Genomic DNA, 115,343 nt, shown 5'->3' on the forward strand with positions numbered 1-115,343 from the left:
CACGCCGTAGGGCTCTCCCACGCGCAGCGCGTGGCGCAGGCATTGCACCTGCACCGGGCAGAGGGCGCAGACCTCCTTGGCCGCCTGGTCCCGTGCGGAGCGGGCCTCGCCGCGCTCTCCCACCGGGTGGAAGAACCGCTCCGTGCCGAGGTTCCTGCACGCGGCGTCCTCCTGCCACAGCCAGTGGTGATCCGCCCGCCCGGGCAGACGTGACACGTTCGGCATGTGCCGCCTCCTCTCTTCCGGCTTCCGCGTTCCTTCCCGGTCGTCGGCGCCCGTCCCCGACGCGTCTGACCCGCGTGGGCGTTCCGAAACTTCCCTCCGGACGGCGGCCGCCTCAACCGGCCCGCGTGCCTGCCCCGGCCTGCTCCGTACCGGGCTCGGACACGGCCGTGGACGTGGTGACCCGCGGCAGGGCGTACGGGTGCTTCTCCGCGAGCCAGGCGACGAGTTGTTCGCGGACCGCGCAGCGGGCGGTCCACAGGTCGTCCGGGTCCTTGGCCGTGACGACGGCCCGCACCAGGATCGTGGTGGGGGTCGTGTCGGTGACCGCGAGGTCCCGGCCGCGGCCGTCCCAGGCCTCGCAGCCGTCGAGGATCTCCTTCAGCTTCTCCCGCATCAGGGCGACGGGGGCGGTGTGGTCGCAGTGCAGGAACACCGTGCCGGTCATCTGGATCCCGCCGCGCGACCAGTTCTCGAACGGGCGTCCGGTGAAGTACGAGACGGGCATGGTGATCCGGCGCTCGTCCCAGGTGCGGACGGCCAGGAAGGTGAGCGTCACCTCCTCCACCACGCCCCATTCGCCGCCCACGACGACGGTGTCGCCGATGCGCACCATGTCGCCGAAGGCGATCTGGAACCCGGCGAAGAGGTTGCCGAGGGTGGACTGCGCGGCCACGCCGGCCACGATGCCGAGGATTCCCGCCGAGGCCAGCAGGGAGGTGCCGACGGCACGGAAGGAGGGGAAGACGAGCAGCATCGAGGCCGCGGCGATCACGGCGACGACGGCCGTGACGATCCTCATGATGAGGGTCACCTGGGTGCGGACCCGGCGGAGCCTGGAGGCCTCGCGGGTGCCGGACGCGTAGCGGGCGTAGGTGGACTCGACCACGGCGGAGGTGACGCGGACGACGAGCCAGGCGCTCGCCCCGATCAGCACGAGCGAAAGGATCCGGCCCACGGCCGCCTCGTGCTGCCGCAGCGGCGGCCACTCGGTCTGCGGGTACGCCGCCCTCAGCACGGCCGTGAGCAGCAGGACGCGCACGGCCGGGAGGCACCGGCGCAGCATGTTCCAGAGCGGTGTCTCGGGGTGACGGGCGTCCGCGCGGCGCAGGAGCAGGTCGGTGAGCCAGCCGGTGACGAGCGCGAGCACGATCGCGCCGCCCATGACGGCCGGCAGTCGGAGAAGGCTGTCCATGGCTCCTCGAAGGCAGGGGTCGGTCCCGGGAACGGGCTGCGCCGGGGTCAGGCGTGGAGCAGTTCCTCGCGCAGGGCGCCCAGGGTCCGGTTGAGCAGGCGGGACACGTGCATCTGGGAGAGGCCGATCTCCGCGCCGATCTGCGCCTGGGTCATCTCCCGGCCGAAGCGCAGTTCCAGGATGCGCGTGCACCGTTCGTCCAGGCCGGCGAGGAGGGGCGCCAGGGCGTGGCGGTCCTCGACCGCCTCCAGGGCGGGGTCGAGGTCGCCCACGGTGTCGGCGAGGGTGCGCGCGGAGCTGCCGCGCGGGGGCGCCTGCGCGCTGCCTGCGGCGGCGGGTTCCCGGGGCGCGTCGAGGGACTGGGTCGAGTAGCCGTTCGCCGCCACCAGCCCGTCGCGGACCTCTTCCTCGGTGAGGCCCAGGTGTGCCGCGAGTTCGGCGGGGGCGGGCTCGTGGTCCAGTTCGGCGGTCAGCTCCTCCGTGGCCTTGGCCAGGCGCGAGCGCATCTCCTGCAGGCGGCGGGGGACGCGGACGGCCCAGGTCGCGTCGCGGAAGTGCCGTTTGATCTCGCCCGTGATGTAGGGCAGGGCGAGCGTGGTGAACTGCGTGTTGCGAGCGGGGTCGTAGCGGTCGATGGCCTTGATCAGGCCGATGGTGCCGACCTGGAGGATGTCCTCGTTCTCGGGGCCGCCGGGGCGCTCCCGGAAACGGCGGGCGGCGAACCGCACCAGCGAGATGTTCATCTCGATCAGGGTGTTGCGCACGTACCGGTATGCGCGGGTGCCCTCTTCCAGGCTCCGCAGCCGCTCGAAGTACACGCGGGTCAGGCGGCGGGCGTCGGAGGTGGACAGCTCGCGCGGGCGGGACACCTGCGGCAGCGCGGTCCTTGTGGCGGTCCCGGTCGTGATCGTCGCCTGGTCGCCGGCCTCGAACGTGGCCATGAGGGTCATCGTCTTCGCTCCTTGGGCACGGGGGCTTGCGGTGCGTTGCTCGAATGCTCGGTTGCGGAAGGCCGCTTCCGCTTCCCTGAACCCTGCCGGGATCATGGACACACGTCAAGGGATACCGGAAAAACAGTTCTGGATTTGCTTTTCGCGAGTCACCACTCAAGAATGCGGGCGTGGACAACGAGCACACGGCTCCCCGGCGGAGCCGCTGGACCTTCCTGACGAACCACGCCCGGGTGCTGATCGCCATCGCGCGCGATCCGGGGATCCGGCTGCGCGACATCGCGGCGAGCTGCGACCTGACCGAGCGGACCGTGCAGGCGATCGTCACCGACCTGCAGACCGACGGATACCTCACGCGGATCCGGGACGGCCGCCGCAACCGCTACGTCATCGCCCCCGGCGCGCGGTTCCGCCACCCCGCGGAGGCCGATCACGAGATCGCCGGCCTGCTGGCGTACCTGGCCGCCCCGCTGACCGCCCCTGCGGCAGCAGCCGACGGGGTTCCGCCGGCACGCCCCGCGGGAGAGAGTCCCGCATGATGGTGTGAAGGACGTACGCGCCGGAACGGAACGGAACGGACCGGGCGCCGCGGGCCGGGGAACCGGCAGGCAGGAGCACCGCTGTGGACAGCACCCTCTGGTGGGCCCTGGGGGCCCTGGCCGTCGCCACCGCTGCCTGCGCCGTCGTGCTGCTGGTCCGCGTGCTCCGGGCGCGGCGGCTGCTGATGGACGCGGGCGTGCCGTTCCGCGACAAGGCGCTGTTCTGGACCGCCGTGGCGTACACGCTGTGGCCGGTCGACCTGCTGCCCGACCCCATGTACCTCGACGACATCGGCGTGCTGCTGCTCGCCCTGCGGTCGCTCCACGCGGCCGTCCGGCACGCGGGCGCAGCCGTGCGCTCCACCGCCGACTGAACCGTGCCGCAGCCGGCTTCCGCGCGGCGATGAGTTCCCGGGCGTCTGCGGGTCTACCTCTTGACGGAGACGGCCGACGCACCGGGAGGAAGCCATGGGCCTCATCCACATCGAGATGTTCGCGACCCTCGACCTCGTCGGGCAGGCGCCCGGCGGCCCCGACGAGGACCCGGTGGGCTTCCCGTACGGCGGCTGGCAGGCACCCCTGCTGGACGAGGTCGCCGGGGAGCAGGCCGGTGCCGCGTACGAGGGCACCGACGCGCTGCTGCTCGGACGGCGGACGTACGACATCTTCGCCGCCTTCTGGCCCCACTACGAAGGCTCCGAGGACAACGAGATCGCCGCGCTCTTCAACCGCGTCCCGAAGTACGTGGCCTCCCGCGGCAGGCCCGACCTCTCGTGGGCCGGGTCCACGCAGCTCGGCCCGGACCTCGCCGCCGCGGTGCGCGAGATCCGTGACCGGCACGAGCACGTGAAGGTCGTCGGCAGCCTGAACCTCGTGCAGACCCTCCTTCGCGAGAGGCTCTTCGACCGCCTCGACCTCTGGCTGCACCCGATCGTGCTCGGCGTCGGGAAGAAGGTGTTCGCCGAGGGCGCGGTGCCCACCAACGTCACGCTCCTCGCACCCCCCGTGGCCGGCCCGAAGGGCACGGTGTACCTGCGCTACGGGCTGGCCGAGGGCGTCCCCGGGACGGGGGACATGAGCGCACCCGGTCGCGGTGTGGCGAACGACCGCTGACCGCGGATCCTCCGGGCCTTCAGCGCGGTGCGCTGTCGTCGGCCGGGAACGACGGGCCGTGGCCGGGCACGATCACGTCCGCGGCGGCCAGCACCCGGAGCCGGGACGCCCTCAGCTCCTCGCGGTCCGGGGCGACCGGGTCCTCGGCCGGGCCGTCCGGTCGCCACCACAGGTCGCCCACGAACGCCACCACGCCCGAGCCCGTCCCCGCGAGCAGCGTGATGTCCTCGACGCTGTGCCCCGGGGTGCGGATCAACCGCAGCGAGGGGGTGAGTTCGTAGCCCTCGGCGTCCCGGTCGGTCCACTGGTCGGCCTCGTAGATCGCCTTGTGGTCGTGCACCCTGGCCCGCCCGAACAGGCCGACGTTCATGGTGTTGTCGGGGTGGTGGTGGCTGAGGACCACGTCGGTGATGTCCTCGGGCCCGAGGCCCAGCTCGGCGAGCGGGCCGAGGATGCGGTCGCGGCTCGCGACCATGCCCGGGTCGACGATCACGTGCCGGTCCCCGTCGGCCACGTAGGACACGGTGGCGGCCACCCCGGGACCGGTGGAGAGGGTGTAGCCGACGGTCAGGATCCTGTGGTCGGCGCTGCGGCCGAGCGGTGCGTCTGTCATGCCCTCGATCCTGCCGGGCGGGAAGATCACCGACGAGTGGCACGGATGCCAGTCATCGCAGGAAATGTGCCAGACTCCGTGTGTGCCTCCCTTCAGGACCGTCGCCGCGTACGTCCCGCCCGGAGCCGGCATGCTGGCCGTCGGAATCGTCGCCGAGGTGTTCGCTCCGCGCGGGGAGGGACTGCCCGGGTTCGACTTCGCCCTGTGCGGCGAACGGCCGGGGACCGTCCCCACCGACGTGGCCGTGCCGCTCACGATCGCTCACGGACTGGACCGGCTGGCCGCCGCCGATCTCGTGCTGGTCCTGCCGGGCGCCGGCTTCCGCACTCCGCCGGCACCCGCCGTGCTCGACTCCCTTTCGGCCGCGCACGCGCGGGGGGCGTTGATCGCCGCCCACTGCGTCGGCACGTTCACGCTCGCCGCGGCCGGCCTCCTCGACGGGCTGCGGGCCACCACCCATTGGCGGTTCGCCGGTCTGCTGGCCCGCAGCCACCCGGAGGTCACCGTCGAACCCGATGCCCTGTACCTCGACGAGGGGCGGATCAGCACGGGTGCCGGAGCCGCGGCGGGCTTCGACCTCTGCCTGCACCTGATCCGGCGGGAACACGGGGCCGCGGTGGCCAACGCCATCGCCCGCGACATGGTGCTTCCCTCGCACCGCGACGGCGGGCAGACCCAGTACCTGGCCGCGCCCGTCCCCGAGGACGGTCAGGACGAGCGCCTCGCCGAGGTGCTCGCCTGGGCCCGCGCGCATCTCCACGAACCCCTTCCGGTCGCGGAGTTGGCCCGGCGCGCCATGATGAGCAAACGGTCCTTCGCCCGCCGCTTCACCGCCGCCACCGGGACCACCCCGCACGCCTGGCTGCGGGACCTGCGGCTGAGCGGCGCCGAGGAGCTGCTGGAGACGACGGACCTGCCGGTCGAGGAGATCGCCCGCCGGGTCGGCTACGGCAGCGCGTCCGTACTGCGCGAACAGTTCGTCCGCCGCCGGGGAGTCCCGCCCCGTTCCTACCGTCGCGCCTTCACCCGCACGCCCGGTCCGGCGGAGTGAGCGCCGGAACCGCCGTGAGCTTCCCCGATAGGGGTAGTGGCGGGCGCAAACGGCCTCGTCGGTGATTTCCGCGCGTGCGGGCGGTCTACAGGAAGAGAGGAAGGAGACCGCCATGGCCACAGAGGAACCCGCAGAACACCCCACGACGGAACTGGACGCCCGCTACAGCTCCGCGCTGAATCCCCGGCCGGGGGCCGCGGACGTCACCGCCACCGAATGGGCCGAGGCACTGCGGCAGCTGGAGACCGCGGAGATCTTCTGGCTGTCCACGGTGCGCCCCGACCGCCGGCTGCACGTCACCCCCGTGATCGCCGCCTGGCACGACGGGGCGCTGTACTTCTCGACGGGGCCCGGGGAACAGAAGGCGAAGAACCTCGCCCATGACGGGCACTGCGCCCTGACCACCGGGGCGAACGCACTCACCGAGGGGCTCGACCTCGTGGTCGAGGGCAAGGCCGAGCGCGTCGCCGATCCGGCCGTGCTGGAGGAGGTGATCACGGCGTACGAGACGAAGTACGGGCCCCACATCACTTCGCCCGAGGGGACGTTCCACGGCATCGGGGACGCGTTCCGGAAGGGCGACGCGGTGCTCTTCGCGGTCGCGCCGATCACGGCGTACGGGTTCGGGCGGGACGACGGCGTGTACACGCACACGCGGTGGACGTTCTGAGCGACGGGACGGGGTCGGCGGGTCGGCGCCGGCGCGTGCGGGCCGAACCGGTCAGTGGCCCCGTTCCCTGGCGGGACGTGCCCGGGGAGGGTCCACCGTCAGGGTGCGGGGCGGCGCCGCGGGCCGGTCGTACGGTGCCGGCAGGCGGAGGGGGGCGCGCCCCGGGGTGAGGGAACCCAGGACGCGGGGGCCCGCCGCGCCCGTGCACTCCGGGAGGGTGCCCGGCATGCCGTGCAGGGTGAGGTAGCCGAGGACGGCGAAGGCGTACGCCTCCTTGGCTGCTTCCGGCAGTCCGAGCGCCTGCTCGGAGGTGCGGAGCCGGACCGCCGGGCCGAGCTCCTGGCCCAGTGCCGCCATCAGGGCGGGGTTGCGGGTGCCGCCGCCCGAGGCGAGGACCTCGGAGACGGCGTAGGGGCGGAGCGCGTCGGCGACGGTGCGGGCGGTGAGTCGGGTGAGCGTGGCGAGGACGTCGGGCGCGGGGAGCGGGCCGGTGGCGTCGAGGGCGGCCCGCAGGTATCCGGCGTGGAACAGTTCACGGCCGGTGGTCCGGGGAACCGGCAGGCCGTAGTAGGGCTCGGCGAGCAGCCGGTCGAGCAGGGGCCGGTGGACGGTGCCGCGGGCCGCGAGGCGGCCGTCAGCGTCGTGGTCGAGGCGGCCGTCGGTGAGGGCGCGGGCGGCGGCGTCGAGGAGGGCGTTGCCGGGGCCGGTGTCGAAGGCGGCGGGGGTGCCGGCCGGAGTGAGGACGGTGGCGTTGGCGATGCCGCCGAGATTCAGCGCGGCCGGTACGCCGGGGTGGCCGCGCAGCAGCAGCCAGTCGACAAGGGAGACGAGCGGGGCTCCCTGGCCGCCGGCGGCGACGTCACGGGTCCGGAACCCGGAGACCACGGGGAGGCCGGTGACCTCCGCGATCCAGGCGGGTTCGCCCAGCTGCAGGGTGCCGTGGACCCGGCCCGCTTCGGCCCAGTGGTAGACGGTCTGGCCGTGCGATGCGACGAGGTCGGCGCGGCCGCCGCACAGTTCGCGGTCGGCACGGGCGGCGAGGCGGGCGAAGGACTGCCCGATGCGGGTGTCGAGGCGGCAGACCTCGGCGAGGGTGGTGCGGCCCGGTGGCAGCGCGGCCCCCAGGTCCCGGCGGAGCCCGTCGTCGTACGGCTCGCTGACCATGCCGAGCGGGGTCAGGTGCAGGGTGTCGCCGCGGCGGGTGAGGCGGGCGGCCGCGGCGTCGACGGCGTCGCAGGAGGTGCCGGACATCAGGCCGATGACGGTCATCGGCGTCGGAGTGCGCGGGCCGGGTGCGGTGGAGGGGGTCATCGGAGGGGCCTTTGGTGGTCGTCGGGGCGCAGGGTGAGGAGGGCGGGGACGGCCGCCGCGCAGGCGCCTGCCGCGTAGAGGGCGGGGATGTCGGGGTTGCCGGTGTGGCGCACGAGGGCGGTGACGATCAGTCCGGCACAGCCGGAGAAGACGGCGTTGGACAGTGCGTAGGCGACGCCGAGTCCGGTGCTGCGGACCCGGGTGGGGAACATTTCGGCGAGCAGGGCGGGGCCGGGTCCGGCCAGCAGCCCGATCGTCGCGCCCGCCGCGACCAGCAGGGCCGCCTTCACGGCGACCGGTACGCCGGGGGCGCGCAGCTGGTGCAGGAGGGGTACGGCGAACAGGACGACGAGGACGCTTCCCGCGAGCATGACGGCACGCCTGCCCAGGCGGTCGCTGAGCGACCCGGCGGGGAGGACGGCGGCGGCGAAGCCCGCGTTGGCGAGGCAGGTGGCGATGAGGGCGTGCTGGAAGGAGGTGCCGAGGGTGGCCTGGAGATAGGAGGGCAGGACGACGAGGAAGGTGTAGCCGGCCGCGGACCAGCCCATGATCCTGGCGATGCCGAGGGGGATGGCGCGAGCGGGCCGGAGCTCTCCGGGGGTGGGGACGGTGGCGGTGATGGGGGTGATGGCGCTGGTCCGCGCGTTCGGCTCGGGCAGTCGCAGCCGGAGCCACAGGGCCACGGCGCCCATCGGGAGGGCGAGGAGGAAGGGGACGCGCCAGCCCCAGGCGTGCAGGGCGCTTTCGGAGAGCACGGTCGCCAGGCCGGCGGCGGCACCGGCCCCGGCGAGGAGGCCGAGCGCGACGGTGAAGGACTGCCAGGCGCCGTGGCGGCCCCGCCGGCCCGGCGGGGCGCTCTCGGTCACGATGCTGACGGCTCCGCCGAACTCGCCGCCGGCGGAGAGGCCCTGGACGGCGCGCAGCAGGGTCAGCACCCAGGGGGCGGCGGCGCCGATCGCCGAGTAGGCGGGCAGGAGCCCGATCAGCGCGGTCGCACCGCTCATCAGGCAGACCGCGGCGATCAGCGCGGGGCGGCGTCCGGCCCGGTCCGCGAACCGCCCGAAGAGCAGTGCGCCGAGCGGACGGAAGAAGAAGGCCACGGCGAAGGCGGCGTACGTCCCGATCAGCGCCTCGGTCCGGTCCCCGCCTTCCGGGGTGAAGAACCTGGCGGCGATGACGGTCGCGAAGGCGCCGTAGACACCGAACTCGTACCACTCCACGAAGTTCCCGACGGACGCGGCGACCAGGGCGCGACGGGCCTGCCGGCGCCGCGCGGGAGGCGGGGCCGGTACGGCGGGCCGGTCCTTCGGGCCGGCTTCGGGGCGGGACACAGGAGGTGGCTGCCCTCGGCCGCGGCATGGGATGCGCGGACGGGCCGCGGTTCAGCGGATCGGCGGATCGGCGGCACACCCGGCCCGACGACCGCGCCGCACGGCGCACCGGGGATGCGGGGCGGGATGTCCGACGGATGCCGCGCCCGTCGCGCCGCGCCGCTGCGGAGCCATCCGGTGCGGTGGCCGCCCCGCCTGGGGCGCGTCGCCGGCCCGGCGGAGCTGCAGTGCCCGCGGGACGGCCCCATGCGCAGCGGAAGCCGGCGCCCGGCGGGTGCGCCATACGGCAGACCGGGGGGGCAGGGCGGGATGTCTGACGGAATGTCCGGCGGGAAGGAGCTTCCGACGGCCCGTGCGGCCGCGGAGCGGCCCGGTGCGGTGGCCCGCCCGCCCGGGCGCGTCGTCAGGCCGGCGGAGCCGAGGTGGGCCTGCGCGGATGCGCCCGAGACGGGCGTGTGCGGCGGAAGCCGGCGCACGGCGCGTGGCGGTCCGGTCCGGGGGAAGCGGTGGTCGTCGTCCCGGGCTTCCTGTCGTCGGCAGGGGTTCTGCCGCGCCGCGTTGCCGGAATTGCCCGGTGCGGGAGCCCGGTTGGCCCTCGGGGCCGACTGCGGGCCGGGGCGCCCGGCGGTCAGAGACCGCGGATGAGGGCGTCGAGCGGGGCGGGTATGCGGTCGGGGTCGAGGGCCTCGACGAGCACCCGGCCGTAGTGGATCTTGCGGCCCTTCTTCGTGCCGAGGAAGCGCCGGAGCCGCCGCCCTGGAGGGCGGCCCTGCTGTGCGGGCTGGCGCAGGAAGGTCTGCAGCGCCCGCAGATCACCCTCGGACTCGATGAGCTCCTCCACCCGTGTCACGCCCAGCGCGCGGATCAGCTCGTCCTCCAGGTCCGCCGTGCAGACGAAGAACTCCTGCCGGGTCGCACCGGCCCGCTCCCAGCCCCGGGCGTAATAGCCCTGCTCCGCCTCGTCGCACAGGCCGGTGAGGCGGAGCCCCAGACCGGACGGCCCCAGCAGGCCGGCGTAGCGCCCGACGCTCATGGCGCCGCCGATCGACAGCACGCACACTCCTTCGGCGGCCAGGTCCCGGCCGCGGCTCGCGGCCAGCGCGTCGACCGCCGCGACATCGCTCGCCCCTTCGAGCAGGACGGCCGCCCGGACCGACAGCCGCTCGGCGAGCTCGCGTGCGGGCGCGGGCGGGCCGCCGGCCGCCCACGCGGTCACCGCTTCCCTGAAGGACTCCATGTCTGCCATGGGAGGAGTCTTCGTGCTTCCGGGCCGCGTGGCCAGGGAATTTCCCCGGCGCCTTCAGCGGCGGGGCGAGGGCACCAGGCGCATCAGTGTGTGCAGGACGGCGTCGATGGTGTCGTGGGCCGGTTCGTCGGTGACATGGGTGAGGAGGCGGGCCAGGGCGCGGAGCAGCGGGGGCGAGGCCATGACGCGCGGATGGAGCAGCGGCCGGTAGCCGTACCGGGCGAGGACGAGGTCACCGGCGAGGCTGCCGAGGCGGTAGTACCGTCCCCAGCGGCGGCGGATCTCGGTGGGGTACTGCTCCAGCACCCGTTCCCGCCGGGGCCCGGCCGGCCGGGCCAGGGCCAGGGCGATGGTCTCGGCGGCCACCTCCGCGGCCTCCATCGCCTGGGCGATGCCCTCGCCGCTCCACGGACTGACCATGCCTGCGCTGTCCCCCACCAGCAGGAGCCCGCGGCGGTACTGGGGCCGCCGGTTCAGCCCCATCGGCAGGGGGGCGCTGCGCAGCGGGGATTCGGCGTTCTCCTCCTGGATCCCCCACTCCGTGGGCAGGCGCGGCAGCCAGTGTTCCAGCGCTGACCGCAGGTCGACCGGCCGGCGCCGGCGCTGCGGCAGGGCGCCGAGGCCGACGTTGACCCGGCCGTCCCCGAGGGGGAAGACCCAGCCGTACCCCGGCAGGTCAAGCCCGGTGTGGGGGCAGCGCAGATCGGCCCAGAGTTCCAGGTAGGGGTCGTGGGTGCGGGCCTGGCTGTGGTAGTAGCGGCGGGCGGCCGCCGCCACCGGCCGGTTCGTGTCACGGGCGAGTCCCAGGGCGACCGCGGTGCGTGCGGAGGCGCCGTCGGCCGCGACGACGAACGGCGCCCGGTAGCGGACGGGTTCCCCGTCCGGGCTCCGGGTCGCGGTGACACCGGTGATGCGGCCCGCGCGGTCGGTCAGCGGAGCCGTCACCTTCACCTGTGTGCGCAGGCGTGCTCCGGCCGCGGCGGCGTGCGCGGCGAGCAGGTCGTCGAAGTCGTGACGGCTCCGGGTGAGCCCGAAGTCGGGAAGGCTGCCGAGCTGTGGCCAGTCGAGTTCCACCCGGTTGCCCTCGCACACCCACCGCATTCCGCGGTTGCGCATCCAGCCCGGCGCGTCGATGTCCACGCCCATGCGCACCAGCTGGGCCACGCCCCGGGGGGTGAGTCCGTCACCGCAGGCCTTCTCCCGGGGGAAGCCGCTCTTCTCCAGCAGCAGCACGTCCAGCCCGGCGCGCGCCAGGTGCAGGGCGGCGGAGGAGCCGGCCGGCCCCGCCCCGACCACGATGACCTGTGCCTGTTCCTCCCGCGCGCCCACGGGCCCCGCCGGCACCGGAGGCCCGCCTGCGGAGGCAGGATCGTCGGCCGGGGCACGGTCCCCCGCGGAAGCAGGGTCTCCCGCGGAGCCGGGGTCGCGGTCACCGCTCAGGTCATCACGCTTGGTGGTCACCGCATCACTATCCCATCACTGGGGTCGGGCCCGCGGTACCACGGCGACGGGACCGGCCGGGGCTTCGGACCCAGCCGGGGCCGGGGCCGGACCGGGTCCGGCGTCCGGGCGGCCCTGCCTCAGCTCGGCGAGCAGTTCGTTCCGCCCGGCCAGCATCTCGGTCAGGATGCGGCGTGCGGCGCGCAGCAGGTCCGCCACGTCCCCGCCGGCCAGGGCGTAGGTGACCGTGGAGCCCTCACGGGTGGAGACGACGATGCCCGAGCGGCGCAGAACGGCGAGTTGCTGGGAGAGGTTGGACGCCTCGACGTCGATCTGGGCCAGTAGGTCCCGGACCGGCCGAGGTCCGTCCTGAAGGAGTTCGAGGACGCGGATGCGGACCGGGTGTCCGAGCATCCGGAAGAACTCGGCCTTCGCCTGGTACAGCGGCACCTGCATACCCACGACGCTCCTGCTGCTCCTCGGACCGTTGTTCGGCCGCGCCGCCTGCAGCGGCACGGCCTCCACTCTCCATGGTCCCGTCCTGTCGGCCCGCCCACACCCGAAGTTGACCGGTTTTGGATGTGTCGAGTTGAAGATGTCTTCAACTCATGGGCATGCGTGGGCCCGTCGGGATGCCGGGGCTAGAAGTCCAGTTCCGACTCGATCCGGCGGAGCTGGTGACGGGCCATGGCGAGGTTGGAGTTCCCCTTGTCCAGGACGAGGTAGAGGAACAGGCCGCTGCCGCTCTTGCTGCGCAGCACCCTGATCAGGTGGTACTGGGTGCCCAGGGTGATCAGCAGGTCCTCCAGGTCGTCCTGGAGACCCAGCAGTTCCATGGTGCGGACCTTGGCACGGATCACGTCCGTGTTGCCGGCCGCCGCCACCATCAGGTCCAGGTCCTTGCCTCCGCCCAGCGTGCCCAGAGCCATGCCGCTGGTGTAGTCCACCAGCGCCACCCCCAGCGCGCCGTCGATCGAGGTCATCGCTTCCTTCAGTGACACTTCCACGTTGGCCATGGCCGTCCTCCGCACTGCGTGTGCCGTATCCGGCGTATCCGGCGCCGGATCTTCCGTACCGGGACGCTACCGATCCCCCGGCGCCGGGCGGCCGGTTCCGCGGATTCGGCGAAAAACGATCGGCGCTCCGTCGCGACGCGACAGCCGCGGCGCAGGAAGGCGCAGGAACCGGCGTCCAGGGCAAGAGATCGGCACGATCCGGTCACTCTGGATGGCCGTCCGGTGAACCGTGCAGGGCCGCCGCCGGGCAACCACCCCTCGTGACAGCGCTGTCACGGGGCACCGGGCCGCCTCCCGGACGCGGCCGTGCCGGGCGCGGCTCGCGCCTGAGCTGCCCGAACGACCATTCGTGCGCCGATAGGCGAACCCTGTGTCCGTAAATCGGTCATCGATGTGCGCCCGCCCTTCGCATTCTGCAGACTCAGCGGCGTTCGGTCGGCATTGCAAAGCCAACTGCCGCACCTACCCTTCGAATTGAAAGAGAGTTCTGTCGTGCGTTACCGCATCGCCGCCGTCTCCTCCGCTGCCCTGCTGGTCCTGGCCGGTGCCACGGGCGTGGCCCAGGCCGGGCCCGCCGGCCTGTACGCGCCCTCCGCCGTGGTCCTCACCGTCGGCCACGGCGAGGACGCAGGCTCCGCCGTGCGGGCCGTCACCCTCAGCTGCGCGCCCACCGCCCGGGGAACGCACCCCGACCCCCAAGCCGCCTGCACCTCCCTGGCGGCCACCGCCGGCACTCTCGACGCCCTGCTGGCCTCCCCCGACCCCGACCGGGCCTGCCCCATGCACTACGACCCCGTCACCGCCACCGCGGACGGCGTCTGGGAAGGACGGCGCATCTCCTGGAAGCACACCTTCTCCAACGCGTGCGCCATGTCCGCGACCCTCAACGGCGACGCCGTCTTCGCGTTCTGACGTCCGCGTTCTGACGCCCCACCCGGTCCGGGCCCCTCCGCGCGAGGGGCCCGCTGCCGTTTCTTTCCCCCCGCCGTCGGCGCTACGGTGCGTGACCCGGCCCTGCCGGCGGGTGTACGAGCGGGCACGGCTGACCGCCCGCCACCACCGTTGTCAGTGGGGCCCGCTACTGTCCCGCTCATACCGCAGGTCAGGGGGCACTGTGCCCCCGCTCCGGGCTGCGTGGAATCCGATCGGGCACGGCGAGGGGGCAGTAGGGATGGGCTGGCTGTCAGCGGGCGAAGGGTATGAAATCGCCTTGGTGGAGGGGCGGGTGGCAGCACGCGCCGTAACCGGGCGGGCTGCGGGGCGGCAGTTGAAGACGCTGCCCAAGGCCCTGAAGGACAGCGCCGAGGTGGACCGGCTGCGCCGGCTCGGCGAGTGGCTGGACCGGCACGCGGCCTCCTGCGTCGCGCAGGTGGACGCCTGGATGGTGTCCTCCCTGCCGGTGCCGACCGCGCTGCTCGCCCGGGTCTGGCCGGACGAGGCGTGGCAGGGCGCGCTGCGCGACATCGCGGTCGTCGGCGAGGACCCGGACGAGGTGGGCTTCCTGCGCGATGCCACCTCCTCGGGCGAGCTGCGGGTGGTGAACCTCGACGGCGAGACCGTACGGCTCTCCGCGCCCACCGTGCTCCTGCCGCATCCCGTGCTGCTGCCCGACCTGGACGACGTACGCGAGTTCGCGGCGGAACTGGGCATCGTGCAGGGGGTCGAGCAGATCCACCGGGCCACCTGGCGCAAGCCCGGGGACGTGGCGTCCGACACCACCGAGGTCCGGGAGTTCGCGGGCGGCTCCTACCCCAACCGGTTCCGGCTCGCGGCCCGCGCCACGGCGCTCGGCTACCGGGTGTCCGGCGGGTACGCCACCTGCGCGGTCCGCGATGCCGGGCGCGGCCTGACGGCCTCGGTGTGGATCGGCGAGCCCTACTGGGACGGGGACTCCGCGACGGGGGCGCTGTCCTGGCAGGACGAGGAGGGCCGCGCGGCCGCGCTGCGCGAGGTCGGACCGGTCGCCTGGTCCGAGGGGATGCGGATGGCCGCCGCACTGTACGCCGGCCGCACGATCGAAGAGGGCGGGAACGAGCGATGACCACCACCACACCCATGACCCCTGCCGCCGGCACCACGGACGGCGTGGATGAGGCCGCACTGCTGATCGAGGCGGGTGCGGTCCTGCCGGCCGGCACCGAGGGCGCCGGTCCCGGCGCGGTCGACCTCACCGCCCGGACGTACCGTCACCCCGGCCTCCCCGAGGGCCGTGTCGTGGTCCGTCTCTCGGCGGCCGAACTGGGCGCGGCCGAGGACCTCGCCGCCGGTTTCCTGGGGCTGGTGCCCGACGGCGAGCCGGCCGTGGTCGGCCTCGGCCGCCGCCGGGCGCTGGGCTTCGCCGAGTGGGTGCTCGTCCACCACCCCGAGGACGGCCACCACGCCCTGGCACTGGTACCGGAGCTGGAGCGGGTGGCCCGCCAGGCCAAGTCCAAGCCAAAGGCCGCCCTGGAGTCCTGCCACGAGCTGGCCGGGCGGCTGGCGGCGGCCGTGCCGCACTTCCTGCCGGTCTTCTACGAGGAGACCGCGCGCGTGTTCCTGTCGGTGGAGAACCCCACCTATGCGGCGCAGCTGTTCACCCGGGCGCGCAAGAGCGAGGCCGGTCACGGCCTGGCCGTCGACGACGACCGGCTCGACGCCGTCTTCCTGGAGTTCGCCCTCGCCGGGGCGCTGCCGGTGCGGGTGCTCACCTCGTACGCCAAGGACCTGGAGCTGCGGGTGCCCGCGGCCGAGGCGTACGGGCGCTACCGGCGCCTGTGCGTACGCCGTACGGCGGGCGGCATGGTTCCCTCCGCCCAGGTCGCCCCCGCGCTGCGCCGTCTGGCGCGCTCGGCCGGGTTGGACGCGGTGGAGGCCGAACAGGACTACCTCGCCGAACTGCTGGCGCTGCCCGCCACCCTGCGCGCGACCGCGGGCTGGTGGAAGACGCACCGGTCCGCGCTGGTCGGCCTGGCCCGCCGCGAACCCGCCGTGCGCGGCGCCCTGCTGTCCCTGACGCCGCAGGGCGAGGACTCCCACGACGGCGAACTCTCGCGGCTGTGGCTCGACATCCTGGAGGAGTCGGGGGCCACCGCCGGGCTGGTCTCGGCGACGGCGCCGGACGGGGAGCGCTGCGCCGACGGCACCGCCGGCTGGCTGGAGCGCTTCCACGCCGCCCGCCACCGGGGCTGGGGCCGGCGGCTCGCGCTGCCGCTCCTGCTCGACGTGGTCCGGCGGTCCGCGGACGTGCTGCGCGCCGAACTGACCGCGCCGGACCGGGAGGCGGGCCGGGAGGCGGGCCTGCGCATCGGGGTCCAGGACGTCGACCTGCTCGACCTGCTGCTCTCCCTCGGCCTCCCGGTCGCCTCCCCGGCCGGGGAGGAGGCGCTCGGCCTGGAGGCCTGGGCGGAGGGCGAGGAGCGCCGCGACCTGCTGGCGCTCGCCGCCGACGAGCGCTTCCGGCCCGCCTTCACCCGTGCCGCGAACGGCTTCCACGACAACGACCTCAGCGCGTCCGTGGTCCGCCGGGTCGCCGCCGCGGCGGGCGGCCGCCCGATGCTCGCCGAGTGGGTGCGCACCGTGGCGCGGGCCTCCGCCGACACCGGCCTGCCCCTGTACCCGCAGGCCGTGCACCGCCTGACCTGGCTGCCCGCCGAGGCGCTGGTCCTCGCCGAGGGGGAGGTGGCCGACGCGGCCGCCACCGACCTCGGGGGGCTGGTGGCCCGCACCCTGCGCGGCGGCCTCTTCGAGGAACTCGTCTGGCCCGCCTGGGAGGAGGCGCTCGCCGAGCTGGATCCCAAGCGCGAGAACTCGGACCTCACCGTGGTCAGCGCCTGGCCGCACCTGATCGTGGCGAACCAGCGGCAGGTCCGGGTGATCGACGCCCACTCCGCCGTGCTCGTCCACGACCTGCGCATCCCCGGCACGGACCGGCGCACCACCGGCTTCCACTACGTGGACGGTGCGCTGCTGGTCTGCTGGCGCCCCTGGTACGGCGGCGGGGCGACGCAGGGCTACTGGCACACCGACCCCGACCACGTGTTCACCGTGGACACCGGCCGGCACCCGTGGCGGCTCGCCCTCCAGCACATCGGCCTGCCGCTGGCCGGCGGCGGGCTCGCCACCGGCGCGGGGGTGCTCCACCGGGGCGACACCCGGCTGCCGGACGAGCGCGTGATGATCTCCGACGGCCCGTCGTACTGGACCTGGCAGAGCGACGGGACCACGCACGGCTGGACGGAGTACGACCCGGCCTCCGACACCACCGGGCGGCGTGCCCTGCCCGCGTTCCTCACCGATGCCCTCCAGGGCCACCCCGACGGCAGCACCCTGTCCGAGCAGAGCAGTTGGCTGCGTCCCGGGCCCGCCGTCGAGGGCTCGGTGCTCAGCCGTCCCGCCGGCGGTCTGCTCGGCTGGCGCGTGGTGCGGCTGCCCGGCGGGGGATGGCGGGCCTGCGACACCGCCGGCCGGGAGGTCTCCGTACCGAAGGGCGACAACGACGGGGCGCCGCTCGCGGCGATCGTGTTCCCGGGCGACGACCGGCCGCGGGCGGTCTCCTCGAACTGGCACTTCTTCCGGCTCGTCGACCCGGACGGTGCGGTCACCGCCGAGGCCCCGAGCCGTTCGTTCCACGGCTCCGGCGCGCACGGGCACCGGCTGCCGCCCGCCGACCACTGGTTCTGCCTGCGTCCGCGTGACCCCGAGGGCTCGTCGGCGCTGCGCGGGGTGGACCGGGACGCGGCGGCGGCGCTGCTGGCCTCGGCCGCGGAGACGCCCGCCGGGGAACTGCCCGCGCTGGTACGGGCCGGGCTGCCGCGGATCACCGACGAGGTCCTGGTCCAGGGCATCGCCCGCACGGTCCGCTTCGCCCTCGCTCAGCGGACCACCCAGGAGAAGATCACCGAGCGCCTGGCGCGTGCTGTGCGGGGCGGGACGGGGGAATCGGCGCCGCAGGGTCCGGCGGACACGGCCCTGATGCCGGCGCTGGACGGCCTGAGCGGGACGGTCGGCTACCGCTGGGGCGGCCGGCACAACCAGGGGGACCACGCCTGCCGGGCGATGGCCGCCGTCGCCGCGGTGCGGGCGGACACCGGGGCGGTGGCCGAACCCGGGCGGCTGCACTGCGAGATGCCCGGCCTGCCGCACAGCAACGTCCCGTGGACCCGGCTCCTCGAACAGCCTGCCGCCCTCGCCTACCGTGCGGTCGCCGCGACCACCTCCGAGGAGGACCGCGAGGCGCTCCTGGCCTTCCTGCGGGAGATGGACGGGCTCGGCGTGCCGGGAGGGTCCGGCGGGTGGCGCCGGAGCACGGTCCGCCTGACGCACCGTGCGCTGCGCAAGCCGGACGGCACCGAGCACCACGCCTACCACAGCAGTGTGCTTCCGCTCGGCGGCGGAGCCCTCCTCGTCACCGGCTACGGCTGCGACCACATCAGCGACGGCATCGAGATGGAGGCACTCCACTACGACCCGGCGGGCACGTTCACCATGCCCGCGCCCTACACCCTGGTCCGGGACCGGCAGCTCGGCGACCCCGGGCGCGCGGACGGCTGGACGGCCCGCTTCCTCGACGAGGCCGCCGAACGGGGCGCGGTGTCCTGGCGGCCCGAGGCCGCCGAGGAGTTCGCCCGGCTCACCGGCGCCTCGGGCACCATGGCGCGGCTGGTCCTCGCCGGCCTGCCGGCCGTGGACTCGTACGAGCAGGGCTTCCTCACCCCGGAGCAGCGGACCGTCCTCAGCGTCAAGGCGAGCGAGGCTGCCGTGGCCCGTGACGAGCTGAAGGCCCTGACCCCCGAGGTCCGCCGGGAGCTGGTCGCGGCGCTCCTGCCCGCCGATCCGGCCCGTCTGTGGACGCACGGACCGGAGGTGGCCGCCGCCGCGGAGGTGTGGAACGGGCGGGTCGGCAGGCGGGTCGCGGTTCCCGAGTGGCTGACCGTCGAGGCCCATCGCGGGGTCAGGACCTCCTGGCCCGCGCTCCGCTCCCTGCCCGCCGTACTCGATCCGGCCGCCGCGCCGGCGCTGAGCACCGATGTGGCCTGGTTGGTCAAGGGGGACCGGGTGCAGCCGGAGCAGTCGACCGGTGAGGTCTTCTCCGCGGACGTGCTGACGGGATCCGTGGCGATGATCGCCTGGCTGGCCCACCGGCTGCCGGCCGGCGACCCGGTGCGGGCCCTGCTGCCGTCGGCGCTCGCCGCGATCCGCAAGCGGCTCGTCGCCCCGGAGCTGATGATGGTGGTCGGCTGGTACGTCAACCTGAAGGACTTCCGCAAGGCCGCGGGGGCACCGACGCGTACGGCCGAGCACTACGAGGAGTACGGAGCGGTGGTGCTGCCCACGCATGACGGGCAGCCCGTGCCCGCGGTGCGCCCGGCTCTGCTGGATTCGGCCGGCCGCGACCCGTACCTGCCGCTGCTGCGCGGGGCCGCCCAGCACCCCTTCCCCGTGGAGGCGGCGCTGCGGGTCGTGCACGACGCCCGTTTCGCCGCGCTGCTCGCCGATCCGGGTGCTCCCGGTGACACTGCGGCGGGTGCGGCGGGTACGGCAGGGGTGGCGGTTGCGGCGGGCGTGGCGGGAGCCGACGGCACCTGGTGGCCGCAGGATCCGACCCGCTCGGTGCCCGAGCTGGTGGGCGAGGCGGCGGAGGCGTACGGCCTGGGTGCCGACGCCGCCGCCCTGTACCTGATGCTGCTGGCGATGCCCGACCCCACCGACCGCAACACCGCCCGATGGACGGGCTGGAAGCCGGCCCGGATGAAGGCCGCCCGCGCCGAACTGGGCGCCACCGACCTGGTGGTGACGGCGAGCCGCACCCGGGCCGGACGCGGCCTGTTCCTGCCCGGCGGCTGGGTCGAAACGGCGTCTCCCGCGCTGCCGCTGGAGCAGTGGAAGGCGCCGATGCACGAGGACCTGCTCGCCGAACGGACACCGCTCCTCGGTGTGCTGGTCCCCACCGAGCCGCCGGCCGAGCTCTACCGCAGGGCGTGGCAGCGGGTCCGCGAGGGCGACGTCCCGCGCTTCACCGAGCTGAAGGTGCGGCGGGTCAGGCGCCGCTGAGTCCGGCGGCTCCGGCGCGCCGGGTCCGGGGCCGCCGCCCCGGACCGTCCTCGTACGGGCGGTCCGTTGCTGCGCCCCGACCCCTCCGCGGCGCCGGCACTCCGCACCGCACCGCACCACCCCTCCCACACGACTTCAAGGACACCCGATGACCCTCACCGAGCAGCCTTCACCCGCACCCGCCGCCCGGCAGGTGCTCCCCGCCGAGGAGCGCCACGCCGCCGAACTGGCCTTCCTCGCCGCGCAGGACACCGGCCCCCGCCCGCCCGGCTGGGCGCTGACCCCGCGTGCCGTCGTCACCTTCGTCTGCGGCAGCGGCGGTGAGGAACTGGCGCTGCCCGAGCGCCACCCCGGCCTGCCCGCCAAGCTGGCGATCACCGCCAAGTTCGTCGGCGAGCGCGCCCTGGTCGAACGCTGCGTGGTCACCCTGGCCGGAGAGCGCGGCCTGCTGCTCGTCGGCGAGCCCGGCACGGCCAAGTCGATGCTCTCCGAGCTGCTGTCGGCCGCCGTCTGCGGCACCAGCGCCCTCACCGTCCAGGGCACCGCCGGCACCACCGAGGACGCCTTCCGCTACGGCTGGAACTACGCCCTGCTGCTCGCGCAGGGCCCCACCCCGCAGGCCCTGGTCGACTCCCCCGTGCTCACGGCCATGCGCAGCGGGCGGGTGGCCCGGGTCGAGGAGATCACCCGCTGCCTGCCCGAGGTGCAGGACGCCCTGGTGTCGATCCTGTCCGAGCGGCGGGTCACCGTGCCCGAACTGACCGCGACCGAGGACGCGGTGGTCAGCGCGGCGCCCGGCTTCACCGTCATCGCCACCGCCAACCTGCGCGACCGCGGGGTCTCCGAGATGTCCGCCGCCCTCAAGCGGCGCTTCAACTTCGAGACGGTCCAGCCGATCGCGGACGCCGATGCCGAGGCCGCGCTGATCCGCCGTCAGGCGGTCGCCGCGGTGCAGCGTGCGGGCGCCGGGTTCGGTGTCGACGACGCGGTGCTGGACGCGCTCGTGACGGTCTTCCGCGATCTGCGGTCCGGGCGTTCGGCCGAGGGCTGGGACGTGGAGCGGCCGGGCACGGTGATGTCCACGGCCGAGGCGGTGCAGGTGGCGACCTCGCTCGGGGTCGCGACCGCCTATCTGCCGGCCGGTGACGCCCTGGACCTGCTGCCGGGCCATCTGCTCGGCGTGGTCCGCAAGGACGATCCCGCCGACCACGACCGTCTGCTGGGCTACTGGGACGGCCCGGTCCGGCGCCGGGCCGAGGAGGGCTCGGCGATGTGGCGTCGCCTCTGGGACCTGCGCGGGAGCCTGCGGTGACGACCGACACGAGCACATTCGCGGCCGCCGCGGGGGCCGGTGGCGGCGAGCGGGCCGGAGCCGACCCGCGTGCGGTCGTGGACCTGCTGGGCGCGTGCCGGCAGCCGTTCCTGCTCGGCGTACGGCACCACAGCCCGGCCCTGGCCGCGGTGGTGCCCGCTCTGCTGGAGGCCTCGGGCGCGGACGTGGTCTGCGTCGAGCTGCCCGCCGACTTCCAGGACTGGCTGCCGCATCTGGCCGATCCGGAGACCGTGGCACCCGTGGCCCTGGCGGCCGCCGGCGCCGACGGCCGGCTGGCCTTCTACCCGTTCGCGGACTTCTCCCCCGAGCTGGCCGCGATCCGCTGGGCGCGGGAACACGGCGTCGAAGTCCTCTGCTGTGACCTGCCGTTGGCGGACGCGGGCTGGTCGTCGGCGGAGGCGGCACCGGCGGCGGACGTTCCGGACGGACGGGGTGACGGGGCTCTCGGAACGCCCTCGGCCGTGGGTGCCACAGCCGGGCGCTCCTTCGCCGAGGCACTCGCCGCGGCCGGCACGGGCCGCGACGGAGAGGACCTGTGGGACCGTGCCGTGGAGGTGCTCGCCCCCGGCTGCCCGCCGGACGCCGTCCGCCGTGCCGCCCTCGGCGTGGGCTGGGCGCTGCGCCGGGACGCGGAGGACCGGGGCGGAGTACCGGCCACGGATCTGGCCCGCGAGGCACACATGCGCGGGGTGATTCACGGGGCGGCTGCCTCCGGCCGTACGGTCGCGGCGGTCATAGGCGCCTTCCACGCCCCGGCCCTGGTGGCCGCCGGGTCCGGCGGCCACCAGGGCCGTGGGACCGGCGCCGCCCCGGCCCGCACCGGGGACACCGCGGTGACCTCGCTCGTCCCCTACTCCTTCGATCTGCTGGATTCCCGTTCGGGCTATCCGGCGGGCATCCGCGATCCCCTCTGGCAGCAGGCCGTGCTGGGTGCGGGCGGGGACCCGGAGCGGGTGCAGGAGGCCGCCGCGCACGCGGTCACCGGTGTGTGCCGGGAACTGCGCGGCGCCGGGCACACCGCGGGCACCGGGGAGGCCGCCGAGACGCTGCGGCTGGCCGGGGACCTGGCCCGGCTGCGCGGGCTGCCGGCACCCGGTCGGGGCGAACTGCTGGAAGCCGTCACGACCGTGCTCGGTCAGGGCGAACTGCTGGGCCGTGGCCGGGCGCTGGCCCGCGCGCTGGACGCCGTACTGGTCGGGGCCGCGCGCGGCCGGCTGTCGCCCCGTACCCCGCGCTCCGGTCTGGGACCCGCCGTGGAGCGGGAGCTGGCGGAGCTGCGGCTGCCGTGTCCCGGCGATCCCCCGGCGCGCGAGGTCCGGCTCGACCCGCTCCGCTCGCCGCTCGACGCCCGGCGGGAGGTGCTGCTGCAGCGCCTGCTGGTGTGCGGCGCGTCCTACGGCGAGCCGCTCAGGGTGGCGGGGACCGGCGACGGCACCGCCCTGGGGAGCAGGTGGCGGGTGTCGTGGAGGCCTTCGGTGCCCGCCCGTCTCGACCTGGCGGGCGTGCGCGGGGTGACCGTGGCCCAGGCCGCGGCCGGAACGCTGCGCGAGACGGCCCGCCGGGAGGCCGCCGAGGGCGGTCCCACCTGCGACCGGATCCTCGCCGGCCTGGGCGCGGCGGCCCGCTGCGATCTGCCCGAGCTGGTCGCCGTACGGCTCGCGGAGGCGGCGGAGGTGCTGCCCGGGGCGGCGTCCCTGCCGGAACTCCTCGCGGCTCTCGACCTGTTGGAGGCACTGCAGCGGGGGCATCTGCCGGGTGCCGGCGCCGAGGGCCGGGCGGTGGCCGCCGCCCTCACGGCGGAACTGCTCGAGGCGGCCGTGCGTACGCTGCCCGGTCTGGCGGGCAGTGACGATCCCGCCGACGCGGCCGCACTGGTGGCTCTGGCCGAGCGGGCCGCCGCACACCATCTCGGTCTGCGCCTGGACCGGGCCCTGGCCGTCCTGGGCAAGAGCGGGTCACCGCTGATGCAGGGCGCGGCGGCGGCGGTACGGGTGCTGCTGGACCTGGAGCGGACGGCGGAACTCGGCGGCCGGGCCGCCGGGTGGATCGATGCCGCAGGCGATCCGGACGGCCGCCGTCGGCTGAGCCGGCGGCTGACCGGCCTGCTCACCGCCGCCGGACCGCTGCTGCAGGTCTCCGCGGCCGCTCTGGACCCGCTGCTGGACCGGATCGAGGCGCTCGGCGACCGGGAGTTCCTGGACCGGCTGCCGGCGTTGCGCGGCGGGTTCGACGCGTTGTCCCCCGCCGGCCGTGACCGGATGCTGGCCGCGGTGTCCGGCCGTCTCGGCGACCGGATCGACCTCTCCCTGGCCGCGCCGCCCGCGCTGCTCGCCCTGTGGGCGGCGGCCGACGCGGCCGGGGCGTCCGCTCTCAAGGTCCTTCAGGAGTCTGCGGTCGGCGGCGAACGGACGGCCGAAGCCGGGCGGGCGGCGGGCGCGGGCCCCGGGGCGGAGGCGGCGTCAGGGCCGGTGTCGGTGTCGGTGGATGCCGGTGTCCGTGCCTCGCAGGACGGTCCCGCCGACGGAGTCGGTCCGGGACGTCCGCCGGGCGGAACGCCTGCCGGATCAGCCGTGCTGCGGCGGATCGGCCCGGCCGACCGCTGGCGGCTGCTGCTCGGCCGCGAGCAGGACCGGCTGCCGGCCGACGTACGCCGCCATGCCCGCGCACTGGACGAGCTGTACGGGGCAGGGCGCGGCGAGGGCTCCTCGGACCTGGACCGGGGCGGTGCCGCGGGTCCCGGCGGCGGGCAGGAAGCTTCCTTCCCCACGGCCCGGGAATGGGCCGGGGAACTGGAGGCGCTGTTCGGTGCCGATGTGCGCGAGGAGGTGCTCGCGGCGGCGGCCGACGCGGGCCGCACCGACGTGCTGGCCCAGCTCGACCCCGCGGCCGTACGTCCCTCGGTGGAACTGCTCACCTCGGTGCTGTCGCTGGCCGGCGGAATGCCGGAACACCAGGTGGCTCGGCTGCGGCCGCTGGTCCGGCGGCTGGTCGAGGAGCTCACCAGGGAGCTGGTCACCCGGACGCGTCCCGCGCTGTCCGGACTGGCCACACCACGGCCGACCCGCCGGCCCGGTGGACGGCTGGACCTGGCGCGCACCCTCCGGGCCAACCTGGCGCATGCGCGCCGGCTGGAGGACGGCCGCGTGCGGGTCGTACCGGAACGGCCGGTGTTCAGCACCCGGGTGAACCGCGAGGCCGACTGGCGGCTGATCCTCGTCGTCGATGTGTCGGGCTCGATGGAGGCCTCGGTGATCTGGTCCGCGCTGACCGCCGCCGTCCTGGCCGGCGTACCGACGCTGTCCACGCACTTCCTCGCCTTCTCCACCGGCGTGGTCGACCTCACCGACCGGGTCGACGACCCGCTGTCGCTGCTGCTCGAGGTCCGGGTCGGCGGCGGCACGCACATCGCGGCCGGTCTCGCCCACGCCCGTTCCCTGATCACCGTGCCCAGCCGCACGCTCGTGGTCGTGGTCAGCGACTTCGAGGAGGGCCTGCCGGTCGGCGGACTGCTCGGCGAGGTCCGGGCGCTGGCCGCCTCCGGGGCCCATCTGCTGGGCTGCGCCGCCCTCGACGACACCGGCACCCCGCGCTACTCCGTCCCGATCGCCCGGCAGCTCGTCGCGGCCGGGATGCCGGTGGCCGCTCTCAGTCCTCTCGCCCTCGCCCGCTGGGTGGGCGACCGCCTCCGTGGAGATGCCCGTTGACCGCCACCACCGCCACCACCGCCACGACCGCCACCACCGGCGCAGCCGCCGGCGCAGCGGGAGGAGGTCTGCCGCCGGTGGCACCCGAGGTCCTCGCCGAGGCCGTCGAGGCCCTCACCGCACGGCTGCGCAAGAGACTGGACGCCGCCATCGCCGACTGCGGCGCGGACGCGGTCCTCACGGAGGACGGTTCGGTCACCGTCCGCTTCGGCGAGGACGCCCTGGTCACCCTGCGCCCCGGCCCCTCGGGGGCGGTGACGTCCGGTACCCAGGCCGGCTGCAGCTGCCTGCTGGCACCCCGGTGCCTGCACCGGGCCGCCGTGCTCGGCGCGGCTCCGATCGCCGATGCGCCGGACGAGGGAGAACCGACGGACGGGGAACCGACGGACGGGGAGCTGACGGACCGGGAGCTGACGGACGGGGAACCGGCTGGAGCGTCGGGGGACGGCGACGGTCCGGCGGTCGAGCGCGCCGCGACTCGCGCAGGGTCCGGCGTGGCCTCCGGCGACCTCGCGTCGGGCGGTACGCCGAGGCCCCGCTCGGGGGCGCAGGAGCGGGGGGCGGCGGCAGCGACCCCGCGGGACGGGTCGGCCGCCCCGGAGCGGCAGGCCCTCACCGCCCCGCAGATCGCCGCCGCCGCCGCGTTGTGGGAGGCCGCGGCCACGGCCCTCGCGGGAGGTGTGCCGGCCGCCGGCGCCGTGGTGCAGGCCGAGTTGCTGCGGGCCGCGCACACCGCCCGGGTGGCCGGGCTGCCCCGCGCCGAGGCGGCCGCCCTGCGCCTCGTGCGCGGGCTGCGCGGCGCCCGGGACCGCAGCTCCACCCATCGGTCGGCCGACCTCGCCGGTGCCTTCCGCGAACTCCTGTGGATCTGCGCCGTCCTGGCCGGGGGCACCGCCGACCCCGTCCTGGCGGGCAGCGGCCGCCGCGCGTACCGGCCCGGCGGCAGCCTGCGCGCGTACGGCCTGTGCCGGGAGCCGGTGCTCTCCGCCACCGGATACGGCGGGGTGGTCACCCACGTGCTCACCCCCGACGGCGTACGGCTGTCGGTCCCGGACGTCAAGCCGGGCGGCCTGGCGCGCGCCCGGGGTGCCGGTTCCGCGTCCGTCGCGCTCGGCGGCGCGGCGCTCGACCATGCCGGGCTGGCCCGCGGCGGGCTGCTGATCGTGGGCGCCACGGTGTCGGCCGACGGGCGCCTGGGCGCCGGCCGCGGCGTCAAGGCGACTCCCCTGCGCGGGGTGTCCTGGACGGAGGAGCCGGCGGCCCCGCTGTTCACCCGACCGGCTGCCGAGGTGGTGGCGGAGCGGCTCGCGGGTGAGGACGGGGCCGGGACCGCGGCTGGGACCGCGGCCGGCGACCGGGGCGAGCTGCTCGGCTGCGACGTGGAGGTCGTGGGTGCGGCGGGCGAGCAACTGCTGGTGCGTGAGCTGTCCGCGGACGGTTCGGTGCGGGAGGGGGCGCCGGTGCTGCGGCTGCTGCCCGCCCATCCGCATCCCGAGCTGCCGCACCTGGCGAACCTGCGCCGGCTGGCGGGCTGTCCGGGGCTGAGGCTGCGCGTCCTGGGGCGGCCCGACCTGGACCGGGCCGCCACCCTGCGCCCGCTGGCGGTCGGTCCGGTGCCGGGCGCCGGGTACACCCTGCGGCTGCCCGAGGAGTGGCTGGGCCGGGCCGACCTCGGGTACGACCTCCTGCAGGGGGTCCACCTTCCGAGCGGCTCCCCCGCCACGTCTCCCGCCGCCTCTCCCGGCCCTGCCGGGGCCGGTCCGGACCCGCTGGCCGACTCTCCCCTGTGGCGCGTACGCCGGCTGCTGGAGACCGGCGTGGCCGGCGGGCGCCGCGCGGTGGCCGAGGCCGCCCGCGGCACGGAACCACTGACCCGTCCCGACCTGCTGCGCCGCCTCGGTTTCGGTACGGCGGCCGGTCTGACGGAGGCACTGGCCGCCGAGGCGGACCGGCGCCCCCGGGACGCGTTCGGCCGGCTCACGGACGCCTCGGCGGAGCGCTACGCCCGGGCCTGGCTCGCCGTGGCCGTCCACCTGGCGGCGGCCGAGCGTTCCCTGGTGGCCGCTTCCTGGTCGTGACCGCACGGCACCCGGCGTCCTCCGTTCGGGGCCGGTGTGCGGCGCACACGAGTGCCTGCGCGTGCGGTGGCGCAGCGGCGCGCGGACCCTGGAAGCCGCGGGCTTCGGGACGAACGGCGAGGGGCGATGATCGTAACGGTGGTGTCGATGCCGGAGATGGCGGTCGCCCGTACGGACGTGGCGGAGGCCCGTGACCGGCTGGCCACCGAGCCCTTCCTCCTGGTCGACGTGGAGCTGCCGGAGGAACAGCGGACGGAACCGGGGTCGGTCGCCGAGCAGCTGGGCCTGGACATCGAGGGGCTGGAGTGGTTCGGAACGGCTGACGAGCCCGCCCGGGCCGAGTACCTGGGCGACAGGGCCGGCTTCGTCGTGCCCGTGGTGCGGGGGGAGCGGTTCACCCACGTGCACGTGGTGGTGACCGACCGCTTCCTGGCCACCGTGCACCGGGGGCGGATCGACCTGGCGAGGACCGTCACGGAGATGGCGCACGAGCGGCCCGTCGACACGGTGGCCGTACTCTTCCTCCTGCTCGGGGAGGCGCTGGGCACCTTTCGCCGGGCGGCGGTGCAGGCCCTGCTGGAGGCCGAGGAACTCGAGGACGACATGTTCGAGGAGCGGAGCCCCGATCAGGTCTACCGGCTGGCCCAGCTGCGCCGCCACTCCGCCCGCCTGCACCACTACCTGCGGCCGTTCCTCGAGGTCACCGACGAGGTCCTCACCCGGCGGCTGATGAGCCGCAGCTTCCCGAAGGAACGGCAGCGCCTCGTCCGCGAGTTCCAGACCAGCTCCAGACTGGTGCTCGCGGACATCGAATCCCTCCAGGAGGCCACCCGCCGGGCGTTCGCCAGCTACTCCTCGCTCATCGCCGGCGAGCAGAACGGCGTGATCAACCGGCTGGCCATCGTGTCGGTGGTCTTCCTTCCGCTGTCTTTCCTGACCGGCTTCTTCGGCATGAACTTCACCTTCCTGACGGACAAGCTGGAGAGCAGGGGCGAGTTCTGGCTGCTGGCCGTCGGCCTCCAGGCGCTCGTCCTGTGCATCTCCCTGTACGTACTGCACCGCACCCGGATCTGGCGCCGCCTGCGCGAGGACGACTGAGGTCCTCCGCTCTGAAGCCCGCCGAGGCCGGGACGGCGGCCATCACCTCCGCCATCGCGGCTCCGCTCAATCCAGTCCGCGATGCCCGCCGGGAGGTGCACCGGTGTCCTGCCGACTGCTGTCCGGATGCGGGTCTCGGGCACGATGCCGCGGCCGACCGAGTGATGGGCGGGTGGGTGGCGGCGTGTACCGAGCCGGGGGCGGGGCGGGCGCGTGAGGATGCTCGGGTTCCAATGCCCCACTCCCGCTACACCTCCGGAGTCTTTCGGTGCTCGAACGCAAGCAGCTCAAGGGTCGCACCCAGGTCACCTTCATCCTCCCCGAGAACACTCCGCACGGGCCCGTCAGTGTGGTCGGGGACTTCAACCACTGGAATCCGGCCGCCCATCCGCTGGCGGCCCGGGGAGACGGCACCCGTGCGGTCAGCGTCACCCTCCCGGCGCACGGCATGCACTCCTTCCGCTATCTGGCGGCCGGTGACTACTGGTTCGACGACGAGGGCGCCGACAGCCACGACGGCACCAACAGCCGCCTCCACACCTGACCGCCCCGGCCTGCCGCCCGCGGCAGGCCGTGACGAACGGTCGGGACCGTCGTTGAACGAGGCGGTCAAGCGAAGCCAGCCGGGCCCCGGGACGGTCGTCCCGGGGCCCGGCTGTTGGCATCCGCCGCTTCCGCCGGAGCAGCGTTCCCGGGGTGTCAGTGGGGTGTCAGTGGAGTGTCGGTGGGGGGCTCTAGCGTGGGGGCATGATCTGGAATGCCGAACGGGACGTCCTTGCGCCCGTGCCGCCCGATGAGCGGCTTGCCGGTGCGCCCGTGGGGGTCGGCGGGGTCGTGGAGCTGGCGGTGGCTCATCTCGACGCCCGCGTGAACACGGTGGCGGGGTTCGAGCTCGCACTCGACGGCCTGGTGCGTCAGGCGTACCTCGACCGGAACGCGCTCGCCGCCTCCCTGTCCACGGCAGTGGGGCACCGCCACACGGAGGAGGACACCGAGGCGGACCGGCTCGGCCCGGTGGACGTGGTGGTGGCCACGCTGCTGGGGCGGGTGCCGGGGTACAGCCTCAAGCCCGGGTACGTACGCCGGCCCCGCGGGCACGAGGCCTGCGCGCAGGGCGGGCTGGAGCTGGTCATCGCCGCACGGGTGTGTGAGGCCGGGTACGCGCTGCTGTCCGGGCGGCCCCTGCCGTTCCTGCTGGCCACACCGACCTGGGACACGGGCGCGCTGGACGCGGCCGAGCTGGTCGGGCGGCTCGCCGAGTACGGGCGGCTGGGCGTGCGGCCCGGCCCCGCCGACTTCGGGCAGGCGCTGCTGCGCGTACGCCGGGACGGTCCTGCGGCGTCCGCGGCCGCCGGGGCCGCGGCCCGGCTGGGGACCGCCGAGGGCGATCGGCTCGCCGTCTGGCTGGGTCCGGACGGCGCGCCGGGCCCGGTCGTGCGCCGGGTCGTCACGCCGGATCCGGGTGCGCACCGGGCCTGGGCGCGGACCGGTGCCGCGGTGCCGCAGGTCGCGTTCGCCGGCGGTGGACGGCCGGTCCTGCTGCGGGAGTTCCCGGACGCCTTCCACCGGCTCGGCCGGCCCCACGAGGGATTCACCCAGTGCTATCACTGGCACGAGGGGCATGCCGTACGGGCCTCGGTGCTGCCGGAGGACCGGGAGACCCAGGCTTCGTGGCTGCTGCCGGGCGTGACGCTGGCCGCGACGGCCGGAGACCACGGCTCAGCATGGATGCTGCCGCACCTCGCCCGGCTGGGAGGGCCTGCGGGGCCCGCGCTGCACGCCGCGGTGGCGGCGGGGATGGGCGGGCGCGACCCGGAGAGCCGTCGCCCGGCGGTGGAGGCGCTGCTGGTGCTGGCGGCCCGCGGCGAGCTCGACACCGGGCTGCTCGGGCGGGAGCTGGCGGCCATGGCGGCGCTGGGCACCGTCAAGCCCAACCGGCTCGCCGACGCGGCCCGTTCGGCCGCGTCGGCGGGTGCGTACGCCACCGTGTGGGCGGTCCTCGCCGAGGTGCTGCCCGCCCTCCTGCCCTCGGTACGGGGTGCGGGCGAGGTGCTGGCCGTAGCCGCCGAGTGTGCGGAGCGGTGCGGGGCGGCGGGCCCGGTCCCGGCCGGGGTGGCGGAGGTCGCGGCCCGGCCCGGGTCCTCCCGGACCACGGCCGGGGCGCGGCGGCTGAGCGCCGCGCTCGAAGGGCGCCGGCCGGCCGGCGCGCCACGGCGGTGAGCCGGAGTCTGCGCCGGGCTCGGTCGAGCCCGCCGACCCGGTCCTGCCGCGCCGGGTTCGGGATTGTCGGTGGCGTGGGTCACAGTGGAGAGGAATGGCGGTGACCGGCCGAGCGGAACCGGAGTGATCCCATGACGTACGCGATCCGGGCCGAGGGCCTGGCCAAACGGTTCAAGGAGACCCGCGCCCTGGCGGGCGTGGACCTCCAGGTCCCGGCGGGCACCGTCCTCGGCCTGCTCGGTCCCAACGGCGCGGGCAAGACGACCGCGGTCCGCATCTTCGCCACCCTGCTGCGGCCGGACGCCGGACGGGCCGAGGTGGGCGGGTACGACGTGGTGCGGCAGGCCGGTCACGTCCGCTCCCTGATCGGGCTCACCGGACAGTACGCCGCGGTCGACGAGAACCTGACCGGCACGGAGAACCTGCTCATGATCGGCCGGCTGCTGGGCATGCCACGGGCGGAGGCCAGGGCCAGGTCGCACGAGCTGCTGGACCGGTTCGGGCTCGGTGACGCGGCGGGCCGGGCCGCCAAGACCTACTCGGGCGGTATGCGACGGCGGCTGGACCTGGCGGCGAGCCTGGTGGGGCGGCCCCGCATCCTCTTCCTGGACGAGCCGACCACCGGACTCGACCCGCACAGCCGGGGCGAGGTCTGGGAGATGGTGCGCGGCCTGGTGGCGGAGGGCGTGACGGCCCTGCTCACGACGCAGTACCTGGACGAGGCCGACCGGCTCGCCGACACCATCGTGGTGATCGACAAGGGCAGGGTGATCGCCGACGGTACCCCGGACGAACTGAAAGCGCAGGTCGGCGGACAGGTACTGGAACTCCGCCCGGTCCGCGCCGCCGACCTGGGCGCGGCACACGCCGTGCTCGTGGAGGAGGCCGGCCCGCTGGCCACGATCGAGGGCGAGGGTGTCACCGCGCCGGTGAACGACCCCGCGCTGATGCCGAACGTGGTGCGGCGGCTGGACCAGGTGGGGATCGCGGTGGGTGAGCTGGCCCTGCGCCACTCCTCCCTGGACGAGGTGTTCATGGTGCTCACCGGCCACCGGGCGGAACCGGACGCGCCGGACGCGCCGGACGCGCCTGACGGGGCGAAGGGGGCGGAGACGGAGGCAGAAGCGGAAGCAGGGGCGGGGACGGGGGCGGGGACGGGGACGGGGGACGACGAGGACGGGGCCTACGAGAAGGCCGGGAGACGGTCATGACCACCGCGTCACTCACCGACACCCTGGACGGAGGCCACGGCCGGGTCCGGCCCGTGGCGGCGCTGCGGCAGACCGCCACCATGGCCTGGCGCAGCCTGGTGTCCGTGAAGCACAACCCGCTGGAGCTCGTCGACTACAGCATCACGCCGATCATGTTCGTGTTCCTGTTCACCTATGTCTTCGGCGGGCAGATGGCGGGTTCGCCCCAGGAATACCTGCAGTACGCGCTCGCGGGCATCATCGTCCAGAACACCCTGTTCATGACCGTGTACACGGCCATGTCACTCAACAGCGACCTCACCAAGGGCGTCTTCGACCGCCTCCGCAGCCTGCCCATCGCCCGCTCGGCCCCGCTGTTCGGGCGCATCACGGCGGACCTGGCCAAACAGCTCTGGGCGATGCTGCTGATGATCGCGCTGGGCACCGTGCTCGGTTTCCGGATCACCGGCAGCGCCGCGGGCTTCCTCGGCGCCACCCTGCTGCTGCTCACCTTCGCCGCCGCCGTCTCGTGGGTGGCGGTGCTCACCGGGATGCTCGCCGGGGACGCGGAGAAGGTGCAGGTCTTCGCCTTCACCTTCATCTTCCCCATCACCTTCACCAGCAGCGCCTTCGCCCGCCCCGAGACCATGCCGGGCTGGCTCCGGACCTGGGTGGAGGTCAACCCGGTCACGCAGTTGTCGGACGCCTTCCGCGGCCTGCTGCTGGGCACCCCCGTCGGGTCGTCGGTGATGTGGTCTCTGATCTGGGCGGCGGGAATCGCCGCGGTCTTCATGCCGCTGGCGATGCGCGCCTACCGCACCCGCGGCCAGTGACGGGCTGCTGCTCGCCGTCGTCATGCTGCCCGGCCCGCGGCGGCGCTGGAGGGCCGCCTGCCGCAGACCGCCCAGGCGCGGGCGGTGAACGCGATCGACCCGTCCGGCCGGGTGGGCACGGCGGCCCGGAAGGTGTCGCGCAACCGGTCCCGGGCCGCCGGGGCGAGGGTGGCGACATAGCCGGGGGCGGGGCCCTGGCCGGCCAGGAACGGCTCCCACAGATCCGCGAATCCGGCGAAGACTGTGGGTACCTCGACCGGGGCGACGGTCACCTCGGTCAGCCCCGCCCCGGCCCACAGCGCGAGGAGCGGCTCCGGCCGGCACCCGTGGAAGCGGCGGCCCTCGTGGAGGGCGGCCGCCGGTGGATCCGCGGCCACCGCGGCGTCCCAGAAGGCGGTCAGGAACTCCATGCCCCTGGCGTAGTCCCACACGTACGCGGCGACCGGCCCACCCCGTTTCACCACCCGGGCCGCCTCGGCCACCGCCGCGCCGGGCGCCGGCAGGAAGTTGAGTGCAAGTCCGCTCACGGCTGCATCGCAGGCTTCGTCGCGTACGGGCAGCGACAGCGCGTCGGCCACCGCGAAGCGGGCCGGGGCCGGAACGGCGGCGCGGGCCGCACGAACGAAGCCGGCGGAGCGGTCCAGTCCGAGCACCGTCCGGGGCCGGCAGCGGGCAGCGATGGCCGCGGTCAGCGCGCCCGTCCCGCATCCCACGTCCAGCCAGCGCAGACCGTCCGCGCAGCCGAGCCATGCCAGGAATCCGTCCGCGACCGGGCGGCTCCACCGGCCCATGTACCGGTCGTAGGCGTCACCGGCGGCCCAGGTGTCGAAACGCTCTTCCCGGCGCACTTTCCCGCGCTCTTCCCCGCGCTCTTCCTCACGCTGTTCCTTCATCCGTCCACGATCCGTCCGTCCACAAGGTCCCACCACCTCGCGGGTCCGGCGGGTCAGCGCTTGAGGTAGGCGAGCACGGCCAGCACCCTGCGGTTGTCGTCCGCCGACGGCGCGATCCGGAGTTTGGTGAAGATGGCGGCCGTGTGCTTGGCGACGGCACTCTCGCTGATGTGCAGACCGCCCGCGATCGCGGCGTTGGACCTGCCCTCCGCCATCAGTTCCAGGACCTCGCGCTCACGCGGCGTCAGGCTGTCGATGGTCCCGCGGGCGTCACCGCGCGCGAGCAGGCGCGAGATGACCTGCGGGTCCATCACGGTGCCGCCGGCGGCGACACGGCGGACGGCGTCGACGAACTGCTCGGTGTGGGTGACCCGGTCCTTGAGCAGGTACCCCACGGCTCCTTCCCCGCCGGCCAGCAGTTCGTTGGCGTACAGCTGCTCGACGTACTGGGACAGGACCAGGACGGGCAGGCCGGGCCTGCGGCGGCGGGCTTCCAGGGCTGCCTGCAGGCCCTCGTCCGTGAAGGTGGGCGGCAGCCGTACGTCGACCACGGCGATGTCCGGTGCCGCGTCCCCCTCCTCCAGCAGGGCGCGCCGCAGGGACGGGCCGTTGTCCACCTCCACGACCTCGCAGCCGTGTTCCCGGAGGGTGCGGCTCAGCCCGTCCCTCAGCAGGAAGAGGTCTTCGGCGAGGACAACGCGCACGGAATCTCCATCGTCACGGTGGTCGGTCCGCCCTGCGGACTGTGCAGGGCGAGGGTCCCGTCGAAGGTATCCAACCGCCTTCGTACGCCGGCCAGTCCGGTGCCCCGGGCGGGATCGGCGCCGCCGTGGCCGTCGTCGGTGACGGAGGCGCGGAGCAGGCCGTCCCCGTAGGCCAGGTCTATGCGGACCTCGCGTGCGCCGGAGTGCTTCGCCGCGTTCGCCAGCGCCTCGCCGACGGCGAAGTAGGCCGCGGACTCGACGGGCGCCGGGAACCGGCCCGGCAGCCGGGCCTCGACGCGGACGTCGAGGAAGCTGTCGAGGGCGAGTGACCTGACCGCGTCGCCGAGGCCGCGGTCGGCGAGGACCGGCGGCTGGATGCCGTGGACCAGGTCGCGCAGGTCCTGCAGGGCCCGTTCGGCCGTGCTGCGGACGTCGAGCAGGAGCGCGCGTGCCGTCGTCGGGTCCGCCTCCAGCAGGCGGGTGGCCCGGTCCAGGGTCATGCCCAGGGCGACCAGCCGGGCCTGGGCGCCGTCGTGCAGGTCCCGTTCGACGCGCCGCAGTTCGGCGGCCAGGGTGTCCAGGGCCAGGCTGCGGGTGTCGGTGAGCCGCTCGATCCGCCGGGTGAGGTGGGTGCTGCGCGGTTCCGCGAGCAGCCCCTTGCCCAGCCGGGCGTGCAGGCGGAGCACGGCGGGGGCTGCGAGCAGACCGGCGGCCGCGAAGGCGAGGCCGAGCACCAGTGCGGCGAGCATGGTCGCGGTGGTGTGGACGGGGACGAAGGCGTACCAGTTGCCCTCACCGAGGGACCGCCAGACGAAGGGCTGCACGAGGGCGCCGAACGCCCCGTACTCGACCAGGGCGAGGGGGACGGCGACCAGCACGCCTCCCGTCACCGGTTCCAGCCAGGCCCACGCCAGATCTCGCCAGAAGCCCTGGTCCGCGAGGATGGCGCGCGACCTGCGGCGGGGATGGGCACCACCGGCCGCGGGCAGCGGCTCGGGCGGGCTGACGCGGACGCCCGTCCAGGCCTCGGCCCGGGTGCGGGAGCGGTCGGTCAGTGCGCGCAGGGCCCGTGCGGCGGGCGGCAGCAGCCAGAAGCCGACGCCCACGGGCAGCAGCAGCACGGCGAGCACCACGAGCGAGCCGGCCGCTGAGGCGGCGAGCGCGTGCAGGCTCGCCAGCTGGCACCGGCCGACGGCGACGCAGGAGCGCGCCAGGGCGGTGCGCACGGGGGCGGTGCGCACCGGGGCGGGGGGCGTGGGGGCGGGGGGCACCGGGACGGTGACGGTGCCCTGCGCGCGACTCAGCGGAGGTCTTCCATGATCGCGTCGAGCCTATCCGGTGCGGGTGAGGCCGCCACCTCCCGCCCCCTGCCCCTGCCGTTGCCTCGGCTCAGCCAGGTCCACAGCACCGCCGCCGCCAGGCACGAGGCGCCGAACAGCACCATGGGCAGGACCGTGCCGGCCTCCTCGTCCATGAACAGCAGCATGCCGAGGTTGACCAGGGTGTGGAAGCCCCCCGCGAGCAGCAGCCGGGAACCCCTCGCTCCTTCGAGGGCCCAGCCCAGCACCACCGACATGGATACCGTCGCGGTCAGGAACGCCCCGGCGTACACGGGGTGTTGGGCGAACACCTGAACGTGCCACACACCCCACAGCAGGCCGACCGCGACGGAGGCCGTGAGGGGCCCGAAACGGGCGCGCAGCACCGGCTGCAGGAGACAGCGCCACCCGATCTCCTCTCCGCACGCACCGATCAGCTGCGCCCCGGCGATCAGCGCGAACGGCGCGTCCGTGGACGCGATCCGCGCGTCCCCGCCGAGCGCCGCGTAGGCACCGGCACTCGCGCAGATGACCAGCGGGGCCGTCACGGTCAGCAGCAGGCCCCGGCCCGCCCGCCCGAGGCGGCCGCCGGGCCCGGCGGATTCGACGGAGCCGCCGGGACCCGGCACGGGGCCGGTGAGCAGCTCCCGCACCCGCCTCCGCCACAACACGGCCACGACACCCACCCCGAGGGCGGGCCCGAACTGGGTCAGCTGGATGACCTCGGAGGGTATCCGCGTCACGGGCTGTACGGCCCCCAGCACGCCGGCCGCCAGGAAGGCGACGACGAGGAACAGGACCGTCAGCCTGAGGTCCACAGTTGTCTTTCGCATGGCTCCGACGATGCCGCCCGGCACCGCCCGGGCCATTGCACCCGGATCCCCGGCCGGGGTGTACCCAGGTACACCCCGCGTACGGCCGGCCCCGCGTACGGCCGGCCCGGGGGCCGGCCGTCCCGGGGGACGGCCGGCCGTCGTCAGCTCCGGGCGAGGCGCGGGATGAGGCGTTCGGCGTTGCCACGGTGGATGGCGTGGAGGTCGCCGTCCTGCCAGTGCGGGTAGTCGACCAGCCCGTCGTCGAAGCCGGCACACCACTCCTCGGGGACCATCGGGAAGTCGCTGCCGTACAGGACACGTCCGGGTGCGGCGAAGGCGAGGAGCGAGGGCAGCGAGGCGGGGCCGGCGCAGAACGCGGTGTCGAACCAGAAGCGGCGCAGCTCGGCCAGGAGGTCCTCCGGGGTGGTACCGGGGCGCAGCCGGGCGGCGGCCGCGAAGCGGTGGGCGGCGTACGGCAGGAAGCCCCCCGCATGGGGAAGGATCATCTTCAGCCGGGGGTACCGGCCGGGGACACCGGCGACGGCCAGGTGCAGGGCGGTGCGGGCGGTGTCGTACGGGAAGTCCACCAGCGGGCTGGGCAGGCCGGGGACCATCGCGCCGGGCGGTGCGGTGGGGTGGACGAGGACCACGGCCGCACGCGCGTCGAGCTCGGCCCAGAGCGGCTCGAACTCCGGGTCGCCGAGGTAGCGGCCGTGGGCGTTGGACAGGAGCATCACGCCGTCGGCGTCCAGCTCGTCCAGGGCGTGGACGGCCTCGTCGAGCGCCCCGTCCACGTCCGGCAGGGGGAGGACGGCGAAGTTGCCGAACCGGTCGGGCCGGTCCTTGACCAGCTCGGCGGTGAACTCGTTCACGGCCCGGGCCGTGTGGCGGGCCCCGTCGGGGTCGTCGGGGGCGGCGAGGGGGGCCGCGTAGGAGAGGATGCCGGTGGCGATCGAGTGGCGGTCCATCATGGCGAGCGCGCCCTGCCGGTCCCAGGCGGGCACCGGCCAGCCGAGGGCGGCGGCGCGGTCCGCGATGGCGCGGCTGCGGTCGGGCGGGATCACGTGCTGGTGGACGTCGATGCGTGCGTGGCCGTTCATGCCGGTCCGGGTCTCCTCCTGCCGCATTCCGGGGCGGCCGGTGCGCGGTGGGGCCGCACGGACCCCGCGGGCCGGCCGCAGTCCATGAGAGTCCACCGGCACGTCCGGCCGCCTGCACACGCGTAAGCGGCACGGGGCGGTCCACCCGACCGGCCCACCCGGCCGATGCGCCGGGTCGACCCCTCGGCACCCCTCGGCCATAAGTCGCGCTTATGGGGTCATAAAGAAGGAGCGGGTATCGAGTTAGGTTAGCCTTAGTTTAGGGTTCCTGTTGATCACGTCCTTGACGTCCGAAGGGAACCTGTCATGCCTCGCCCCCTGCGCGTAGCGATCGTCGGTGCCGGACCTGCGGGTATCTACGCCGCCGATGCGCTGCTCAAGTCCGAGGCTGCCGCCGAACCCGGTGTGTCCATCGACCTCTTCGAGCGGATGCCCGCGCCCTTCGGCCTGATCCGTTACGGCGTCGCACCGGACCACCCGCGGATCAAGGGCATCATCACCGCGCTGCACCAGGTGCTCGACAAGCCGCAGGTCCGCCTCTTCGGCAACGTCGACTACCCGACGGACGTCTCGCTCGACGACCTGCGCTCCTTCTACGACGCGGTGATCTTCTCGACCGGCGCCACCGCCGACCGCGCCCTGGACATCCCCGGTGTCGGCCTGGACGGCTCCTACGGCGCCGCCGACTTCGTCTCCTGGTACGACGGCCACCCGGACGTGCCGCGCACCTGGCCGCTCGGCGCGGAGAAGGTCGCGGTGCTCGGTGTCGGCAACGTCGCCCTCGACGTCGCGCGCATCCTCGCGAAGACGGCCGACGAACTGCTGCCCACCGAGATCCCGCCGAACGTGTACGACGGCCTCAGGGCCAACAAGGCCCTGGAGGTGCACGTCTTCGGGCGCCGCGGCCCGGCCCAGGCCAAGTTCAGCCCGATGGAGCTGCGCGAACTCGACCACTCCCCCACCATCGAGGTCATCGTCAACCCCGAGGACATCGACTACGACGAGGGCTCGATCAGCACCCGCCGCTCCAACAAGCAGGCCGACATGGTGGCCAAGACCCTCGAGAACTGGGCGATACGCGACATCGGCGACCGCCCGCACAAGCTGTTCCTCCACTTCTTCGAGTCGCCGGCCGAGATCCTCGGCGAGGACGGCAGGGTCGTGGGCCTGCGCACCGAGCGCACGGCGCTCGACGGCACCGGCAACGTCAAGGGCACCGGCGAGTTCACGACCTGGGACGTCCAGGCCGTCTACCGCGCCGTGGGCTACCTCTCGGACGAACTCCCCAAGCTCCCCTGGGACGTCGAGTCGGGCACGGTCCCGGACGAGGGCGGCCGGGTGGTCGAGGCGGGACAGCACCTGCCGTCGACGTACGTCACGGGCTGGATCCGGCGCGGCCCCATCGGGTTGATCGGGCACACCAAGGGCGACGCCAACGAGACCGTGGCCAACCTCCTGGCCGACCACGCCGAGGGCCGGCTGCTCACGCCCGCCTCGCCGTCGCCGGAGGCGGTCGACGCCTTCCTGGCCGGGCGCGGTGTGCGCTACACGACCTGGGAGGGCTGGTACCGCCTGGACGCGGCCGAGAAGGCGCTGGGCGAGCCGCAGGGCCGCGAGCGCGTGAAGATCGTCGAGCGGGACGAGATGCTGGACGCCAGCGGAGCCTGACCCTGTCCCCCGCCCGATGACTCCCCCGCCCTCCGGTGGCCCGCCCCGGGCCACCGGAGGGTCAGCGCCGGGCGGCCGCGCGCCTGGGGGGCTCGACGCGTATCCGCGTCCCGGCGGGCACGCTGTCGATGTCCTGGAGCTGCGCGAGGATCGTGCCGCGCAGCTCCTCGTAGTCCTCGAAGCGGTGGTCGTTGAAGAGGGTGTAGCCCGTCCACATCAGATTGGCGCACACCCGCGCCGGCACCCGCCCGGTCTGCGCCCCCATGCCGACCAGTGCCACCGACCCGATGCTGCCCGGCGCCTCCTCGTTCTGCCGGTGGATCGTCTGGAAGGCGGCGGCGCACGCCAGGGCCACGTTCAGCGTCTCGCTGACGTTCTGCGAGGACGTCTCCATCGTCGGCGTCGAGATCAGGAACTTCGGGTTCACCGCCCCGCTGGGGACGCACACCGCGCTTCCCACCGGAAGGCTGCCCGCGAACCGGTCGCGGATCGCCCGCTGCACCCGGAGCTGGATGCCGGCCCCGAGGTGCCGCTTGATCGCCGCGTCCACGCCGCCGTCCATCCGGCCGCGGGAGTTCGTCGGGCTGACCCAGGCGTCGACCCTCTGGTCGAGGATCGAACCCTTGCGGATCTCGATCTCCGGGGTGTCGGCGAACGCTGCCCGCCACGACTCCACCACCCTGGTGTTGACGTCCGTCAGGACCACCCTGAGCTGCGGCTGTACACGGTCCACGGTCATGATTCGACTCCTGTCGTCACTAGGTCTGCCCACCGGGAACGACGCTAGCGGGAGCCACTGACAACGCTCCCTCCCGGACGCAGCGCTGACCGGCCGTCATCATTGCCAGGGCTCCGGACCGGTGTTAGCCTGCCGCCCGGATCCCGGACGAGCGAACCTCCGGCGACGTGTGCCCACCCGCCCCGCCGTACGGTTCCTCCGGGTCCTTTCCGCCGTCCGTGCCGTCCGTGACGTCCGCGCCCTTGGCGCCTTCCGTGCCGGACGCCGCCGACCACCTCACCTCAGCCGTGTCCCTTCCGGACCCACGGTGTGATCCTTCGGAGTACCCGCACCCATGAGCGATGCCGGCAACACCGCCAACTCCCCGTCCCCGTACGACCCGAACGACCCCCTCGCCCTCTCCGGCCTGTTCCAGGGCGGTGGCGAACCGTGGCTGCCGCTGCTGAAGCCGGTCATCGAGGCACAGCCGGACGCGGCCACCTTCGTGGGTCCGGGCCGCGGCCCGGATGTCGTTCCCGTACGCGAACTCACCTTCCAGGCACTGAAGCCCAACCCGCCGCACAAGTGGAAGGTGGTGGTCTTCGGCCAGAACCCGTACCCGCGGCCGGAGAGCGCCACCGGCATCGCCATGTTCGACAACACCTTCCACGACTGGAAGGACAGCCAGTTCGGCCGGGTGGTGAGCATCCGCTGCATCATCAAGGCGGCGGCGATGTGGAAGTACGGGATCCCGAAGAAGACCCCGATCGCCGATCTCCGCAAGCTGTTGAAGGAGCAGGACGCCGTCCAGCCGCCGGAGTGGTTCCAGGCGATGCTCACGCAGGGTGTGCTGCTGCTCAACGCCTCGCTCACCGCCAGCGCCGACGGCGCGATGGGAGCCGACCGGCACACCGCCTTCTGGCGTCCGGTGGCCGAGCGGATCGTCGAGGAGATCCTGCGGGCCAAGCAGGACGCCGCCGAGGAGGACCGCGGCGTGGTCTTCGCCTGGTGGGGGGCCCACGCCCGGAACCTCAAGCGGGTGGTCCTGCGGCTCCAGAAGAAGTACCCCGGTGTCGAGGTCCGGCACATCGACCACCCCAACCCCGCGGCGCAGGGCGACATCTTCTGTGAAGGCGACCACTTCGCGATGGTGAACGACGCCCTGGCGTCCCTGGGTACCGACGCGATCGACTGGCTGCCCGCCAAGGGGTGGAACGACGCGTCGGCGGAGACCGGCGGCACGGACGGCGAGGACGTCGCCGCACGCATGGGCTCCTTCATCGCGTCCACGATGGAACTGCACCAGCTGTATCTGGAGCGGCTCGCGAGCGTCAAGGACGAGGGACTCGTCCTCCCGGAGATCACGGGGGTGTTCGACACCCCGCTGATGGACTTCCACGACGCCGTGGAGCCGGTCGCCCGGCTGCTGTCCGGGCTGGACGGACACGTCCGGCGTTCCCACGAGTTCGGCAAGAGGCGGGCGGACTCGACGGCCGGCGCGGGCGCCTTGCCGGCGGAAGCGATCGCCGCGCTCCACCTCTACACGTGCGAGTCCGCGTTCTACCGCGAGATCAACGCGGTGCTGCGCTCCCCGGACCGGTCCAGGGTGGTCCCGTACCTGCCCTACCTCCGGCTGCTGTTCTCCGCGATGTCCGGGCTTCCGGCGCGTACGGAATCACTGTGGCGCGGCGTGTCCCTGGACCTGCGCGCCCAGTACCCGCTCGGCCGGACGGTGACCTGGTGGGGCGTGTCCTCGTGCACGCCCGAGCTCGGGGTGGCGCGGGCCTTCCTCGGCAGCCGCGGCAAGCGCACCCTGTTCGAGGTGGTTCCCGTCCGGGCGGTGGGCATCCGTGACTTCTCCGCGTTCACGCACGAGGAGGAGTTCATCCTCGCGCCGGGTACGCAGCTGAAGGTGACGGACGTGAAAACCCAGCGCGGCGGCCTGACCACCGTACGGCTGACGGAACTCGAGGACGCGCCGCTGGTGTCCTGAACGGGGCCCGCGCGCCGAAACGAAAACGGCCGGCCCAAACGGCCGGCTCGGAGTGGAGAGGGACGACCCACCTCTTCCACTCTCAAGATATAGCGCACTGGGGGGCTTGCGGCAAGAGCCCCTTCGTGCCGCAGAATCCACGATCATGAAGCCCCTGACCACCAGCGCGTTCGCCCTGCCCGACCGACTTTCCGCCAAGGCCGACCCGGCCCTGATCTCCTCGGACGAGCGGCACTTCGCCGCCATCGAGGAGAGCCTGGAGCAGGCGATCGCCGAGCTGTCCGACCGCCTCGACGCCGAGCGCAGGGCGCCCGGCGGCATCGGACGGGCCGCGATGGAACGGGACTTGGAGATCCACCGGCTCACCGGTCGTCTGCGTGCCCTGCGCCGTTTCGGCCTGGACCTGTGTCTGGGACACATCGTCGCGGAGGACGGCTCCGAGCCCGTGTACGTGGGACGGCTCGGCCTGACCGACAGCGAGGGGCGCCGGCTGCTGCTCGACTGGCGCTCCCCGGCGGCCGAGCCGTTCTTCGCGGCGACCCACGCCAACCCCATGGGGCTGGCGAGCCGCCGCCGGTACCGCTGGACCGGTGGCCGGATCAGCGACTACTGGGACGAGGTGTTCACCTCCGCCGGGCTGGAGCGGCACGCCGCCCTCGACGACCAGTCGGCCTTCATCGCCAGTCTGGGCAGCAGCCGGTCGCCCCGGATGCGCGACGTGCTCACCACCATCCAGGCCGACCAGGACGCCGTGATCCGGGCGGGTTCCCGGGGGGCGCTCGTCGTCGACGGCGGACCGGGCACCGGGAAGACCGTCGTCGCCCTGCACCGGTCGGCGTACCTCCTCTACTCCGACCCCCGGCTCGGGCACCGTCGCGGCGGCGTGCTGTTCGTCGGCCCGCACCAGCCCTATCTGGCGTACGTCGCCGATGTACTGCCCAGCCTCGGCGAGGAGGGCGTACGGACCTGCACCCTGCGGGACCTCGTCGCCGAGGGAGCCGGGGCCGTCGCCGAGGCCGATCCGGACACGGCCCGGCTGAAGTCCTCCGCGGGGATGGTGCGGGCGGTCGAGACGGCCGTCCGGTTCTACGAGGCACCGCCCGCCGAGGGGATGACGGTGAGCACCCCGTGGGGGGACGTCCGGCTGACCGCCGACGACTGGGCCGAGGCCTTCGAAGCACCCGGGCCCGGCACACCGCACAACGAGGCGCGCGAACAGATCTGGGAGGAGCTGCTGACGATCCTGCTGGACAAGCACGGCGGTGGCGTGCCGGCCGACCGGTTCCGCAGGGTGCTGGAGCACGACGAGGAGCTGGTCTCGGCGCTCCACGGGGCGTGGCCGCTGCTCGAGGCGGCCGATCTCGTGGGTGACCTGTGGTCGGTGCCCGCCTACCTGCGGATGTGCGCGCCCTGGCTCGACCGGGACGAGGTCCGGAAGCTGCAGCGGGCGGAGCCGGAGGCCTGGACCGTGTCCGACCTGCCCCTGCTGGACGCGGCGCGGCAGCGGCTCGGCGACCCGGAGGCAGCCCGGCGGAAGCGCCGGCACCGGGCTGCCGTCGCCGCCGAACGCGAGCGTCTGGCGGGTGTCATCGACAACGTGCTCGCGGCCGATGACGACGGCGAGGGCGCGGTGACGATGCTGCGGGGACAGGACCTGCAGGACAGCCTGATCGACGGGACCGCGCTGCCGAGCGCCGAACCGGACCTGCTGGCCGGCCCGTTCGCGCACGTCGTCGTCGACGAGGCCCAGGAACTCACCGACGCGGAATGGCAGATGCTGCTGCTCCGCTGCCCGTCCCGGAGCTTCACGATCGTCGGCGACCGGGCGCAGGCCCGGGAGGGGTTCACGGAGTCGTGGCGGGAGCGGCTGGAGCGGGTCGGGCTCGACCGGATCGAGGTGGCCTCGCTGAGCATCAACTACCGGACTCCGGAGGAGGTCATGGCGGAAGCCGAGCCGGTGATCCGGGCCGCGCTCCCGGACGCCAACGTGCCGACCTCGATCCGCGGGAACGGCATCCCCGTCGTCCACGGATCCGTGGACGAGCTGGACGGGATCCTCGACGACTGGCTCGCCGCGCACACCGAGGGGACCGCCTGTGTCATCGGTCATCCCGCGTTCCGGGCGAGGCCCCGTGTCCGGTCGCTGACCCCCGGGCTGTCGAAGGGGCTCGAGTTCGACCTGGTCGTCCTCGTCGACCCGGAGGCGTTCGGCGAGGGCGTCGGAGGAGCGGTCGACCGCTACGTGGCGATGACCCGGGCCACCCGGCAGCTCGTCATCCTCAGGAGCTCCTGACCTCGGTCCCGGCCGGCGGCGTCCCTGCGGGTCGTCAGCCCTCCTGCTCCTTGCGGAGCTTGTCCAGCTGCTTCGCGAAGGCCTCCGTCTCCGCGATCAGCCGGGCACGGGCGGCGGCCTGGTCCTTGTCGCCCTGCTTCTCGAACGCCCCGTCGAAGTGGGGCTGCAGCTGGGTCCACCAGCCGTAGTCCAGCATGGCCCACGACTGCGGGCACAGCGGGGCGCGGGTCTTGGGGAGGTAGCCGGCACCGACCAGGGGCCCGTCGTACTTCTCCGGGTCGCTGCCGTCGAGGTAGCAGAGGAAGTGGAAGACCCGTTGCTGGGTGACGGGGTGGTCGCTCGACAATCCCTCCAGCGTCAGCTTGCCCTCCTTGCGGGCGAGGGCGTCGAAGAGCAGCGCCGCGGCCAGCGACGGGTTCGGCCCGGCCTCGTTGACGGTCTGGAACGAGGCGAACCCGTCGGCGGCGTCCTCTTCCAGGCCCAGGTTCGGCAGCATGAGCTGGCGCTGGAGGGCATGGCCCATCTCGTGGCCGAAGACGAACCGGGTCGACAGCGCGGTCAGGTCGTCCGCGTTGTACTGGTCCGCGGGGAACAAAACGGGCCGCTTGACGTTCTTGGCCACGTCGCCCATGGCGCCCCGGATCTCGGTCAGGAACGCGGGCGGGATGTAGACCGTCCGGCCGTCGGGCTGGGTGACCGCGTCGGTGACTCCCGGGGGGACCTTGTCGGTGACCTTCACGACCAGGTCGTGCGGGAGGGCGACGGTCGAGTTCACCCAGTCGGCGGTCTGTTCGAGGACGCGGGACTTCCGGATCACCTCCAAGGCCTTCCGGTCCTCCGGCTTGACGGTGTCGTCCTCGTAGACGACCGTGACCTTGCCGTCGGTGTCGTCCGCCGCGTCGGCCGGCCCGCCGCACCCGGCGGCCGCCAGGCCGGCGACGAGCATCGCGCCCGCGGTGAAGGCCCTCGACACGGCAGCCCTCGATACGGCGGGGTACCCGCCACCACTGCTCAGCACCCTGGTCACTCCGTCCTCGGTCAAGCCGTCGGGGATCGAGATCGACGGACCCCGCGTCACCGGATGTCCGTGATGACCAATCTAGGAAGACCCGCGTGCCACGGGCCCGCACCCGCCCGGTCTCTGCCTTCCGGCATAGCCGGGATCCTCCGAAAGGCGCAGGGTTCGCCGCTCCCGGATGCCGATACTGGTCCTCGTGCCACCCATCAGCCCCTTCCGCCGTTACGCCCGATTTCGTCCGCCCGTGGGGTGGACCCGCCGTCCGGCGGTGAGGGCCGTCGCGGAGACGGCCGGGGTGCTGCTCGCCGGCCTGGGTGTGTACGCGGTGTCCGGACATCTGGATCAGCTGCCGCATCCCGGCTTCCAGGCGGCCGCGCTCCTCGCCGGCGCCGCGCTCTTCCCCCTGCGCGCCCGCTTTCCCGCGCCGGTGCTCCTCACCCTCGCCGTGCTGACCGGGCTCGCTCCCTGCGTCGGACCCGTCACGGCGGCGACCGCGTACGGCGTGGCCCGCCGGACGGCCGGTTCCCGCACGCGGACCCGGCTGCTCACCGCGGCCGGCGGCCTGCTCGTGGCGTCCGCGACGGCGGCCGCTCCGTGGACCGGACCGGGATCGGTGCCGTACGGGCTGGCCCTCGGCCTGGTGCTGGTGCCGGCCGTCGTGATCGTCCCCGGTCTGGCGGGCACCGCGTACGGGCAGCAGGGGCGGCTGCTCCAGGCGCTCCGCGAGCGCGGGGACGCGGCGGAACGGGCCCGCAGGCTCGCCGAGAGCGAGGCCCGGATCCACGAGCGCTCCAGGATCGCCGCCGAGATGCACGACCTGGTGGGCCATCGGCTCAGCCTGATCTCGCTGCATGCCGGCGGGCTCGAGCTGGCCCTGGACCGGGCCGCGCCCGAACTGCGCGAGGAGGCCGTCCTGGTACGGCGGACCACCCGGGACGCGATGCGCGAGCTGCGGCAGGCGCTCGGAGTGCTCGGTCCGCTCGGCCGGGACACCGGGCCGGAGGCCCTCACCGACGCAACCGGCACCCGCGCCGACGTCGAGGCGCTGGTGGCGGAGTCCCGCGCGGGAGGCATCGCCGTACGCCTCGACTGGACGGGCCCGGACCTCGGCGGCCGTCCGGCCGGGGTGCGCCGCGCCGTCCACCGGGTGGTACGGGAGGGCCTCACCAATGTGCACCGGTACGCCGCCGCCTCGCACGTCGTGGTCCTCGTCCGGCACGACGGTGCCGGGGTGCGGGTCACCGTCCGCAACGGTGCCCCGCCGGGCGCGCCGGCACCGGCCGCCGGCCTCGGCACCGGGCGCGGCCTCACCGGGCTCCGGGAGCGGGTGGAGCTGCTGGGCGGGACGTTCACGGCCGGGCCGCTGCCTGCCGGTGGGTTCCGCCTGGACGCCGTCCTGCCCGCCGAGCCCGTAGCCGCCGAGCCCGGTGCCGCTCCGGTCGGCGCGCGCCCCGGGGGCACGCCGGCGCCGTCCGGCGTCCCGGCCCCCGGCCACCCCCCGGTGCGGCACCGCACCGGGGCGGACGAGGGCAAGGCTCCGCCCGGCCGCCGGACGGTCGAGGCCCTCACCCTCGCCTCGGGACTGGTGGGGCTGTGCCTGCTGATGGTCCTCGGGATCACCTTCGTGTACGCCTCCGCTCCGCGGCAGCGGTCCGGGCCTGCCCCGCTGCCCCGCGTCGGCATGACATACGAGGAGGTCGCGGGGGCCGGCGTCCTGGACAACGCCGCGGTCCGGGCCGCGGCCACCGGGCACGAGCCTCCCCGCCCCGCGGGGGCGGCCGGCTGCGTCTATCCGTTCAACGGCGCGACCGAGAAGGGCCCCGGTGTCCTGCTCGTCGCCCGCTACTGCTTCGACGACGCCCACCGCCTCGTCGCCATCGACCGGTTCGCCGTCCCGTCGGTCCGGGACACCACACCCTGGGAGACCCCGTGACCCGCCCCGCCGCACCGATCCGTGTCCTGCTCGCCGACGACGAGGAGATGATCCGGGCCGGCGTCCGGCTGATCCTCCGGCACGCCGAGGGCATCGAGGTGGTCGCCGAGGCCGCCGACGGCCGGCAGGCCGTGGCGGCGGCAGCCGCCCACCACCCCGACGTGGCGCTGGTGGACATCCGGATGCCGGTGTGCGACGGGCTGGCGGCGATCGCGCCGCTGCTCGCCCTGGACCCGGCGCCGCGGGTGGTGATGCTGACGACCTTCGGCGACGAGGAGAACGTGCTCCGGGCCCTGCGGGAGGGGGCCGCGGGCTTCCTGCTCAAGGACGAAGGACCGCAGGAACTGATCAGCGCGGTACGGGCGGCCGCCGCGGGTGACGCGGTGCTCTCGCCTGGCGTCACCGGAACGGTCATCTCCCGGATGCTGCGCGGCGGCGAGCGGGACGCGGCCGGGACCGCACCGGAGGACGAGCGGATCGCCCGGCTCACCGGCCGGGAGCGGGAGGTCCTGACGATGCTCGGCGAAGGGCTGTCCAACCAGGACATCGCCGCGCGGCTCGGCATCGGGATCGGCACGGTCAAGACGCATGTGGGAGCGGTGCTCGACAAGACGGGCACGGCCAGCCGGGTACAGGCGGCCCTCCTGGCCCACCGGGCCGGCCTGGCCCCGTGAACCCACTGCCGCCTCTGCCGAAGGTCGGAGGGAGGGGTCGCACGGCCTCTGCCGGAAGGAAGGGACGGGCACCGGGAGCCTGCCTTCCGGCAGAGCTCAACTACCGCCCCCGGACCGATGTTTCCGCAGGTGAGGGTCGTGAGGATGGATGTGTCACCCGGCCCCGGGCACATCCCGGGGCCGTCGTCCCCCAGGCGGAGTATCCATGTCTCAGTCCCTGTCTCGGTCCCTGTCGCAGTCACCGTCCCCGGCCCCGGCCCCGGCCCGGCTGCTCCCTTCGTCCGGCGGCTCCCCCACCGAACCGGCCGCACGGGCCACGGGCCTGACCAAGGTCTACGGGAGGGGCGACACGCGGGTGACCGCCCTGGACGCGGTGTCCGTCGAGTTCGGGCGGGGCCGGTTCACCGCCGTCATGGGCCCCTCGGGGTCGGGCAAGTCCACCCTGATGCACTGCATGGCCGGCCTGGACGGGGTGACCTCCGGCTCGGCCCGTATCGGCGGCACCGAGCTCTCCTCCCTCTCCGAGCGGCAACTCACCACCCTCCGGCGGGAGAAGGTGGGCTTCGTCTTCCAGGGGTTCAACCTGCTGCCCACGCTCACCGCGCTGGAGAACATGACGCTGCCGCTGCGGCTCGCCGGCCGGAAGCCGGATCCGGCCTGGCTGGAGGCCGTCATCGCCACCGTCGGGCTCGGCGGCCGGCTCGGCCACCGGCCCGCCGAACTCTCCGGCGGGCAGCAGCAGCGCGTAGCGGTGGCGCGCGCGCTCGTCTCCCGGCCCGAGATCGTCTTCGCCGACGAGCCCACGGGCAACCTCGACTCCCGGTCCGGTGCCGAGATCCTCGGCTTCCTCGGCGACTCGGTACGGGAGCTGGGCCAGACGGTGGTGATGGTCACGCACGACCCGGTGGCCGCCGCCCACGCGGACCGGGCGGTGTTCCTGGCGGACGGCCGGATCGTGGACGACCTCACCGCGCCGTCCTCCGATGCCGTCCTCGAGCGGATGCTGCGGTTCGAGGCGCCCGGCGGCACCCGCTGAGCCCCGTCCGTCCCGGCACCCGCCGATCCCGGCCCACTCGCGTTCCCGAAAGCCTCCTCCCCATGCTGCGAACAGCCCTGCGCAACGTCCTCGCGCACAAGGCCCGTCTGGCCATGACCGTCCTCTCCGTCTGTCTCGGTGTCGCGTTCGTCACCGGCAGCCTCGTCTTCACCGACTCCTCCGCCGCCGCCTACCGTGGTGCGGCGTCGAAGGACTTCGCGGACATCGCGGTCTCCGTCCTCCCGAAGTACCTCCCGCCCGGAGCCGCCGGAACCACCGGGACTGCCGGAACCGCCGGGACTGCCGGGACCCCGGAAGCCGCCGGCTCCCCTACCGGGGTGCTCGACGACGCCCTGGTGCGCAGGCTGGCCGGCGTACCCGGCGTGGCCGCCGTACGTCCGTCCGCCGACGGGTCCGCCACCCTGGCGGCCTCGGACGGCACCCCGATCCGGCCGGGCGCGGCCTGGGCGAACCTGGCCTCGGCGTACGTACCGGGCCCGGACGGCAGGGACAGCCGCCATCCGCTGGTCGAGGGCCGCGCGCCCCGGAACGGCGGCGAACTCGCCGTGGACCGCGGAACCGCCGCCGCTGGCCACTACCACGTCGGCGACACCGTCGTCCTCGCCACCGACGGTCCGGTGATGAGGATGCGGCTCGTCGGCATCGTCTCCACCCGGGACACGCGGGTGACGGCCGGCGGCACCCTCGCGGTGTTCGACAAGGCGACGGCCCAGCGGCTGTTCGCCTCCCCGGGCCACTACACCGGCATCGACCTGTCCGCCGCGCCCGGCACCGAACAGCACGCCCTCGCCGCCCGGGTGGCGGCCGTCCTGCCGGCCGACCGCGCCGAGGCCGTCACCGGCGCCGCGCAGGCCGCACAGCAGACCGTCCTCCTGGACACCCTGACCCGGGGTCACACCAAGCTGCCGATGGTCTTCGCCGGGGTCTCCCTGTTCATCGGTTCCTTCCTCATCGTCAACACGTTCACCATGCTCGTGACGCGGCGCACCCGCGAGATCGCGCTGCTGCGGGCGATCGGCGCCTCCCGCCGCCAGGTGGTCCGCTCGGTGCTGCTGGAGGCGGCCCTGATCGGTCTGACCGCGTCCGCGATCGGCTTCCTGCTCGGGCTCGGCATCGCCGCCGCCCTGCCCGGCCTGCTGAGCGGCGACGGGAACACGCTGCCGGACGGTCCGCTGGTGGTCGGTCCGGGCGCGGTGGCCGCCGCGGTCGGCGTGGGGGTGGGCGTCACGGTGCTCGCCGCCTGGCTGCCCTCGCGGCGGGCGGCCCGGATCGCTCCCGTCGAGGCGATGCGCTCGGCCGAGCAGTCCCCGTCCCCGTCCTCGTCCCGGGCGTTGTCACGGTCCCGGATCCGCGGCGCGGCCGGCGTGGTGCTGCTGCTCCTCGGTGTCGGACTGCTGGTGTCGCTCACCGGGGCGAAGGAAGCCTCGGAGGAGAACCTGCGGGAGGCGATGCTGGGGTGCGGCCTGCTCGCCGCGGCCATGATCGTGCTGGCTCCGCTGCTGTCCGGTCCGGTGATCCGCCTCGCCGGGCGGGCGGCCGGGCGCTCGGGGGTGGCGGGCCTGCTCGCCCGGGAGAACGCGCTGCGTGACCCGCGGCGTACGGCGGCCACCGCCTCGGCACTGATGATGAGCACGGCGCTGGTCTCCGGGCTGGCCGTCCTCGGCCACTCCACGGGGCAGGCCCTCGACCGGCAGGCCGCGGCAGGCCTCGGCGCGGACTACGTCATCAGCACGCGGGACATCACCACCGGCATCGACCCGGCCGCCGTACAGCGGGTGGCCGGCACGTCCGGGGTGCGCTCCGCGCATGCCGTCGCGGACGCGCCGCTGTTCGCGGGCGGGCAGGTCAAGCGGATCTCCGGCATCGACCCGGCGGCCGTGGGCACGGCCGTGAAGCTCGACTTCGTCGGCGGATCCGCGAAAGGCCTCGGGCCCGGCCGGATCGCCCTCTCCGAGAGCCTGGCCCGGGAACTCGGGGTGCGCGCGGGCGGCCGTACGGACCTCCGTGTGGGCTCCGGGCAGGGGCTCGCGCCGTACACCGTCGTCGGTGTCTACCGGGACAACCCGACGGCGCAGGACGCGCTGGGTGCACGGTCCGAGGTGCAGCGGGCCGGGTTCCTGCCGGGATCGGTCCAGCGGATCCTCGTCCGGACCCGGGACGGTGCCGTGTCGGCGGCCACCGGGCAGCTGCTGCGCACGGCCGTGGGCGGCAATCCGCTGCTGAAGGTCCAGGACCGGGAGGCGATCGTCCGGGAGGCGGCCGGGACGGTCGGGAACCTGCTGACCCTGATGTACGGGCTGCTCGCGATCGGAGTCACGGTCGGTGCGCTGGGGATCGTGAACACGCTCGCCATGTCGGTGTCGGAACGGACCCGGGAGATCGGCGTGCTGCGGGCCATCGGCATGGACCGGGCCGGTGTCCGGCGCATGATCAGGCTGGAGTCCCTGATGATCGCGGCCTTCGGCACGCTGCTGGGCCTGGCCGGCGGGCTGTTCTCGGCCTGGGCGGTCGGTGCTCTGGCCAACGGTGCCGTGGCACAGTACGCGCCCGCCGTGCCCTGGGGGACCGTGCTGCTGGTCTGCCTGGTGTCCCTGGCGGTCGGGGCGCTCGCCGCGGCGGTACCGGCCCGCCGGGCGGCCGCGCTCAGCCCTCTGCAGGCGGTGGCGGAGGGCTAGGCCGTGTCTTTCGGATCACGCCGCAGGCGCGGCGTGATCCGGGATTCCGGCGGTTCCGGACGGTGTCAAGCCCCGAGATCCCGGTGCGTGACCCCGCGGGGCGGCCTCGGTCTACTGGAAGCGAGGACGGGGCGCCACGGGGCGCTTCCTACGACCAGTGGAAGGCAGAACCATGACGTACAAGACCCGGAGGAACACCGTCCGCATGAGCATCGCGGCGATCGTGGTGTCGGCCGCGGCGGCCACGGGAGGTCTGGCCCTCACCGCCACGACGGCGACGGCGGCCCCCACGGCCGGCTTCAGCACGGCCCTGGTCGCGGACGACCCCGTCGAGGACACCGGGCCCGTCGAGGACACCGACCCGGACTGGGACGTCGACACCGACGTGACCGTCCGTCCCGAGACGATCCTCGAGGACGGCATCAAGGGGCCCGAGCCGGAGGACCCCGACTGGGTCGACACGGACGCGACCGTCACCGTGGACGGGATCCTCGAGGACGGCATCAACCCCCCTCAAGGGGACCCCAACCCCGAGGGCGAGTTCGACCCCGACTACGGAACCCCCACCACCCCGGGAGGGGACAGCAACCCCGAGGGCGAGTTCGACGCCGACTACGGCACGCCTTAGGCCGCGCCATTGCTTGAGCTTGTTGATCCAGCGTTCGACGGTGTTCCGCTGCTTGTAGGCCCCGCGGTCGAAGGTCGGCGGCCGGCCGCCGACCCGGCCGAGCCGCTTGCGATGGGCGGCCTGGTCCGCGGGCTGCGGGATCACCGCCCGGATCCCGCGTCGCCGCAGGTGGCGGCGGATCCCCCGGGACGAGTAGGCCTTATCGGCCAGGACCACGTCCGGCGTGATCCCAGGACGGCCAATCCGCCGGGGCACCCGTAAGCGGGTCATGACCTGCTCGAATGCGGGGTGCGTCACCGGCCCGGCCCGGCGTGAGCACGAAGGCCGGCGGCCTGCAGCGACTGTCAGCTGCGAGGTGGATTCTGGTGGTCAGTCCGCCGCGGGATCGCCCGAGGGCATGGTCTGCCGGCTCGCCGGCCGCGGCCCCTTTTGACGGGCCCCGGCGGCGTGCTGATGTGCACGGACGATCGTGGAGTCGACCGCGACGACCCACTCCAGGTCGCCTTCGGCGTCGGCCTGGGCGGGCAGGGCGGTGAAGACCTTCTCCCAGGTGCCATCCGCGGCCCGCATCCGAAGCCGGTTGTGGGCACCCTTCCACGAACCGAAGTACGCGGGAGTTCCTCCGCCTTGCGAGGCACGGCGCCGGACGACGCGGGCCTCTCCGGCAGGATCCGAAAGAGAGGGCCTAGTGGAACCCGGTGTCCGGGCGGCTCCAGCGGGAGCGCGTGGCACCGAAGCCGGTCTCGTGGGCCCAGACGTGGGTGCAGCCGGGGCACTGGAGGTGGAGCAGGCTCCCCGTGTTGGTGAGCAGGTAGCGCCAGTGGGCGGAGCAGTTCCGCTCTTCCGAGCAGGGGTCGCAGCCCCGGGTGTCGTCGCAGTTCGGGCAGTCCGCCCAGGCGCGGCGCCCGGGATCGGCCTGTGGGTCAAGAGGCAGCACGTCCGCCCCCTCGTGCGGGCAGCACCCCGGCTGCCACCAGTTCGTCGTGGATGCGCTGCTGCTCCGCGTCGAGGTTGCCGTACAGCAGGTCGTAGGCGGCGTCCTCGCCGAGGAGGGCCTCGATCGGGTCCCAGTCCGGGCCGAGCGCGGCCAGCACCTGGGCGCGCCGGTGCACCTCGTGGGAGGTGAGGTCGACGGAGAAGTCGACGAGGTCGGCAGGGGCAGCCGGGCGGGCGGGTTCAGGGGCGTCGTGGGGGGCCATGCAATCGACGTTAGGTAGCCCTTTTTTCGCAGGTCAAGGCCTGGTGGGAAGAGTCACAGCAGCCCTGGGCCCCCGCCCTCGGCGGTCCGGGCGGGAAGCGCCGGGGGCGGATGACGGACCGTGCCGGCCTCTTTACGGGAGCGCCGCCCCGCGCTTCGCTGGGGAGCATGAAGGGGCGGGGCGGCATCCGGTCATGGCGTGCACTGCCTCTGCTGGGCGCGCTCGTGTTCCCCGCGCTGGTGGGCGGGCTGGCCTATGTCTGTGCGCGCGGGCAGGCCCTCGGCACGCTCTCCGACGGGTGGGCGGTCACCGGCACGGCGGTGGCCATGCTCGTGACCGTGGTGGTGTTCCTCTTCGGGCTGGGGAGTGATTCGTTCGCCTCGAACCTGGCGGGAGCGGCCGCGTTCATCGGGGTGCTGCTGGTGACCGGGGCCGTGGGGCACTCCGTGCTCGCGGAGCGCGGCGTCGAGGTCACCTGTGTCGTACGGGGCATCGACGTGCGCACCGAGGTGAGCTGGACCACCGACGCCCAGGGGCACTCGACCTCGGAGACCAGGACGTACTACGACCACGACCTCGACTGCCCGCCGGGCGGTCCGGACGAGCTCGACGGCCGGTCCGGCAGGGCCGCCGAGGTGGGGGCGGAGCTGGCCGTGGTCTACGACCCCCAGGGCAAGGTGAGCCCGATGCCCGCGCGGTCCGTCGATCCCGACGCGCGGCGGATGTGGGCGCTGATCGCGCTGGGCGCGTCGACGCTGCTGGCCGTGGCCGGTGCTCTCGACTAGCGCGCGCATCGAGGCTCGATGAGCTCCTGCTCCGGGTGGGGTGGCGGGCGGATCACGGCCGGAGTTCCCCGGGGCGGGCAGGGTGGCCGTCCGGGGTCGCCGGGACGCGGGCGCGGGTGTGCAGCCACAGGGCCGTGAGCGGGTACGGGGCGGCGGACAGGGCGAAGATCCACGCGTGCGTGAGGGTGGTCGCGGCGGCCGCGTAGGCGCCGTAGACGGCGATGGTGCCCAGATCGGTGGCCATTCCGGCCAGGGAGGTCAGAGTGGCCCGGGCCGGTCCCTCGATGCTGTCCTGCAGGCGGGCGTCGGCGAGCACGCTCGCCACCTGGAAGCCGCAGAACGCGAGTGCCGCCAGGGCGATGCCTGCCGGGGTGCGCAGCAGTGCTCCGGCGGCGAGTGCGAGCGCCGAGGCGGTGAGGAGGGCGGCCAGGGCACTGGTGCCAAGCCGTTCGGCGGGGCCGGCGAGGAAGCCGCCGGCCGCGACCCCCGCCCACAGCAGGAGCAGCAGGTACGGAACGGACACCTCGGCCACGCCGGTGTCGCGGACCAGCAGCGGCGTGTACTCGTCGAGGGCGCCCCAGACCGCGGTGACGGCCGGTACGAGCAGGAGCGCACGGCGCAGGGAGCGGTCGGCGCGGGCCTCGGCCAGACCGGCGCGCAGCGTCGTCAGCCATGCGCGGCACGCCGGCACGGGTGCGGGCTCGGGCGCGGGCGCGGGCGCGGGCGCGGGCTCGGACCGGTCCGGGGTCCGCTCCACGGTCCGGTGCTCGGGCAGGCACGCGGCGGCGGCCGCCGCCAGCAGGCAGGCCAGTACGCTCGCGGCCCCGACGGCCGGGTACCCGCCCGCGGCGAACACCGGCCCGGCCAGACCGATGGCGGCCGCCACGGCCGTGGTCCCGGCGGCCCTGGCCCGGCCCATGGTGCGCGCGTACCGGCCGGCCGCGCCGAGTCGGTCGAGTTCCTCGTAGACCAGGGCCTCCAGGGCGCCCGATCCGAGGGCGCCCTTGGCTCCCCAGAGCAGGAAGCCGACGGCGAAGGCGCCGTAGGACGGGGCCAGCACCCAGAGGGCGAAGCCGGCGGCGGTGAGCAGCGGCCCCAGGCACAGCAGGGTCCGTCGCGAGAACGCGTCGGCCCAGGCACCGGAGGGCAGTTCGAGCAGCACGCCGGTGAGCGACCAGAGCACGAAGAGCGAGGAGATCTGCCAGACGGACAGCCCGGTGTCGCTGAACAGCAGCGCGTACACCGGGTAGAGGAGGACGAAGTCGTCGAGGAACGCGTATGCGTACAGGGCGGCGGCGAGCCGCCGTACCCGGGTGCCGGGCACGGGTGAGAGAGTCATGGGCCTTCCCGCAGGGACATGGTTCGGACGCCGGGGGGAGGGCGTCCGCGGCGGCCCGCGGGAGGGTGCGTGTACGCATCAATGTCGTCGACGGCTCATGCGTCGATGCTAGCCCCGGCGCGGTGCGCAGTCATCCGGCTTTCGGCGCTGCCGCGGGCCCTCGCCCGCGCCGCCCGGTCAGGACAGAGCGCCGGACGGGGCATAGCGTGGCAGGGGGGCAGTCTCGAGCGAAGGGCCGACGACGCACCCCGTACCCGTACAGCGGACGTCGCGGCAGGAGGGTCGTCCATGAGCACACCGGCCGAGGTCTACGAAGTGGTCTTCGCGGCCTCCGGAGAACCCGGGGAGGACGTGGTCCGGATGACCCGCACCAGCGCGGCGGGGCCGGGCGGCCATCCCGTCTACGAGGACGCCACCGGCATCGTCCGGGCCGAGATCAGCGGCGCGGGCGAGGTGCGCCTCCTGGCGACGGGAGGCGGGCAGCAGCCAGCCCGCGTGCTGCGGGTCCGTGCGGTGGGCTGACGGGCGCCCCGTCGCCGGTCCGCTCGCACCGGCACGGCCGGTGCCAGAGCACGGCAGGCCCTTAGGGCCTGTCGTCAAACCCGCGTCTGCCCCGCGGCGCCTGGCACGCACTCTCGCCGCACCGGGCGAGAGCCCGAGTACGTCCAGTACGGGGGCTCCCGCCCGGTGCGCCGAGAGCACGCACCAGACGCCGTGGGGCCGCCCTCCGGGCGACGACGCGAGTTCGACGACAGGCCCTAGGCTTCGCGCATGGGACTGGACATCACCGTGCTCATGGCCGACTGGGAACGGCTCGCCCGGATACCTGCCGCGGAGCGCCTCGGCACGCTGACGGACACGGCGTACCCGGATTTCTGCTGCGATGCCTGCTGGGACGCCGACTTCGCGGTGCCGGACGGCTGGGTGTGGCCGCGGAACCAGGAACAGCCGTGGTGCGCCGAGTACCGGTTCTCCGGGACGACCGGCACGTACAAGTGGCACTTCGAACTGGACTGCGCCTGGGAGGACATGCGCGAGTTCACCGAGCCCGGTCTGCGCGAGGCACTGGAAACCTTCCTCGGCGGGATCGTGGGGGAAGACTCCGGCGGAGGTGACGACGGCAGGCCCGCCGGGGAGTCCGGGGAGACGGCGGAGCCCTGGCACGCCCGGCTGCTGCTGTACTGCCCGCCGGAGAAGGCTGCCGTGCTCGCCCGGTCCTGGGAGCAGGCCGCGCCGCGGCTGGAGCAACTCCGGGCGCCGTTCGAGGCGGAGGCCACGCGCTGGGCCTGCAGGCCGAAGACCTTCGATGCCATGGGCGCCCTGCTGCGCGAATGGGGCGAGGTCGTCACCGAGGCCGGCCGACGCGGGTGGGGGCTGGTCGGCCTCCCCTGGTGACCGTGCCGACCCGGCGCCCGCCGGTCCTCCCCGTCCTCACGGACCGGCCGCGGCGGCGGGCCGGGGGCGGTCACCCGGTGGAGTCGCCGCCCTTCGCCCCGGAGTCCCAGACCAGACGGGCCGCGCGCAGGACGCGCGTGTGCCGGCCGCCCAGCGAGCCGGTGCAGCGGACGAGGTAGGAGCCGTCGAGCTGCCGGTAGACGAGCCGACGCCGCTCCTGGAAGAACACGCCCATCGGGAAGGTCCGCGCGGCCTCCTCCAGCGCCCGTTCGGCCTCCTCCCGGGTGCCCTCGAAATCGCGGACGGTCCCGACGCTGCCGCCGTCCTCCCCGCCCCGCTCGCTGACCTTCTCGGCGGTGATGATCCACCGCTCCCGCCGCACGTCGTCCTTCACGCGGTCCCCCCTGTCCTCCGGCGCCGCCCGCCCACGCTGCGAGATTAAGGGCACTTCAGGGTTCGACGGAGAAATTGTTGAAGAGAGTTTCAATGGCCGGAAATTCTTGCTCGGTTTTGCGACTGGCGCACTGATGTTTCATCATTGTGACTGCGCGTCAATTCCCGGCGTGCGTCACGAAGGCGGGGGTGCGGGGGCTCCTCCCGCCCCGGTTCCTCCCTCACCGGTTCCTCCCGCACCGGTTCCCGTTCCGTCCAGGCAAAGGCTCATGTCCGCCCAGCAACTCTCGGACCTCATACGTTTCGCCCGAAACAACTCGCCCTACTACCGCGACCTCTACGCGTCCCTGCCGCCGGACGCCGACCGCCTCACCGACCTTCCGGTGGTCGACCAGGAGGCGTTCTGGGCGGCCAACACATTCCCCGGCAGCCGGGTGCTCACCGGCCCGCTCAGCGAGGCGACCGTCTACAAGACCGGAGGCACCACCGGCTACCCGAAGTTCTCGGTCTACACCCGCGAGGAGTGGCGGACGTTCGTCACCTCGTTCGGAGAGGGCCTCCTGGACGCGGGACTCCGGTCGGGGCACCGGGTCGCCGACCTCTTCTACGCCGGGGAGCTGTACGCCAGCTTCCTGTTCGTCCTCGACTCCCTCGCCCACGCTCCCGTGGACAACGTGCGGCTGCCCATCGGCGGCGGCGCCCCACCGGAATCCACCGTCCCCACCCTGCGGGACCTCTCGGCGCAGGTCGTGACCGGTACCCCGACCACCTTGTGCCGGCTCGCCGAGCACCTCGCCTCCGGGGGCGGAGGGCTGGACTCGGTGGAGCTGCTGCTGTTCGGCGGCGAGGCCCTGTTCGAGGACCAACGGCGGCTGCTGGCCCGCGCGTTCCCGCGCGCCGAGGCCCGGTCCATCGGGTACGCCAGCGTGGACGCCGGCCTCCTCGGACGGCCCGTACCGGGCCCCGACGCCCGCGTGCACCGCGCCTTCACCCCGTACTCGGTGGTCGAGATCCTCGACGACACCACCGGCGAGCCCGTCACCGAACCCGGGCGGCCCGGACGGGTCGTCGTCACCAGCCTGTTCCGGCGGCTGATGCCGATCATCCGCTACCCGGCGGGCGACCGCGCCGAGTGGACCGGCACCGGGCCCGGACACTTCCGGATCCTCGGCCGCGCCGAGGAAGGGGTGCGGGTGGGTCCCGTGTCGCTGTACACCCAGGACGCGCAGGACGCGGTCACCGCGGCGGACACCGGCGGACTGGTCGTCGGCATGCAGCTCGTGGTCCGGCGGTGGGAGGGCCGGGACGGGCTCGTCCTGCGGCTGGCCACCGCCCCCGGCCCGGGTGGGGAGCCACCCGCCGCCGGGGCCGGCCGGACGGACGCGCCCCCGCTGGACGTGCTGGCGAAGGCCGTCACCGCCGAACTGGAGGCCGTACGGCCGCTGTACCCGGAGAGCGTCCGGGCCGGGTTCGTGCACCCGCTGTCCGTGGAATGGGTGCGGCACCGCGAACTCGCCGTCAACCCGCGCTCGGGCAAGCTGGTCCGGGTCCTCGACGAGAGGCCGACCGCATGACCGCGCCGCTCACCTCCTCTCCGGTCGCATCCGCGTCGCCCCCACCCGCGCCGCCCGTACCCGCCCCGCCCTCCTCCGCGTCGCGCCGTCCGCTGGTCCTGCGCAACCGGGCCTTCGGCGCGGTCTGGCTCGGCCAGGTTCTGAGCCAGGCCGCGGTGCGGATGTTCCAGGTCGGGGTGTCCTGGTGGCTGGTCGCCCACGCCGTACCGGATGCCGCCGGACCGGCCTCCGGGCTGTTCATGGCCGTGTGCACGCTGCCCGCCGTGGTCCTGGCGCCCGTGGTGGCCAAGGCCGTCGCCCGGTTCCCGCACCGCGCGGTGCTGCGGGACTCGGCCGCCCTGGCGGGGCTGGCCGCGTCCGGTCTCGGGCTGTGGGCGTACGGCAGCGGGCTGCCGCTCCCCGCCGTGTACGCCGCCGCCCTCGCCCTGGCCGGCTGCCAGGCCTTCTTCGACCCCTGCCTGACCACCTCGGTCCCCGAACTCGTCGACGACTCCGACATCGAGACCGCCACCGGCTTCGAGCTGTCCACGCAGTCCCTGGCAGGACTCGGCGGGGCGCTGCTCGGGGCGCTCGCCGTGGACCGGGTCGGCGTGGCCGGGCTGGCCGCCGGATGCGCGGCGGCCTGGTTCGGTGCCGCGCTCCTCGTGTCGGCCGCGCGCTTCCGGACCGCCGGACCCGCGTCCGGCACGCCCGGCACACCCGGTACATCCGGCGCGTCCGGTACGTACGGCCCGGACGCGGCGGGCTCCGGCGGCGGCCCCCAGCGCCGTACGCTCCGCCGCGTCCTCGGCGAACTTCCCTATGTGCGGCGGGTCCTGGTGTGCTTCACCGCGGCGAACCTGTTCACCGCCGCCGTGTTCGTCATCGTCCCCCTCTACACCCGGTCCGTGCTGCACGGTTCGGGCGGCACGGTGGCCCTGCTCGAAGCCTCGCTGGGCACCGGCGCGCTCGTCGGCGCGTTCACCGGCACACGTGTGCCGGGCCGGCCCGCCACGGCCGGAGCCTGCTGCCTCGCGCTGATGGCCCTCGCCCTGGCCGTGCCCGGTCTGGCCTCGGCCCTTCCGGCGGTCGCGGGCTGCCTGGCGGTGGCCGGCTGGTGTGCGGGGGCGGTGAGCGTCCGGTTCGTGGCGCTGTTCCAGCGTCTGGTGCCGGCGGACGACAAACCCGGGTTCTTCGCCGTGATGCAGGCCGTGCTCGGTGCCTCGCTGCCGGTGGCCTCGCTGGCCTTCGGGTCCGCGGGCGAGATCCTCTCGCCGCAGACGCTGTGCCTGGTGCAGGGCGCCGGCCTGCTCCCGGCGGCCTGTGCGCTGGCCATGCTGGGCGACGCCCCTGCAGCGGAGGCGGCGCCGGCCGCGACGGCGGCCGCCGGAGGTGCCCGGTGAACGCCGTGAACACCGTGATCACCCGTGCCGTCCAGGCCGACATCGCCGAACTGCGGCAGCTCTACTACGCCGTCTACGGGCCGCACTACCCCGTGGCCCTCGGCACCGACCCCGCCGAGATGGCCCGGCTCATCGAGGACCCCGACTCCCTGTGGCTCGTCGGCCGCTGCGCCGGCACCGGCGCCCTCGCCGCGTCGGCGGCCATCCATGGCGAGGCCGGCAGCCGGATCGGCCGGCTGGAGGGCATCGCCGTACACCCCGGGCACCGTTCCGCGGGCCTGGCCGCCGCGCTCACCGAGGCGCTGTGCGCCCGGATGCTCGACAGCGGCCGGCTGGACTCGGTGTACGCGACCGTGCGGACCGTCAGCGCCGGGCCGCAGCGGGTGGTCGCCCGCAACGGCTTCCGGCCGCTGGGGATCCTGCCCAACGCGGTGGATCTGCGCAGCCGCGAGAGCCTCGCGCTCTACGCGCGTCACGCCGCCGGGGTACTCGACCGCCGGCTGCCGGTCGCCGAAGTCCCGGCCCCGCTGCTGCCGTTGCTGCGCACCGCCGGGGCGACGCTGGGCATCGGCTACGAAGGCGTCCGGGCATCACGCCCGGCGCCGGCCGGGGCCCCGCTCCCCTCCCCCTCCGCATCGCCCTCACCGGCCCAGGCGCCGGGCGGGCGCCTGGAACTGATCGAGGCCCCGGCCTTCGTCCGCCGCCGGTTCCGCGAGCGCTTCCCCGGCAGGGCGGGCTGGTTCTACCCGCTGCACACCCCGAACGTGCTGCTCACCCCCGAGGACGGCGCGTTCGAGGTGTACGCCTACCTCAACCGCGCGGGCGGGTACTGCTCTCTGCTCACCGCCCATCCCGACCCGGCCGCGGCCGCCGCGCACCTCGAACCCGTCACCCGGGCCCTGTCCCGGGCGGGTGCCGGGTACGTGGAGGCGCTCGTACCGCTCGCACACCACGACGCCCTGACTGCCTTCCTGGCCCAGGGGTTCGTCGCCGGGGCGGTCTACCCGGCGATGCGCGCGGAGGGCGACGTCTTCCACGACTACGCCGTCCTGTCCCGCTCCTCCGAGCGGATCGACTTCCGCGGGGTCGCCGTCGAACCGTCCCTCCAGCCCTATCTGGACTGCTACGTGTCGGCCTGGGCGTCGACGCACCTGCCCACACCATCAGAGGTTGCACCGTGAACCCCCATCTCGCGCCGGTCGCCGTACCCGACCCGGCCCTCCTGCCGCACGTTCAGCAACTGTGCGATCTGACCGACCCGTACGCCTGCGGGCCCGCCGAGGACGAGCTGTTCGCCGCGGCCATGGCGGAGATCAACGCCTGGCACACGGAACGCTCCCCGTTCTTCCGCTCCCTGTACGGGGCGACGCCGCCGGTGCCGGGCGAGGCGTACCGCACCCCGCTGGTCCACGCGAACTTCTTCAAACGCCACGAGGTGCTGTCCGTCCCGCGCGAGGACGTGGAGCTGCACCTGACCTCCTCCGGCACCACCGGCCAGAAGTCTCAGATGTTCTTCGACCACTGGACGATCCGGTCCGCGCAGCGCATGGTCGCCCGGATCTTCGAGACCAACGGCTGGATCACCCCGGAGCAGGAGGTCAACTACCTCCTCTACAGCTACGAGCCGGCCCCGTCCCTGAACCTCGGCACCGCCTTCACCGACAACTACCTCTGCGACTTCGCCCCCGCGCGCGGCGTGGAGTACGCCCTGCGCAACACGGGCGGCGACCACGAGTTCGACCCCTTCGGGTGCATCGCCGCGCTGCGCCGCTTCGAGCGGGAAGACGCGCCGGTCCGGATCCTCGGCTTCCCCGCCTTCCTGTGGTTCACCCTGGAGCGGATGCGGGCCATGGGCCTGCCGCCGCTGCGGCTGCCCGAGGACTCCCTGATCGTCCTGGGCGGGGGCTGGAAGGGCCACGCCGACCGGCGGATCGCCAAGGAGGAGCTGTACGCGCGGGTCACCGAGCAGCTCGGCGTCCCCGGCGAGCGGATCCGCGACACCTTCGGCTCGGTGGAGCACTGCGTCCCGTACGTCGAGTGCGACCGGCACCGGCTGCACGCGCCCGTCTGGTCGCGGGTGACGATCCGCTCGACCCGCACCCTCGAACCGCTGCCCTACGGGGAGCCGGGCTACCTGCACCTGGTGTCCCCGTACATCACCTCGGTGCCGGCGCAGAGCGTCGTGATGGGCGACCTGGCCTCGCTGTGGCCGGGCGACGCGTGCGGGTGCGGGCTGGGGACCTCCTGGTTCACCGTCCACGGCCGTGCCGGGGTGAGCCGCAACCGGAGCTGCGCGGTGGCCGCGGCGGAACTGATGAAGGGTATGGCCCGATGACCACGACCGGAACGACTCCCGCCGCACCGCACTTCTGGCAGGGCGCCTTCGTCGGCGAGGAGGAGGCGGGCCGGCTGCTGACCGGCCTGCCGGCCGCGGTGGAGGCCGCGCTGTCCTCGCCCCTGGACACCCAGGCGGTCCTCGCCGCCTGCGAGGCCCTGTCCGACTGCCTGCTCGACCCGGACCACCCGGTGCACGCCCGGCTCGCCCCGTACCTGCCCGCCGGCGAGGAGCCCGGCGTGCTGGCCGAACTCGGCCGGCTCCTCTCCCGCCGGGAACTCACCCGCAAGCTGCGCCGGGAGCTCGGCAGCGCCGCCCCCGGCCGGCTGAACCGTCCCGATCCGCGGGAGACCGTGTACGAGGCGTGGGCGCCGGTCGGCATGGTCGCCCACATCGCCCCGGGCAACGCCACCACGGTGGCCCCGCTCAGCATCGTGGAGGGCCTGCTCGCCGGGAACGTCAACGTCCTGAAGACCAGCGGCTCCGACACGCTGTTCACGCAGCACCTGATGGCAGAGCTGGCCGGCCGGGATCCCGGTGGGGCCCTCTCCGCGCGGATCGTCGTCCTGCGGTTCCCGTCCTCCCGGCAGGAATGGCTGCGCCTGATGTGCGCGCCCGCCGACGCCGTCGCCGTATGGGGCGGCGAGACCGCGGTCGAAGGGGTCGCGGAGCACGTGCCGGCGGGCTGCCGGCTGGTGGAATGGGGGCACCGCATCTCCTTCGCCTATCTGACGGCGGACGCCTGGTCGGACGGGGTGACCCTGCAGGCGCTCGCGGACGACGTGTGCCTGCTGGACCAGCAGGCCTGCTCCAGCCCCCAGGTGGTCTACCTGGACACCGAGGACGAGACCGAGGTGTTCGCGTTCGCGGAGCGCTTCGCGGCCGTCCTGGGGGCGCGCCCGCCGGCGCTGGTCGGCACGGCGGCCGCGGGCGCCCCGCGGGACCCGGCGGAGGAGGCCGAGCTGACCACGACCGAGCTGGTGGCACGGTTGGAGGAACACCTGGGCCTGACCCGGGTGTTCGCGGCACCGGACGGTGCGTGGCGGGTGATGGCCGACACCCGCTCCCCGCTGACCGCCTCGCCGCTGCACCGCAGCGTGTGGGTCAAACCGCTCCCCCGCAAGCGGCTGATCTCCACCCTGCGGCCGATGCGCCGGTACCTGCAGACGGCGGGCCTGGCGGGCAGCCGGACGGATGTCGCGGAGCTGTCCCGTACGGTGCTGGCGGCCGGGGTCACCCGGGTCACACCGGTCGGCGCCATGCTCGACAGCTACCCGGGCGAGCCGCACGACGGGGTGTACGCGCTGCAGCGCTACAGCCGCCGGGTCGCGGTCCAGGCCGACCCGGACCGCTTCTCGGCCACCGCCTGCCTGGACGATCTGACGCAGCCGGTGGTGCTGCCGCGGCCGGACGGACCGCTGCTGGGCAAGGAGGAGGTGCAGGAACTCAACGGGCGGGTGGCGCCCGCCGATGCCGAGCTGTACTTCCGCAGCGGGGGCAGCACCGGCGCGCCCGCGCTGTCGCTGTTCACCTACGAGGACTACGACACGCAGATGCACGCGGCGGCCCGCGGCCTGCTCGCCGCCGGCTACGACCCGGCCGCTGACCGCACCGCCAACCTCTTCTACTGCGGGGGCATGTACGGCGGTTTCATCAGTTTCTTCTCCGTGCTGGAGCGGCTCGGCGGGGTGCAGCTGCCGCTGGCGGCGGGGCCGGACCACCGGGCGACGGCGCAGGCGCTGATCGACCACCGGGCGGACACCCTCTTCGGGATGCCCTCGTACCTGTGGCAGCTGCTGCACGCCGAGGCGGACGCGCTGCGCGCCTACGGCGGTCTGCGCAAGGTGTTCTACGGCGGGGAGCACTTCACCCCGGAGCAGCGGCGCACGCTGGCGGAGGAGTTCGGCATCGAGGCGGTCCGCTCGATCACCTACGGCAGCACCGACCTGGGCCCGCTGGGCTACCAGTGCACGCACAGCGAGGGCGGCGTCCACCACCTGCACGCCGATCTGCACGCGCTGGAGGTCCTCGACCCGGAGGAGGACCGGCCGGTCGCGCCGGGCGGCACGGGCCGGCTGGTCTTCAGCACGCACGCCCGGCGGGGGCAGCGGCTGGGCCGGTACATCATCGGCGACCTCGGCCGGGAGGTCCCGGGCCGCTGCCCGTGCGGCAGCCTGGCGCCCCGCTTCGAGCTCCTGGGGCGGACGGGCGACGTGATGCGGGTGGCGACGTACTTCCTGAACCAGCGCCGCTTCGTCGCGCTGGCCGGGGAGCGTGGCGGTCACCGCGGTGAGTTGCAGATCCTGCTCGGGCGTACGGAGGCGCGTGAGCGGCTGACCGTGCGGGTGGAACGGACGGACGCCGCGGACCCGGAGCGGCTGCGCGAGGTGTTCCTGTCCGGCTATCCGGAGCTGCGGTCCGCGGTGGCGGAAGGGCTGCTGGAGCTGGTGGTCGAGGCGGTCGACGGGGCGTCGCTGGAACGCAGCCCGGCGAGCGGCAAGCTCCGGTCCGTGGTGGACGCGCGGAGCTGAGCCGGTGTCCGGGGCGGTCTCCGCCCCGGACACGCCCTCCCCCCGCAGTGCGGTCAGCCGCCGACGTGGATGCCGGGGCGGCGCGCGGGGTCGGGTTCGTGGCTGCGGATGATCTCGCGGGTGACCGGTGCCGTGTCACCGCGCCCGAGGAGGAAGTAGCGGATCATGTGGACCAGGGGACTGCCCTCCGCCCAGGCGAAGTGGCATTGCGGCTGGACCCCGGTGGCGTCGCGCAGGGCCAGCAGGACGGCGGCGATGGCGTTGGGGGCGGCCGGTGCGTCGGCGCGCAGGATGCGGTATCCGCCGACCTCGACGCCGTGGACGGTGAGGGTGTCGCTGAAGTCCGAGGGGTCGACGACGTCGATCTCCAGGAAGATCACGTCCGCGAAGCCCGGCACCGGGTTCACTCCGCGCTGTTCGCTCTCCTTGGCGCTGTACTCGGCGACGTCCCCGGCCTGACGGCGGTTGGCGATCAGGTTGATGGCGTTGTCGTGCGCGATGGTCTCGTCGACGAACCGGCGGGCGTCGGCGTCGAAGACGATGCGGTCGGCGCGCAGCTCGGTGGTGCGGGAGACCCGGGAGACCAGGGACACGGCGACGATCCCGGCGATGAAGAACCCGGAGATGACGATGCCGTCGGGCTTGTCGACGATGTTGGCGATCAGCGCGTACAGCAGGACGAGGGTGAGCACGGCGAATCCGGTGGCGGCCCCGCGTCGGCGGCGACGCGCGGAGGACACCGTGACGGCGAAGGCGGCGGAGACCATCATGGCCAGGATGCCGGTGGCGTAGGCGCCGGCCTGTTCGTCGACGTCGGCGTCGAAGGCGATCGTGATGACGACGCACAGGGCGGTGTAGACGAGCACGACCGGGCGGACGGCGCGTCCCCATTCGGGGGCCATGCCGTAGTCGGGCAGGTAGCGGGGGACGATGTTGATCAGTCCCGCCATGGCGGAGGCTCCGGCGAACCACAGGATCAGGATGGTGCTGATGTCGTAGAAGGTGCCGAACCCCTCGCCCACGTGCTCGTGCGCCAGCCAGGCCAGGGCGCGGCCGTTGGCGGCGCCGCCCGGCTCGAACTCCTCGTGCGGGATCAGGAGGGTGGTGACGAAGCTGGCCGTGAGCAGGTAGACGCTCATGATGAGGGCCGCGGTGGTCAGCAGTTTCCGGGTGTTGCGGATCCGCGAGCGCAGCCGCTGTTCCTCGTCGGTTCCGTCGGCGGCGACGAGCGGCATCATGCTCACGCCGGTCTCGAAGCCGGACAGGCCGAGGACCAGCAGGGGGAAGGCGAGCAGGGCGGGGCCGATGAGGTCGCCGAAGCCGCCGCCGTTCGCCGTGAGGGCCTCGGTCCAGTCGTCCCACACACCCGGCGTGGTGAAGAGGTGCGCGAGGCCGACGCCGATGACCACGGCGTTCAGGGCGAGGAAGACGGCAACCAGGGGGATGGCCACGCCCACCGCCTCGCTGAACCCGAGCAGGAACACTCCGCCGAGCACCAGCAGCAGCGCCACCGTGAGGGCGACCTCGTGGCCGTGCAGGACCGCCGGGAAGAAGGGGTTCTCCACCACGTGGACGGAGGCGTCGGCCGTGGACAGGGTGATGGTGATGATCCAGGACGTGGCCACGAACCCGAGGAGGACCAGCACGAACAGCTTGCCCCACCAGAACGGCAGCAGGTCCTCCAGCATCGCCACGGATCCCGCGCCGTGCGGGCTCTCCTTCGCCACCCGCCGGTACATCGGCAGCATGCCCAGCAGCGTCAGCGCCACGATCAGCAGCGTGGCGAGGGGGGAGACCGCTCCGGCGGCGAGGGCGGCGATCGCGGGGACGTAGGCCAGGCTGGAGAAGTAGTCCACCCCGGTCAGGCACATCACCTTCCACCAGGCGTGCGGCTGGGCGTGCCCCTCGCCGGCTTCCGGTCCCACCGGCTGCACCTGGTGGCGCAGCAGCCACCGTGCCAGCCGGCCGCTCGCCTGTGCGCGCCGGTGAGGCGTGTCCACCACCTCCGGCATCACCGGCTGATCCGCTCCGCCCATGTCCGCATCCGCCCTTGCCGCCCACCGGGTGCGCCGGAACGGAACAACGCCCGCAGGCGAGGACCCGGACATTCCGTGATCTTCCGGCTGCCACCGTAGACGACCGCGGGCCGGGCCCTCCTCCACGGCGCGCCGCGGAGGAGCGGTCTTCGGTGCGGTGTCCGGCGGCCTGTGGGCGTGTCAGGTCCGGTCGCGGGTCTCGTCGACAACGGGCAGGGCGGCCGGAACGCGCCGCCTGCGCAGGACGGAGGCGTACACGCCGAGGCCGAGCAGGCCGACGCCCATCATGATCAGCCCGACCGCGTCCAGGTTGACGTCGTCCATCTCCCAGTCGCTCGCGAAGGTGAGGACGGCCCCCACCGTGATCAGCGCGATGCAACCGCCTATGCCGGCCATCTGCATTGCCTCCTCGTCGGATCGGCTCGTCGGGGTCCGCGCCCAGGGGTGCCTGCTGAAGCAGCCGCCGCCGGGGGATCCACCGCTGCACTTCCTGCGTATGACCCGCATGTCCCGGGCCAAACACGTGCGTCGACGGGGCCGGGCGGGCGGCCCGTGGTGCGGTCACTCCCGGGCCGCCGGGCTGTCAGTGGAGCGTGGGACGATCCTGGGCATGATCGTCTCGCTGGAATCCCTGCTGCCCTCCCCCTATGTGCGTGCCTCGACCCTGTACGCCGACTGGGCCGCCGCCCACGACCCGGGCTCGGCCGCGGCCGCGCGCGACCTGGTGGAGGTCATGTCCACCGAGCTCAGCCGCTGCCGGGAGAAGCCCGGCCGGTTCGTGGACACGATGGCGTACCGGGCCCGGCAGCTGCCGCCGGCTCACCTGCCGTGGTTCTGGGACACGGTGGGCCACCGGCTGATCGGCGTCGGGAACCGGGCGGGCGCCCGGGCGTACGGGGCGGCGCGGGCGGCCGAGGCCGAGCACAGGCTGCCGGTGGATCCCGGCTACCGGCGGGCGAACGCACTGCTCTTCGCGGCGGGCGGGGCCATGCCGGCCAAGGAGTTCGGCGCCCATCAGCGGTTCCTCGCACAGACGTTGGAGCCGGCCGGGGCGCACGTGGAGCTGGAGCGGTTCCTGACCGCGTGGGCGGGCTCGTCGGCGGACCTGCCGGCGGATCTGGTACGGCGGGTCCGCGCGTCGGCGAAGGCGGCCGGGCACGGGGGCGCCGAGGTCGCGCGGATGACCTGCGCGATCCTGTCGGTGACGCGGAAGAAGTCGGTGCCGGAGGCCCTGCTGGACGCGGCGGGCGCGGTCCTGACGGCCCATCCGCCGGCGGACACGGTTTCCGCCGGGCTGGTGGAGGTCTTCCCGGACGGGGTCACCGACGGCGGGGCCTGGCTGCGGCTGCTGATCGGCTGCGGCGCCGCGGAGGCGATGGCGTCCGGGAGGGTGGTGCCGGAGGGCGGACTGGCCCGCTGGGTGGGTCACTTCGTGCACATGTACCAGTACGCGGCCCAGTCCGGCGGCGGGGTGTCGCGGCAGCCGCTGCCGGGCGAGTTCCTGGACCTGATCGGCGAGTTGGGCCCGCGGCTCCGGGCGGAGGGCGGCCCGGTGACGGCGCACACCACCCGGTACCACTGGCAGGGCTTCGACGCGGACGTACTGGACGCCCTCCTGGCGGCGGGTGTGCCGGTCGTCGACCCCGGCGCGGAGATCCGGATGCGGTTCTGGGACGAGCGGTCGCGGCGCGATCTGGCCGCGCTGGCCGCCGACCCGGTGTTCGGCCCCCGGCTGGAGGGCACCGTGCACGGACACCTGCTGCCGGGATGGTCGCCGGCCCGGGTCCGCCGGACCGGGTCGGCGGTGACCCTGCTGCCGGGCAACGAGGGCATCGCCCACGGCGTGGCGACGCGCGTGGGCAAACTGGTCGACGCCGTCGGGGGCGGGGGCATGGCCGGCGCCGAGGAGGCCCTGGCGGAGCTGGAGACCCTGCTGGACCGGCCGACGGTGGCGGCGCTCGGCGGGATCACCGACGCTCTGGGCGGCGCGGGTGCGGCGGGCGCGCTGCGGCGTTCGCTGGCGGCCGGCCTGCCGGAGGAACTGGCCTGGCCCGGGCTGGAGTCGGTGTACGCGGAGTTCGCGGCGTCGGCCGGCCCGGAGGAAGCCGAACGGCCGCTGCCGGGTGTCGAGGGGGTGACCACCACCTGGCCGGTGCTAACGGTGTTCGGACGGGACCGGGCGGTCGCCGTCGCCCCGGACGGGGTGCGTGGCTCCTGCCGGTTCACGGTGCCCGATGACGCGACCATGTTCGCGGTGCACTACGTGGGCGGCTCCTTCCTGGTGAGCTGGACCGTCAAGCAGAGCCCCTACTTCTGCGACACCGCCGTGTGGGCCGACCGGCCCGACGAGCCGTTCGAGCCGGAGCAGTTGAGCGGGCTGGTGCCGTTCGGCGGCAGCCTGGACGGGGCGTACGGCTTCCAGTTCGAGACCGCCGACGGCGGCGGCCGTCACTCCGGGGAGCGGGTCCTGCGTCCGGGCGGCCGTGAGGGCATCGACGGGGAGGAGCTGCAGCTCGGCGACGGTGCGCGGATCTGGACCAACGGCATCTACAACCGGAAGCCGTGGGAGGTGGTGGACCCGGTCACCGGGGAGCAGCGCGGCGCCTCGGCCCTGCCGGACTTCCCGGGCCGTGCCGCGGGCGCCGATCCCGCCGCAGAGCCGTCCGAGGCCGGGATGAGCGTGGCCACGGAGGCCCTGCAGCTGGCGCCGCTGCCCGACTGTCTGACCGGCTCCCCGCTGGGCAGCCGGGACGGGCTGGTCGGGACCCGGATCCTGTTCCGCACCCGGCACCGGGACCACGCGCCCGACCACTATCTGGTGGAGAGCATCGACGGGCGCAGGGCCCTGTTCGACATCGACCGGCCCGGGCAGGAGCCGTGGGGGCTGTGGGCGCCGCCGGAGGGCGCGGTGGAGGACGTGGTCCTCGCGGAGGCGGAGACCCGGACGGGTGTGCGCGCGTACACGGCGGACGGCGTCCTGCTGTGGGAGCTGGACGGGCACGCCTCGCCCCGGCATCCGCGGGTGAAGCCGGTCCGGAAGGCCACGGCCTCCGGCGGTGTGGCCCTGCCGCCGGCCTTCTGGTACCTGCTGCGGACCCGGGACACGGCCGGGTCCCGGGCGCTGCGGACCGTGGGAGAGGAGGCGGCGGCGGCGCTGCTGGCGGCGGCCGGCACCGGTACGGAGGCGCTGCGGGCCGCCGTGGCCCGGGAGTTGCCGGCCGTCACCGACCCGGTGCTGGCCGGGGCCGTGGCGACGGTGGCCGTCCGGGCCGCCCGGGTGGAGGAGCGCCGGCTGGCCCTGCACCGGCGGGTGACCCTGCTGGCGCAGGCACCGCCGGCCCTGCCGCGCCGGACCGCGCCGGACAGCGAGCTGATGCCCGCGCTGTGCGGGCTGGTGTCGTACGGGGAGAAGGACGCCTGGCGGCGCACCGCGGACCTGGGCCTGCCGGCGACGCTGAGCGCGCTCGCGGCCGACGGCGCCTGCCTGGACGGGACCATCGGGGAGGAGGTGCGGCGGCTCTCGCCGCCCGCGCCGCCGCGCGACTGGTCGCAGCTGCTGGGCACGATCGACGCGGCGGCCTGGCGGGCCGCGGTGGCACCGACCCCGGACGGGGAACGGGCCGCCCTGACGGCCCTTCTGGACACCTGGGCGGAGCAGCCGTTCGCCCGCGCGGGCGGCAGCTGGTGGGCCGGGCGGGCGGCCGGTGAGGTCCTGGACGGGCTGCGTGCGCGCGGCATCGCGGTGGTGTCGGCCGCGGTGCGGGCCGGTGGGTCGGAGTGCTGGTTCGTGGCTGCGGCAGCGGCGGACGAAGCGGGCGACCCGGTGCCGGCGGCGGTTCCGCAGGCCCGGCCGGTCCGGGTGGAGCGGGACGACGCCGGCCGGCTGCGGGCCCTGATCGCCGCGGTCGAGGAGCACGGGCCGGTGCCGGTGCCGGAGTCGGCGGCGGCCCGCTTCGCCGAACTGACCGGCGTGCGGCGGGCGGTGGCCCGGCTCGTGGTGGCCGGCCTGGTCGGCCGGATCGACCGTGAGGAGCACCTCTCCCTGGTGCGCAAGGCCCCGTACAAGGCCACGCCGATGACGGCCGAGGAGTACGGCCGGCTGCGGGCGCGGCTCGGCGGCGCGGGCCGGCGGGCGGTCCTGGCGGCCGCCGTGCCCGGGGACCCGGCGGAGCTGTGGCGTCCCGGCGGGGTCGAGGCGGCGGTGGAGCGGATGGCCTCGGTGTGGCGGGAGCTCGTCGGGGTGCAGCCCGCCGTGCACGACGAGGCGGCCGATGCCCTGGAGGACGCGCTCGGGCTGTCCGAGGTGTGGGCGCGGCGGCTCGCCGGCGGGTACGGGGCGGCCGCGGACACGACCGTGGAGGCGGCCGGCTGGGAGCTGGCGGCGACCCCGTACGGCATCGGGGTGGAGGTCCGCGCCGTGCCCCCGGCGGGGCCGGAGCTGCCGTACCGCACCCCGGTGGGTCTTCCCCTGGAGCTGATCGCGGGCGCGCTGGCGTGGGCGTGGACGGACCGGCCGGCGGGCGATCCGGCGGTGGCCGGGGCGATCGCCCTGTACGAGCGGCTGCGGGCCGAGCTGGCCCGCCCGGAGCTGCTGCTGCCGCTGTCCGGCGGACGGGTCCAGGACACGTCGGCGCGGATCGCGGAGCGGTTCGGGCCCGAGCGGTTGCCGGTGGCGATGGACTCCCGCAAGGAGGCGGGCCCGGAGCCGGTGACCGCGTACGGATCGGGGCCGCTGGTGGTCTGCGCGCCCGGTGGCGCGTCCTTCCTGCGGCCCGCGGCGGTCGTCGGCCCGTCGGTCTGGCGGGAGGTGCGCGAGGTCACCGACCTGGCCGAGGAACTCGACCGGGTGGCGCCGCTGCTGGCGGGCGGCGGGCTGGAGCGGATGATGCGCCGGGCCGCCTCGGGAGCGGTACCGGCCGGGGCGTACGAGGCGGATCCGCGGCAGTCCTGCCCGGAGCTGGTCGGCCGGGTGGCGGAGCGGCTGGGGGTGGGCGCCGACGCGGCCGCGCTGTACCTCCAGCTGGCGACGCTGGCGGCGCCCACCGACCGGAACGTACGGCGGTGGAACGGCTGGTCGACGAAACGGCACGCGGAGGTGCGGGCGGAACTGCTCGGCACGGGCGCCGTGCTGGAGGCCAAGCGGGCTCGGGCGGGCCGGAACCTGTTCCTGCCCGGGGAGTGGACGGAGCTGAAGGCGCCGCACCTGCCGCTGGAGACGGCGAAGCTGGCCTCGTACGAGGTGCGTGAGATGTGGGGCAATCGGATCCGGTCCCCGTTCGGGCGGGTGCTGCCGACGGCGCCGCTGCACGAGATGTTCGCGGCGGCGTGGGAGCGGCTGCACCCGGAGGGCGGCGGTACGGACTGACCGGCGTGTCCTCTACCGTCCGGGCGGTGCGGCCGGTGCCGGGTCTTCGCGGGGCCGGGACTCCCCGAAGACCCGCCGGTAGGACCCGGGGGTGGTGCCGAACGCGGTCCTGAAGCGGCGGCGCAGATTGACCGCGGAGGACAGACCCACCCTGGTCGCGATCGTCTCCACCGGCAGACCGGTCTGTTCGAGGAGGGACCGGGCGGCGTCGAGCCGTTGGCCGAGCAGCCACTGGCCGGGGCTGGTGCCGAGCTGGCCGGCGAACCGGCGGGCCAGTGTGCGGTTCGAGAGTCCGGCGCGCTCGGCGAGCCGGTCGACGGTCAGGTCGGACTCCAGCCGGGTGAGTGCCCATTGGAGTACGGGGGCCAGGGAGGTGTCGGTGCCCGAGGGGGCGGGCCGCGGGACGTACTGGAGCTGGCTGCCCTCGCGGTGCGGGGGCAGGACCATGCTGCGTGCGACCTCGGCGGCGTAGGCCGAGCCGTGGTCGGTGCGCACCAGGTGCAGGCACAGGTCGATGCCCGCGCCGCTGCCGGCGCTCGTGGCCACGTCACCGTGGTCGACGTAGAGCACGTCCGCGTCGACCTCGATCCGCGGGTGCCGGTCGGCGAGCAGGCCGGTGCGGCGCCAGTGGGTCGTGGCGCGGCGGCCGTCGAGCAGGCCCGCCTGGGCGAGCACGAAGGCACCGGTGCAGATGGAGGCGATGCGTGCGCCGCGCGCGTGGGCCGCCCGCAGTGCGTCGAGCACGGGCGGCGGCACGGGGCTGCCCGGCGGCTGCCAGCCCGGGACCACCACCGTGTCCGCCTCCCGCAGTGCCTCCGGACCGGCGTCCACGAGCATGGCGTAGCCGGCCGTGGTCCGCAGCGGTCCGGGGGCCGGGGCGCACACGCGGAAGTCGTAGTGGTCGGGCAGGCCCGGTCGGACGCCGCCGAAGACCTCGGCGGCACAGGCGAGTTCGAAGGGCGACTGCGGCTCGTTGAGGAGTGCCACCACGCGGTGTCGGGTCATGGCGGAAAAGTACCCGTGGACGTCGTTCCGGACACTCGTCGAGGCGGTCGGCTCCGGGCGATCGTGGCTCCATGAACCAGCACACGGATACGCGCGCCCTCAAGACCGTCGTCCACGTGGACGAGATCACTCCGCACGAGGTGGCACCGGGCATCATCCGCCGCAGGCTCCCGGCGACCCGGCACGCCCGCGGCTGGGTGATCGACTTCGCCGCGGGCACCGAGTGGCCCGAGGTGGACGTCCACCCGGCCGAGGAGCGGTACTACGTACTGAGCGGGGAGGTCATCGAGGGCGAGGAACGGCACGGGCCGGGCACGTACGTGGTGTTCGCCGCGGGCAGCCGGCACCGGCCGCGGACCGAGACCGGCGCCCGGATGCTCGGCATCTCCCTGCTCCACGACACGGAACCGGGTGCCTGAGGGATGCCGCGCTCCTGAGCGGAACCCGTCGAATCGGTGGATCAAGGTCGACCTCGGCCGCAGACTGGCCGCATGAGCGCATCAGATGCCAAGACCGACCTCCGCTTCTACCTGCAGAACGCACGCGACGCCCTGCTGTGGAAACTCGACGGGCTCCCGGAGTACGCGGTGCGCCGACCGGCGACACCGACCGGCACCAACCTGCTGGGTCTGGTGAAGCACGCGGCGGGGGTGGAACTGGGCTATCTCGGCGCCACGTTCGGACGGCCGCCGGAAGAGCCGCTGCCCTGGCTGGAGGAGGGCGCCGAGGCCAACGCGGACATGTGGGCCACGGCCGACGAGTCACGCGCGTACGTCCTGGATCTCTACCACCGGGCGTGGGCGCACGCGGACGCGACGATCGACGCGCTGCCGCTGGACACGGTGGGGAGGGTGCCGTGGTGGCCGGAGGGCAGGGACGAGGTCACGTTGCACCACGCCGTGGTGCGGGTGATCGCCGATACGCACCGGCACGCCGGCCACGCCGACATCGTCCGCGAACTCATGGACGGCGCCACGGGGATGAACCGGGGGAACGACAGCATGCCGTCGGATGATCCGGCGTGGTGGGCGGAGTACCGCGGGCGCCTGGAGCTCGCGGCCGCGAAGGCCGCCGAGGCGGCCGGCGAGGCGGGCGGAGGGGCGGGCGGAGGGGCCCCCGGTGAAGGGCAGGACACCTGACGCCCTACGTCCGGAGGCGGTGGATCCGCTCGACGCCGTACCACTTCGACACACAGGCGGCGGCCCAGTCCCGCTCGTAGCGGGAGGTGTAGAAGGGCTCGGCCAGGTGGCCGATGTACAGCGGCCGGTAGCCCACGTCCGTGACGCCCCGTGCCGCCTCCGCCCGGATGCGGGCGTCCTGGGCGTCCCAGGCGACCGATCGGGTGACGGTGGCGGTCGTGAGCCGCTGGACCTCGGGGACCAGCGCGGCCATCGAGGCCAGCGCCACGCAGGTCACCGCCAGGATGCCGGCCGGCAGAGCGCCGGCCGGCGGACCGCCGGCGGACCGCCGGCCGGCCGTGAACCGGCCGAGCCGGTCCCCCAGCAGTGCGCCGTAGCCGCACAGGGCCAGTTCCATCAGGGCGAGGTGGCTCGTCCAGGTGCGGGCGTACGTCCATCCGCTCGGCCCGTAGCCGCTGCGCAGGCCCAGCGCCACGGCGAAGGACCCCAGCAGCACCACGGGCACCGGCAGCAGCAACAGGGCGACCAGCATGTGCCGGGGGACGGCCCGCCGTGCTTCGCGCTCTCCCCGGGCGGGGGCGTGGAGCCGGCACCCCAGGCCCAGGAGCACGCCGACGGCGGCGGCTCCGAGGTAGGCCCACTGGCCGGTGATCGTGCCCCACATGTGCAGCCAGCCGTCGAAGGTGCCCCGGAGGCCGGCCGCGGAGAGCGGGGATTCCCCGGCGGGCTGCTGGGCACGGCGCCAGCGGGCGCCGGGGGACGTGTAGAGCAGGATCAGGCCGCAGAGGAGTCCGGAGCACCAGACCAGGCACCAGGTGAAGGGGCGCCAGGTCCGCGCGAGCCCCAGACGGGGCAGTACGAGCAGTCCGACGGCGGCCGCGAGGAGTCCGCTGACGAGCGAGAACGGCTCGCTCAGGGTGCCGAGCGCGGCGGCGATGAGGAACGCCGCCGTGTATCCGCACGCCCGGACCGCGGTCCGGGGATGGCGGACGGTCCCGATGGCGAGCAGGAGCGCCCACACACCGATCAGACTGGGCACCGTATGCGAGATCGTGGCCGGGGCCCACAGCAGTACCTGGTAGGCACGTGGTCCGGCGTAGTAGAGCAGCGCCTGGACGACCAGGGCGCAGGCGATCAGGATCAGCAGCCGGGGTCTTCCGCCGAGGAGACGGACCAGTTCGCGTCCCAGCAGGACCAGGCCGAGGGTGAAGGTGAGGGTGATCACCGTCGGCAGGATCTTGATGCCGGCCGGCCCGTCTCCGTAGACGACACCGCTGAGGAAGGCGTTGGCGATCCGGCCGTTCTGGGTGGTGTAGAAGTCGGCCGTGATTCCGAGGACGCCCAGGTCTCGGGCCTTCCAGCCGGCGCACCAGTCGTCGGACGTGGGGCGGACGTAGAGCCCGAGGAAGCATCCGACGGCGAGCAGGGCCCCTGCCGCCGCCACCAGCGTGCCGCCCGCCCCCGGCAGGAGCCCCCGGCGGACGGAGGAGAGGAAACGGGAGAACGGGGTGGGAGGGGCGGAGGGGGTGGGATGGGCGCCGGAGTGCTCCGTCGCCCGCGGGGAATCGTCTTCGGTGCTCGTTTCCCTCGGTCGGACCACGGGTCGTTCACCTCCCCTTGCAGCGAGGGTGGGCCGGGGAGATCCCATGGTGTGCACGGTTCGTGCGCACCGGCATCCGGGAGGTGCCGGGAGGGGGACACCGGCCCGGCGTGTCCGGGAGGTGCCGGGCGGAGCGGTCGGCGACGGGGGGAACGGCGGCGGGCCGGGCGAACGGTGTCGGCGGGGCTGTGCCGGACACGGTCAGACGGGGTCCGTTCCGTCGCCCGGGGGCGGCGCGGTCCGGACACGCTCCAGTTCGGCGAGGAGGCGCTGGTAGGCGCGCCGTTCCGCCGCCACCGCGCGCCGGAACGGCGGGTGGTGCGGATCCTGCCGAGCCCAGGCCGCCCGGGCCGCGGCGACCCGGGCCGCCCTGGCCCGGGCGGCGAGGCTCCTCGCCTCGACGCATCCGTCGTCGAGGAGCCGGTGGGCGAGGGCCTCGTCGAAGGCGCGCTCCGCCACCGCGCCGATCCGGTCGAGGCCGCGCACACAGCTCTCGGGGGTCGTGTGGTCACACCGTTCGGCGAGCTCCCTGGAGTACGCCGCCAGGGTGGACCTCAGCTCCGGGTACCCCCATGCCGGTGCGGAATCGTTCCTGCAGCCGGTCGCGACGGCCGTGAGGGCGGTCACGGAGAGCACGGACACCACGGACACCACGGCACGGAACGTGCCCGGTCTCATGCGTCTGCCGGAGGGGGTGCAGGGGGTCATAGCGCCCCGATCGCCTGCGGGTCAGGAACCGGCCGCCGCAGGGCAGCGCCCGTGCGGTCCGGCCGCCATCCTCACCCGCCCGGATCCGGCCTGCCACCCGAGAGCCCAGGACTCGTCGGCAGAGGCGGCCTAGCCGACCGTCCAGGGCGGGACCGCCCGCTGCCATACGGAGGCGGGCCGGCCGCCGGGCCGGCCGGAGCCGGCCGCCGGGGCCGTCGTGATGTGCAGGCCGGCGTCCAGGCCGAGGGCCGCCGCGACGGCCGCCGTACCGGCCGCTCCGGCCACGAACGCGGGTGCGCCCGTGTACAACATCCCGGACTCGCGCCAGAGCGGCCGTGCGCCCGCGCCCGGCGCACCGCCCGCACCGGGGACGTCGGGCAGTCCCGGCAGGGCCGACGTGCCGATGGTGCCGGTGTCCGCGCGGCCGGCCAGCAGGCCGCCCGCCGCGCCGACGGCGCCGTAGCCGGCCCGGCCGCCCGCTTCGGTGACCGGGGAGAACTCCGGGGTTTCCGCGCCCGCCGCGGCCAGGCTCGTGACCACGGCGCCGGTGCCGGGCCGGCGGAAGTACAGGCGGACCCCGTCCCCCTCCGGGCTCACCGAGAGCGGGCCGGTGGTCTGCGGCAGCCCGGTCGGGAAGGGGCCGCCGAGCGGGGCGTCCGGGGCGGGCTGGACCCACGCCAGTACGCCGTCTGCCGTCGTCGCGTAGACGTGGCGGCGCCCGGAGGCGTCCGTCGCGGTGACCGGGTCACCCTGGAGGGCGGTGCCGCCCAGGTCCTGCCACTCCCCGAAGGCACCGCCCGGGGTCTCCTGCGTGCTGCCGCGCAGGGTGCGCCGGGAGTCCCGTACGTACGCCGTCATCCGGCCCGTACCGTCCACGGCGACGGCCGGGCCGCCGAGGGCCGAGGTGACCGCGGTGTCCCCCGTGTCGGGGGTGCCCAGCGACTGCCACGGGCCGAAGCCGCCGTCGGCCGCGGCCTGGACGGCGTACACGACGTCCCGGCCGTACTCCTGCGCGGTCGCGCCCAGCGTGGTGCGGGTGCCGAAGACCGCGATCCGGCCGTCGGGGAGACGTGCGGCCGTGGCCCCGGTGTCGAGGCCGGTGCCGGGGAGGAAGCGGGGGCCCTGCCAGCCCGCGTGCGGGCCGCCGCGCGACCAGTACGCCATCCGGCCGTCCAGGACGGCGAAGGCCCACAGCCGGCCGGCGCGGCCCTCGGCCATCCAGGCGGTGCCCTCGCCCCGGCTGTAGCGGATGGTCCGGTTCCAGCCCTTTCCGGTGGGGCGGGTGGCGGCCTTGCGGTCGCCGCAGCCGGCCGCGCTGCCGCACCAGTCGCTGCGGTCGAGCCAGGCGTAGGTCTCGAGGTAGCCGAGCTTCTCCTCGGCCGTCTCGGGGGCGAGCGTCGGGGGCAGCGAGCTGTTGGGGTAGCTCACGTAGTTCTGGACCGAGAAGTGCGGCCGGGCGGTGGACGACGCGTAGCGTTCGGCCGCCGCCTGCGTGAAGCGGGCGCCGTACATGTGGTCCTGGTGGTCGGCGAGGACGCCGCCGTCCTCGTACAGGCCGGGCGTCGGGTCCTGGGTCCGTATCGTGGTCGGCCGGTACGTCTCGAACACCTTGACCAAGGCCTCCACGGCCTGGTCCCTGGTGTACGAGAACCAGCTCGGGACCGGGGTGCCGGAGGCCAGCTGGGCGCCCAGGGCGGTGGTCCTGCCGTCCCACAGGCCGCGCAGGCTGTCCGGGTTGTCGTCGGAGATGCTGCGCGCCTCCCGGAGCTGCATCCACACCAGGTTGACCTCGGGCCGGGCCAGGAGGACGTCCACCTCCGCGCTCCCGCCGCCGGCGGTGGGTATGGACTTCCGCTGCCAGGCGCTGGTGCGGTCGCCGGTGGCCATCTGCGCGTAGGCGCCGCGGATGCCGTTCTGCCGGGCCTCGGCGTAGGCGGCGCGGTCGGCCGGCTGCGCGGCGTCGTCCAGGTGCGGGCTGTGGGCCTCGTTCCTGCCGTCGGACTCCCCGGAGGTCAGGTACACGGTGGTGACCCTGATGCCGGCGGCTATGGAACGGCCGATGTCGGGGTTCATGAAGAAGAGGTCGTCGTCGGGGTGCGCGACGACGTGGACGACGGATCCCTCGGTGACGCTCGGGCGGACGACCGCCAGGGGGGCGGCCGGCTGCCCGGCGGTCCCGTACGACCCGTCTCCGTAGGCCCAGGCTGTCACCCCGGCGACGCCGACGGACAGCGTCGCGAGCAGGGCCGCGAGGCGGGTGCGGCTGGCCAGGGACATCTGCAACGCCTTGAGGATCGGTCCGGTGCGGGGTTCCGCCGTGGAGGTCAGTCGGTGTCCCGATGGCTCCACCACTTCCGGAGACGACCGGCGGCGATTATGCCTCGCGCGATTTCGACTGACACACCCTCAAGGGGCATATGAAAGGAAAGTGAGTTACACGAAAGATGTTGCAATATGCCCGAATTGCCGATCTTGGCATAATTCGGACTTCCGGGGCGCCCGCCTCGGACGATGTGTCGTCGGCCACACCGGAGGGGCTGCGGACGGCGGACGGCGGACGGCGGACGGCGGACGGCGGAGGCCGCCGGGGGCCACCGCCGTCCACACCGCACCGCACCGCGTCTCACCGCGGGCTCACGGCCCGGGCCGTCAGAACGCGCTCTTGGACGCGCGCTGGACGACGCACTCCTTGTACTCGCTGCCGTCACCCTTGCCGGTGTACGGCGTGGTGGCCACGGCCTGCTGCGACGCGCCGGCCTTGACCTTGAGGTTGTCCACGTTGGCCAGGGCGAGGTTGGCGTCCGAGCCCGCCTTGCCGCGGAACTTCATGGTGATGTCGTAGGTGTAGTCCAGGGAACCGTTGTTGGTGACGGTCAGCCGGGCGACCAGGTTCTTCCTGGAGTCGTCCAGCTTGCACGAGTCGATCCTGATGTCCCGCTCGGCCTTGTCACTCCGGGAACCGCCGGTGACGGAGGTGCCTCCCGAGGTGCTGCCGGTCGTGCTGCTGTCGCTGCCGTTACCGCCCCCGGTGGTGCTGTCGGTGGTGCCCCCGGTGGTGCTTCCACCGGAGCCAGTGGAGCCGCTGGAGCCCGAGTCGGAGCCGTGGCTGCTGCTGCCGCCGTGACCACCGCCGCAGCTGCCGCCGTGGGAGCCGCGGGCTCCGGTGAGGGCGACGATCGCGATACCGAAGACGGCGATGGCGCGGACGTGACGAAGTTTCACGTTCAAATCCCGTTGCAAAGTTAGATGAGCAAATAGTGCCCGCCTTGACGGGCGCACGTCACCCTAGCGGAACCAGACCCCGGGAATGTGACGGTTCTGCTGCAGATCCCCAGGTGACGGCGTGAAGGGGGCCCGGCCCCCTGCCGGCCGCTCCGTCGCGGTGACCTGACGTTGCGTCAATCCGACTCCGGGAGTCATTCCCAGGCTTCGCCGGGTGCCCTACTGTTCGGTCGAACGAACGGCCCCCAGCAGAGAGGACGATTCCGTGAACGATCCGCTCCGCACCGGTCATCCCCGCCCGCCCGCCAGGGAGGGACCGGACCGACGGGACGTGCTCCGGCTCGGGACGCTGCTCGCGGCCGGGGGCCTGGCCGCCCTGGTGCCGGCGGACATCACGTACGCCGTCACCGCCGGCGAGCCGGGCCGGACCGTGACGACGGTCTACCGGGGCCACTCCCCCTTCGGTTTCGACCAGTGGGCCTCCGTCGGCTTCGACGTGCCGGCCGGGGTACGGCGCATATCCGTGAGTTCCAGTTTCGACCCGGCCAAATCGCCCTCCATACCCGGCACTTGGTCCAACATGCTGGACATCGGCGTCTTCGGGCCGACCGGGTTCCGCGGCTGGTCGGGCGGGGCCAGGCGGGACTTCACCCTGTCGGCCTCGGACGCCACCCCCGGCTACCTCCCCGGGCCCGTCCAGCCGGGCAAGTGGTCCGTGGCCCTCGGGCCGATGGCCAGTGACCCCGGCGGGATGGGCTGGGAAGTGCGCGTGACCCTGGAGTACGGGGAACCGCTGCCCGCCGCCGCACCCTACGACCTGCTCCCGGCCGCGGTGGCCGGCCGCGGCGCCGGCTGGTACCGGGGCGACCTCCACCTGCACACCGAGCACTCCGACGGGCAGCGGACGGTGGACCGGCTGGTCGCCGACGCCCGCGCCGCCGGACTGCACTTCATCGCCACCTCGGACCACAACACCAGCGCGACCGGGGTGTCCTGGCGCGGCAACGTCCCCGGGGACCTGCTGGTCGTCAACGCCGAGGAGGTGACCACCCGGCACGGACACTGGCTGGCCGTCGGCATCCCGCAGGGCGAATGGGTGGACTGGCACTACGGCCCCTCGGACGGCGTGTTCGACCGGCACGTCCGGCGCGTGCACAGCCTCGGCGGTCTCGTGATCGCGGCGCACCCGATGACCCCGGGCGCCGGGTCCTTCTGGACCTTCGGACTCGACGCGGTCGACGCCATGGAGATCTGGAACGGCCCGTGGACCCTGGACGACGAGGCGAACGTCGCCCTCTGGCACGCCCGTCTCTGCCTCGGCAAACGCCTCGCGGGAGTGGGCAACAGCGACGCGCACGCGCCCGGCGACGCCGTCGGGCGGCCCCACAACGTGGTGCGTGCCGGCGCCCTGTCCACCACCGCCCTGCTCGACTCGCTCCGCGTCGGGCGGTCGTACGCCGTGGAGTCCTCCGCCGTGACGGTGGACCTCACCGCGTCCGCGAACGGGGCGACCGCCGGCCCCGGCGAGGAACTCCCGCTCGGGTTCTTCGACGCGGTCGACGTGGACGTGCGGGTCAGCGGCGCCCCGAACACCGTCGCCCTGCTGCACACCGAGTGGGGCGTCATGGCCGCGGCCTGGATCGGCGCCGGCGGCAGCGCGCATCTGCACTGGCGCGGCTGGGGAAAGGCCTCCCTGTTCGCCCGGGCGGAGGTGCGCCGGCTTGAACCGGCGTGGACGGTGCCGAACCAGATGGTGGCGGTCACCAACCCGGTCTGGTTCTACGGCCGGCAGCTCCCGCCGTATCCGATCGAGCAGCGCACCCTGTTCCTGGCGGGGCGTGCCGCGGACGGCAGTTGGAGCGGCACGCGTCCGCTGCCCGGTGCCGGCGGCTCCGTGTCCTTCGACGGGGTGCAGGCCGACGTGGCAGGAATGCCCGACGGCACCGTCCTGGTCCTGGGCATCGGGACCGACGGCGGCCTGTGGTGCATGACCGCGAGCCGTACCGGAGGCACCGTGCAGGCGTGGCAGCGCCTGGCGGGACCCGACGGCGCCCCCGCCTTCACCGTCCGGGACGCGGCGGTCACCGGCCTGCGGGACGGCACCGGCCAGATCCTCGCCATCGGCTCGGACAACACCCTGTACCACCAGCAGCGCCGCGCGGACGGCACCCTGACGGGGTTCCGGCCGGTGCCGGGCAACGGCGGTGCCGCCCGCTGGGGCGCGACGAAGGCATCGATCGCCGGAATGCCGGACGGCAGCGCGCAGGTGGTCGCGTACGGCTCGGACGGCGCCGCGTACCACTGCGTCCGCGAGGCCCGCGGGACGTGGAGTGCCTGGGGCCGGCTCGGCGGGGCGCACGGAGCCGCGGCCTTCTCGGGGCCGGCACTGCGGATCACCGCGCTGCCCGACGGCTCCTCGCAGGTCCTGGCCATCGGCCTGGACGGAGTCGTCTACCACCAGGTCCGCCATCCGAACGGCGCCTGGGACGGCTTCCGGCCCCCGACCGGGGTCACCACCGCCGTCATGGGCGCGAGTTCGGTCGACATCGCGGGTATGCCGGACGGCACCGCGCAGGTCGTCGCGGTGGGACTCGACGGGAACGCGTGGCACCGGATCCGCCACCGGGACGGATGGACCGCGTGGGGGCAGATCAAGGGCCCCAACGGGAGGGACCCCTTCCCCGCGCAGCAGATACGCATCACCGGCCTGTCGGACGGCACCGCTCGCGTCGTCGGCATCTCGGCCGGGCAGGGCACGACGGCCGCCACCGCCGGCACCGCCACCGCCGCCGCCCGGCCGGCGCTCCCGGCCTTCCGGCTCCGCAACCGCCGCTCCGGCACGGTGATGGGCGTCGACGGGATGTCCCGGGCCGACGGGGCCGGGGCGGTCCGGTCCACCGACAACGGCACCGGCGACCACCTCTGGGAGCCGGTCGACCAGGGCGACGGCTGGTACGTGCTGCGCAACCGGCACTCCGGGAAGGTCCTCGGCGTCGACGGGATGTCCACGGCCGACGGCGCCCGGGTCGTCCAGCGCACCGAGCGCGGCACCGCCGACCAGCTGTGGCGGCCGGTCGGCGGGGAAGGCGACGCGGAGGGCGGAGCGAACGGCGGAGCGAACGGCGGCTGGTTCCGTCTCCGGAACAGGCACTCGGGCAAGGTGCTCGCCGTGGACGGCCGGTCCGCCGACGGCGCCCGGATCGTCCAGCGGACGGACGGCGGGAGCGAGGACCGGCTCTGGCTGCTGCACCCCGACGGCCCGGTACGCATCGAGAACCACGGCTCCGGTGCGCTTCTCGCCCCCGCGGCGGCGTCCGGCGCCGACGCTGCCCGGGTCGTCGGCGTCGTCCGGAGCTCCGGCGCCGGCCGCGACGACGACTTGCTGTGGACCTTCCTCGCGGACGCGGACGGCCTGTTCGGCATCCGCGACGCGCGGTCCGGCAAGGCGCTCGGCGTCCGCGCGGCGTCCTCCGCCGGCGGCGCCCGCGCGGTGATGTACGCGGACGACGGCCCCGGTGCCCACCGGTGGAGGCTCCTCCACGGCGGAGCCGGGTGCTTCCGCCTCGTCGAGGCCCGCTCCGGGAAGATGCTCGTGGTGGACGGGGCGTCCTCCGCCGACCATGCCGGGAGCCTGCGCGTCACCGACGACGGCGGTTCCGGCGGCGGGCTGTGGCGGATGCGCTGACGCCTCGGTGACGGCACCCGGCGGGAACGTCAGCCGCGCCCGACGGGACCTCAGGCCCCGGCGGTGTGCGGCTCCGAAGGGCACATCGGCACCCGGCACGTCGCCCATGCCGGCGCGGCGACGCGACGGGACGCCGAGGCCCTTCGGAGCCGCGGCCCGGCAACGGGGAGGGCCGGGCCGCCGAGGGGGTTCGCGCGCCGGCGCTGTGCCCGTCAGCGCAGGGCGCGCTGTGCCTCCACGATCTGCCGGACCGAGCCGTCGACCCCCGACGCCCTGGCCTGGACCCGCTCCGCGAAGCGGGGGAACTGTCCGGCGATGGCGCTCAGCAGACGGAGCTCCAGCGGTGCCACGTTGACCTCGCACAGGTCGCGCCGGACGGCCCGTACGACTCCTTCGGCCACCTGCGCGGGGCTGACGGTGCGGATGCGGTTCGGCGTGGCGGCGCCGGTCGCCGCGAACATGCCGGCGTCGCGGACGAATCCGGGCTGCACCAGGGACACCCCGACACCGGTGCCGGCGAGGTCCTGGCGCAGGGCCAGGGCGAACCCGCGCAGCCCGAACTTGGTCGCGTTGTAGAGGGAGGAGGACCGGGTCGCGGCCTTGCCGGATATGGAGCCGACCAGCACGATGTGGCCCCGGCCGCGCGCCACCATCCGCTCCGCGAGCAGACGGCTCAGCAGTACGGGGGCGCGCAGGTTGACGTCCAGGGCCCGGTCGATCTGCTGCTCGCTGTAGTCGAGGAGTTCGCCGCTGGCCGGCAGGGCCGCGTTCGCGATCAGCAGGTCCGTGTCGGCACACGTGCGGGCGAGGCGGGCGACGTCGTCCCGGTCGGCGAGATCGGCGAGGACGGTGCGTGCGCCGTGTGCGTCCGCGGTGGCCTTCAGCGCCTCCTCCCGCCGTCCTGTGATCACGAGGTCGGCGCCGTGCGCCGTCATGGCCGTGGCCAAGGCCATCCCGATGCCTCCGGTGGCGCCCGTGAGCAGAACCTTCGATCCGCGTACGTCCACGGCAACTCCCCTTCTCGTCCTGTTCGTTCGAACGAACAGTAGGGAGGGTGGCGGTGACCTGTCCATACCGTGGAACCCCCGGGCCCGGATTTCGCCGGACCGGCCGGGTGGCGCCGTCGGACACTGGGGCAGAATGCGGTCATGTCCACTGCCTCCGACACCCGCCAGAACATCATCGACGCCGTACTGCGGATCATCGGTCAGGACGGGATCGCCGCGGTGTCCAACCGCCGCATCGCGAAGGAGGCAGGGGTCTCGCTCGGCTCCATCACCTATCACTTCGCCACCCAGCACGAACTCCTGCGGGAGAGCCTGCTGTTGTTCGTCGCCGAGGAGACCCGGCACTTCACGACGCTCGCCGACGAGTGCACGGACGAATGGCTCGACATCCGGCAGGCGGCGGAGGTGGTGGCCTCGGTCGCGGGCGGCGACGGCTTCGACAGCCGTCACATCGCCCCCTTCGAACTCTATGTCCAGGCAGGGCGCGACGAACGCCTGCGGGCCGCCGCGGGCGAGTGCTTCGCCGCCTACGACCGGCTGGCCGCGCGCATCCTCACCCGGCTCGGCCTGCCGGACGCCGAGCGCCTGGCCGGCGCCGTCGTCGCCGTGGTGTTCGGGCAGCAGCTGCGCCGTCTGGCCACCGGGGCACCCGTGGAGGACCTCGTCGACGCCCTGCTCGTCCTGACGCAGCGCGCCCCCGCCTGAGGGCCTGAGCGGGGTGCGGAGGACCGGCCGGTCACCGGGCCGGCCAACCGGCCGGACCGGCGCCCGGCCCGGGGGGTGCGCGGACCGTGGCCGGGCGTACGCGAGTGGCGACCGGGAACAGCACGGGCACGGGCGGCATCGACGGGAGGCTCACGGGTAGACGCGGGGCGGAGGCCCCGTGCCATGAACCGGACCGACTGGCTGCTCACCCCGCCGGAACGCGGCAACCCCGCCACACGCCTCGATCGCGAGCGCCCCGGGGGCCCGGCCTGGTCGGTCGGGAACGACGCCCGGCCGGTGGTGCACGGTGCCGCCTACTTCACCGAGCTCCTCGGGCGCATCGAGGCCCAGCAGCCGGGTGACCTGCTGCTGTTCACCGACTGGCGGGGCGACCCCGACGAGCGCCTGGCTCCGCACCTCCCCGGCCGGGACGGCGCGGACCGGCACGGCAGCGAGATCGGCAGCGTCCTGAGCCGCGCCGCGGAGCGCGGAGTGATCGTCAAGGGCCTGCTGTGGCGGTCCCACCTGGACGGCCTGCAGTTCAGCGAAACCGAGCACCGGTACCTCGGGAAGGAGATCGAGGCGGCCGGCGGCGAGTGCCTGCTCGACATGCGGGTCCGGCCCGGCGGCTCGCACCACCAGAAGATGGTCGTCCTGCGCCACCCCGGCCGCCCCCTGCTCGACATCGCCTACGTCGGCGGCATCGACCTGTGCCACAACCGCAATGACGACCGCCGGCACCTCGGCGACCCGCAGTCCCTGCCGATGGCCGCGGCGTACGGTCCGCACCCGCCCTGGCACGACGTACAGCTCGCCCTGCGCGGGCCCGCGGTCGCGGACGTCGAGGCCGTCTTCCGCGAGCGCTGGCAGGACCCCGCACCGCTCAGCCGCAGCCCGCTGACCCGTCTCCGGGCGTTCCTGCACCGCGAGGACACCGAAGCGGACCCCCTCCCGCCGCCGGCCCCGCGCCCCGCGCCCTGCGGCACGCACGCCGTCCAGGTGCTGCGGACCTACCCGAACCGGCTGCTGTACGGCTATCCCTTCGCCCCCGACGGCGAGTTCAGCATCGCCCGCGGCTACCTCAAGGCGCTCCGCCGGGCCCGCTCGCTCGTCTACCTGGAGGACCAGTACCTGTGGTCGCCGCGGGTCGTCGCCGCGTTCGCGCAGGCGCTGCGGGCCAACCCCGGCCTCCGGCTGATCGCCGTCATCCCCGCCGTGCCCGAACAGGACGGCCGGCTGACCCTGCCCATGAACCTGATCGGCCGGGTCACCGCCCTGCGGGAGCTGCGCCGGGCCGCCGGCTCCCGGGTCGCCGTCTACGCGCTGGAGAACCACGCCGGTACGCCCGTCTACGTGCACGCCAAGGTGTGCGTCATCGACGACGCGTGGGCGTCCGTCGGCTCCGACAACATCAACCTCCGGTCCTGGACCCACGATTCGGAACTGAGCTGTGCGGTCCTGGACGGGACCCGGGATCCCCGCCCGCCACAGGACCCGGGCGGGCTCGGCGACGGCGCCCGCGTCTTCGCCCGCGAGCTGCGGCTGGAGCTCTCCCGCGAGCACCTGGACCTCGACCCGGACCCTTCGGCCCCGGCGCGCGGCGCCTCCGGAGACCCCGGCGACGGAGGGACCGGCGGTCCGGCCGCGGACGGCTTCCTCTGCGACCCGGCCGTCGCCTTCGAGGCCTTCGCCGAGGCCGCCGCCGCCCTGGACTCCTGGTACGCCGGCGGCCGTCGCGGCAGGCGGCCTCCCGGCCGACTGCGCCGCTACGAGCCGCCGGAGCTGTCGGCCGCGGAGCGGATCGTCGCGACCCCCCTCCATCACCTCCTGGTCGACCCGGACGGCCGCCCCTTCGGGCTCCGCCGCCACAACGCCTTCTGAGCGCACCCTCCGGCCGGGCCCGTGCATGCGGCTGCGGCTCCCGCACGGCAGGTGGTTGACTACGGCGCATGGACGAGCTCGCGGGCGCGGTCCCGCCGGACAGGCCGTACACCGACCCCGAACTCGGCGTGGTGCTGGCTTCTTTGGGCGAGTGGGTGGGCCGGCCGCTCACTCCGGAGAACCTGGCCGCCCGCCTGGAGCAGGACGCCGCGGTCAGGCCCCGGCCCTCCGTCCGCGAGCTGGAGGACGACGGCCTGTTCGAGGTGGCCGAGCTCCGGGTGCCGGGACCGCCGGGCGGGCCGGACGTGACGCTGGTGAGCGCCCGGCCGGCCGGTCTCGCCGGGCCCCTGCCGCTGCTGTACTACCTGCACGGTGGCGGACTGGTGATGGGCAATGCCTGGTCGGTGCTCCCGCAGATGCTCCGCGAATGGGCTCTGCCGCTGGGGCTGGCCGTCGTCTCGGCCGAGTACCGGCTGGCCCCGCGGACCCGGTACCCGGGGCCGCTGGAGGACTGCTACGCGGGTCTGACCTGGGTCGCCGGACACGCGGCCGAACTGGGCATCGACCCGGACCGGATCGTCATCGGGGGGAAGAGCGCGGGCGGCGGACTCGCCGCGGCCCTCGCCCTGTTCACCCGGGACCGGGGCGGGCCCGCTCCGATCGGGCAGCTGCTGCTCTGCCCGATGCTCGACGACCGCAACGATTCGTTCTCCGCCCGGCAGATGGCCGGCGTGGACGTCTGGGACCGGACCTCCAACGCCACCGCCTGGCAGGCGGCGCTGGGCGACCGGGCCGGCGCCGCGGACCTGCCGCCGTACGCGGCCCCCGCCCGCGCCACTGACCTGTCCCGGCTCCCCCCGGCCTACATCGACGTCGGATCGGCGGAGACCTTCCGGGACGAGGACGTGGCCTACGCCGACTCCCTCTGGCGGGCCGGCGTGCCGGCCGAACTGCACGTCTGGCCCGGCGGGTTCCACGGCTTCGACACCCTCGCGCCGCGGGCGGCGGTCAGCCGGGACGCCCGTGAGGCCCGCACCCGCTGGCTGCGACGCCTCCTGGCGCGGCCGGCTGCGGGCGACGGCCCCGCGCTCCCCTGAGGTGCCCGGCGCCGGCGGTCAGCCGGCCGGGAGCTGCCGCGCCGGGAGCTGCCGCGTCGGCAACAGGGCCGCCGGTACGAGCGCCAGGGCCGCAACGGCCGCCAGGGTGAGCAGGGTCGGGCCTGTCGCGATGGCGGACGATGCCCGGGCGAGGCCGTCGGCGGAGGGGCCGCCCGACAGGACGGCGGGCGGTATGACAGCCGCGGGAACGAGGCCGGCGGCCACGGCGACGCCAAGGGTCGAGCCGGTGTTGACCGCGGTCTGCTTGAGCCCGCCGACGACTCCGGCGTAGCCGGCAGGCGCGTCACCGACCACGGTTCCGGTGGCGGTGACCATCACGGCGGCGAAGCCGAGGCCGACCGCGGCGAAGCCCGCCGCCGCCGCCCATCCGGACCCGAGACGGGAGAGCAGCGCGATACCGAGCACCGTGAGCACCACACCGCTCGCGGCGGTACGGCGCGCTCCGAGCCGGCCCAGTGCCGCACCGGTGAGCGGGGCACCCACGACCATGAGAAGGGGCAGCGGCAGACCGTGCAGGGCAGCGGTGAACGCGTCCAGCCCGGCGGCGTTCTGCAGGTGGAACGTGGCGACGAACAGCGCTCCGAACACACCGGCAGCGGTGACCAGCAGCATCGCCATCGAAGCGGCCACGGGCACCGACCGGGCGACGGGGCCGGGCACGATGGGGTCCGTGCTGCGGCGTTCGGATACGACGAACAGGGCCGCGGCGACCGCGGTCACGGCGAAACCGAGGAGGGCGGGCACCGAGGTCCAGCCGCGGGCCGGCACATGGACGAGGCCGGCGACCAGGAGGGCGAGGGTGGTGGCGAGCAGGGCGGCCCCGCCGAGGTTCAACCGGGTTCCGGGAGCGGGCGGCACCTCCGGGGTCCGACCGGGTTCCCCTTCCGTACGCGCGAGCGCGGGCGGCGGGGTGCGGACGGCGAGCGCCAGCGCCGCGGTACCCAGCGCGAGGGGCACGTTGAGGAAGAACACCGAACGCCAGCCCAGGCAGGCGACGAGTGCCCCGCCGATCACCGGGCCGGCCGCCGAGGCGATGCCGATGGCGCTGGTGCGGACCGCGACGGCTCCGGCGAGCCGGTCCGCCGGGTAGGCGGTGCGCAGCAGGGCGAGCGTGGCCGGCTGCAGCACCGCGGCGCACACCCCCTGCAGGGCGCGGAGTCCGATGACCCAGCTCGCGCCGGGGGCGAGGACGATGCCGGCCGAGGCCGCACCGAAGCCGAGCGAGCCGAGAACGAGCATGCGCCGGTGGCCGTGGCGGTCGCCGAGGCGGCCACAGACGACGAGTAGGGCGGCGACCGCGACCAGATAGGCGGTGCTCACCCACTGGACCTGCGCCACCGTGGCGCCGAGTTCGCGCTGCAGGCTGGGCTGCGCGGCCATCAGCACGGTGCCGTCCAGGGCGACGATCGCGGCCCCGGCCACACTCGCCACCAGCACGGCCCGGCGCCGCACCGCGCTTTCCGCCGGCCCGGACGGCCGGTATGGCCGGCCTGGCTCGGACAGCTCGGACAGCTCGGACAGCTCGGACAGCTCGGACAGCTCGGATGGCTCAGGCCGCTCGGATCTCATAGACAGTGTCTACCAGCGCTTGGTAGACACTGTCTACTCACATGTCGGCCCGATCGGGGGCCTCCGCGGGCCACGGCGCTTCGGTCACCTCGGAGGATTCCGCGAGCGGACGGACGTCCGCCGGGGTGGAGAACCCGCTGCCGGGGGCGATCACCTTGGAGGAGCCGGCGGAGCCGACGGAGATGGACACGGCTCCCGCGGCCACGGCGGCCATCAGGAGGGAGGGGCGGTGCAGGCGGGTCATGGGGTTCTCCTCGGGGAACGAGGTGCGGATGGACATCCGGTCCGGAATCCGACGGGCGACCTCGTTCCACCATTGAGCCGCCGCCGCGGGGACCGCGTCACGCCACTCGATGTCGGGGCTTGACAGTCCCCGGGAAGCGGTGAACAGGGGGCGCGAAGCTCAGCGCGACTCCTGGAGGTAGGACGAGATCAGGGCGAGGTCGTTGGCGATGGAGAGGACACCGGCGGGGTCGGTGGTCGGTGTGGAGGCACCGTTGACGCCCGCGTAGAAGGTGTCGAAGCGGCCGCCGCCCTTGTCCAGGTAGCCGGCGATCGTGATGGCGCCGACGGCCAGCCGGTCGTTGAGCGCGTCCCCTCCGACGGCCGCGCCGGTCTTCGCGAACACCTTTCCGCGTGCCGGGCAGGTCCGGCAGTTCTCGGCGAGCAGACCGTCTACTCCCAGGATGGGCAGAGCCTCCCGGAAGCGCTTCGCGTCCGGGGTGTTCTGCCAGTACGCCAGCATCTGCACCAGCGCCCTCGGGGTGGCACGGTCGGCGGGGTTGCCGCCCCGGCCGTCCATGAGCTCCACCTGCTCACGGTCGACGCCCGCCCGGTCCAGGAAGGCGGCGAGCACCGGGAAGCCGTCCTCGCACTGCCGGCTGCCGGCGGTGACGGCCATCAGGCAGATACCCAGGTTCGCGCCGAGGTTGTGGCTGACCTTGAGGATCAGCTTGGCGTACTGCTCGTACGGGGGCGAGGTGTACGCGGCCACCCGCGGCCGGCCGTCGTAGCCGCGGGGCAGCCGGGCGACCGGGTTGGGTCCCGTCGGATCGGCGGTGACGGTCACCCCGGCCCGGGCGAGTGCCTCGATCAGCGCGGTCCGGCCGAACGCGGCCGGGTCGGTGATCGGCGTGGTGCGCAGCAGCGGCTCGGCGTCCGCGGCGATCGTGCCGGACAGCCGGATCCGGGTGCCTCCGGCGGTGGCCGTCACCGTGATGTCCGTCGGCTTACCGGCCCCCACGGTCCGCACGGTGGAGGTGACCTCGTACGGTGCGGCCTTCGGCCGCCAGTCGAGCCGGGCGGCCGTTCCCGGACGGTCCCCGGGCGTGGTCAGCAGGTCGACGAGGTTGTCGTTGACGATCAGGGGGGTGGGGGTGGGATCGAGGACCGGATCCTGGGCGAACAGCCGGGTGTCGACGATCACGTCGCCCTCGACGCGGGTGATGCCGGACGCACGGATCCCGCGGGCCAGCCGGTCGATCCCGGCGAGGGGGTTCTCGGGGGTGAGGGTCGCGCCGGGGAAGTCGTTGGCATAGGTGTGGTCGAGGTCGGTGTACGCGACCGTGCCGTCCGGGCGCGTCCGGCCGCCGAGGGTGAGGTCGCCCTGGGCGACGAGGTCGAGGTCGCCCTTCAGGGTCGAACCGTTGCGCTCCCCGACCGCGTAGACGGGGGTCACGAAGCGGTGGTCACCCCCGAGGGTCCGCCAGGTGCCGGAGACGGCGAAGAGCTTGGCGGTGGAGCCCGGGATGAAGAACTGACCGGGGAACAGGCTGTGCAGCACCCGCCCGCCGGCCGGTTCGGTCTGGAGCAGCCCCCACTGGGCGTTGCGGTACTCGGGCTTCCGCATGATCTCGGTGATCCGCGGGTCGAGCCGGCCCGGATCCCCCACACCGGACGGCAGGGGCCACGGCGAGGGCGGGGGCGACGGGGCCGCCCGGACACCCGTCGCCGGGGCGAACCCCACCAGCAGCAGGGCCGCACAGCCGGCAGCCACCCGGCGCCGCAGCGCCGGGAAGCGGATCGGAATGTCCACAGCGCGCTCCGTTCGCCGCGGCTGCCTACTCCCGGGGGTCCGACTCCTGTGACCAGCCTGGCACAGCCCTACAGGCCACGCATGCCACCCGAGCGTCGGCAGGCAGAGACGCGTGGTGAGGAGGTGGTGCCGCTCCGATCAGCGGCCCATGGCCGGGCCAGTGAGCTCACACCCAGGTGTAGTTGTCGTCCGTGACCGGCTCCAGAGCAGCGTCGGCGACGTCGGCACGGGGGTCGGGCAGAGCGGCCAGGGCCGTCCCGATGGGCGGGAACAGGGGCAGCCCGGCGGTCTGCCGGTAGTCGACCCACTCGATGATGCCGACTTCGTGGCTCCCGTCCGGGAGTTCGTCCAGTTCCCGCTCGGCGAGGGTCGCCCGGACCTCGGGCGTGATGTGGAGGCGGTAGAGCAGGTGGAGCTTGCGCGGCGACGGGGTAGGGCCGGGGCGCGTGACGCGCTGGTCGACGACCCACATCAGTTCGCCGCCCTGGGCTTGGTCAACGTCCAGGTCGAGTTCCTCGGCCAGCTCGCGACGCAGGGCCTGGCGGAAGTCCTCACCGTCCTCGACGTTGCCCCCGGGTGGGGTGTAGTGGACGGATCCGGGACGGTCGCGGCGGATCAGGGCCACCTCGTCGCCGCAGAAGACCAGGGCTCCGGCACGGACCTTGACACGGGAAAACGGCGCGCGCCGTTCCCCGTGAGTGCCCGTGTCGGGGCCGGTGCCGGTGGCAGGGCTCTGATTCGTCATGGCCTCCAGTATCGCGGCTTCCGGGGCGGGTTGTGCCGACGCCGGAGCACGCCCGGCGACGGGGAAAGTGGTGGTGGACGGGTCCGCTCGTGCGCTGCGAGGGTTGATCAGGCGGCTCCGTGCGGCCGCTCCGACTCTTCACGAAGAAGCAGCAGGATGACGCTCAGCGACCCCAAGATCGAGGCCATCTAGCGTTCTTCGCCGCCTACGCGGTGTACGACCCGGACGGGATGCGGTCGGTGCCGGCCGAGGACATGAATGGACCATCCCCGGACACCACCCGCTGTTGGGCACCAAGCGGAGGGTGCTGCGCGCTGGTCTGGCACTTCGACGCCGGGGGCAAGATCGACCGCGGCCACAACCTCTCCGGCGACCAGCGCCGGACGAACGCCTACGTCTGGGCGAACTACGCGCCGTCGCCGATCCCCGACCGGCTCGCCTGAGGCGGCTCGGACCCTAGAGGGGCCCGGGCGGGCGATCCAGCACCCGGGGATGGTCCGCCGCCCGGAGCCGGTAGACCACGCTCGCGCGCAGGGGGCCGGCGGGCACCGTCGGGTCGTCGAAGTCCTCGGCCGGGTCGCGGGTCATGCCGAGGCGGTGCATGACCGCCCGTGAACGGAGGTTGCCGGCCGCCGTCACCGCGAGGATCTCGGGCAGGGCGAGGCGCTCGAAGCCGTGGGCGAGCACGGCCCGCGCGGCCTCGGTGGCGTATCCGTGTCCCCAGGCCGTACGGCTCAGCCGCCAGCCGGCCTCCACCCCCGTGAACGGCATGCCCTCGTCGACGGGGTCCAGTCCGGCGAATCCGATGAACTCGCCGGTGTCCCGGACCTCCACGGCCCACCATCCCCAGCCCCGGCCTTCGAGGTCGGCCTGGAAACAGGTGGCCGACGCCTCGCTCTGCTCGGGCGTGAGGACTCCGGGGAAGTACGCGCGGACCTCGGGGTCGGCGTTCATGGCCGCCCACGGGGCGAGGTCCGCTTCCCGCCAGCCGCGGAGGAGGAGGCGGTCGGTCCGCAGCCGGGTCGTCACGACGCCTCCGTACGGGCATCGGTGGTGGTGCGGCCGAACTCCAGGCGGGCAGCGAAGTTCCGGTACCCGGCCCGGGCGAAGGCCCTGGCCATCGCCCGGTTGGCTGCGTCGCAGTCCCCCCGGATCTCGGTGGCGCCGTTCGCGGCCAGGACCCGGGTGCCGCGTACGACGACGGAGGTGGCGTACCCCTTGCCCCGGTGGGCGGGGGCGACGCCGACGAAACCGATCACGGCCACGCTGGGGTTCTCCGCGGGCAGGCTGATCACGGCCGGGGTGCCGTCCGTGTCGAAGCCGATCTCCCACCACTCGGGCTCGTGCTTCAGCCCGGCCGTGTCCTCGAAGAGCAGCTCGGCCGCGCGCCGTGCCCCGTGCTGTCGCACGTCGGCGGCGAGGCGGGCGTCCGCCGTGTCCGCGAGGAGGTCCTCCAGCAGGGCGACGAACGGTTCGGGGCCGAGGTCGGCGAGGCTGCGGAAGGTGAGGCGGGGGTCGTCCTCCGGCAGCGCCGCGAGGATCTCCTCGGTGACGCCGATGCCGAACCGCCGTCCGTCGCGGACCGGGCGGAAGCCCGCCCTCCGCAGCATCTCGTACCGGCGCTCGGGGTCCCGCTGGAACTGCGGGGCCTGGGCCGGGGAGTCGACGACGTGCTCCAGCTCGCCGGCACCGAGCCCGGCGGCCCTGGCGACAGCCGCGTCGAGCAGCGCGACCCCGGTCTCCGGCGCGTCCCCGGGAGCCTCGAACAGGACGACGGCGAGCGGGACTTCCTGCCCGGGGAGCGTCCACAGCACCGCGCTGCCGACGGGCCGTCCGCCGGGCCCCTCGGCGACCAGACACCACTCGGGCCGGGTGCAGCCGTCGTCGAGGAGCCCGGCGAGGTAGGCGCGGGTCGCGGCATTGCGCTCGGGATCACCGGGGTGTTCGACGAGCGCCGGGAGTTCGCCGGGTCGGGCGGTGCGTACGACTGTCACGGAGATCCTTGTCCGTCAGGGTAGGGAAACCTCTCAGGGATCTTGGTAGTGCATGCCGACGGACGCGGGCCAGTGGATTTCCCCTCGTGTGTCAGTCGCGGGTCAGATACCCGGGGGCGCCGGCCGACTGGGCGCCTTCGGACTCCAGGGTCAGACGGTCCGGCTCCGTCATCGTCACCACGTAGAGGTTGCCCTGGGGGCAGGTCAGGGAGGCCGCCGAGCGGTCGGTGGGGTGGCTGGTCACGGCCTCGAGGACCAGGCTGTTCCCACGGATCTGGCGTAGTTCGAGGGCCTCCGTGCAGCCGAGGTTCCGTCCGGAGGCGATCTCCTCGAGGTCGCTCACCTGCTTGCCCACGAGGTCTCCCACGGCTCCGGGGTACAGGGTGACGGCGACGGCGAAGTCCTTCGTCCTCGCCCGGGAGATCCCGTCCGCGTCCGGCGTTCCCGGGCCTACGCCGGTCCAGGTGCCGGCCCACGACGCCGGGAGCGAGGATGCGGACGGAGCGGGTGCGGCCACGGACGAGGAGGCCGGCGGTGTGGCCGCGCCGCCGCCGCGGTCCTCGCCACCGGCCTTCCAGGGACGGCTGAGCACCAGCGCGACGGCCCCGGCCAGGGCGACGGCGCCGACGGCCGCGGCCACCGCGATCAGCCGGTTCCGGCCGCGCCGGCCCACGGCCTGCGCGGCCGGTGCGTCAGGCGCGTACAGCGGCGGAGTGGCGACGCCCTGTGCGGCCGGTACCGGTGGAGCCGGCATCGGAGGGACAGAAGCCCGGAGGACGGAGTCCGGAGGGCCGAAGGCCGGGGGCACAGGGACCGGAGGCACCGGGACCGGGGGCACGACCGCCGCCGCCGCGACCGCCGCAGGAGCGACCGCCGCAGGCGCGGAAGCCGGAGGCTGCGAGGCCGCGATGACGTCCCGGAGGTGTGCCTGGCGGCGGTCGGCCTCCGCGAGCAGCGCGGCGGGCACCGCGCCGCTCCAGTCCGGTGCGTCCTCGGCCCCGAGTGCCGCCAGGAGGTCCTCGGCGCGCGGACGCCGGTCCGGATCCTTGGCCAGGCACTCCCGGACGACGGGTACGAGCGGTTCCGGCACTCCGTCGAGCCGGGGCTCGTCGTGGACGATCCGGTACAGCAGCGCCGGCAGCCCGAGCTCCTCGCCCGGACCGAGGAAGGGGCTGCGCCCGGTGGCCGCGCAGACCAGGACGGCGGCCAGGGAGAACACGTCCGCCGGCGCCGCGGCCACGGCACCGGTCGCCTGCTCCGGCGCCAGGTAGCCGGGGGTGCCGATGACCGTCCCGGTCTGCGTGCGGCGCGGATCGAGGACGGCGCGGGCGATACCGAAGTCGATCAGGAAGGGCCGTTCGGCGCCCAGCAGGACGTTCGCCGGCTTGATGTCGCGGTGCACGACCCCCGCCGCCCGTACGGTGACCAGCGCGGCGGCCAGCTCCCGGCCCAGGCGGCGTACGGCCTCCTCCGGCAGCGGGCCGTGGTCGCGCACCCAGTCGCCCAGCGAGGGTGCGGCGACGTACTCCGTGGCCAGCCACTGCGGTGACGCGCCCGGCGGGCTGAAGTCCACCACCGAGACCGTCCACGGGGAGCGGACCCGGTCGTTGGTGCGTATCTCCCGGGCGAAGCGTTCGGCGAAGCCCGGGTCGAGGCTCAGGTCCCGGTGCACGGTCTTGAGGGCCAGCGGACGGCCGGAGGGTGTGCGGGCGAGGAACACCTCGCCCATTCCCCCCGCGCCGAGGCGTGACAGCAGGCGGTACCCGCCGATCTCCGGCGGATCGCCGGGCTGCAGAGGCTCCACCGACTCCCCCGGTTCTGCTGGTCGTTGCGGGCAACCCTAGAGGACGACCGCGGTTGACCCGGGCGGGGGCGTGTGAAATGCCCGATCACCGGTTATGCGGTGTGCAGACGATTTTCCTGTGGTTTGTGCCGTTTCTCCGTGTAAGGGGTGGCTGTGGTGGGTCCGACCGGGGTGACGCGGTCCGTCGTCCGGATGCGTGTCAACGGCAAGGAGTACGAGGCCGACGTGGACCACCGGGTCACGGTCCTCGACCTGCTGCGCGAGCACCTGGGGCTGACCGGTACGAAGAAGGGGTGCGACCACGGGCAGTGCGGAGCCTGCACCGTGCTGGTCGGCGGGCAGCGGCTGAACAGCTGTCTGCTGCTGTCGGTCGCCTGCGACGGGGCCGAGGTCACCACCGTGGAAGGTCTGGCGGGGGCGGACGGGAGGCTGCACCCGCTGCAGGAGGCGTTCCTGGAGCGGGACGCCTTCCAGTGCGGCTACTGCACGGCGGGTCAGCTGTGCTCCGCCGTCGGGCTGCTGGCCGAGGGCGGCGACCTGAGCCGGGAAGGGATCGCCGAGGGACTGAGCGGCAATCTGTGCCGGTGCGGCGCCTACCCGCGCATCGTGGACGCCGTCCGGGACGTCGCCGCCGCGACCGGTCACGGGGCGGTCGAGTGAAGCCCTTCGCGTACGTGCGGGCCACGGGCGTGGCCGAGGCCATCGCCGCGCACGGCGGCCGGCCAGGCTCCCGCTACCTCGGCGGGGGCACCAACCTCGTGGACCTGATGAAGCTCGGCGTGGAGGTCCCCGACACGCTCGTCGACCTCTCCGGGCTGCCCCTGGACTCCGTGACCGGGACCGCGGACGGCGGGCTGCGGATCGGGGCCGGGGTGCGCAACAGCGCGCTGGCCGGCCACCCGCTGGTCCGGGACCGGTACCCCGTGCTGGCGCAGGCGGTGCTGGCGGGGGCCTCCGGGCAGCTGCGGAACGCCGCCACCACCGGCGGGAACCTGCTGCAGCGCACCCGGTGCCCCTACTTCCAGGACGTGTCCAAGCCCTGCAACAAGCGGTCGCCCGGCACCGGCTGCGGTGCCCGTGACGGGGTCCACCGCGACCACGCCGTGCTCGGCCACTCCCCGCAGTGCATCGCCACGCACCCGTCCGACCTGGCGGTGGCACTCGCCGCGCTCGACGCGACCGTCGAACTGCAGGGCCCCGAGGAGGCACGGACCGTACCGGCGGCCGGATTTCACCGGCTGCCGGGTGCGCACCCCGAACGGGACACCGTCGTGGCGCCCGGCGAGATCGTGACCGCCGTGGTGCTGCCGCCCGGCACCGCCGGCCTGCCCGCGCGGTACCGCAAGGCGCGGGACCGCGCCTCCTACGCCTTCGCGCTGGCGTCCGTCGCCGCCGTGCTCGACGTCCACGAGGGGCGGGTGCGGCGGGTCGCGCTCGCGTTCGGCGGTCTGGCGCACCGGCCGTGGCGGGCCGCCACGGCCGAGGAGCGGCTGCTGGGTGCCGCTCCCACCGAGGACGCCGTACGGGCCGCGGTCGAGGCGGAGCTGGACCGGGCGGAGCCGCTGCGCGACAACGCCTTCAAGGTGCCGCTCGCCCGGAACCTCGCCTGTGAGGTGCTGAACGGCCTCGCGCGCGGTGCACGCCCCTGACACACACCCCGGACACGCACGCACCCCACACCGTCGCCGGATCGCCGGCGTAAGACACCCCTGAGAGAGGGCCGCCATGAAGTCGAGCCTCGCGCACCGGGTCGGCGCCGTCGGCTGGTCCGCCCAGCGCCGCGAAGGCCGGGAGAAGGTCACCGGAACGGCCCGCTACGCCGCCGAGTTCGCCCCGCCGAACCGGGCGTACGCCTGGCCGGTGCCCGCGACGGTGGCCCGCGGGCGGGTCACCGCCGTCGACACCGCGGAGGCCCTCTCCGTCCCCGGGTGCCTCGCCGTGCTCACCCCCGGCAACGCCCCGCGGCTGGGCCCAGCCGACGATCCCACGCTCCGGGTCCTGCAGGACCACGGGGTGCCGCACCGCGGCTGGTACGTGGCGCTCGCCGTGGCCGAGACCCTGGAGGCGGCGCGGGCCGCGGCCGCCGCCGTACGGGTCGGCTACGCCACGGACCCGCACGACACGGTGCTCCACACCGGGCATGCCCGGGCGTACACCCCCGAGAAGGTGAACGGCGGCTACCCGGGGCACCGGGAACGGGGTGACGCCGGTGCCGCGTTCGAGGCCGCTCCCGTCCGCGTGGACCGCACGTACGCCGTGCCGGCGCTGCACAACCACCCGATGGAGCCGCACGCCGCCACCGCGCACTGGGACGCGGAGGCGGACGCCCTCACCGTCCACGACTCCAGCCAGGGCTCCGGGCTGGTCCGCACCACCCTGGCCACGCTGTTCAGGCTCCCGCCCGACCGGGTCACCGTGATCTCCGAGCACGTCGGCGGCGGGTTCGGCTGCAAGGGGACCCCGCGCCCGCACGTGGTGCTGGCGGTGATGGCGTCCCTGCACACCGGCCGCCCCGTCACCCTCTCCCTGCCCCGGCGGCAGCTGGCGGCCGTCGTCGGTCACCGGCCGCCCACCCTGCACCGGGTCCGGCTGGGCGCCCGTACGGACGGCACGCTCACCGCCGTCGCGCACGAGGTCACCACGCACACCTCGCGGGTGCGGGAGTTCGTCGAACAGGCCGCCGTACCCGCGCGCGTCATGTACGCGGCCCCCGGCCTGCTCACCACGCACCGGGTGGTCGCCCTCGACGTGCCCACGCCGTCCTGGATGCGGGCGCCCGGGGAGGCTCCCGGCATGTACGCCCTGGAGTCGGCGATGGACGAACTGGCCGAGGCCCTCGGCCTGGACCCGGTGGAGCTGCGCATCCGCAACGAGCCGCCTGCCGAACCGGACAGCGGCCGCCCGTTCAGCAGCCGCCACCTGGTGGAGTGCCTGCGCGACGGGGCCGCCCGGTTCGGGTGGGCGGAGCGGCGCACGCCGCTGCGGGACGGCCCGCTGCTGATCGGCACCGGGGTCGCCGCCTCCACCTATCCGGTGTGGATCGCGCCTTCCTCGGCCCGGGCCCTGGTCCGGCCGGACGGCACGTACCTCGTCCAGGTCAACGCCACCGACATCGGGACCGGTGCGCGCACCGTGCTGTGGCAGATCGCGGCGGACGCCCTGCGGGCGCCGGCGAACCGGGTCGAGCTGGAGATCGGGAACAGCGGGCTGCCTGCGGGGTCGGTGGCCGGAGGTTCGGCCGGGACGGCGTCCTGGGGCTGGGCCGTGCACAACGCCTGCACGGACCTGGCGGCGCTCCTGGAACGCCACCAGGGGCCGCTGCCGGAGGGCGGGCTGACGGTGACGGCCGATACGACGGCCTCCGCGCGGCAGCGGTCGCCGTACTCCCGGCACGCCTTCGGCGCGCAGTTCGCCGAGGTGCAGGTGGACACGGTCACCGGTGAGGTACGGGTGCGGAGGCTGCTGGGCGTGTTCGCCGCGGGGCGCATCCTCAACCCGCTGACCGCGCGGTCGCAGCTGGTCGGGGGGATGGTGATGGGGCTGGGCATGGCCCTCACCGAACACAGTGCCGTGGACTCCGCCTTCGGGGACTTCACGGAGGGCGACCTCGCCTCTTACCACGTCCCGGTGCACGCCGACGTGCCCGACATCGAGGCGCACTGGATCGACGAGCACGACAAGCACCTCAACCCGATGGGCAGCAAGGGCATCGGGGAGATCGGGATCGTCGGCACGGCGGCGGCCGTGGGGAACGCCTTCCACCATGCGACGGGCCGGCGGATCCGCGAGCTGCCCCTCTCCCCGGACCGGGTCCTGGCCGCGCTGGGGTGAGCGGCGCGGGGCGGGGCGGGGCCGGCCACATGAGCCGGGCCGGCCGCGTGGGCAGGGCAGGCCGCGTGGGCAGGGCCGGCCGCGTCAGTCGTCGCCGCGGAGGCGGTCCTCGATGGTCTCGACGAGGCCGGCGATCACGCCGTCCGGGGACGGGCTGTAGTGCGGCACCGCCCAGCGCGTGATCCGGGCGTCGATGATCGTGGGCCGGCCGGAGGCCAGGGCGGCGCGGAAGGCGTCCTCGAACTCCTCCAGCGTCTCGACCCGGTGGCCGTCGGCGCCGCAGGCCCTCGCGTACGCGGCGTAGTCCGGGTTCTCGAACTCCACCAGGGCGGACTCGCCGTAGGTGACCAGCTGGAAGAGCTTGATCAGCTTGAACTCGCCGTCGTTGAAGATGACCCAGATGACAGGGAGGTCGTTCTCGACGGCGGTCATCAGCTCGAACCCGGAGAGGGCGTAGCAGCCGTCGCCGCAGCCGACGACGACGGTCCGGTCGGGGTGGGCGGCCTTCAGGCCGATGGCCCCGTTGACGTGGCCGGCCATGGGTCCGAAGGAGCCGGCCTTGCGGAAGTTCTGGCCCTCCTCCAGTTCCACGTAGTAGCTGAGCCAGGCCAGGTGGGCTCCCGCGTCGGCGAGCAGCACGGCCCGCGGGGGCAGCATCCGGCCGATGGTCTGGGCGAGTTCGCCGGGGTGGATCTTCCCGGTGAGGTGGGTGATGTGCCGGGCCTCGTAGTCGCGGCCCTCGACCTCGGCCGGCGGGACCTCGCCCACCTTCTCCTCCAGGGCCCGGGCGAGTGCGGCCATGGCCGGGCGCGCGTCGGACAGCAGGGCGTGATCGGGGCGGTACGCCTTGCGGAACTCGCGTTCGGCGATGTTGACGTGGATGAGCACCTTGTTCTCGAACAGGTCCTCGCGGTAGTCGAAGGTGGCGTGCTGGTTGAGGGAGTTCCCGACGCACAGCACGACGTCGGCCTCGCGGAACGCCTTCCAGGCACTGGCGTGGCCGCTGTCCGCGAAGACGCCGAGGGAGAGGGGATGCCCCTCGGAGACGATGCCCTTGCCGTCGAGCGTGGTGAGCAGGGGGATCTGAAAACGTTCGACCATGTGCCTGATCTCCGGGCCCGCTCCGCTGCGGACGGCACCGAAGCCGGCCAGCAGAACGATCCGCTGCCGTCGTTCGATGGCCTCGGCCAGCACGGACGCGATCTTCTCTACCTGGGCGGGGTCGGGCAGGACCGGAGCCACGTCGAGCCGGATCGGCCGGAAGTCCGTGACCTCGACCCCGCGGTGGGTCAGGTCCTCGGGCACGTGGATGTGGACGGGTCCGGGCCTGCCCTCGAAGGCGGTGTTGACCGCTTCCTCCAGTACGTCGCAGGTGTCGGCGATGTCGGTGAGCAGGAAGGACTTCTTGGTGGTGGCCGCGAACATGGCCTGCGAGTCGGGGGTGCCGTTCAGGCCGGAGGTCTCGTTGAGGGAGCCCCAGCCCTGCCACTGCCGCGATGCGTAGCCGGAGACGGCGAGGACGGGATAGGAGTCGGACAGGGCGACGGCCAGCCCGGAGAACAGGTTGAACGCGCCGGGACCGGCGGTGGCGAAGCAGAATCCGAGCCGGTTGGTGTACATGGCGTAACCGCAGGCCATGAAGGATGCGGCCTGCTCGTGGCGGGTGATGACGGGCCGGATCAGCTTCGAGTGCTTCAGGGCCATCATCAGTCCGGCCGCGTTCTCGCCGGCACCGCCGAAGGCGGCGCGGACCCCGACGCCTTCCAGCCCCTTGACGATGGCTTCGTAGACCCTCACGGTGTTTCCCCTGCTTCCCAGAGTGCGGTGTGGCGGCGGTGGGCGTCGGTCAGGCCCGCCGTGAAGAAGCGCTCGTAGTACTCGGTTTCCACGTGGTGGGTCTGGAGCCAGATGCCGGGCACGTGGACGGCGTCGGTGTGGGCCGGGAAGCGGCCGTGGGTGGCGTGGACGTACACGCAGATGTCGCGGGCGCAGTCGATGACGTCCTGGTCGTACTCGCCCGCCTCGGCGAGGTAGCGCTGCGCGTAGTCGTCCTTGTAGATGCGGGCGAAGAGCGGTTTGTCGGTGTAGATGCCGCCCTCTCCGAACTTGGAGCGGACGACCGCGTCCACGGCGTCCTCCATCGAGGGGTGGTTGGGCGGGCAGGCCGCCTTGATGAGGTGTTCGCCGTCCACGCGCAGGCCGACCGGGTGGGAGCGCAGCCGGGCGTACGCGGGCAGCGGGACGTGCCAGCGCAGGACGTCGGCCGGCCGGAAGCGGGGGGTGACGAAGTCGAAGCCGAGCATGCGGCCGTAGGTGCGGGAGAACTTGGGGTCGCCCAGCAGGATCTGGGGGCCGATGGTCGCGTGGATCCAGGCGCCGAGTCCCATCGCGTCCGCGACGAGCATCATGTTCTGGAGGAGGAGGTCGGCCTCGATCTGGGTGCGCATGGGGCCGAGGGCGCCGAGCGGGAGCTTGATGTCGGGGTTGAGGAACCCGTTCCTGATCCACTTGCGGACCCCGGCCGGCCGGTAGAAGTTCCGGTCGTCCACGAGGGTGGGGCGGGCTCCCTCGGGCTGGGTGAGGAGGTACATCAGGGCGTTGATGTACTGGTGGGAGAGGTCCACGACGGGCAGGAAGAGCGTGCTGCCCTCGAGGTTGGACAGGAAACGGTTGGAGTCGAGGTACGCGGGGAAGTCGCGCAGGCCCTCGGCGACGTCGAGGCGGCGGTCGAGTACGCGGACCTTCGAGCGGCGGGCGCGTTCGATGAGCGTGTCCGGGTCGAAGGCGGGTTCCGGGGAGGGCGGCAGCTTCCGGAGGTAGTAGGTCCCGCTGTCGTTGATCATGAAGAAGTGGGTGGCCTGGGCGTTGTCGGGGCTGCCGGCGGTGCGTCCCGTCATGGTCAGGTTGGGTTTGGCCATGATGGGCTGGTGGTCCCGCGGGTCCTCGAAGGGCCGGTCGGGCATGGTGAGTCCGGAGCTGCCGGTGAGGGCGATGAGGACCGCCTCCTCCAGCTCGCCGAGGGGCTGCGGGGGGTGCGGGGAGCGGTAGCTCATCGAACCGGCGGGCACGGAGGCTCCGCGGCTGACCCGGTGGGTGCGGCGCCTGAAGAGCGTCTCCCACAGCGGGCGCGAGAGGAGGGCCTCCAGGCCGGGGTGCGGGGGGCCTGGGTGCGGGGGGCCGGGGCTCCGGCTGCCCGGTGGGGGCTCGGACACGGTTGCCTCCCGCTCAGCGCCGGGCCGGGCCGATGCCGGTGTCGTCGCCCGTGCCGCTGTTCGCGGCGTTGCCGGTGCCGGTGCCGTTGTTCGCACCGTTGCCGTTGCCGTTGCCGTTGCCGTTGCCGTTGCCGTTGCCGGCGGGAGATACCGTCCGCCAGGGTGCGAAGGCGTTTCCGGTGCGGGGCAGCACCCCGGCCAGTTCGGGGCAGTGGCGCAGGATCACGCTCGTCATGCCGTTGCGTGCGATCCAGTCCATGCCGAGCGGCGTGTAGATCTCGGGCCGGAAGTCCACGGTGAGGAAGCGGTCGCTCTGCAGCCGCCGGCTCGCCATCAGGATGAAGATGCGGAAGGCGGTGTCGCTGAAGCCGAAGCCCTCGGGCGGGTTCTCTGCGAACAGCCCCACCATGGTGTCGATCTCGTCGACCGACCGGTACACCTCCTTCAGCCGGGCGAGGGTCTCCGGATCGGTGGAGAGGTCCTCGAAGCGCCGGATCCGCGGCTTGTGCAGGCCCGCCCGGAAGTCGTTGTAGCGCGGGACCCCGCGCCGCCGGGTGCGTACGAGGTCGACCACGGAGAGGTCGATCACCTCGCCGTCGCGCTCGAACGCCCGCAGCGCGTGGGGGTAGTTGTGCAGGGTGATCGCTCCCGGGTGGGCAATGCCCAGCGAGTACAGGGTGTTGACCAGTCCGGTCTTCCGGATGAGCGGCTCCGCGGCCGTCCCCTGCAGGTCGTTGAAGGTCAGGGTGTCCAGGCGGCGGCCGAAGCGGTGGTCGACGAGCTCGTAGTCGTCCGGGAGGAGCGGGTGCATGCGGTAGACGGTGACGAAGTCCTCGGTGAGGGAGTACGGGACCCCGTGGTGGTCGGGGAGCGTCTGCGGGATCCCGTCGAGGCCGTGCTCCTCGAACAGCCACAGGCCGAGGCGGCTGAGCCATGACTTCGGCGGTCCCTGCCAGTTGGTCTTCATGCCGATGTCGAGGGCCTCCGTGGCGAGGATGGCGGGGGTCCACTCGACGGTGTGGATCTTGGCGATCAGCGCGGAGACGACCAGCCGTGCGGTGTGGTAGACGCGGTCCTCTCCCATGGCGGGGTATTCGGCGCGCAGGGCCGCGCACACCGCGTTGTGCTCGCGGGCGAAGAGGGTGTGCATGGAGCTCAGTCCGAGCCACCAGCTCTCGTTGAACCCGGTCAGGGGCAGGCCGTTCACGGCGCCCCGGAGGCCGCCCGCGCCCCCGGTGCCACTGGTGCCGTTCGCTCCGTCGGCGTACGGCAGGTGGCCGTCCTCCAGGCGGAGCGCGGCTCCGCCGCCCGGCTCGCGCAGGGACCTCGCGACGGACTCGTCGCCGCCGTAGACCTCCGATCCGTCCCACCAGTGCGATACGGCGCTCTCGAAGAGCAGCGGCGGGCCGCCCCCGGGCAGCCGCACCTCCTCGTTCTCGGCGAACCGCATGACCTTCTCCGGCGGCCCGCCCGGGGTGTTGCGCCAGGTGACACCGGGCGGCAGAGGGACCTCCACGGTCTTGCTCCCGGACGGGTACCGGCGGTGGTTGACCCAGTCGTGCACCTGGAACTGGATCCACGCGGCGGCGAGGACGTTCAGGGAGCGCGCCGGGATGAACGCGTCGCGGTGCAGCAGTTCCCGGCTGACGGTCACCGGATTGGGCGTGTCGTCCAGGTCGGGCCGGTGTACGGGCTTGAGGTTGCGGCCGAAGACGGCGCCGACCGCGCCCATCCGCGGTGCGGACAGGTCGTTGTACGAGCCGTCGTAGCTGCGGCGGACCCGGAGTTCCTCGTCGACGGGCGGCGGCGGTTCCGGCCGGGCCGTGGGCGGGGCCTCGTGGACGTCGGTGTCGATGAGGTTGCTGCGGCGCAGCTCCTGCCGGAAGGCCATGAGGTTGAGCAGGGCGGGCTGGGTGGGCAGCCGGTGCCACGGCAGGACGCGGTTCACGGCGCGGAAACCCGCCCGCAGCGGTACCCCGAGCAGGGTGTTGCGCCGGGGCGGGACGGTGACGAAGCGGTGGCCCTGACGGTGGGCGCTGCTCGCCTCGTAGGCGAGTTTGCGGACCCGGTTGAGGTTGCCGAGGGGGCGGAAGCCGTCCGTGGTGTGCCACGGGTTGAACTCCATGCGGTCGATCCGGGACGCCACCGCACGCGCCTCGGCGGTGCGGATGTCCTGGCGCGGGATGGTGAGGACGGCGACGGGGACGACGGGCGCGTCCTCCTCCCTCCACTCGGCGGCGCCGTCCTCGATGGGGGTGCGCCGGCCGTCCACGTAGCGCTGCACGCAGAGTTCGAACCGCACGTCGGAGTCGCGGAGCCGGCGGGCGAGCTCGCGTTCCAGGTGGTCGGGGTCCGTGCCGGACGGGTCCGGGGCGGGAACCAGGGCCGGCGCCGCGGCCGCCGAGCCGCCGGAGGCCGGGCGCAGCCGGTAACGGACCGGCCCGGAGTCGCCCCACAGGATCGCGCCGCGGCTCCAGTACGTTTCCAGGGCCAGGCTGCTCACGGGGCGGCGGGTGCCCGCCATCACGTTGCGGCGCATCCGGGCGGCGGTGGACCAGCCGACGGCGAGGGGCAGTCCGAGGAACAGGGCGGCGCCTTGCCGGATCCGTGAGTCGGCGCCCGCCATGACCTTGGCGAACTCCACGAACTCGCGTGCGGAACGGGCGTGGGACACCGGGAAGCTGGTCATCAGCAGGTCGTGGACCTCGCCGGGGCCGGTGTGGACGCGCAGCGCGGCCCCGCGCAGATCGGGCACGAAGTCGGGCCGGCGTACGCCGCTGGCGTTGGACAGGCGTACGGTCACCGGGTATTCGGCACCGGGGCGGGCGAAGTCGCCGCGCAGGGCCTCGGGGAGGTCGTCGAGGAAGCGCAGCCGGGCGTTGTTGACGCCGAGGACCCCCTTGGCGTGGAACGTCCGTTCGACGGATGCGGCGCGGCTGCGCTTCTTCAGCTTGAGCTGCACCCGCAGGAGGTCGTCCACCAGCCGCCGGAACACCTCCCGCTCCGCCTCCGGGCTGCCTCCGACGTACCGCTCGTACTGCCTGGCCTGGTGCATGCGTGCCTCTTCGCGCGAGGGGATCCTCTTCACCTTCCGCCACTCTGTCCTGCCGCCGGGGCGGGCGCGCGGGGAGCGGGCCATACGGCCCATGCGCTTCACGCCCTCCGCCCGCCCGGCGGTTCTTGGGTAGGGTGCCGTTCGAGGTCGGCGGGCAGCGCGGGAGAGACGATGGTGATGAGCGGTCAGCCAGGGGACCGGAGCGGTTCCGTCCAGGTCTTCCATCCACTTGGCGCGGAGGACCCGGCCACGATCGCCGGGTACCGGCTGGCCGCCCGGCTGGGCGCGGGCGGCATGGGCAAGGTGTACCTCTCGTACACGCCCGGCGGACGGCCCGTGGCCATCAAGGTGATCCGCCCCGAGTTCGCCGAGGACGCCGAGTTCCGCCGCCGGTTCGCCCAGGAGGTGCAGTCGGCGCAGCGGGTGCAGGGGCTGTTCACCGCACCGGTCATCGACGCGGACACCGACGGCGCGCGGCCGTGGCTGGCCACCGCGTACGTGCCCGGGCCCTCGCTCGCCGACGCGGTCGTCGCGCACGGGCCGCTGCCGGTCGGGGCGGTGCTGCTGCTCGTCGCGGGCATGGCCGAGGCCCTGCAGGTCATCCACGGCGCGGGCATCGTGCACCGCGACCTCAAACCGTCCAACGTGCTGCTCGCCGCGGACGGGCCGCGCGTCATCGACTTCGGCATCGCCTACGCCGCCGACGCGACCTCGCTGACGAGCAGCGGCGTGACCATCGGGACCCCGTCGTTCATGGCGCCCGAGCAGGCGGCCGCGCGCAGGGTGACACCGGCCACGGACGTGTTCGCGCTCGGCCAGGTCGCGGCGTACGCGGCGGCCGGTACGCCCGCCTTCGGGGAGGGGACCTCGCACGGGGTCCTGTACCGGATCGTCCACGAGGAGCCCGACCTCGGCGGGGTGCCGGAGCGGCTGCGGGAACTGGTCGGCCGCTGTCTGGCCAAGGAGCCGGCCGCCCGGCCGTCGATCGCCGAGATCATCGGCCTGTGCCAGTCCGCGAACGAGGGGACGGTGCTGCGCCGCCCCGAGGACTGGCTGCCGGCCGCGGTCGCCGCCGACATCACCGGACGCGCGGCGGCCCCGGCGCCGGCCCAGGCACCGCCGCCGCCGACGGTTGCCCCGACGGCCCCTGCCACCGGCGCCGCCCCTGGCGTCCCTGCCGCCCCTGCCGCCCCGCCGGCGACGTATGCGCCCACGGCGGCGGCGACCCCTCCACCGGCGTACAGCCCGACCGCGGTGAACCCGTCCGCGGTGAACCAGTCCGCGCCGCAGCCTCCGCAGTACGGGCCGGGGGCCGGCGCGCCGACGCAGGTACCGGCACACGGGCACACCGGGCCGCACGCGCCGACGCAGTTCGCGGCGCCCGCACCCACTCCGGCTCCGGCTCCGGGCCCGGCTCCCGTCGCGGCTCAGGTCCCGTTCCCGGCTCCGGGGCAGACGTACCCGGGCCACCCGGGCCACCCAGGCCACCCCGGATACCCGGCCGCGCCCGTGCAGTTGCCGCCGCGGCGCTCGGGCAGGCGGGGCCTGGTCATCGCGCTCGCCGCCGCGCTGGTGTTCGGCGTCGTCGGCGGGGCCACGGTCTACTCGCTCCTCAAGAACAAGGACGAGGACCGGCAGAGCCAGGGCGGCGGCTCCGCCCGGAACGGCAGCTCTTCGCAGGGCGGTCAGCAGGGCGGCGGGGGCACCCCGACGGGCTCGGGCGCGAAGGCCGGTCCGGAGCCGGCCGAGTTCAAGGGCGTCAACCTCACCGCGGGCTACCACCTGACCCTCGGCGACGACCAGGTGCGGCCGCAGCAGGGCGAGGACGGCGGCTACGAACTCTCCTACGACACCGGTGGCTACCTCGACGCCGAGACCCAGGGCGGGAACCTCGTACTGCTCGATCCGGGACAGCAGGGATCGCTCGCCGCCTGCCGTGCGGACACCCGCTTCACCCAGAACGTCTACGTCGACAAGCTGGCCAAGGGGCGGCAGCTCTGCGTCACCACGGGCTCGGGGCACCTGGCCCTGGTCACCGTCCGGGGCTTCTCCCCCGAGGGCTCGCCCAGCACGTACATGACGCTGGACGTGACGGTCTGGCGCAACGCCGCCGGCTCGGGATCGGGCAGCTGATGGACGACTCCGCCCCGTCCCCGGTCGACTTCTCCGGGGCGTCCGGGCCCCGCGGGCTGGACGGCGTCCGGTGGATCCACGGCTCGCCGTCGGCGAAGCACAACACCGACCCGGACATCCAGGTCCACGCGTACGACGAGCACACGTTCATCCTGCGGCAGAACATGGCGGTCAACTACGAGGGGCCGTTCCTCTTCCTGCTGTTCGGGAACGAGCGGGCGGTGCTGATCGACACCGGCGCCACCGAGTCCGCCGAGTTCTTCCCCCTGCGCCGGGTGGTCGACGGCCTCGTCGCGGACTGGCTCACCCGCAATCCCCGCGACGGCTACGGGCTGCTGGTGCTGCACACGCACGCGCACGGAGACCACGTGGCGGGCGACGCGCAGTTCGCGGGCCGGCCGGACACGACGGTCGTCGGTGCCGGTCTGGCCACGGCCTGGGAGTACTTCGGTTTCGCCGCGGACCCCGACGCCGTGGCGCGGGTCGACCTGGGCGGCCGGGTGCTGGAATGCCTCGCCACGCCGGGCCACCACGAGACCGCAGTGACCTTCCACGACCCGTGGACCGGCTTCCTGCTGACCGGCGACACGGTCTACCCCGGCCGGCTGTACGTCCAGGACTGGGCGGCGTTCACCCGCACCATCGACCGCCTCATCGAGTTCTCGGCGCACCGGCCCGTCACCCATGTGCTCGGCTGCCACATCGAGATGACCCGCGAGCCGGGCGTGGACTACCCGATCCGTACGACGTACCAGCCCGACGAGCCGCCACTGCAGCTGACCACCGGTCATCTGCACGCGATCCGCGCGGCGATCACGGAACTGGGCGACGAGCCCCGCCGCCACGCCGGCACCGACTTCATCCTCTGCCCGGACTGACCCCGCCGGGCGCGGCCGTACACCCGTGTCCTCGGCCTGTCCGCGCTGCTTGCCGACCGCATCGAGAGGCCGGCGCCGGAAGGACTTCGCCGCGCACTCTCCACGGGCTGCCGGGGACGGCGGACAGGCGCTCACGGTGGTGTGGGGCGGCGGGGGACCAGGTGGCGGGTCAGGGCCGTGGCGGTCAGGAGGGCGATCAGGGTGCAGACCGCCGGCCAGCCGTAGGCCGTGTGGGCGCGGACGCCGAGCCAGGAGCCGGCGGTGCCGCCGAGGTAGGAGCAGGTCATATAGGCGGTGTTGAGCCTGCTGCGGGCGTCCGGGCGGAGGGCGTACACACGGGTCTGGTTGGCGATCATGCCGGACTGCATCGAGACGTCCAGCAGCAGGGTGCCCGCGCTCAGCGCGGCCAGGCCGGCCGGGCCGCCCAGCGCACCGCCGGCGAGGACCGCGGCGGCGAGCAGCACGCCGAGCAGGCATACCAGGTTCACCGGGCCGGGCCCGTGCCGGTCGACCAGGCGCCCGGCGTACGGGGTGCACAGCACGGTGACCGCGCCGACCAGGGCGAGCAGGCCGACCGCCTCGGCGCCCAGGCCGTACACCGGGCCGGTCAGCAGCAGTGCCACGCTGGTCCAGGCGGCCGAGAAGCCGCCGAAGACGGCTGCCTGGTACCAGCAGGAGCGGCGCAGCTCCGGTTCGGCGCGGAGCAGTCGCAGCGGTTCGGCGAGGAAGTGGAGGTACGGGCGGCGGGCCGCCGGTGGCGGGGTGGTGACCGGTACGGCGTACGCCGTGACGGCCGCGAGGAGCAGGGCGATGGCCGCGGCGGCCAGGTAGGGGGCCCGCCAGCCCAGCCACTCGCCGAGCACCCCGCCGAAGGTGCGGGCCAGCAGCATGCCCGCGGTCGATCCGCTCAGCAGGGTGCCGAGCGCCTCGCCCCGGTGCCGGGGTGCCACGAGGCCCGCCACCATGGGGCCGATGATCTGTGCGGCCACCGTGGTCAGTCCGACCAGGGTGCTCGCCGCGGCCAGCGGCGGCAGGGCCGGGGCACAGCCCGCGCCGAGCAGGGCCAGGCCCGTCAGGGCGAGCAGGACGACCAGGAGCGTGCGGTGCCGGATCCGGTCGCCGAGGGGCACCAGGAGGACCATCCCCGCGGTGTAGCCGATCTGGGTGGTGGTCACGACCAGGCCGGCCGTGCCGGCCGGGACGTGCAGCCCTTCGGCGATCAGGGGGCTGATGGCCTGGGGGAAGTAGAGGTTGCCCACGGCCACGGCACAGGTGACGGCCAGCAGCAGCACCAGACGGCGGCTCAGCCGGCCGCTGCCGCCACCGCCGTCGGCGGGCTGATCCTCATGGGTGGGGAGGGGCGGCGCGGACGGAGGGGGTGGGGAGGGCGGCGAGGGCGGGGAGGTCATGGGGGAAGTCCACGGCACCGGCCGGGCCCTGCCAATTGATGTAGCGTGTGGCTTAATGATCAGCTTCGAGCTCGGTGTCGAGGACCTCGCGCTCACCCGGTTCGCCGTCTCGCCGCTGGGTGAGACGGTGCTGAGCCTGCGGGTGCTGCGTGATCCGGGGCTCTCCGCCCTGCACCTGCCGTGGCGCCGGTCGGTCCTCGGCCGGCTCGGCGGGCTGGACACCGGGCTGCTGATGTCCCTGGTGGCGGACCGGCTCACCCTGCCCGACTTCCTCACGCCCAGGCCCGAGGTCTTCGAACCGGCCTTCGAGGAGGAACTGGCCGTCGTCCGCCGGACTCCGCCCGCCGTGGTCCGGCGGGACCTGGCCGCCGCACACGCACCCGATCCGCTGCCCCCGCTCCTGCACGCGGCGAACGCCGCGGCTGACCGGCACCGGGACCGGCGCACGGACCGGGACCGGGACCGTGACGAGGAGGTCCTCGCACTCCGCGACCGGGTCTGCGAACTGCTCCACCGCTACTGGGAGATCGCCGTCCGCCCGGTGTGGCCGCAGATCCGGCTGGTGGTGGAGGCGGACATGACCTACCGGGCACGGCAGCTGGCCCGGGGCGGCGCCCGGCTGCTCTTCGCCGACATGCATCCCCAACTGCGCTGGGAGGACGGCGGGTCACGGGGTGTGCTGCACGTGACCCGGACCATCGGGGCCGGGTACCGCGCGAAGGCGTCCGGCCGGGGGATCCTGCTGGTGCCCTCGGTGTTCGCGCACAAGGTCGCTCCCCCCGTCGGCCCGGGGGAACCCCCGGCGCTGCTCTACCCGAGCCGCGGTGTGGGGACGCTCTGGGCCACGGCGCCCGCTCCCCCGTCCGGTCCGGGCGGTTCCTCCCGCGAGCCGGCGCTCGTACCGCTGCTCGGGGCTCCCCGGGCGCGGCTGCTCGGTCTGCTGGCGGAGCCGCTGGCGACCGTCGAACTCGCCCGCCGGCTGCGCGTCACGCCGAGCGCCGTCTCCCAGCACCTGCGCGTGCTGTACGGTGCCGGGCTGGTCACCCGGGCCCGGCAGGGACGGCAGGTGCTGTACCGGCGCAGTCCGCTCGGCGACCGGCTCGGCGCGAGGAGTGCCCACGACGAAGGTGCGTACGACGGGAGCGCGGAGGACGGCAGCGCATACGGCGGGAGCGCATACGGCGGGAGCGCGTAGCACCGGTCCGGCCGCGACAGCGTGATCGCCCATTCCGGGGAGGTGCCCGCGGCTCCGGGGTCCGCACCGGCGTGGGGTCGTGGCGGTCCCGGCACGAGGGGCTACGGTCCCCTGCAGGCTCCCTCCTCCCGGTCTCGTTGCTCCCCCCTCGACGATTTGGGGATGTGCGTTGCGTCGTCTCACCGTTGCCCTGACCCTGCTGGCCACCCTCGCCTCCGGCACCTTCCTGAGCACCGCGCGGGCCGTGCCCGCCGAAGGTGAACCGCCGCCGGGCCGCGCCGCCGGCGGACGCGGTACGAACGTGCTGGTTCTCGGCATCGACAGCCGGGCCGGGCTGTCCGCGGCCGAGAAGCGCCGGCTGCACGTGGGCGGCAAGGGGTGCAACTGCACGGACGTGATGATGCTCCTGCACCTTTCGGAGGACGGGCGCCGCGCGAGCGTGGTCTCCCTACCCCGCGATTCGTACGTCGAGTACGCGGATGCCACCGGTGCCGCCACCGGGCGCATGGGCAAGATCAACGGCGCGTACGCGATCGGCGGCGGGCCGATGACGGTGAAGACCGTCGAGAAGGCGACGGGGCTGCACATCGATCATTACCTGGAGACCGGGTTCACCGGCTTCGAGCAGGCCGTGGACGGGCTGGGCGGAGCGACGGTCTGCACCGACAGACCGCTTCAGGACGAGAACTCCGGGCTGGACATCACGGCCGGAGTGCACCTCACGAACGGCAACAACACCCTGCGCTACGTCCGGGCCCGGCACGTCGGCCGCCCCGGCGACCTCGGCCGGGTACGCCGCCAGCAGCGCATGGTGACGGACCTGCTGACCCGGCTCACCGCCGAAGGAGCCCTCTCCGACCCGCTGCGGACCGCCCGGACGGCCCGCGATCTGCTGAAGTCCGTGCGGGCGGGTGCCGGGACGGATTTCCTCGACCTGGTCCGGATCGGGGTGACGCTGGGCCGGCTGGGCGCGGAGCGGACCGAGTTCGCGACCGTGCCGATCCGGCTGTTCGACAACCGGGTGCCGGGCGTGGGCTCCACCCTGGTGTGGCACGAGGCGCGGTCCGCCGCGTTGTGGGACGCCCTGGCCGCGGACCGTCCGATCACGGGCGACACCCGTATCCAGCCCGTGCCGAATACCCCGGTGACGACCAACCCGGCGGGGATCGCGGTCCGCGTGGACGACGCCTCCGTCGCGGCGGCACTGCGCCGCGAGAACTTCGAGGTCACCGACACCTCGGCCGCGGCGCCACTGGTGCGCCCGGAGGGCCCGCCGGTCATCCGTTTCGCCCCGGGCCAGGAGGAGAACGCCGCCACCCTGGCGGCCGCCCTGCCGGGCGCGCGGCTGGAGGCCGTCCCGGGCCACGGCGCGGACTTCGACGTCACCGTCGGGACGCAACGGGTCGAGGTCCGGGCCGTCACCTACGACCGCAACGTCGCCGATGGCGCGCCGGTGACCGGCGACCGCCTCGGGTGCGCGGGCTCGGCCGGGCGTTCGTAGCCCCGGACGGCACTCGTACCGCCGTGGGGCACCCGTGATCCCCGCGGGCCGGGCTCGTCAGTCCTGGGTGCGGTGGTGGAGGGAGTCGAGGAGGTCGAGGTCGGTCGCGGAGAGCCGGAGGGCGCCGGCGGCCACGTTGGCGTCCAGGTGGGCGGGGTCGCCGGTGCCGGGGATGGCCAGGAGGTGCGGGCCCCGGTGGAGGGTCCAGGCCAGTCGCACCTGGGCCGGGGTCGCGCCGTGGGCCTCGGCGACGGAGCGGATCTCCCCGGCTTCGGTATGGGCGGAAGCACCGGCGTCGGCCGGGGGATGAGCGCCCGCCTCGCCGCGCGCGGCGGCGATCGAGTAGAAGGGGACGAAGGCGATGCCCTGCTCCCCGCAGTGGCGTACGAACTCGTCCTGCTCGGGGCGGACCCCGATGCCGTACGGGTTCTGCACGCACACCACGGGGGCGATCGCGCGGGCCTCGGCGAGCTGTTCGGGGCGGACGTTGGAAACGCCTAGGTGGCGGATGAGGCCCGCCTCGCGGAGCTCGGCCAGGGCGCCGAAGCGTTCGGCCAGCGAAGCGGGGCCGATGACGCGGAGGTTGACCACGTCGAGATGGTCGCGGCCGAGCTGGCGCAGGTTCTCCTCGACCTGACCGCGCAGCTCGCGCGGGCCGGCGTGCGTGGCCCACTCCCCGTGCGCGTCCCGGGCGGGGCCGACCTTGGTGGCGATGACGAGGTCGTCGGAGTAGGGGGCGAGGGCACGGTTGATCAGTTCGTTGGCGGAGCGCAGCGGCGAGAAGTAGAACGCGGCGGTGTCGATGTGGTTCACGCCGAGTTCCACGGCGCGGCGCAGCACCGCGATCGCCTGGTCCCGGTCCCGGGGCACGGCGCGGGGCACGAGGGCCCCGCCGGTCTGCGGGAGCCGCATCGCGCCGAACCCGACCCGGTTCACCTCCAGGTCGCCGAGCTTCCAGGTCCCTGCCGCCGCCGCGGTGATCGTCTGTGAGGTCATGGCGTGATGATCTACGGCCGGTAGGCTGCCCGGCCATTGGTTAACACATGCGTGAATCATCATCCGGGGCATGGGGCATGGGGGCGCGGGACATGGGGGCGCGGGGCGTTGGCTGAGCTGGTGCTGTCGTTGGGGGACCTGGCCCGGATGCGGTTCTGCGTCTCCCCGATGTGGGAGGTCGGTCCGGGCATGCGGCTGCTGCGGTCCGGGGCCGTTCATCCGGTGCACGGCCCGTGGGTGGATCAGGTACGGCCGCGGCTGGCCGCGGCCGGGCTGGACCGGGGACTGCTCGCCGAGCTGGTGCCGCCCTGCGGCTACGTGCCGGACTTCCTCAACCCGGTGCCGTCCGGCCCCGCGCCCACGCGGGCGGAGGAGCTCGCCTCGATCCGTGCGACCCCGGAGCCGCGGGTGCGCCGGGACCTCGACCGGCTGCGGGAGGAACGGGGCGGGCTCGGGCCCCGTGCCCGGTCCCTGTACGCCGATCCGCGTGCGCAGCTGGTCGGGCTGACGGAGGAGATCGAGGCGTACTGGGAGCTGGCGCTGGCTCCGTACTGGGCGCGGATCAAGGCGGTGCTCGACGCCGATGTGTTCCACCGGGCGCGGCAGGCCGCCGAGTACGGCACGGTCCGGCTCTTCGACGAGCTGCATCCGGCGGTGAGCTGGAACGGCTCCGGGCTGCGGCTGCCGCGCCGGCTGCGTCCGCTGCCCGCGGGGGCGGCGGACGCGGGGCTGCTGCTGATCCCGTCGGTGTTCACCGGGCCGGTGCCGTTCACCCGGGTGGCGCCGCCGGATCCGCCGCAGCTGGCGTATCCGGCGCGCGGCACGGGGAGGCTGTGGGAGCGGCGCCCGGTGGCCGCCGCCGGGACGGCGGCGCTCGCAGCGGTGCTGGGCCGCTCGCGGGCCCTGCTGCTC

Annotated in this window: 89 protein-coding genes and 1 pseudogene (2 of these 90 only partly in view); 48 read left to right on the forward strand and 42 right to left on the reverse strand. The window is 74.3% G+C overall.

The genetic code is table 11. From position 1 onward, the window contains the following. The 3 genes from ACGFQ9_RS00825 to ACGFQ9_RS00835 form a co-directional block, all read right to left on the reverse strand. Positions 1 to 225: the 5' portion of a WhiB family transcriptional regulator gene (locus ACGFQ9_RS00825; protein ID WP_393569781.1), read on the reverse strand. The gene continues 57 nt to the left of window position 1, outside the view; the window shows 225 of its 282 coding nt (coding positions 1-225); it begins with the start codon at positions 223 to 225; its stop codon lies off the left edge, out of view. A gap of 112 nt (positions 226 to 337) precedes the next feature. Further along, entirely contained in the window at positions 338 to 1,417 is a 1,080-nt protein-coding gene (locus ACGFQ9_RS00830; protein WP_393569783.1) for a mechanosensitive ion channel family protein, read from the reverse strand. Positions 1,418 to 1,464: 47 nt separating this feature from the next. After that, the gene (locus ACGFQ9_RS00835; RefSeq protein ID WP_393569785.1) at positions 1,465 to 2,367 is read right to left on the reverse strand and encodes a SigB/SigF/SigG family RNA polymerase sigma factor; all 903 of its coding nucleotides are present in this window, start codon (positions 2,365 to 2,367) and stop codon (positions 1,465 to 1,467) included. 170 nt (positions 2,368 to 2,537) lie between these two features. Here ACGFQ9_RS00835 and ACGFQ9_RS00840 point away from each other — a divergent pair, with 170 nt between their 5' ends. The 3 genes from ACGFQ9_RS00840 to ACGFQ9_RS00850 all read left to right on the forward strand — a co-directional run bounded on the left by ACGFQ9_RS00840 (position 2,538) and on the right by ACGFQ9_RS00850 (position 4,019). Beyond that, positions 2,538 to 2,906 carry a helix-turn-helix transcriptional regulator gene (locus ACGFQ9_RS00840; RefSeq protein ID WP_393569787.1) on the forward strand — a complete coding sequence of 123 codons (369 nt, stop codon included), beginning with the start codon at positions 2,538 to 2,540 and terminating at the stop codon, positions 2,904 to 2,906. An 83-nt stretch (positions 2,907 to 2,989) separates the two neighbouring features. Continuing rightward, positions 2,990 to 3,280, forward strand: coding sequence for a YkvA family protein (locus ACGFQ9_RS00845; protein WP_393569789.1), 291 nt, complete (start codon positions 2,990 to 2,992; stop codon positions 3,278 to 3,280). 94 nt (positions 3,281 to 3,374) lie between these two features. Then, complete coding sequence (locus tag ACGFQ9_RS00850) at positions 3,375 to 4,019, forward strand: dihydrofolate reductase family protein (RefSeq protein ID WP_393569791.1); 645 nt, start codon at positions 3,375 to 3,377, stop codon at positions 4,017 to 4,019. A 19-nt stretch (positions 4,020 to 4,038) separates the two neighbouring features. Here ACGFQ9_RS00850 and ACGFQ9_RS00855 read toward each other — a convergent pair whose 3' ends face one another. After that, the gene (locus ACGFQ9_RS00855) at positions 4,039 to 4,632 is read right to left on the reverse strand and encodes an MBL fold metallo-hydrolase (RefSeq protein WP_393569793.1); all 594 of its coding nucleotides are present in this window, start codon (positions 4,630 to 4,632) and stop codon (positions 4,039 to 4,041) included. A gap of 130 nt (positions 4,633 to 4,762) precedes the next feature. Between ACGFQ9_RS00855 and ACGFQ9_RS00860 the strand changes: the two genes are divergently transcribed. After that, positions 4,763 to 5,683, forward strand: a complete 921-nt coding sequence (locus ACGFQ9_RS00860; RefSeq protein WP_393570765.1) for a GlxA family transcriptional regulator — start codon at positions 4,763 to 4,765, stop codon at positions 5,681 to 5,683. 112 nt (positions 5,684 to 5,795) lie between these two features. After that, positions 5,796 to 6,353 (forward strand): pyridoxamine 5'-phosphate oxidase family protein, encoded by a 558-nt coding sequence (locus tag ACGFQ9_RS00865; RefSeq protein WP_393569795.1) that lies wholly within the window; start codon positions 5,796 to 5,798, stop codon positions 6,351 to 6,353. Between the two features lie 51 nt (positions 6,354 to 6,404). Here ACGFQ9_RS00865 and ACGFQ9_RS00870 read toward each other — a convergent pair whose 3' ends face one another. From ACGFQ9_RS00870 to ACGFQ9_RS00895, 6 genes are all read right to left on the reverse strand, one after another. Beyond that, positions 6,405 to 7,622, reverse strand: a complete 1,218-nt coding sequence (locus tag ACGFQ9_RS00870; RefSeq protein WP_393570767.1) for an anhydro-N-acetylmuramic acid kinase — start codon at positions 7,620 to 7,622, stop codon at positions 6,405 to 6,407. Positions 7,623 to 7,660: 38 nt separating this feature from the next. Next, a complete protein-coding gene (locus tag ACGFQ9_RS00875) occupies positions 7,661 to 8,995 on the reverse strand; it encodes an MFS transporter (RefSeq protein ID WP_393569797.1) in 1,335 nt (444 codons plus the stop codon). A 628-nt stretch (positions 8,996 to 9,623) separates the two neighbouring features. Continuing rightward, on the reverse strand, positions 9,624 to 10,241 hold the full coding sequence (locus tag ACGFQ9_RS00880; protein WP_393569799.1) for a TOPRIM nucleotidyl transferase/hydrolase domain-containing protein: 618 nt from the start codon (positions 10,239 to 10,241) through the stop codon (positions 9,624 to 9,626). 54 nt (positions 10,242 to 10,295) lie between these two features. Next, positions 10,296 to 11,585, reverse strand: coding sequence for a geranylgeranyl reductase family protein (locus ACGFQ9_RS00885; protein WP_393570769.1), 1,290 nt, complete (start codon positions 11,583 to 11,585; stop codon positions 10,296 to 10,298). A 132-nt stretch (positions 11,586 to 11,717) separates the two neighbouring features. Then, a complete protein-coding gene (locus tag ACGFQ9_RS00890) occupies positions 11,718 to 12,137 on the reverse strand; it encodes an ArsR/SmtB family transcription factor (RefSeq protein WP_393569800.1) in 420 nt (139 codons plus the stop codon). A 185-nt stretch (positions 12,138 to 12,322) separates the two neighbouring features. Next, positions 12,323 to 12,697 carry a hypothetical protein gene (locus tag ACGFQ9_RS00895; protein ID WP_393569802.1) on the reverse strand — a complete coding sequence of 125 codons (375 nt, stop codon included), beginning with the start codon at positions 12,695 to 12,697 and terminating at the stop codon, positions 12,323 to 12,325. A gap of 492 nt (positions 12,698 to 13,189) precedes the next feature. Between ACGFQ9_RS00895 and ACGFQ9_RS00900 the strand changes: the two genes are divergently transcribed. From ACGFQ9_RS00900 to ACGFQ9_RS00950, 11 genes are all read left to right on the forward strand, one after another. Next, on the forward strand, positions 13,190 to 13,609 hold the full coding sequence (locus tag ACGFQ9_RS00900; protein ID WP_393569803.1) for a subtilase-type protease inhibitor: 420 nt from the start codon (positions 13,190 to 13,192) through the stop codon (positions 13,607 to 13,609). A 259-nt stretch (positions 13,610 to 13,868) separates the two neighbouring features. Next, entirely contained in the window at positions 13,869 to 14,738 is an 870-nt protein-coding gene (locus ACGFQ9_RS00905; protein ID WP_393569805.1) for a DUF4132 domain-containing protein, read from the forward strand. After that, positions 14,735 to 19,726 (forward strand): DNA-binding protein, encoded by a 4,992-nt coding sequence (locus ACGFQ9_RS00910; protein WP_393569807.1) that lies wholly within the window; start codon positions 14,735 to 14,737, stop codon positions 19,724 to 19,726. Before ACGFQ9_RS00905 ends, ACGFQ9_RS00910 begins: the two co-directional genes overlap by 4 nt. Positions 19,727 to 19,874: 148 nt before the next feature. Next, a complete protein-coding gene (locus ACGFQ9_RS00915) occupies positions 19,875 to 21,038 on the forward strand; it encodes an AAA family ATPase (RefSeq protein ID WP_393569809.1) in 1,164 nt (387 codons plus the stop codon). A 77-nt stretch (positions 21,039 to 21,115) separates the two neighbouring features. Beyond that, the gene (locus ACGFQ9_RS00920) at positions 21,116 to 24,763 is read left to right on the forward strand and encodes a DUF5682 family protein (RefSeq protein ID WP_393570771.1); all 3,648 of its coding nucleotides are present in this window, start codon (positions 21,116 to 21,118) and stop codon (positions 24,761 to 24,763) included. 68 nt (positions 24,764 to 24,831) lie between these two features. Continuing rightward, positions 24,832 to 26,841 (forward strand): hypothetical protein, encoded by a 2,010-nt coding sequence (locus tag ACGFQ9_RS00925; RefSeq protein ID WP_393570773.1) that lies wholly within the window; start codon positions 24,832 to 24,834, stop codon positions 26,839 to 26,841. 126 nt (positions 26,842 to 26,967) lie between these two features. Then, positions 26,968 to 27,939, forward strand: a complete 972-nt coding sequence (locus ACGFQ9_RS00930) for a CorA family divalent cation transporter (RefSeq protein ID WP_393569811.1) — start codon at positions 26,968 to 26,970, stop codon at positions 27,937 to 27,939. A gap of 268 nt (positions 27,940 to 28,207) precedes the next feature. Then, positions 28,208 to 28,483: an isoamylase early set domain-containing protein gene (locus ACGFQ9_RS00935; RefSeq protein ID WP_393569813.1), complete on the forward strand. Its 276-nt coding sequence runs from the start codon at positions 28,208 to 28,210 to the stop codon at positions 28,481 to 28,483. A 203-nt stretch (positions 28,484 to 28,686) separates the two neighbouring features. Next, positions 28,687 to 30,159 carry a hypothetical protein gene (locus tag ACGFQ9_RS00940; protein ID WP_393569815.1) on the forward strand — a complete coding sequence of 491 codons (1,473 nt, stop codon included), beginning with the start codon at positions 28,687 to 28,689 and terminating at the stop codon, positions 30,157 to 30,159. 131 nt (positions 30,160 to 30,290) lie between these two features. Continuing rightward, positions 30,291 to 31,370 carry an ATP-binding cassette domain-containing protein gene (locus ACGFQ9_RS00945; RefSeq protein ID WP_393569817.1) on the forward strand — a complete coding sequence of 360 codons (1,080 nt, stop codon included), beginning with the start codon at positions 30,291 to 30,293 and terminating at the stop codon, positions 31,368 to 31,370. Beyond that, positions 31,367 to 32,182: an ABC transporter permease gene (locus tag ACGFQ9_RS00950; protein ID WP_393569819.1), complete on the forward strand. Its 816-nt coding sequence runs from the start codon at positions 31,367 to 31,369 to the stop codon at positions 32,180 to 32,182. The genes ACGFQ9_RS00945 and ACGFQ9_RS00950 overlap by 4 nt, the downstream gene beginning before the upstream one ends. Positions 32,183 to 32,202: 20 nt before the next feature. On the opposite strand, the gene ACGFQ9_RS00955 is transcribed toward ACGFQ9_RS00950, so the two are convergent. The 5 genes from ACGFQ9_RS00955 to ACGFQ9_RS00975 form a co-directional block, all read right to left on the reverse strand. Continuing rightward, the gene (locus tag ACGFQ9_RS00955; protein ID WP_393569821.1) at positions 32,203 to 33,075 is read right to left on the reverse strand and encodes a class I SAM-dependent methyltransferase; all 873 of its coding nucleotides are present in this window, start codon (positions 33,073 to 33,075) and stop codon (positions 32,203 to 32,205) included. A gap of 53 nt (positions 33,076 to 33,128) precedes the next feature. Continuing rightward, positions 33,129 to 33,779 (reverse strand): LuxR C-terminal-related transcriptional regulator, encoded by a 651-nt coding sequence (locus ACGFQ9_RS00960; protein WP_393569823.1) that lies wholly within the window; start codon positions 33,777 to 33,779, stop codon positions 33,129 to 33,131. Continuing rightward, entirely contained in the window at positions 33,743 to 35,050 is a 1,308-nt protein-coding gene (locus ACGFQ9_RS00965; protein WP_393569825.1) for a sensor histidine kinase, read from the reverse strand. Before ACGFQ9_RS00965 ends, ACGFQ9_RS00960 begins: the two co-directional genes overlap by 37 nt. Positions 35,051 to 35,079: 29 nt before the next feature. Continuing rightward, on the reverse strand, positions 35,080 to 35,931 hold the full coding sequence (locus ACGFQ9_RS00970; RefSeq protein WP_393569827.1) for a CPBP family intramembrane glutamic endopeptidase: 852 nt from the start codon (positions 35,929 to 35,931) through the stop codon (positions 35,080 to 35,082). Between the two features lie 143 nt (positions 35,932 to 36,074). Beyond that, positions 36,075 to 37,013 (reverse strand): amidohydrolase family protein, encoded by a 939-nt coding sequence (locus tag ACGFQ9_RS00975; RefSeq protein ID WP_393569828.1) that lies wholly within the window; start codon positions 37,011 to 37,013, stop codon positions 36,075 to 36,077. A gap of 306 nt (positions 37,014 to 37,319) precedes the next feature. On the opposite strand from ACGFQ9_RS00975, the gene ACGFQ9_RS00980 reads away from it, so the two are divergent. Continuing rightward, positions 37,320 to 38,681, forward strand: coding sequence for an FAD-dependent oxidoreductase (locus tag ACGFQ9_RS00980; protein ID WP_393569830.1), 1,362 nt, complete (start codon positions 37,320 to 37,322; stop codon positions 38,679 to 38,681). Positions 38,682 to 38,742: 61 nt separating this feature from the next. On the opposite strand, the gene ACGFQ9_RS00985 is transcribed toward ACGFQ9_RS00980, so the two are convergent. After that, a complete protein-coding gene (locus tag ACGFQ9_RS00985; RefSeq protein ID WP_393569831.1) occupies positions 38,743 to 39,420 on the reverse strand; it encodes a macro domain-containing protein in 678 nt (225 codons plus the stop codon). A 334-nt stretch (positions 39,421 to 39,754) separates the two neighbouring features. Between ACGFQ9_RS00985 and ACGFQ9_RS00990 the strand changes: the two genes are divergently transcribed. Together ACGFQ9_RS00990 and helR are read left to right on the forward strand one after the other, a co-directional pair. Then, entirely contained in the window at positions 39,755 to 41,392 is a 1,638-nt protein-coding gene (locus tag ACGFQ9_RS00990; protein WP_393569833.1) for an ADP-ribosyltransferase domain-containing protein, read from the forward strand. 145 nt (positions 41,393 to 41,537) lie between these two features. Beyond that, positions 41,538 to 43,685 (forward strand): RNA polymerase recycling motor ATPase HelR, encoded by a 2,148-nt coding sequence (helR, locus tag ACGFQ9_RS00995; RefSeq protein WP_393569835.1) that lies wholly within the window; start codon positions 41,538 to 41,540, stop codon positions 43,683 to 43,685. 34 nt (positions 43,686 to 43,719) lie between these two features. Here helR and ACGFQ9_RS01000 read toward each other — a convergent pair whose 3' ends face one another. Beyond that, entirely contained in the window at positions 43,720 to 44,727 is a 1,008-nt protein-coding gene (locus tag ACGFQ9_RS01000) for a DUF4344 domain-containing metallopeptidase (protein ID WP_393569836.1), read from the reverse strand. 154 nt (positions 44,728 to 44,881) lie between these two features. Between ACGFQ9_RS01000 and ACGFQ9_RS01005 the strand changes: the two genes are divergently transcribed. From ACGFQ9_RS01005 to ACGFQ9_RS01025, 5 genes are all read left to right on the forward strand, one after another. Beyond that, positions 44,882 to 46,636 (forward strand): sensor histidine kinase, encoded by a 1,755-nt coding sequence (locus ACGFQ9_RS01005; RefSeq protein WP_393569838.1) that lies wholly within the window; start codon positions 44,882 to 44,884, stop codon positions 46,634 to 46,636. Further along, positions 46,633 to 47,310 (forward strand): response regulator, encoded by a 678-nt coding sequence (locus tag ACGFQ9_RS01010; protein WP_393569840.1) that lies wholly within the window; start codon positions 46,633 to 46,635, stop codon positions 47,308 to 47,310. The genes ACGFQ9_RS01005 and ACGFQ9_RS01010 overlap by 4 nt, the downstream gene beginning before the upstream one ends. A gap of 205 nt (positions 47,311 to 47,515) precedes the next feature. Then, positions 47,516 to 48,346, forward strand: a complete 831-nt coding sequence (locus ACGFQ9_RS01015) for an ABC transporter ATP-binding protein (RefSeq protein WP_393569842.1) — start codon at positions 47,516 to 47,518, stop codon at positions 48,344 to 48,346. A 62-nt stretch (positions 48,347 to 48,408) separates the two neighbouring features. After that, positions 48,409 to 51,042: an FtsX-like permease family protein gene (locus ACGFQ9_RS01020; RefSeq protein WP_393569843.1), complete on the forward strand. Its 2,634-nt coding sequence runs from the start codon at positions 48,409 to 48,411 to the stop codon at positions 51,040 to 51,042. Positions 51,043 to 51,214: 172 nt separating this feature from the next. Further along, entirely contained in the window at positions 51,215 to 51,670 is a 456-nt protein-coding gene (locus tag ACGFQ9_RS01025) for a hypothetical protein (protein WP_393570830.1), read from the forward strand. On the opposite strand, the pseudogene ACGFQ9_RS01030 reads toward ACGFQ9_RS01025, so the two are convergent. The 3 genes and pseudogenes from ACGFQ9_RS01030 to ACGFQ9_RS01040 form a co-directional block, all read right to left on the reverse strand. Beyond that, positions 51,668 to 52,312 (reverse strand): annotated as a pseudogene (locus ACGFQ9_RS01030) (IS5 family transposase); the annotation flags it as partial. The gene ACGFQ9_RS01025 and the pseudogene ACGFQ9_RS01030 sit on opposite strands and share 3 nt — an antisense overlap. A 43-nt stretch (positions 52,313 to 52,355) precedes the next feature. Further along, positions 52,356 to 52,607, reverse strand: coding sequence for a hypothetical protein (locus ACGFQ9_RS01035; protein ID WP_393569845.1), 252 nt, complete (start codon positions 52,605 to 52,607; stop codon positions 52,356 to 52,358). Next, entirely contained in the window at positions 52,594 to 52,869 is a 276-nt protein-coding gene (locus ACGFQ9_RS01040) for a DUF6400 family protein (RefSeq protein WP_393569847.1), read from the reverse strand. Before ACGFQ9_RS01040 ends, ACGFQ9_RS01035 begins: the two co-directional genes overlap by 14 nt. 167 nt (positions 52,870 to 53,036) lie before the next feature. Between ACGFQ9_RS01040 and ACGFQ9_RS01045 the strand changes: the two genes are divergently transcribed. Continuing rightward, a complete protein-coding gene (locus tag ACGFQ9_RS01045; RefSeq protein WP_393569849.1) occupies positions 53,037 to 53,654 on the forward strand; it encodes a hypothetical protein in 618 nt (205 codons plus the stop codon). Between the two features lie 52 nt (positions 53,655 to 53,706). On the opposite strand, the gene ACGFQ9_RS01050 is transcribed toward ACGFQ9_RS01045, so the two are convergent. After that, complete coding sequence (locus tag ACGFQ9_RS01050) at positions 53,707 to 54,993, reverse strand: MFS transporter (protein WP_393569851.1); 1,287 nt, start codon at positions 54,991 to 54,993, stop codon at positions 53,707 to 53,709. A 288-nt stretch (positions 54,994 to 55,281) separates the two neighbouring features. On the opposite strand from ACGFQ9_RS01050, the gene ACGFQ9_RS01055 reads away from it, so the two are divergent. Next, positions 55,282 to 55,515 (forward strand): DUF6296 family protein, encoded by a 234-nt coding sequence (locus ACGFQ9_RS01055; protein WP_393569853.1) that lies wholly within the window; start codon positions 55,282 to 55,284, stop codon positions 55,513 to 55,515. A 249-nt stretch (positions 55,516 to 55,764) separates the two neighbouring features. Continuing rightward, on the forward strand, positions 55,765 to 56,388 hold the full coding sequence (locus ACGFQ9_RS01060) for a hypothetical protein (protein ID WP_393569855.1): 624 nt from the start codon (positions 55,765 to 55,767) through the stop codon (positions 56,386 to 56,388). A gap of 70 nt (positions 56,389 to 56,458) precedes the next feature. Here ACGFQ9_RS01060 and ACGFQ9_RS01065 read toward each other — a convergent pair whose 3' ends face one another. After that, on the reverse strand, positions 56,459 to 56,782 hold the full coding sequence (locus tag ACGFQ9_RS01065; protein ID WP_393569857.1) for a hypothetical protein: 324 nt from the start codon (positions 56,780 to 56,782) through the stop codon (positions 56,459 to 56,461). Between the two features lie 268 nt (positions 56,783 to 57,050). On the opposite strand from ACGFQ9_RS01065, the gene ACGFQ9_RS01070 reads away from it, so the two are divergent. The 5 genes from ACGFQ9_RS01070 to ACGFQ9_RS01090 are packed head-to-tail and all read left to right on the forward strand — an operon-like array spanning position 57,051 to position 64,603. Continuing rightward, a complete protein-coding gene (locus ACGFQ9_RS01070) occupies positions 57,051 to 58,355 on the forward strand; it encodes a phenylacetate--CoA ligase family protein (protein ID WP_393569859.1) in 1,305 nt (434 codons plus the stop codon). After that, positions 58,352 to 59,737 carry an MFS transporter gene (locus ACGFQ9_RS01075; protein ID WP_393569861.1) on the forward strand — a complete coding sequence of 462 codons (1,386 nt, stop codon included), beginning with the start codon at positions 58,352 to 58,354 and terminating at the stop codon, positions 59,735 to 59,737. The genes ACGFQ9_RS01070 and ACGFQ9_RS01075 overlap by 4 nt, the downstream gene beginning before the upstream one ends. Beyond that, positions 59,734 to 60,918, forward strand: a complete 1,185-nt coding sequence (locus tag ACGFQ9_RS01080) for a GNAT family N-acetyltransferase (protein WP_393569863.1) — start codon at positions 59,734 to 59,736, stop codon at positions 60,916 to 60,918. Before ACGFQ9_RS01075 ends, ACGFQ9_RS01080 begins: the two co-directional genes overlap by 4 nt. Continuing rightward, positions 60,915 to 62,072 (forward strand): acyl-protein synthase, encoded by a 1,158-nt coding sequence (locus ACGFQ9_RS01085; protein WP_393569865.1) that lies wholly within the window; start codon positions 60,915 to 60,917, stop codon positions 62,070 to 62,072. Before ACGFQ9_RS01080 ends, ACGFQ9_RS01085 begins: the two co-directional genes overlap by 4 nt. Beyond that, positions 62,069 to 64,603, forward strand: coding sequence for an acyl-CoA reductase (locus ACGFQ9_RS01090; RefSeq protein WP_393569867.1), 2,535 nt, complete (start codon positions 62,069 to 62,071; stop codon positions 64,601 to 64,603). The genes ACGFQ9_RS01085 and ACGFQ9_RS01090 overlap by 4 nt, the downstream gene beginning before the upstream one ends. Positions 64,604 to 64,656: 53 nt before the next feature. On the opposite strand, the gene ACGFQ9_RS01095 is transcribed toward ACGFQ9_RS01090, so the two are convergent. Further along, entirely contained in the window at positions 64,657 to 66,639 is a 1,983-nt protein-coding gene (locus ACGFQ9_RS01095; protein ID WP_393569869.1) for an amino acid transporter, read from the reverse strand. Positions 66,640 to 66,819: 180 nt separating this feature from the next. Next, on the reverse strand, positions 66,820 to 67,035 hold the full coding sequence (locus tag ACGFQ9_RS01100; protein ID WP_393569871.1) for a hypothetical protein: 216 nt from the start codon (positions 67,033 to 67,035) through the stop codon (positions 66,820 to 66,822). Positions 67,036 to 67,249: 214 nt separating this feature from the next. Between ACGFQ9_RS01100 and ACGFQ9_RS01105 the strand changes: the two genes are divergently transcribed. Then, on the forward strand, positions 67,250 to 72,004 hold the full coding sequence (locus ACGFQ9_RS01105) for a hypothetical protein (protein WP_393569872.1): 4,755 nt from the start codon (positions 67,250 to 67,252) through the stop codon (positions 72,002 to 72,004). A gap of 12 nt (positions 72,005 to 72,016) precedes the next feature. Here ACGFQ9_RS01105 and ACGFQ9_RS01110 read toward each other — a convergent pair whose 3' ends face one another. After that, the gene (locus tag ACGFQ9_RS01110; RefSeq protein WP_393569874.1) at positions 72,017 to 73,009 is read right to left on the reverse strand and encodes a helix-turn-helix domain-containing protein; all 993 of its coding nucleotides are present in this window, start codon (positions 73,007 to 73,009) and stop codon (positions 72,017 to 72,019) included. A gap of 71 nt (positions 73,010 to 73,080) precedes the next feature. Here ACGFQ9_RS01110 and ACGFQ9_RS01115 point away from each other — a divergent pair, with 71 nt between their 5' ends. Both ACGFQ9_RS01115 and ACGFQ9_RS01120 read left to right on the forward strand, forming a co-directional pair. After that, positions 73,081 to 73,428, forward strand: a complete 348-nt coding sequence (locus ACGFQ9_RS01115; protein WP_393569876.1) for a cupin domain-containing protein — start codon at positions 73,081 to 73,083, stop codon at positions 73,426 to 73,428. A gap of 72 nt (positions 73,429 to 73,500) precedes the next feature. Further along, positions 73,501 to 74,148, forward strand: coding sequence for a DinB family protein (locus ACGFQ9_RS01120; RefSeq protein ID WP_393569878.1), 648 nt, complete (start codon positions 73,501 to 73,503; stop codon positions 74,146 to 74,148). Between the two features lie 4 nt (positions 74,149 to 74,152). On the opposite strand, the gene ACGFQ9_RS01125 is transcribed toward ACGFQ9_RS01120, so the two are convergent. The 4 genes from ACGFQ9_RS01125 to ACGFQ9_RS01140 all read right to left on the reverse strand — a co-directional run bounded on the left by ACGFQ9_RS01125 (position 74,153) and on the right by ACGFQ9_RS01140 (position 79,678). Further along, positions 74,153 to 75,748, reverse strand: coding sequence for a DUF6056 family protein (locus tag ACGFQ9_RS01125; RefSeq protein WP_393569880.1), 1,596 nt, complete (start codon positions 75,746 to 75,748; stop codon positions 74,153 to 74,155). A 201-nt stretch (positions 75,749 to 75,949) separates the two neighbouring features. Beyond that, positions 75,950 to 76,402 (reverse strand): hypothetical protein, encoded by a 453-nt coding sequence (locus ACGFQ9_RS01130; protein ID WP_393569881.1) that lies wholly within the window; start codon positions 76,400 to 76,402, stop codon positions 75,950 to 75,952. A 183-nt stretch (positions 76,403 to 76,585) separates the two neighbouring features. Next, positions 76,586 to 78,733, reverse strand: coding sequence for a PIG-L family deacetylase (locus ACGFQ9_RS01135; RefSeq protein ID WP_393569883.1), 2,148 nt, complete (start codon positions 78,731 to 78,733; stop codon positions 76,586 to 76,588). 372 nt (positions 78,734 to 79,105) lie between these two features. Beyond that, a complete protein-coding gene (locus ACGFQ9_RS01140) occupies positions 79,106 to 79,678 on the reverse strand; it encodes a hypothetical protein (protein ID WP_393569885.1) in 573 nt (190 codons plus the stop codon). A 265-nt stretch (positions 79,679 to 79,943) separates the two neighbouring features. On the opposite strand from ACGFQ9_RS01140, the gene ACGFQ9_RS01145 reads away from it, so the two are divergent. Further along, positions 79,944 to 83,363: a CehA/McbA family metallohydrolase gene (locus ACGFQ9_RS01145; protein ID WP_393569887.1), complete on the forward strand. Its 3,420-nt coding sequence runs from the start codon at positions 79,944 to 79,946 to the stop codon at positions 83,361 to 83,363. A 212-nt stretch (positions 83,364 to 83,575) separates the two neighbouring features. Here ACGFQ9_RS01145 and ACGFQ9_RS01150 read toward each other — a convergent pair whose 3' ends face one another. Beyond that, on the reverse strand, positions 83,576 to 84,370 hold the full coding sequence (locus ACGFQ9_RS01150) for an SDR family NAD(P)-dependent oxidoreductase (protein WP_393569889.1): 795 nt from the start codon (positions 84,368 to 84,370) through the stop codon (positions 83,576 to 83,578). A gap of 141 nt (positions 84,371 to 84,511) precedes the next feature. On the opposite strand from ACGFQ9_RS01150, the gene ACGFQ9_RS01155 reads away from it, so the two are divergent. The 3 genes from ACGFQ9_RS01155 (at position 84,512) to ACGFQ9_RS01165 (ending at position 88,053) form a co-directional block, all read left to right on the forward strand. Further along, positions 84,512 to 85,075, forward strand: coding sequence for a TetR/AcrR family transcriptional regulator (locus tag ACGFQ9_RS01155; protein ID WP_393569891.1), 564 nt, complete (start codon positions 84,512 to 84,514; stop codon positions 85,073 to 85,075). A gap of 183 nt (positions 85,076 to 85,258) precedes the next feature. Continuing rightward, positions 85,259 to 86,956, forward strand: a complete 1,698-nt coding sequence (locus ACGFQ9_RS01160) for a phospholipase D family protein (RefSeq protein ID WP_393569892.1) — start codon at positions 85,259 to 85,261, stop codon at positions 86,954 to 86,956. Between the two features lie 68 nt (positions 86,957 to 87,024). Further along, positions 87,025 to 88,053 carry an alpha/beta hydrolase gene (locus ACGFQ9_RS01165; protein ID WP_393569894.1) on the forward strand — a complete coding sequence of 343 codons (1,029 nt, stop codon included), beginning with the start codon at positions 87,025 to 87,027 and terminating at the stop codon, positions 88,051 to 88,053. A gap of 18 nt (positions 88,054 to 88,071) precedes the next feature. Here the strand turns inward: ACGFQ9_RS01165 and ACGFQ9_RS01170 are convergent, their stop codons facing one another. The 4 genes from ACGFQ9_RS01170 to ACGFQ9_RS01185 form a co-directional block, all read right to left on the reverse strand. Then, complete coding sequence (locus ACGFQ9_RS01170) at positions 88,072 to 89,643, reverse strand: MFS transporter (protein ID WP_393569896.1); 1,572 nt, start codon at positions 89,641 to 89,643, stop codon at positions 88,072 to 88,074. 37 nt (positions 89,644 to 89,680) lie between these two features. Beyond that, positions 89,681 to 89,887, reverse strand: coding sequence for a hypothetical protein (locus tag ACGFQ9_RS01175; protein WP_393569898.1), 207 nt, complete (start codon positions 89,885 to 89,887; stop codon positions 89,681 to 89,683). Between the two features lie 159 nt (positions 89,888 to 90,046). Further along, a complete protein-coding gene (dacB, locus tag ACGFQ9_RS01180) occupies positions 90,047 to 91,678 on the reverse strand; it encodes a D-alanyl-D-alanine carboxypeptidase/D-alanyl-D-alanine-endopeptidase (protein ID WP_393569900.1) in 1,632 nt (543 codons plus the stop codon). Positions 91,679 to 91,844: 166 nt separating this feature from the next. Beyond that, positions 91,845 to 92,423, reverse strand: a complete 579-nt coding sequence (locus tag ACGFQ9_RS01185; RefSeq protein WP_393569902.1) for an NUDIX domain-containing protein — start codon at positions 92,421 to 92,423, stop codon at positions 91,845 to 91,847. A gap of 254 nt (positions 92,424 to 92,677) precedes the next feature. Between ACGFQ9_RS01185 and ACGFQ9_RS01190 the strand changes: the two genes are divergently transcribed. Further along, positions 92,678 to 92,866, forward strand: coding sequence for a hypothetical protein (locus ACGFQ9_RS01190; protein WP_393569904.1), 189 nt, complete (start codon positions 92,678 to 92,680; stop codon positions 92,864 to 92,866). A 13-nt stretch (positions 92,867 to 92,879) separates the two neighbouring features. On the opposite strand, the gene ACGFQ9_RS01195 is transcribed toward ACGFQ9_RS01190, so the two are convergent. The 3 genes from ACGFQ9_RS01195 to ACGFQ9_RS01205 all read right to left on the reverse strand — a co-directional run bounded on the left by ACGFQ9_RS01195 (position 92,880) and on the right by ACGFQ9_RS01205 (position 96,221). Next, the gene (locus ACGFQ9_RS01195) at positions 92,880 to 93,452 is read right to left on the reverse strand and encodes a GNAT family N-acetyltransferase (protein WP_393569905.1); all 573 of its coding nucleotides are present in this window, start codon (positions 93,450 to 93,452) and stop codon (positions 92,880 to 92,882) included. Then, the gene (locus ACGFQ9_RS01200) at positions 93,449 to 94,417 is read right to left on the reverse strand and encodes a GNAT family N-acetyltransferase (protein WP_393569907.1); all 969 of its coding nucleotides are present in this window, start codon (positions 94,415 to 94,417) and stop codon (positions 93,449 to 93,451) included. Before ACGFQ9_RS01200 ends, ACGFQ9_RS01195 begins: the two co-directional genes overlap by 4 nt. A 91-nt stretch (positions 94,418 to 94,508) precedes the next feature. Then, on the reverse strand, positions 94,509 to 96,221 hold the full coding sequence (locus ACGFQ9_RS01205; protein WP_393569909.1) for a serine/threonine-protein kinase: 1,713 nt from the start codon (positions 96,219 to 96,221) through the stop codon (positions 94,509 to 94,511). A 192-nt stretch (positions 96,222 to 96,413) separates the two neighbouring features. On the opposite strand from ACGFQ9_RS01205, the gene ACGFQ9_RS01210 reads away from it, so the two are divergent. From ACGFQ9_RS01210 to ACGFQ9_RS01220, 3 genes are all read left to right on the forward strand, one after another. Then, the gene (locus ACGFQ9_RS01210) at positions 96,414 to 96,881 is read left to right on the forward strand and encodes a (2Fe-2S)-binding protein (RefSeq protein ID WP_393570774.1); all 468 of its coding nucleotides are present in this window, start codon (positions 96,414 to 96,416) and stop codon (positions 96,879 to 96,881) included. Continuing rightward, entirely contained in the window at positions 96,878 to 97,870 is a 993-nt protein-coding gene (locus ACGFQ9_RS01215) for an FAD binding domain-containing protein (RefSeq protein ID WP_393569911.1), read from the forward strand. Before ACGFQ9_RS01210 ends, ACGFQ9_RS01215 begins: the two co-directional genes overlap by 4 nt. 76 nt (positions 97,871 to 97,946) lie before the next feature. Next, a complete protein-coding gene (locus tag ACGFQ9_RS01220) occupies positions 97,947 to 100,052 on the forward strand; it encodes a xanthine dehydrogenase family protein molybdopterin-binding subunit (RefSeq protein ID WP_393569913.1) in 2,106 nt (701 codons plus the stop codon). 84 nt (positions 100,053 to 100,136) lie between these two features. Here ACGFQ9_RS01220 and ACGFQ9_RS01225 read toward each other — a convergent pair whose 3' ends face one another. Genes ACGFQ9_RS01225 through ACGFQ9_RS01235 form a run of 3 tightly spaced genes read right to left on the reverse strand, consistent with a single transcriptional unit; the run spans position 100,137 to position 106,319 of the window. After that, the gene (locus ACGFQ9_RS01225) at positions 100,137 to 101,849 is read right to left on the reverse strand and encodes a thiamine pyrophosphate-binding protein (protein WP_393569915.1); all 1,713 of its coding nucleotides are present in this window, start codon (positions 101,847 to 101,849) and stop codon (positions 100,137 to 100,139) included. Continuing rightward, the gene (locus ACGFQ9_RS01230) at positions 101,846 to 103,264 is read right to left on the reverse strand and encodes a hypothetical protein (protein WP_393569917.1); all 1,419 of its coding nucleotides are present in this window, start codon (positions 103,262 to 103,264) and stop codon (positions 101,846 to 101,848) included. Before ACGFQ9_RS01230 ends, ACGFQ9_RS01225 begins: the two co-directional genes overlap by 4 nt. A 13-nt stretch (positions 103,265 to 103,277) precedes the next feature. Beyond that, entirely contained in the window at positions 103,278 to 106,319 is a 3,042-nt protein-coding gene (locus ACGFQ9_RS01235; protein WP_393569919.1) for a peroxidase family protein, read from the reverse strand. 177 nt (positions 106,320 to 106,496) lie between these two features. Here ACGFQ9_RS01235 and ACGFQ9_RS01240 point away from each other — a divergent pair, with 177 nt between their 5' ends. After that, a complete protein-coding gene (locus ACGFQ9_RS01240; protein ID WP_393569921.1) occupies positions 106,497 to 108,452 on the forward strand; it encodes a serine/threonine-protein kinase in 1,956 nt (651 codons plus the stop codon). Continuing rightward, positions 108,452 to 109,330 carry an MBL fold metallo-hydrolase gene (locus ACGFQ9_RS01245; RefSeq protein ID WP_393569923.1) on the forward strand — a complete coding sequence of 293 codons (879 nt, stop codon included), beginning with the start codon at positions 108,452 to 108,454 and terminating at the stop codon, positions 109,328 to 109,330. The genes ACGFQ9_RS01240 and ACGFQ9_RS01245 overlap by 1 nt, the downstream gene beginning before the upstream one ends. A 131-nt stretch (positions 109,331 to 109,461) precedes the next feature. Here ACGFQ9_RS01245 and ACGFQ9_RS01250 read toward each other — a convergent pair whose 3' ends face one another. Then, complete coding sequence (locus tag ACGFQ9_RS01250) at positions 109,462 to 110,739, reverse strand: MFS transporter (protein WP_393569925.1); 1,278 nt, start codon at positions 110,737 to 110,739, stop codon at positions 109,462 to 109,464. Positions 110,740 to 110,794: 55 nt separating this feature from the next. On the opposite strand from ACGFQ9_RS01250, the gene ACGFQ9_RS01255 reads away from it, so the two are divergent. Further along, complete coding sequence (locus ACGFQ9_RS01255) at positions 110,795 to 111,934, forward strand: ArsR family transcriptional regulator (RefSeq protein ID WP_393569926.1); 1,140 nt, start codon at positions 110,795 to 110,797, stop codon at positions 111,932 to 111,934. Positions 111,935 to 112,103: 169 nt separating this feature from the next. Next, positions 112,104 to 113,435: an LCP family protein gene (locus ACGFQ9_RS01260; RefSeq protein WP_393569928.1), complete on the forward strand. Its 1,332-nt coding sequence runs from the start codon at positions 112,104 to 112,106 to the stop codon at positions 113,433 to 113,435. 57 nt (positions 113,436 to 113,492) lie between these two features. Here the strand turns inward: ACGFQ9_RS01260 and ACGFQ9_RS01265 are convergent, their stop codons facing one another. After that, entirely contained in the window at positions 113,493 to 114,431 is a 939-nt protein-coding gene (locus tag ACGFQ9_RS01265) for an oxidoreductase (RefSeq protein WP_393569930.1), read from the reverse strand. Positions 114,432 to 114,578: 147 nt separating this feature from the next. On the opposite strand from ACGFQ9_RS01265, the gene ACGFQ9_RS01270 reads away from it, so the two are divergent. Further along, positions 114,579 to 115,343, forward strand: partial view of an ArsR family transcriptional regulator gene (locus tag ACGFQ9_RS01270; RefSeq protein ID WP_393570776.1) — the 5' portion only. It continues 195 nt past the right edge of the window; only the first 765 of its 960 coding nucleotides appear in the window; it begins with the start codon at positions 114,579 to 114,581; the stop codon falls past the right edge of the window.

Source organism: Streptomyces sp. NPDC048603 (genome assembly GCF_043199475.1).
Classification (GTDB): Bacteria; Actinomycetota; Actinomycetes; order Streptomycetales; family Streptomycetaceae; genus Streptomyces.

What these genes read in the sequence shown, in the direction of transcription:
- ACGFQ9_RS01025 (WP_393570830.1), top strand. Translation starts at nt 51,215, where the DNA reads ATGACGTACAAGACCCGGAGGAACACCGTCCGCATGAGCATCGCGGCG.
- ACGFQ9_RS00985 (WP_393569831.1), bottom strand. Translation starts at nt 39,420, where the DNA reads ATGACCGTGGACCGTGTACAGCCGCAGCTCAGGGTGGTCCTGACGGAC.
- ACGFQ9_RS01070 (WP_393569859.1), top strand. Translation starts at nt 57,051, where the DNA reads ATGTCCGCCCAGCAACTCTCGGACCTCATACGTTTCGCCCGAAACAAC.
- ACGFQ9_RS01245 (WP_393569923.1), top strand. Translation starts at nt 108,452, where the DNA reads ATGGACGACTCCGCCCCGTCCCCGGTCGACTTCTCCGGGGCGTCCGGG.
- helR (WP_393569835.1), top strand. Translation starts at nt 41,538, where the DNA reads ATGAAGCCCCTGACCACCAGCGCGTTCGCCCTGCCCGACCGACTTTCC.
- ACGFQ9_RS00880 (WP_393569799.1), bottom strand. Translation starts at nt 10,241, where the DNA reads ATGGCAGACATGGAGTCCTTCAGGGAAGCGGTGACCGCGTGGGCGGCC.
- ACGFQ9_RS00945 (WP_393569817.1), top strand. Translation starts at nt 30,291, where the DNA reads ATGACGTACGCGATCCGGGCCGAGGGCCTGGCCAAACGGTTCAAGGAG.
- ACGFQ9_RS00905 (WP_393569805.1), top strand. Translation starts at nt 13,869, where the DNA reads ATGGGCTGGCTGTCAGCGGGCGAAGGGTATGAAATCGCCTTGGTGGAG.
- ACGFQ9_RS01165 (WP_393569894.1), top strand. Translation starts at nt 87,025, where the DNA reads ATGGACGAGCTCGCGGGCGCGGTCCCGCCGGACAGGCCGTACACCGAC.
- ACGFQ9_RS01075 (WP_393569861.1), top strand. Translation starts at nt 58,352, where the DNA reads ATGACCGCGCCGCTCACCTCCTCTCCGGTCGCATCCGCGTCGCCCCCA.
- ACGFQ9_RS00835 (WP_393569785.1), bottom strand. Translation starts at nt 2,367, where the DNA reads ATGACCCTCATGGCCACGTTCGAGGCCGGCGACCAGGCGACGATCACG.
- ACGFQ9_RS00980 (WP_393569830.1), top strand. Translation starts at nt 37,320, where the DNA reads ATGCCTCGCCCCCTGCGCGTAGCGATCGTCGGTGCCGGACCTGCGGGT.
- ACGFQ9_RS01240 (WP_393569921.1), top strand. Translation starts at nt 106,497, where the DNA reads ATGAGCGGTCAGCCAGGGGACCGGAGCGGTTCCGTCCAGGTCTTCCAT.
- ACGFQ9_RS00910 (WP_393569807.1), top strand. Translation starts at nt 14,735, where the DNA reads ATGACCACCACCACACCCATGACCCCTGCCGCCGGCACCACGGACGGC.
- ACGFQ9_RS01170 (WP_393569896.1), bottom strand. Translation starts at nt 89,643, where the DNA reads ATGAGATCCGAGCGGCCTGAGCCATCCGAGCTGTCCGAGCTGTCCGAG.
- ACGFQ9_RS01105 (WP_393569872.1), top strand. Translation starts at nt 67,250, where the DNA reads ATGATCGTCTCGCTGGAATCCCTGCTGCCCTCCCCCTATGTGCGTGCC.
- ACGFQ9_RS01040 (WP_393569847.1), bottom strand. Translation starts at nt 52,869, where the DNA reads ATGGCCCCCCACGACGCCCCTGAACCCGCCCGCCCGGCTGCCCCTGCC.
- ACGFQ9_RS00970 (WP_393569827.1), bottom strand. Translation starts at nt 35,931, where the DNA reads ATGCGAAAGACAACTGTGGACCTCAGGCTGACGGTCCTGTTCCTCGTC.
- ACGFQ9_RS01020 (WP_393569843.1), top strand. Translation starts at nt 48,409, where the DNA reads ATGCTGCGAACAGCCCTGCGCAACGTCCTCGCGCACAAGGCCCGTCTG.
- ACGFQ9_RS00955 (WP_393569821.1), bottom strand. Translation starts at nt 33,075, where the DNA reads ATGAAGGAACAGCGTGAGGAAGAGCGCGGGGAAGAGCGCGGGAAAGTG.
- ACGFQ9_RS00930 (WP_393569811.1), top strand. Translation starts at nt 26,968, where the DNA reads ATGATCGTAACGGTGGTGTCGATGCCGGAGATGGCGGTCGCCCGTACG.
- ACGFQ9_RS01090 (WP_393569867.1), top strand. Translation starts at nt 62,069, where the DNA reads ATGACCACGACCGGAACGACTCCCGCCGCACCGCACTTCTGGCAGGGC.
- ACGFQ9_RS01015 (WP_393569842.1), top strand. Translation starts at nt 47,516, where the DNA reads ATGTCTCAGTCCCTGTCTCGGTCCCTGTCGCAGTCACCGTCCCCGGCC.
- ACGFQ9_RS01055 (WP_393569853.1), top strand. Translation starts at nt 55,282, where the DNA reads ATGAGCACACCGGCCGAGGTCTACGAAGTGGTCTTCGCGGCCTCCGGA.
- ACGFQ9_RS00950 (WP_393569819.1), top strand. Translation starts at nt 31,367, where the DNA reads ATGACCACCGCGTCACTCACCGACACCCTGGACGGAGGCCACGGCCGG.
- ACGFQ9_RS01155 (WP_393569891.1), top strand. Translation starts at nt 84,512, where the DNA reads ATGTCCACTGCCTCCGACACCCGCCAGAACATCATCGACGCCGTACTG.
- ACGFQ9_RS01235 (WP_393569919.1), bottom strand. Translation starts at nt 106,319, where the DNA reads ATGCACCAGGCCAGGCAGTACGAGCGGTACGTCGGAGGCAGCCCGGAG.
- ACGFQ9_RS01060 (WP_393569855.1), top strand. Translation starts at nt 55,765, where the DNA reads ATGGGACTGGACATCACCGTGCTCATGGCCGACTGGGAACGGCTCGCC.
- ACGFQ9_RS01045 (WP_393569849.1), top strand. Translation starts at nt 53,037, where the DNA reads ATGAAGGGGCGGGGCGGCATCCGGTCATGGCGTGCACTGCCTCTGCTG.
- ACGFQ9_RS01120 (WP_393569878.1), top strand. Translation starts at nt 73,501, where the DNA reads ATGAGCGCATCAGATGCCAAGACCGACCTCCGCTTCTACCTGCAGAAC.
- ACGFQ9_RS01210 (WP_393570774.1), top strand. Translation starts at nt 96,414, where the DNA reads ATGCGTGTCAACGGCAAGGAGTACGAGGCCGACGTGGACCACCGGGTC.
- ACGFQ9_RS01220 (WP_393569913.1), top strand. Translation starts at nt 97,947, where the DNA reads ATGAAGTCGAGCCTCGCGCACCGGGTCGGCGCCGTCGGCTGGTCCGCC.
- ACGFQ9_RS00860 (WP_393570765.1), top strand. Translation starts at nt 4,763, where the DNA reads ATGCTGGCCGTCGGAATCGTCGCCGAGGTGTTCGCTCCGCGCGGGGAG.
- ACGFQ9_RS00895 (WP_393569802.1), bottom strand. Translation starts at nt 12,697, where the DNA reads ATGGCCAACGTGGAAGTGTCACTGAAGGAAGCGATGACCTCGATCGAC.
- ACGFQ9_RS01050 (WP_393569851.1), bottom strand. Translation starts at nt 54,993, where the DNA reads ATGACTCTCTCACCCGTGCCCGGCACCCGGGTACGGCGGCTCGCCGCC.
- ACGFQ9_RS00855 (WP_393569793.1), bottom strand. Translation starts at nt 4,632, where the DNA reads ATGACAGACGCACCGCTCGGCCGCAGCGCCGACCACAGGATCCTGACC.
- ACGFQ9_RS01175 (WP_393569898.1), bottom strand. Translation starts at nt 89,887, where the DNA reads ATGACCCGCCTGCACCGCCCCTCCCTCCTGATGGCCGCCGTGGCCGCG.
- ACGFQ9_RS01100 (WP_393569871.1), bottom strand. Translation starts at nt 67,035, where the DNA reads ATGGCCGGCATAGGCGGTTGCATCGCGCTGATCACGGTGGGGGCCGTC.
- ACGFQ9_RS00850 (WP_393569791.1), top strand. Translation starts at nt 3,375, where the DNA reads ATGGGCCTCATCCACATCGAGATGTTCGCGACCCTCGACCTCGTCGGG.
- ACGFQ9_RS00890 (WP_393569800.1), bottom strand. Translation starts at nt 12,137, where the DNA reads ATGCAGGTGCCGCTGTACCAGGCGAAGGCCGAGTTCTTCCGGATGCTC.
- ACGFQ9_RS00915 (WP_393569809.1), top strand. Translation starts at nt 19,875, where the DNA reads ATGACCCTCACCGAGCAGCCTTCACCCGCACCCGCCGCCCGGCAGGTG.
- ACGFQ9_RS01110 (WP_393569874.1), bottom strand. Translation starts at nt 73,009, where the DNA reads ATGACCCGACACCGCGTGGTGGCACTCCTCAACGAGCCGCAGTCGCCC.
- ACGFQ9_RS01255 (WP_393569926.1), top strand. Translation starts at nt 110,795, where the DNA reads ATGATCAGCTTCGAGCTCGGTGTCGAGGACCTCGCGCTCACCCGGTTC.
- ACGFQ9_RS01265 (WP_393569930.1), bottom strand. Translation starts at nt 114,431, where the DNA reads ATGACCTCACAGACGATCACCGCGGCGGCGGCAGGGACCTGGAAGCTC.
- ACGFQ9_RS01190 (WP_393569904.1), top strand. Translation starts at nt 92,678, where the DNA reads ATGAATGGACCATCCCCGGACACCACCCGCTGTTGGGCACCAAGCGGA.
- ACGFQ9_RS01005 (WP_393569838.1), top strand. Translation starts at nt 44,882, where the DNA reads ATGCCGATACTGGTCCTCGTGCCACCCATCAGCCCCTTCCGCCGTTAC.
- ACGFQ9_RS00940 (WP_393569815.1), top strand. Translation starts at nt 28,687, where the DNA reads ATGATCTGGAATGCCGAACGGGACGTCCTTGCGCCCGTGCCGCCCGAT.
- ACGFQ9_RS01095 (WP_393569869.1), bottom strand. Translation starts at nt 66,639, where the DNA reads ATGGGCGGAGCGGATCAGCCGGTGATGCCGGAGGTGGTGGACACGCCT.
- ACGFQ9_RS01115 (WP_393569876.1), top strand. Translation starts at nt 73,081, where the DNA reads ATGAACCAGCACACGGATACGCGCGCCCTCAAGACCGTCGTCCACGTG.
- ACGFQ9_RS01160 (WP_393569892.1), top strand. Translation starts at nt 85,259, where the DNA reads ATGAACCGGACCGACTGGCTGCTCACCCCGCCGGAACGCGGCAACCCC.
- ACGFQ9_RS01185 (WP_393569902.1), bottom strand. Translation starts at nt 92,423, where the DNA reads ATGACGAATCAGAGCCCTGCCACCGGCACCGGCCCCGACACGGGCACT.
- ACGFQ9_RS00870 (WP_393570767.1), bottom strand. Translation starts at nt 7,622, where the DNA reads ATGACCGTCATCGGCCTGATGTCCGGCACCTCCTGCGACGCCGTCGAC.
- ACGFQ9_RS00990 (WP_393569833.1), top strand. Translation starts at nt 39,755, where the DNA reads ATGAGCGATGCCGGCAACACCGCCAACTCCCCGTCCCCGTACGACCCG.
- ACGFQ9_RS01250 (WP_393569925.1), bottom strand. Translation starts at nt 110,739, where the DNA reads ATGACCTCCCCGCCCTCGCCGCCCTCCCCACCCCCTCCGTCCGCGCCG.
- ACGFQ9_RS00865 (WP_393569795.1), top strand. Translation starts at nt 5,796, where the DNA reads ATGGCCACAGAGGAACCCGCAGAACACCCCACGACGGAACTGGACGCC.
- ACGFQ9_RS00830 (WP_393569783.1), bottom strand. Translation starts at nt 1,417, where the DNA reads ATGGACAGCCTTCTCCGACTGCCGGCCGTCATGGGCGGCGCGATCGTG.
- ACGFQ9_RS00975 (WP_393569828.1), bottom strand. Translation starts at nt 37,013, where the DNA reads ATGAACGGCCACGCACGCATCGACGTCCACCAGCACGTGATCCCGCCC.
- ACGFQ9_RS01135 (WP_393569883.1), bottom strand. Translation starts at nt 78,733, where the DNA reads ATGTCCCTGGCCAGCCGCACCCGCCTCGCGGCCCTGCTCGCGACGCTG.